Source organism: Nitrospirillum amazonense (assembly GCF_007828045.1).
GTDB lineage: Bacteria > Pseudomonadota > Alphaproteobacteria > Azospirillales > Azospirillaceae > Nitrospirillum > Nitrospirillum amazonense_C.
In genome coordinates this window covers 1-89,858 of record NZ_VITN01000026.1, presented here as the reverse complement: position 1 = coordinate 89,858, position 89,858 = coordinate 1, and the positions used below count along the sequence as shown (strand labels likewise).

Here is an 89,858-nt window from a genome sequence, read left to right as displayed (position 1 = left end):
CAGGGTCCGTAGAGGACTTCCACCTCCAAGTCACAAGCCGGTTACCAACCCGGCTCTCGGTGCTTACGCACCTCGCGCCATGCCTGGCGCACCAAGAAAAAGGCCGCCACCCGGCTGGGGCGGCGGCCTTTCCATGATCCAACGCTAGACGATCACTGCTTGGCCAGCGGGGCGTAGGCGCCGTTGTGCCAGGCGTAGATGACGTAGTCGTTCTGCTTGCGGTCGCCCTTGGCGTCGTAGGAGACGGGCCCGACGGCGGTCATGAATTCCTGGCCGCTGTGCAGGACGGCCGCCACCTTCTTGGGATCGGTGCTGCCCGCCCTGGCGGCGGCCTGGGCCCAGACCTGGACGGCGGCGTAGGAGTAGAGCGAGAAGATGTTGGGCTCCCCGCCGTTCTTGCGGAAGCTGTCCAGCGCCTCCTTGGCGGCGGGGCTCTGCCGCACGTCGGCGTTGTAGGCCATCATGACCCCTTCGCCCATGGCGCCGGCGGTGGTCCAGAACTCATCGCTGGCCAGGGTGTCGCCCGCCAGGAAGGCCGCCTTCAGGCCGGCGGTGCGCGACTGGCGCACCAGCAATCCGGCCTCGGGATACAGGCCGCCGTAGAACACGGCGTCCACGTCCGCCGACTTCAGGCGGGTGACCATGCTGCTGAAGTCCTTCTCGCCCGCGGTCAGGGTGCCGTTCAGGGCCACGGCCACGCCCCTGGCCTTCAGCGTGGCGCGGACGGCGTCGGCCAGGCCCTTGCCGTAGGTGGTCTGGTCATCGACGATGGCGATCTTGCCACCCTTGTAATGGTCGGCGAGATAGGCGCCGATGACCTGGCCCTGCTGGTCGTCGCGGCCGCAGGTGCGGAACAGCGTGTCCCATCCCTGGGCGGTCAGCTCCGGACTGGTGGAGCTAGGGGTGATGACGATGACGCCCTCATCGGCGTAGACCTGGGCCGCCGGCATGGTGGTGCCGGTGGTCATGTGGCCCATGACCATGGCGACGCGGTCCGTGACCAGGCGGTTGGCGGCGGCGACCGACTGCGTCGGCTCCCCGCCATCATCCACCGCGTCCACCACCAGCTTCTGCCCCAGCACCCCGCCCTTGGCGTTGATGTCGGACACGGCCTGGTCCGCGCCCCGCCGCAGCTGGGTGCCCACGGCGGCCAAGCGGCCACTGAGCGGAACACCGACGCCGATTTTGATGTCCGCCAAGGCGGGAAGGCTGATCGACAGCAGGGGCAGGGCGAAAACGGCGGCACGCGCGAAGGAAGGGACACGCATTGAACTGTGATTCCTGAACCGAGGGGAGGCTAATTTACACTACTTGACCTCGGTATAGGATCCATCGCGCCATTGGTAAACTGTGTAATCGGCAGTGGTGCGATCTCCTTTTGCATTGAAGGAGAGGGGGCCGATCACAGTCTGGAAGCTGCCTTTGTGCAAGGCGTCGGCCACCTTGGCCGGGTCCGTGCTCTTGGCCGTGGTCACCGCCTGGGCCCAGGCCTGCACGGCGGCATAGGAGTAAAGGGTGTAGGCCTCGGGCTCATAATTCTGGGCGCGGAAGCTTTTCACAACCTCCGCCGCCACGGGCTGCTGGCGGTAATCGGCGCCGAAGGTGTTCAGCACGCCGTTGCCCATGGCGCCGGTGATGTTCCAGAACTCGTTGGAGACGATGCCGTCGCCAGCCATGAACTTGGCCTTCAGCCCCTTTTCCGCCATCTGGCGCACCAGCAGGCCGGCTTCGGTGTGCAGGCCGCCGAAATAGACGAAATCGACCTGCGCGTCCTTCATGCGGGTGATGACGGAGGACATGTCGCGGTCGCCCACCGTGACCGCCTCATACACCACCTCCTTCAGGCCCAGCTTGGCCAGGGCGGCGCGGGTGGCGTCCGCCAGGCCCCGGCCATAGGTGGTCTGGTCCTGCAGGATGCCGATGCGGGCCTTGGGGAAATTCTTGGCGATGTACTGGGCCGCCACCTCGCCCTGCTGGTCGTCGCGCCCGCAGGTGCGGAAGGTGGTGTGGCTGCCCATTTCCGTCAGCTGCGGATTGGTCGAGCCGGGGGAGATCTGGACCACGCCTTCCTCGGAATAGACCTTGGCGGCGGCAATGGAAACGGCGGAGTTGTAGTGACCGATGACGGCCACCACGCCCTGGGTGATCAGCTTGTTGGCCGCGGCCACGCCCTGGCTGGGGTTGCTGGCGTCGTCCGCCTGGATCAGCACGATCTGCTCGCCCAGCACGCCGCCCTTGGCGTTCAGGTCCTTGATGGCCTGCTCGCTGCCCCGGCGCAGCTGTTCGCCCACCACGGCGTTGGGGCCGGTCAACGGGGCGCCCAGGCCCAGCTTGATCTCGGCCCGGGCGGCGCCGGCCCCAAGGCCCGCCGCCACCATGATCGCCACCGCCGCGACGCGGCCCTTCATGCGCACCATGCCACCATTCCCCCATTTCCCGATGCCGGCGGCCCACCCCAGCGGGTGGCCCGCCCTGTTATGAGCCGAAGGTAGCACGCACCTGGCACCACAACTCCAGTGCGTCGCCATCCCTTGCGCGGAATGGGAAAAGATACGACATCTGGGCACGCCCGTTCGTGCAACACCCCCTTTCCATCACAGGGAATTCGGCCATGGCCGCCTATGACTACGACCTTTTCACCATCGGCGCCGGCTCCGGCGGGGTGCGCGCCAGCCGAATCGCGGCCGGTCATGGCGCCCGCGTGGCGGTGGCAGAGGAGCGGTACTTGGGCGGCACCTGCGTGAATGTCGGCTGCGTGCCCAAGAAGTTCCTGGTCTACGCCGCCCAGTATTCCGCCGGCTTTCAGGATGCCGCCGGCTATGGCTGGGACGTCGAGGCGCGGGACCATGACTGGCGGCGCCTGATCGCCAACAAGGATGCGGAGATCACCCGCCTGAACGGCATCTACCGCCGCCTGCTGGAGAATTCCGGCGCCACCATCTTCGAGGCCCGCGCCACCATCGTGGACGAGCACACGGTGGACGTGGGCGGCAAGCGCGTGACGGCGGAGCGCATCCTGATCGCCACCGGCGGCTGGCCGGAACTGCCGGAGAAGCCCGGCGTGCGCGACTACGCCATCACCTCCAACGAGGTGTTCCACCTGGAAAGCCGCCCCGAACATATCGCCATCGTCGGCGCCGGCTACATCGCCACGGAATTCGCCGGTGTGTTCAACGGCCTGGGATCCCGCACCACGCAGATCTACCGGGGCGACAAGCTGCTGCGCGGCTTCGATCAGGACGTGCGGGATTTCCTGGGTGCGGAGATGGTCAAGGCCGGCGTCGACCTGCGCCCCGGCACCACCATCGAACGCCTGGAGAAGACGGGCCGCTGCCTGGTCGCCACCCTGTCCGATGGCACGACGCTGGAACTGGACGCCGTGCTCTACGCCACCGGCCGCCGGCCCAACGTGCGCGGCCTGGGGCTGGAGCGCGTGGGCGTGCAACTGAACGAGCGTGGCGCCATCAAGGTGGATGAGCAGTACCGCACCACCGTGCCCAACATCTATGCCTTGGGCGACGTGACCGACCGCGTGAACCTGACGCCGGTGGCCACGGCCGAGGGCCATGTGCTGGCCGACACCCTGTACGGCAACAAACCGCGCAGCGTGAACTATCACAACATCCCGACCGCCGTTTTCTCCATCCCCCCCGTCGCCACCTGCGGCATGACGGAGGAACAGGCGCGCGCCGTCTATCCGGCGGTCGACATCTACCGCACCAACTTCAAGCCCATGAAGCACACCATTTCCGGCCGGGACCAGCGCATGCTGATGAAGCTGGTGGTGGACCGCGCCAGCGACCGGGTGGTGGGCTGCCACCTGGTGGGCGACGACACGCCGGAGATGATCCAGGGCGTGGCCGTGGCCATGAACGCCGGCGCTACCAAGGCCGTGTTCGACAGCACCATCGGCCTGCACCCGACGGCGGCCGAAGAGTTCGTGACCTTGCGGACCAAGGTGCCGGATTTGGTTTGAGGGACGGCGGAGCCGTGTGACCCGGCCTGACCTCAGGCCGGGCGGGCCTTTGCCGCCACGGGCGCGCGCCGGCTGTTGGCGGCCAGCCCGGTTTCCACCAGCTGGGCCAGGCCCGGCACCATTTCCTGGCGCAGCCAGTCCAGCTTCTGCCCCGGGGCACCCCGGCCGGTGGTGGGGAAGGCGCGCTTCCAGCCGCCCAGCTTCACCGCCAGGCCGCAGCACAGGGCGCCGACGCCGGTGTGGTGCGCCTCGATCTCACGGCGCATGGCCTGGAAGCCCTCAGCCGACAGATCATCCCACAGCTGCCGCGTCATGCGGTCGAAGCTGCGGAAGCAGCCCTCCAGCTGGGTCATGATGGTGTTCAGGCTGGTATCCACCGTGGTGATCAGGCGCTGGGCGGCGCTGTCGGTTTGCACCAGGGGGGCACGCTTCAGATCCGCCAGCCAGCGGCCGAATTCTTCCAGCAGGGCGTGGGCGCCGTCCCGGCAGCTGCGGAAATAGGCGACCGACAGGAAGATATCGCCGTACTGCGCCAGGAATTCGGGAATCTCGGTCAGCTTCAGGCCCAGCCGCCCGGCGATGTGCCGCAGGTTGGCCAGGGTCTCCGCCCGGTCGGGGCTGGAGAGCAGGGCCGTCAGGTCGCCCATGTTCTCCACCCGCGCCGCCTGCTCGCCATAGACGCGGCGCAGCAAGGGGCGGGTGAAGCCCTGCATGTACTGGGTCAGCTCCTCCTGCTTTTCCGGGGACAGCACCAGATGCTGGTGCTCATCCACCGCGATGCCCAGGGCACGCAGCTCGATGCGCAGGGAGTAGACGTCGAACGAGGCCACGGCGCCCAGCTTCAGCAGCAAGGCCATGTCGCGTTCCAGCGAGGCCTTGTCGGCCGCGAATTCCCGCCCCAGGCCCTCGATCTGGATGAGCCCGGTGCCGGCGCGGGCGTCGCGGAACAGTTCCACCATCGTTTCCAGCCGCGCCGTCTTCACCAGGCGCGCGCGCTTCAGCCCGCTGACGGTCAAGGGCAACAGGTGCAGCGGCAGCAGGTGCAGGGCGTCGGTCTCATCCGACCAGGCGGCGGTATCACGAATGGGGCGGTCGGCGGCAGCGTGGGAGATGCCGTCGGCCCGGGGTGGCTCCAGCGTGACTGGGCGCAGCGGCATTGCCCGGGACAGGGCGGGGGGCGGCGGCGAAGCCATGGGGTCGGCGCCTGGCGCATCGTGGACTGCAAGCGGCATATGGTGGTCCTGAAAGCCGTAATGCGATCCGTCACCCGAATTGGACGGCCGATGGGAAGGGCGGAGCAGGGGCTGCCATCCCGTTCCTGGCAATCAGCATAAATCCAATTGAGTAGTAGTAAAGTACTAACTGGGCGGATGGGGCGAGCGAGGGGAGTGTTCCCTCCATTTTTAGTGTGGCCGACAATGATTACATCAAATCCAATATAACTATTCGTCACAATTCATCGCTTCCCGTAGGTAAGAGGCGCACCTCATGGGATTGAACGGGCGGATGCTCAAGGGCAGGGGCCGGGCCGTGGCGCGGTCGCGCCCCGCGTCGGCCGCCGGGCAGCCATCCCGTTCTTGCCTGCTGGCGGCAGCGGGGCCATAGTCCCGCCCCGATACGGCGGCGTCCCCCGTGCGGGGGGCGTATCCGTCCCCCTCTGACCGCCCTAGGGATCCCATGCGCTTTCCGCACCGGCACCTGCTTGGCATCGAAGGCCTGAGCCAGGCCCAGATCAATACCATCCTGGATCTGGCCGACACCTACGTCGAACAGAACCGCAGCCCCAACAAGAAGTCGGACGTGCTGCGCGGCAAGACCGTGGTCAACCTGTTCTTCGAGAACTCCACCCGCACCCGCACCAGCTTCGAGCTGGCGGCCAAGCGCCTGGGCGGCGACGCCATCAACATGTCGGTCGATGGTTCCAGCGTGAAGAAGGGTGAGACCCTGCTGGACACCGCCACCACGCTGAACGCCATGCACCTGGACGTGCTGGTGGTGCGCCATCCGGAGTCGGGCGCGGTGAAGCTGCTGGCCGACAAGGTGAACTGCGCCGTCATTTCAGGCGGCGACGGCGCGCACGAGCATCCGACCCAGGCCCTGCTGGACGCCCTGACCATCCGCCGCAATAAGGGGCGGCTGGACGGCCTGACCGTCACCATCTGCGGCGACATCCTGCACAGCCGCGTCGCCCGCTCCAACATCCAGCTCCTGAACATCATGGGCGCCCGGGTGCGCGTGGTGGCGCCGCCCACCCTGCTGCCCCGCGCCATTGGTGAGCTGAGCGTGGAGGTGCACCACGACATGGCCACCGGCCTGAAGGACGCCGACATCGTCATGATGCTGCGGCTGCAGCTGGAGCGCATGCAGGGCCAGTTCGTCCCCTCGGTGCGGGAGTACTACCGCTTCTTCGGCCTGGATTATGAGAAGCTGGCGGCGGCCAAGCCGGACGCCCTGATCATGCATCCCGGCCCCATGAACCGCGGGGTGGAGATCGACAGCCTGGTGGCCGACGACATCAACCGCAGCGTCATCCTGCAGCAGGTGGAACTGGGCGTGGCCGTGCGTATGGCCTGCCTGGATCTGCTGACGCAACACGGTCGCAACGACCCGGCCTGACGCGCCGCCCCGTCTCCGCCCCGCCTCACCGCCTCTCGCTCTTCCGGGACCATCCCCATGGCCACACACGCCCGCACCGCCATCCTGAACGCCCGCCTGCTGGATCCGGACAGCCGCCTGGACCAGCGCGGCTCCCTGCTGATCGATGGTGGCAAGATCGCCGACCACGGCCCCGGCCTGTTCCGGGACGGCGTGCCGGAAGGTATCGAGACCATCGACGCGGAAGGCGCCTGCGTCGCCCCCGGCTTGGTCGATCTGCGCGCCCAGGTGGGCGAGCCGGGGCACGAGGATAACGAGACGCTGAAGACCGCCAGCCAGGCGGCGGCGGCCGGCGGTGTCACCGCCCTGGCCTGCCTGCCCGACACCGACCCAGTCATCGACGACGTGGCGGGGCTGGAGTTCATCGCCCGCCGCGCGCGCGAGGTAAAGCTGGTGAAGGTCTTCGCCTACGCCGGCATCACCCGCGACCTCGGCGGCAAGGAACTGACGGAGATGGGCCTGCTGGCCGAGGCCGGCGCCGTGGGCTTCACCGACGGCGGCAAGGCCGTGGCCGACGCCCTGGTCATGCAGCGCGCGCTGGCCTACGCCAGCATCTGGGGCCGCCCCATCCTGCAGCATCCGCAGGAACCGCGGCTGGCCACCGGCGCCATGAATTCGGGGGAGATCGCCACCCGGCTGGGCCTGTCCGGCATTCCCGCCGTGGCCGAGGTCATCATGCTGGAACGGGACCTGCGCCTGGTGGAGGCCACGGGCGGCCGCTACCACGCCGCCGACATTTCCACCGCCGAGTCCGTGGCCGTCATCCGCGCCGCCAAGCGCAAGGGCCTGAAGGTCACTTGCGACACCGCCCCGCCGTACTTCACCCTGACCGAGCGGGACGTCGGCGATTACCGCACCTTCTTCAAGCTGTCGCCGCCGCTGCGCACCGAGGATGATCGCCAGGCCATCGTGGAAGGGCTGGCCGACGGCACCATCGACTGCATCACCAGCGACCACCTGCCCTGGAACCAGGACGCCAAGCGCGTGCCCTTCGCCCAGGCGGCCTTCGGCTCCGTGGGGCTGGAGACGCTGCTGCCCCTGACGCTGGACCTGGTGCACAAGGGGCACATGAGCCTGCTGGACGCCCTGGCCGCCGTCACGGTGAAGCCCGCCGCCGTGCTGAGCCTGAACCTGGGCCGCCTGCGCACCGGTGCCGCCGCCGACCTGGTCATTTTCGATGCCGAGCGGCCATGGCGCGTGGATGCCGAGGCGCTGCACAGCAAGTCCAAGAACAGCTGCTTCGACAGGCACCCGGTGCAGGGCCGCGTGCTGCGCACCCTGGTGGATGGCCGCACCGTCTTCCAGTTGGCGGCCTGACCGTCATGGACACGGCGGCGCTGCCCCTGATGCCCCTGGTGCTGGCGCTGGCCGGCGGCTACCTGCTGGGCTCCATCCCCTTCGGCCTGGTGCTGGCCTACCTGGGCGGCTATGGCGACATCCGCAAGATCGGCTCCGGCAACATCGGCGCCACCAACGTGCTGCGCACGGGCAACAAGCCCCTGGCCGCCGCCACCCTGGTCCTGGACAGCGGCAAGGGCGCCATCGCCGTGGGCGTCGCCCACTGCCTGGCCATGAGCGTCCTGCCGTCGCCGGACGCGCCGCACTTGGCCGCCCTGGTGGCGGGCGGTGGCGCCATGCTGGGTCACACTTTTCCGGTGTGGCTGGGCTTCAAGGGCGGCAAGGGTGTGGCCACGGCGCTGGGCGTGCTGCTGGCCACCTGCTGGCCGGTGGGCGTCATTGCCTGCCTGACCTGGTTGCTGATAGCCATCCTGTTCCGCATCTCCTCCCTTTCCGCCCTAGTGGCCCTGGCCTTGGCGCCGCTGGCCGCCTGGTTCCTGCCCGCGGTGTGGCCTGACGCCGCCGACTTCGGTGCCGGCGGGGCGGAAGCCGCCCTGGCGCTCGCCATCGCCGTCCTGGTCTGGATCCGCCACCGCGCCAACATCGGCCGCCTGCTGGCGGGGACGGAACCCCGGATCGGGCAGGGGAAGAAGAAGGAAGGCTGACCCAGCTCAGCCCCTTTGAACCCCAGGGCACCTATCCTTATTTCAAGGATGTCCCCTTTTGAGAGGAACGGTGATGAGCAAGAAGACCGACAAGGACGCCGATACCGGCAGCATCCTGGGCAACATCATCCTGGAAGAGGTGGTGGAGGCGATCGAAGAGGCGCGCTCCCCCACGCCGGACATCTTCCCGCCCATCCCGCACGAGGCGCCGCAACCCAAAGGCACGCCCGCCGTGGACAGGCGGGAGGATGAGCAGGAATCCCCGAGGAAGCGGCCGGACGCGCCGGGGCATCACAGCCGCTAACCCCGCAGCATCCTACCTTAGCCCTGGCCGGCGGCCTTCAGGATCAGGCCGGCGATCTCTTGCGCGTGCGACACCAGGGTCAGGTGGCCGCCATCGACCTCGATGGTGTCCGCGTTCATGCGCTTGGCCAGGAAACGCTCCAGGTCGGGAGAGATGGTCAGGTCCTGCTTGGACACGGCGTAGTAGCTGGGCTTGTCATGCCAGGCGGCGGCGGTGGTGCGGCCGGCGAAGATGCTGGCCGCCGTGGGGCCCTGTTCGGCGTACAGCGCCTTGGCCTGCGCCGGGGCGACACCGTTGGCGAAATAGTCCAGGAAGCCCTTTTCCGAGATGACGGTCATGCCGTCGTGGTTTTGCACCTCCGCCCGCACGGGCATGGTGGGGAACTTGGCCGACAGCGCCACGAAATCCTCATTCGCATCCGGGGCGCGGGCGGCGACATAGACCAGGGCCGTCACCTTGGGGTCGGTGCCCACGTCGCTGATCACGGTGCCGCCCCAGGAATGGGCCACCAGCACGGTGGGACCGTCCTGCTGCGCCAGCACGGCGCGGGTGGCGGCGTCCGACTCCGCCAACGAGGTCAGCGGGTTCTGCACGGCCGTGACATGCAGGCCCTTCGCCTGCAGGATCTTGATGACCTCGTTCCAGCTGGACCCATCGGCCCAGGCGCCGTGCACCAGCACGATGTTATGGACGGGGGCCGGGGCCCCCGGGGTGGTGGCCGCAGCGGCGGGCAGGGCGACGGTGGCGGTGGTCAGAGCAAGGGTGGCGACAAAGGACAGCTTGCGAAACATGGCGGGTCTCCTAGCATGAGATCGAACGGGGAGGGGAAGCGCAACGGCTTCTTTCCCTTCTTCGGGGGCCCTTCCCGGGGCGTAACAGCACCACAGAAATTTTTTTGATTCTTTTTCACGCCGCCCTGTAACAAGCCGGCCCCCGCCGGCGAAGGATGGATATGGACCCGTTGGAAGACCGGTGGGCGGCGGCGATGCGCGCGGAACGGCGTGGCGATGCCGCCGCCTATCAGCGCTTCCTGGCCGAGGCGGCAGCGCTGTTCCGGCGGGTGGTCCATAACCGCCTGGGCCGCTTCGGCCTGGGCACGGCGGAGACGGAAGACATCGTGCAGGAAATCCTGATCGGCCTGCATACCAAGCGGCACACCTGGGACCCCAGCCGGCCCGTCATGCCCTGGTTGCACGGCATCGCGCGCTACAAGTTCCTGGACGCGGCCCGCAAGCTGCGGCGGGAGGCGCTCAGCGGCGCGGACCTCACCATCGACGACCTGGCGGCGCCGGAGGAGGAGCGGGAGCGCGCCCTGGTGGATTTGGACCGTCACATCGCCCAGTTGCCGGCCGGCCAGCAGGGCGTGGTGCGGGCCCTGGCCGTGGAGGGCCTGTCGCCCCAGGCCACGGCCCAACGGCTGAACCTCAGCGAGGGCTCCGTCCGCGTGTTGTTCCACCGCGCCCTGAAGGCCCTGTGGAACGCCGCCGATCCACCCGCACGGGATGAGGGAGGAAGAAAGCCATGAACCGCTCGACCGAGACCTTGATCGCGCAGCTGTCGGGGCAGGCGGGCCGCCGTTCCGGCCTGCGTATGGAGACCTTCCCCGCCGTGCTGGTCCTGGCGCTGACCCTGTCGCTGGCCATCGCCATCGCCGTGGTTCTGGCTCTGGCGGGTGTGCGGCCGGACATCGGCACGGCGGCGACGCAGGCGCCCTTCCTATTCAAGGTGGCCGGTACCGGTGCGCTGGCGTTGGCCGGCGCCTGGCTGGTGCTGAGGTCGGCGGCGCCGGGGCGGGGACTACCGCCCCTGGCGCCTTTGCTGCCCGGCTTCCTGATCATGACCTTCCGGGCGGCCACCGACCGCTCCGGCCTCTCCTATCTGGGCCTGCACACCTATTCCGCCCCGACGTGCATGAGCATCATCATAGCGGCCTCCCTACCGGCTCTGGCCGCCCTGATCCTGCTGCTACGACACGGCGCGCCCACGCAGCCGGTGCGCGCCGCCGCCGTGGCCGGCGGCCTGGCCGGGGCCCTGGGCGCGATGGCCTACGCCCTGGCCTGCGAGAACGACGCTGGGACCTTCGTGCTGCTGTGGTACAGCGCCGCCATCGCCGTCATGGCGGCGGTCGGCGCGGTGGCGGGGCGGATGGCGTTGCGGTGGTAGGGTCTGGCCCCTTGCCAAAGTCTATAAAGGGACTATTGTAAGGCAACCCTAGCCTTACCGACGATGTCTGCCATGGCATTGGAACTGACCATCACCGCCAAGGGCCAAGTCACGCTGAAACAGGCTGTGCTTGACCACCTTGGGCTCCGCCCGGGCCAAAAGGTCGGCGTCGTTTTTTTGCCTGATGGGCGTGTTGAACTTCAGCCCGCCGCAGCACGTCCCAGCGTTGTCCGTGCACGCGGCATGCTCCGGCGGCCAGGGCAGCGCGTGATCTCTCTCCAAGAGATGCAGGCGGCGGTCGAGGCCGAGGCCGTCCGCGCCGTCAAAGGATGAGGGTCGCCATCGACACCAACGTGCTGGTCCGTTATCTGACCTGGGACGATGAGGCACAGGCCCAAAAAGCGGCGGCCGCCATCGAAAATGCTGAAACGCTGATCATCCCTCTGCAGGTGCTGTGCGAGACCGCGTGGGTTCTCAAACGGCTTTATCGGTATGGTGATCAGGAAATCGCAGCGGCTTTACGGACGGTGACCGACGCCAGAAGTGTCCAAGTGAACCGACCGGCCCTGGAGACCGGGTTATCATTGCTGAGCCAAGGCAGGGATTTCGCCGATGGTGTCATCTTGGCCGAAGCCGATGCGGCCGGCGCCGACACGCTGATGACATTCGACCGGGCGTTCGCGTCGCTATCAAAGGCGACTTTGTTGTAGGACTGACGCGGCCTCAGCCGCTGATCCACTCAACCAGCGCCTGGCTCACTGCCTCCGACTGTTCCAGGGTTGAGGCGTGGCCGCAGTGGGGCACGATCGCCAGCCGGGCGCCGGGGATGGCGGCGGCCATGTCGCGGGACCGCTCCGGCGGCATCAGGGGGTCGCTGTCCCCCACCAGCACCAGGGTGGGCACGCGGATGGTGGGCAGGGTGGGGCGGCTGTCGGGGCGGCCGATGACGGCCGCCGTCTGCCGCGCCAACCCCTCCACCCCGACCGTCAGGCCCATGCGCAGGTTCACCGCCGCCAACTGGTCGTCATCGCGATGGTCGGGATGCAGCATGCTGGCCATGGCCTGGCGCAGCACGCTGGCGAACCTGGCCTTGCGCGCCAGGGCGACGAAGGCCCGGCGCTGGTCCGACTGCTCCGGCGTGTCGGGCAGCGCCTGGGTGCTGACCAGCGCCAGCTTCACCACCCGTTCCGGCGCTTGGCGCATGATCTCCAGGGCGACGTAGCCGCCCATGGAGAGGCCGGCCAGGGCGAAGCGGGGCGGGGCGTCGGCCAGGATGGCCGCCGCCATGTCCGCCATCGTCTCGCCCGCCAGGGTGTTGGCCACGGTGACGGGGCCGTGTGGCCACAGCGCCGCGACCTGATGGGCGAACACCTCGGCCGTGCACAGCAGGCCGGGAATCAGGACGATGGGTGTCATGCCCCCTTCGCCTTGCGCTTCTTGGGCGCCACGGCCTCCACCGCCGGCGGCACCTCCGACAGGTAGGGTTTCAGGTAATGGCCGGTGTGGCTTTCCGGCACGGTGGCCACATGCTCGGGCGTGCCCTCGGCCACGATGCGGCCGCCGCCGGCGCCGCCCTCGGGGCCCATGTCAATGATCCAGTCGGCAGTCTTGATGACCTCCAGGTTATGCTCGATCACCAGCACGGTGTTGCCCTGGTCCACCAGGGCGTGCAGCACCTCCAGCAGCTTGCGCACGTCCTCGAAGTGCAGGCCGGTGGTGGGCTCGTCCAGGATGTACAGGGTGCGGCCGGTGGCGCGGCGGGACAGTTCCTTGGCCAGCTTCACCCGCTGGGCTTCGCCGCCTGACAGGGTGGTGGCCGGCTGCCCGACGTGGATGTAGCCCAATCCAACCTCATCCAGCGTCTGCATGCGGTCGCGGATGGCGGGCACGGCCTGGAAGAAGGAGGCGGCCTCCTCCACCGTCATGTCCAGCACGTCGGCGATGCTCTTGTCCTTGTACAGGACCTCCAGCGTCTCGCGGTTGTAGCGCTTGCCGTGGCAGACGTCGCAGGTGACGTAGACGTCGGGCAGGAAGTGCATCTCGATCTTGATGACGCCGTCACCCTGGCAGGCCTCGCACCGGCCGCCCTTGACGTTGAAGCTGAAGCGGCCGGCGCCGTAGCCGCGCGCCTTGGCCTCCGGCAGCCCGGCGAACCAGTCGCGGATGGGCGTGAAGGCGCCGGTGTAGGTGGCGGGGTTGGACCGGGGCGTACGGCCGATGGGCGACTGGTCGATGTCGACGATCTTGTCCAGGTGCTGCAGGCCCAGGATATCGTCGTGGGTGCCCGGATGCTCCCGCGCGCCGTTCAGGCGCTTGGCCAGGGCCTTGTACAGCGTCTCGACGATCAGGGTGGACTTGCCGCCGCCGGACACGCCGGTGACGCAGGTGAAGGTGCCCAGGGGGATGCGGGCATGCACATCCTTCAGGTTGTTGGAGCGCGCGCCGATGACCTCCAGGAACTGGCCCTTGTGGCCGGCGCGGCGGCGGTCCGGTAGGGCGATGCGGCGCCGGCCGGTCAGATAGTCGCCGGTGATGCTGGCCGGGTTGGCCATGACCTCCGCCGGGGTGCCGGCCGCCACCACCGTGCCGCCGTGGACGCCGGCGCCCGGCCCCATGTCGACCAGATAGTCGGCGGTACGGATGGCATCCTCGTCATGCTCCACCACCAACACGGAGTTGCCCAGATCGCGCAGGCGCTTCAGCGTGGTCAGCAGGCGGTCGTTGTCGCGCTGGTGCAGGCCGATGGACGGTTCGTCCAGCACGTACAGCACGCCGGTCAGGCCGCTGCCGATTTGGGAGGCCAGGCGGATGCGCTGGCTCTCGCCACCCGACAGGGTGCCGGAGGCGCGGTCCATGGCCAGGTATTCCAGGCCGACATTGTTGAGGAAACCCAGCCGCTCGTTGATTTCCTTCAGGATACGGTTGGCGATGTCCTTCTGCTTCTGCGTGAGGTGGCCGTCCAAACTCAGGAACCAGGCGCCGGCCTCCTGGATGGACATGCGGCTGACCTCGGCCACGTTCAGACCGTTGATCTTGACGGCCAGGGCCTCCGGCTTCAGGCGCGCGCCGCCGCAGGCCTCACAGGGTTGGGCCGACTGGTACTTGGAAAGCTCCTCCCGCATGAAGTTGCTTTCCGTCTCCTTCCACCGGCGCTCCAGGTTGCGCACCACGCCCTCGAAGGGCTTGTTGGTCTCGTAGGACCGCAGGCCGTCGTCATAGCGCAGGGTCACCGGCTTGCCGCCGGAGCCGAACAGGATAAGGTTCTTCAAATCCTCCGGCAGGTCGCTCCACGGCGTGTCCATGCGGGCGTTGTGGTGGCGCGCCAGGCTTTCCAGCGTCTGGGCGTAGTATTGGGAGGTGGAGCCCGCCCAGGGGGCGATGGCGCCATCCTTCAACGACAGGCGGGTGTCCGGCACCACCAGTTCGGGGTCGAAATACAGCTTCTGCCCCAGGCCGTCGCAGGCGGGGCAGGCGCCGAAGGGGTTGTTGAAGGAGAACAGCCTGGGCTCGATCTCCTCAATGGTGAAGCCGCTGACCGGGCAAGCGAACTTGGCGGAGAAGACGGTGCGCTCGCCCCCGTCCGCGTTCTCCGCGAACACCAGGCCGTCCGCCAGTTCCAGCGCCGTCTCGATCGAATCCGCCAAGCGGTTCCCTAAGCCTTCCTTCACGACGATGCGGTCGACCACCACCTCGATGTCGTGCTTCAGCTTCTTGTCCAGCGCCGGCGCCTCGTCGATCTCCATCATCTCACCGTTGATCTTGACGCGCTGGAAGCCGCGCTTGCGCAGTTCCTGAAGCTCTTTCTTGTACTCGCCCTTGCGGCCGCGCACGACGGGGGCCAGCAGGTAGAGGCGCGTGCCCTCAGGCATGGCCATGATGCGGTCCACCATCTGGCTGACCGTCTGGCTTTCGATGGGCAGACCGGTGGCGGGGGAGTAGGGGATGCCGACCCGCGCGTAGAGCAGGCGCATGTAGTCGTAAATCTCCGTCACCGTGCCGACGGTGGAGCGGGGATTGCGGCTGGTCGTCTTCTGTTCGATGGAGATGGCGGGCGACAGCCCCTCGATGCTGTCCATGTCCGGCTTCTGCATCAGCTCCAGGAACTGGCGCGCATAGGCCGACAGGCTTTCCACATAGCGCCGCTGCCCCTCGGCGTAGATGGTGTCGAAGGCCAGCGATGATTTGCCCGACCCTGACAACCCGGTGATGACCACCAGCTTGTCGCGCGGCAGATCCACGTCGACGTTCTTCAAATTGTGTTCCCGCGCGCCGCGGACGCTGATATATTTGTTCATGGTATGTTCTGAATAATCGATCGGGGTAGGCGCTGGCAAGGGGGATTACGCCGGTAGGGCGCCGTCCCACCGGCCAGCCGGCGACAGAGCGCCTTAATATGGGGGTGCCCGTGTCAAAAGGCGACAGCAGGATGCACCCCCTTACGGACGATTTCGTGACAGGGGGGCAGGGTGCCCCAAAAGGGCGCCCTGATCGATATTTTGGGTATGCCGAGAGTCCTGACCACCATGGCTGTGGCATTGGATATGAACGGCGGTGTAGGCTCTCCCCATCAACGACGGGCGTTTTTCGCCCCATTTGGATTCAGGACGGATCGGACATGGCTGGCAGCGTCAACAAAGTCATCCTCATCGGCAACCTGGGCAAGGAGCCTGAGGTCAGGTCCATGCAGAACGGTGGCAAGGTGTGCAACCTGCGCATCGCCACGTCTGAGACGTGGAAGGACCGCAACAGTGGGGAGCGGCAGGAACGCACCCAGTGGCACCAGGTGGTGATCTTCAATGAGGCGCTGATCGGCGTGGCCGAACGCTTCCTGAAGAAGGGCTCCAAGGTCTACATCGAAGGCCAGCTGGAAACCCGCAAGTGGACCGATCAGTCCGGCCAGGAGAAGTACACGACCGAGGTGGTGCTGCGTCCCTTCCGGGGTGAGCTGACCATGCTCGAGGGCCGTGACGGCGGCGGTGGCGGCGGCTACGAGTCGGGTGGCGACTTCGGCGGCGGCGGTGGCGGCTCCAGCTACGGTGGCGGTGGCGGTGGCTACGGTGGGGGCGGTTCCTCCTCCGGCGGCGGTTCGCGCGGCGGCTTCGGCGGCGGCGGCAAGCCGGCCGACGATCTGGACGACGAAATCCCGTTCTGAGTGCCGGGAACAGCCGGATAGAAGTACCAAGGAACCGATCTTAGCCTCGCGAAGGCGGGTCGGTTCTTTGTTTGTGGGAAGCGCGCCGATGACCGCCCCGCCGCGGATTGCCCGCGCGCCGTGGGAGACCATCGGTGCGGCATTTGAATCGACGGGGGCCAGCGAGGCCAATCCGATAACGCCGGACCGACGCGGGTTCAGCCACGGCTAATACGCGTGTCCTAAAACGCCTGCGGTGCGGGCTATGCCCCACGCAACGGCGCATTCTTCAAAAAAGTCACGAATACCGCGCGGTCACGACGGCGCCCCGGGGGCGGCCATGCCTGACATTCAGCCTGAGGCAGGCAGCGGATGCAACTAGCGCGATATTATTTCAACCATTAAGACTCTTTTTGTTGACTCACGCTCTCATAGGTTTATGTTGTCACCCAACGAACAATTAACGTTGGCAGGGCGGTGGCGCGGGAGTATCCGAATAAAAAACATCGCCTGCCATAATTTGCAGAAAAAAGTCTGCAAATTTGCGTCACCGTGCCGATAAGCATCATTGAATTATTTTAAAATATCCAAGCAATGAGGTAATCGGATTTTTTGTCCAATATTGGATGAACGGAGGAGTCTAAGAATGGCTACTATTAATATTATGGTTGCGGTCGACGTGGAGACGGCCCAGTCCACCGCCAGCGGCAACGTCATCACCAAAGGGTTGTATATGATTGATACAACCGGCTATGAGGGCACTGCCGAGGGGGGCAACGAGCTGACGACCCCCTGCAATGCCGGTGACACGTTGGTCTGGACCATCTATCCGATCAATCCGTCCGACAATATCGCGATCACCGGGTTCACCGGGACAGCGGTCAACGACAAGATCTTCCAGAACCTTGGACAGCAGAAGACGCCAGCGGGCGTTGTCTATTGGACTTGCGCCATCAACTTTGGCACGCAGAGCGGCAGCTATCAGTACAGCCTGAACATTTCGATGTCCGGCAAGTCCTATACCTACGATCCGTTCGTCAAGGTCACGGCCAATTAAGGTCAGCCCCCGAACCCCGATCCCGGTCGGCAACGGCGGAGGACGCAGCGCCTCCGCCGTTGTTTCACCCTGTGCAGACCCGTGAGATGGCGGAAAAAATGCCCCCCTCTGGCCAGACAATCAACATTGCGCCCAGAATCAAGATAATGGTCGCAATAAATACCGAACTCGCTCAAGTAAATGCAAAAAACGGAGCCATTACATCCGGTCTATATATGTTTGATACCACCGGATATAATGGCTCTTCCGGCACCGGCACCAAACTGTATACGGACTGTCGTGTCGGCGACCATCTGAATTGGGCCATCCGGCCGCTCAATCCAAACGACGAAGTCACAATCAGTGAAATTTCCGGCCCCGCTGTCGCGGACGGCATTTTGCTGAATCTTGAGCAAGTCCGTGAGCATGGGGTTTCCTGCTGGACGGCCCTGGTTGGCAGTCGCTGGCACGACAGGATCGCCAAGTATCACCTGAGCCTGAATGTGAATGGTTTGACCCTCACCTACGACCCGCTGGTTGCCGTTGCTGGCCCCGGCACATGATTTAGCGCCATCGGAAAGCCAGCAAGAGGCCATCCTGGCCGGTGGCCGACCAGAGCCAATGCCGGTCTCCCGCCGCGCCCAATCCCAGGCGCGCCCAATCCCATGGCTGATCCTCTGCGTTGGGTGGCCGTCCCATTCTCCTCAACCGATTCAGGACGTGCTGCCGCGTCCGTGCCGCCGGTTGGCCGTGGCGCCGGTGCCGGCGGAGCTTTCCGCACGGTCGCCCTGCGGCCCCTTCTGGCCACTGCCGGCCGCAGTCCAGTCCCCTTTCGACCCGGCCCGGGGCCGCGTGCCGCCGGTGCTGGCCGGGGGATCATGCGGTGGCCCCTCCATCCCACGCGACTTCTTGGTCGCGGCGTGGCCGGTCATGGCCCACTCATCCTTCAGACGCTGCGCGTCGCTGGCCTCCCGCACATCGTGCTTTTTGTCCGCCGTGCCGCGCTGATCCGGCTGCGCGGCCTGTTGGCGGGTGTGGTCGTGGTGATGCTGGGGCATGCTCTCCTCCGGCGTTCGTCGTGCGGTTCATCCGCTGCGGCCGGGCTGCCCGGCACATTCTTAAGGCTTGGGAGCGGACATTCGTTCCCCCGGCCGCTTCGGCGCCGGCTTGGGGATTGGGCATGGGCCATCTTCGCTTTCGGGGGATTGCCGCCGACCGGTCCGGGAATGGTAGGCTAGCCGCCAACAGGTTAATGGCGGCGCTGGCCTTGTAGCGGCGGCGCCCGGCATAGCGAGACTGAGACCATGCGCACGCTGAAAGTCGCCCTGCACCAGATGAACTATACCACGGGCGATTTCCGGGGGAATTTCGAGCGGACCAAGGCCAGCATCCTGGCGCAGCGGCAGGCCGACCTGCATGTCCTGCCGGAATGCGCCGTGGCCAATTACGCCGCCGGCGACTACTTGCTGGAGGCCGACTACCAGCAGGCCATCATCCACTGGACGGAGCAGTACCGTCTGCTGTCTGAGCAGGCCGGCACCACAATCGCCGTGGGCACCCCCCTGCGCGGCAAGGTCCAGGGCCGCAAGATGGGCAACGGCCTGGTGGTGTTCGACCGGGGCCGCGCGGTGCTGAGCCAGTTCAAGACCCACCTGCCCAACTATGACGTCTTCGACGACGTGCGCTGGTTCGAGGCGCGGGGGGAACAGATGGGCGCCGATGCCGAAATGGGCGTGCTGCGGTTCCAGGCCGCCGGCGGCCCCGTCACCCTGGGCTTTTGCATTTGCGAGGACATCTGGTTCGACGACGTTACCCATGACCTGAGGCAGATGGGCGCGGAGGTCATTGTCTCCCTCAACGCCAGCCCCTACGCCATCGCCAAGGGCAATTTCCGCCGCCGCCTGTTCGCCCAGCGCATCCAGGAGACGGGCCTGCCCCTGGTCTACGTCAACCAGGTGGGCGGCAATGACGAGCTGGTATGGGAAGGCTGTTCCGCCATCATGGATCCGGCTGGCGCCATCTATGAGATGGCGATCGGCGGGGAAGGGGGCGCCACCGTGACCCTGGCGGACCAGGGCCAGGGTTTCCGCCTGACCGAAACGCAGGCGCCCATCCAATTGACTGATCCGCAGGAGCGCTATCTGATCGTGGGCCTGGGCCTGCGCGACTACATTGAGAAGAACGGCTTCCAGGACGTGGTCTTCGGCCTGTCGGGCGGCGCCGATTCCACCCTGGTGGCGGCCCTGGCGGCCGACGTGTTCGGCCCGGCCAAGGTCAATGCCGTCATGATGCCGTCGCCTTACACCAGTTCCGGTTCCAACATCCGCGCGGCGGAATTCGCCGCCGGCGTGGGCGCGGGCTTCAGCGCCATCAGTCTGCCCATCACCGTCGAGTATGAGGCCGGGCTGGCCAAGTTCCGCAACGCTTTCGGCCGCGACATGGGCAGCCTGGCGGATGAGAACCTGCAGGCGCAGATCAGGGGCAACACCCTGTCGGCCATCTCCAATGATCATGGCCGCCGCGCCATCCTGGGCACCAGCAACAAGAGCGAGATCCTGATGGGATACGGCACGCTCTACGGTGACATGCGCGGCGCCTTCAATCCGCTGAAGGATCTGTACAAGGCCATCGACGTCTTCCCCATCCTGAAGATGCGCCTGGCCCAGGCGCAAAACCCGGACCCGCTGTTCGCCCGCATCTGGGAAGGGGCCTTCGGCAAGCCGCTGGAGCCCTATGACGCCAAGGCCCAGGCCGCCCTGCGCGCCGTCATCGATGTGGAGCCCAGCGCCGAGCTGAAGCACAACCAGCGCGACACCGACAGCCTGCCCCCCTATCCCCGCCTGGACGCGGTGCTGTGGGAGATGGAGGACGCCAAGGAGCGCCAGACCGACGCGGAAATCGCGGAAAAGCTGGGTGAGCCGCTGGAATTCGTGCAGGACATCCGCCGCCGCGTCCGCCGGGCGGAGTTCAAGCGCTTCCAAGCCCCGCCCGGCCCCAAGGTGCACCGCAAGTCCCCCACCACCAAGGACAGGCGTTTCCCCCTGACGGCGCGCTTCACAGGCTGATCGCGCACCCCCCGTGACCTTTCTGTAGCCGGGGCACCGCGCCGGTGCGGGCGGCCCGCTACCGCAGTAGGGTGCAACCTGTTGGTGCGGAAACAGGCCTGCAGGCTGGTCTCGAATGTGTCGATCGTTTCCAGCGTGGTTCGCCGCGACGCTTGCCGTCCTTGTCCTGGTTCCTGGCCAGGCTTCGGCCCAGCAAACACCGCAAACGCCAGATGCCGGCAGCATCCTGCGCGACACCGAACGCACCACCCCGCGCCTGACCGCGCCGCCCGCGCCCCTGCACCCGGTGGTGCCGGAGGCACCGCCCTCAGAGCGCCCAGCCCAAGGGCCCACCGTCCACGTCACCGCCTTCCACATCACGGCCACGCTGTTTCCGGAGACGGAATTGCAGGCGGTGCTGGCGCCTTTCCGTGACCGCGACCTGACCCTGGGAGAATTGCAATCGGCCGCCGCCGCCGTCAGCGCTTATTACCGCCAGCACGGCTATCTGGCGCGCGCCTACCTGCCCCGGCAGGAAGTCCGCGACGGTGTCGTCACCATCGCCGTGCAGGAAAGCCGGCTGGGCCGGGTGGTGGTCGACCCCAGCAGCGACACGCGCCTGGATGCCGACACCGCCGCCGGCTACCTGCTGGACCGCCAAGCCATGGGCCAGGCCCTGCGCCTGGACGCGCTGGAAGGGGGTGTCGCGGCACTGGACGCCCTGCCGGGCATCACGGCGACGGCAACGGCGGAGGCGGGCCAAGCGGCCGACCAGACCGACATCCGCCTGAAGCTGACCGAGGGGCCGCTGTTCAGTGGCGTCGCCCTGGTGGACAACCAGGCGCAGCGGGCCAGCGGCGGCTGGCGCGGCATCGCCGTGCTGTCGGCCAATGACCTGGCCGGCATCGGTGATCAGACCGTCCTGACCGGCGTGCGCAGCCTGGGCACCACCTACGGCCGCCTGACCGCCACCCTGCCCGTGGGCTACTCCGGCCTGCGCCTGGGCGTCAATGGCAGCGCCTTCGACTATCGCGTCGCCCATGACTTCAACGCCGGCACACCTGACGGGTGGGGCGCCACCGGCGGGGCCACGGCCACCCTGCCGCTGTGGCGGACGGAGGATACCGCCCTGGACGGCCGCCTGGTGTATGAGCATCGCCGTTTGGTCAACCGCACGGCGGAGATCGTGACGGGCATCAACGTCATCGACGCCGCCACCCTGGGCGTGAGCGGGGTGGCGCGCGACGGTTGGGAGGGTATCGACCAGGTGGATGGGACCCTGACCGCCGGCAATGTCGACCTGGGTGGCGTGCCGGAGAACCAGGCGGTGGATGATGCCTCCGCCCGCACCCAGGGCGGCTACGCCAAGCTGGCCTTGACCCTCAGCCACGCCCAACCCTTGGGTGAGGGGGTGGAACTGGTGGTGCGGCTGGCCGGCCAGTGGGCCAGCGGCAACCTCGACAGCTCCGAACGGCTGGCCCTGGGCGGCCCCGACGCCATCCGCGCCTATCCCGTGAACGAGGGGCAGGGGGCGGAGGGGGCTTTGGGCACGCTGGAATTGCGCTGGCGCCCCGTGGACAGTCTGCGCCTGGCGGCCTTCTGGGATGGCGGGTGGATCCGGCAGTTCGTCAGCCCCTGGGCGGGCTGGAACCGGGGCACGGATCTGCCCAACGACTATGGCCTGCAAGGCATCGGCGTCGCCGTCAGTTGGCGGCCGGTGGACGCCCTGACGCTCGATGCGACGCTGGCCCATGTGGTCGGCGACAACCCCGGCCGGATCGCGGGGGCCGACAGTGATGGTTTGCGCCGCCACACCCGCGCCTGGGTGCGGGTGACGGGCAGCTTCTGACGGGCCGCAAGGGCATCGTCCGGCGAACGCCCGGCAGGCGTGCGCCGCTCATGGGTTGCGGCGGCGCGCCCGGCGCGGTAGGCAAGGAAGACGCCCGGACGGCCGCCGGGCGATGATAAAGCCACCAGAGCGCGCTCGTCATGGCCCAGTTCGAGACCCCCGTGCCGCCGGAACTGTCGGCGGCGGTGACGCCCCTGCCGCCCCTGGATGAGGCGGCGGTGCAGGAGGCCTGTCCCGCCCGTCCGCCGGGAACGCCCGGCGAGCCCCTGCTGCCCCGTATCCTGGTCCATGCCCGCGACCTGGTGCTGCTGGCCACGCCCCTGATGCTGACCCGCATCGGCCAACTGTTCATGCAGACGATCGACACCGCCATGGTCGGCCGCTACAGCGCGGAGGAACTGGCGTACTTCAGCCTGGGCGGCACGCCGGTGGGCACGGCTTTCGCCACCGTGGTCGGTCTGATGATGGGCACCATCATCCTGGTGGCCCAGGCGGTGGGGGCGGGACGTGCGCGCGACGCCGGCGCGGTCTGGCGCCGATCGCTGCCCTATGCCCTGTTGATCGGTGGCGTCGTCGCCCTCGGCTGCCAGTTCGGCGAGACCTTTTTCCTGCTCACGGGGCAGGAGCCGGGGATCGCCCATGGGGCGGCGCCCGTCATCGCCATCCTGGGCCTGGGTATGCCGGCGGCGGTCCTCCAGATCAGCACATCCTTCTTCCTGGAGGGGATCAAGCGGCCACTCCCGGCCATGGTCTCGATGATCGTGGCCAACCTGCTGAACTTCACCCTGGATTACACCCTGGTGTTCGGCCATTTCGGCATGCCGGCCCTGGGCGCCGCGGGGTCGGCCATCGCCACCACCACCATACGCTGGCTGACGGCGCTGGGCCTGATCCTGTACGTCTGGACCATGCGCGATCACGCCCGCTACGGCGTGCGCGGATCCTTCCTGGAATGGCGGGAGGGGCGGCCGCACCGCCACCTGGGATATGCCGCGGGCCTCAGCCAGGGCGCGGAATCCACCGCCTTCGGCACCATGGGCATCTTCGCCGGCTGGCTGGGCGCCTTGGGCCTGGGGGCCTATGCCGTGGGACTGAACCTGCTGGCCCTCATCTTCATGGCGGCCTTGGGCCTGGCCTCGGCCACGGCGGTGCAGGTGGGGCAGGCGCACGGTGCCGGCAACCGGCGGGAAGCCACGCTGGCCGGGTGGACGGGCCTGGCCCTCACGGCCCTGATGATGGTCGTCGTCGGCGTGGTGCTGGCGACGGTGCCGGAGAGCATCGCCAGCCTGTACGCCAGCGACCCGGAACTGATCCGCGTGCTGGTGCCCGCCATCGCCTTCATGGCCTGGATCGTGGTGGCCGACGGCGGGCAGACGGTCATGGCCAGCGCGCTACGCGGCCAGGGCGATAGCTGGATCCCCACCGCCCTGCATTTCTTCAGCTATTACGGCGTCATGATCCCCACGGCGGCCTATGCGGCCTTCCACCGGGGGCATGGCATCATGGGCATCTTCGAGGGCATCCTGATGGCCAGCATCGTCGCGGTCACGGTGCTGATGGTCCGGTTCCACCTGCTGTCGCGGCGCTGAGCCGCCCGACCCCTTCGGGGACGCTCAGCCCCCGGGCAGCAGCAACTCCACCTGCGTGCCCTGCGGATCGCGGATGTAGAGAGACAGGGTGGGGCCGTGGCGGTTGTCGCCCACCCGCTCCTCGATGATGTCCAGGCCGTGGGCCGCCAGATGGCCGCGCACCGCCACCTCGTCACAAGGGGCCAGCGCGATGCACAGGTGGTCCAGGTTGCGGCCTGGACCCGCCGGCGGCTTGGCCCAAGCCCCTTCCGGCACCGTCACGTCCACCAGGAACAGGTCGGCATCGCCCACCCGCAGCCGCACCAGCGCATCCTCCGGCCATTCCGCCGTCACCGGGCATCCCAGGAGGTCGCGGTAGAAGGCCAGGCTGGCGGCGATGTTGGTGACGGGCAGGGCCAGATGGTCGAAGCCGCGCGGGCTGAAGGGCGGAGTCATGGGGGCCATGGGCGAAGGGAAAACGCCCACGCACTGTAGCGCCGGGCTGGGGGCCGCGGAACCCCGCAGCCGAGTCGCGCGCGTACGCGGGTACCGTAGAGATACGCCGCGTGCCGGTTTCATTGTTCGCATGCGCGAATGATGCTAGAAAAGCGGCCGATCCCCATCGCCTGCGGGCGGCTGCGCAGCCGCCCGTGAGGCTTGGTTTTCCTTGCTTTTGGATTCTGGTTTGGTCACGACTCCGACGCCCCCCGCGGCCCCTCCCGCCAGCGACATCACCCCCATCGCCATCGAAGAGGAGATGCGCAGCAGCTATCTCGATTACGCCATGAGCGTGATCGTGAGCCGCGCGCTTCCCGACGTGCGGGACGGCCTGAAGCCGGTGCACCGCCGCATCCTCTATGCGATGAAGGAAAGCGGCTACGACAGCACCAAGCCGTACCGCAAGTCGGCCAAGGCCGTCGGCGACGTCATGGGTAACTACCACCCCCATGGCGACAGCTCGATCTACGAGGCCATGGTCCGCATGGCGCAGGATTTCTCCATGCGCCTGCCGCTGATCGACGGCCAGGGCAACTTCGGCTCCATGGACGGCGACCGCGCCGCGGCCATGCGATACACCGAGGCCCGCCTGGCCAAGTCGGCCGAGGCGATGCTGGACGACATCGATAAGGACACGATCGACTGGCAGAAGAACTACGACGAGTCAAAGGATGAGCCGACCGTCCTGCCGTCGCGCTTCCCCAATCTGCTGGTCAACGGCGCCGGCGGCATCGCCGTGGGCATGGCCACCAACATCCCGCCCCATAACCTGGGCGAGGTGATCGACGCCTGCTGCGCCTATGTCGACAACCCGGACATCACCATTCCGGAGCTGATGGAGATCGTCCCCGGTCCTGACTTCCCCACCGGCGCCCTGATCCTGGGCCGCGCCGGCATCCGCTCCGCGTTCGAAACGGGGCGCGGCTCCGTCGTCATGCGCGCCAAGAGCGAGATCGAGGAGATCCGCAAGGACCGCTGGGCCATCGTCTTCACCGAGATCCCCTACCAGGTGAACAAGGCCAAGCTGATCGAGCGCATCGCCGAGGTGGTGCAGGAAAAGCTGGTCGAGGGCATCTCCGACGTTCGTGACGAGTCCGACCGCGACGGCGTGCGCGTGGTGGTGGAGTTGAAGCGCGACGCCGTGGCCGACGTGGTGATGAACCAGCTGTTCCGCCATACGCCGCTGCAGACCTCCTTCGGCGTCAACACCCTGGCCCTGAATGGCGGCCGGCCGGAACTGATGAACCTGAAGGACATCATCGCGGCCTTCGTGAAGTTCCGCGAGCAGGTCATCACCCGCCGCACCGAGTTCGAGCTGGGCAAGGCCCGCGAGCGCGCCCACACCTTGGTGGGCCTGGGCGTGGCCGTGGCCAACCTGGACGAGATGATCGCCCTGATCCGCCGCGCGCCCGATCCGCAGTCGGCGCGCGAGGAAATGGTGGCCCGCGAATGGCCGGCCAACGATGTGGCGCCGCTGATCACCCTGATCGATGAGCCGGGCCGCGGCCTGTCGGAAGCAGGGACCTACCGCCTGTCGGAAGCCCAGGCCAAGGCCATCCTGGAACTGCGCCTGCACCGCCTGACCGGGCTGGAGCGTGACAAGATCGGCGCCGACCTGACGGCGGTGGTGGAGCAGATCCGCCATTTCCTGGAGATACTGTCGTCCCGTCCGCTGCTGCTGGACATCCTGCGCAACGAGCTGGTGGAGGTGAAGGCGCGCTTCGACACGCCCCGCCGCACCAAGATCGAGGACCTGGAGTTCGAGGCGGACATCGAGGACCTGATCCAGCGCGAGGACATGGTCGTCATTGTCACGCAGGGCGGCTACATCAAGCGCGTGCCCGTCTCCACCTACCGGGCGCAGGCGCGCGGCGGCAAGGGCCGCAGCGGCATGCAGCTGAAGGCGGAGGACACGGTCAGCGACCTGTTTGTCGCCAACACCCACACGCCCATGCTGCTCTTCACCAACCGCGGCATGGTCTACAAGCTGAAGGTCTGGCGCCTGCCGCTGGGCCAGCCGCAGACCCGGGGCAAGGCCCTGGTGAACCTGCTGCCGCTGGAGGATGGCGAGGTCATCACCACCGTGATGCCCATGCCCGAGGATGAGGCCAGCTGGGGCGACCTGAACGTGTTGTTCGTCACCAGCCACGGCAACGTCCGCCGCAACAAGCTGTCGGACTTCACCAACATCCGCGCCAATGGCCTGATCGCCATGAAGCTGGAGGAAGAAGGTGAACTGCTGATCGCCGCGCGCACCTGCGGCGAGGCGGACGACGTGCTGCTGGCCACGCGCCTGGGCCGCTGCATCCGCTTCCCGGTGGTGGACGTCCGCGTCTTCGCCGGCCGCACCTCCACCGGCGTGCGCGGCATCCGCTTGGCCGAGGGGGACGAGGTCATCGGCCTGTCCATCCTGCACCACACCGAGTACACGGCCGAGGATCGCGCCGCCTACCTGAAGCAGGCCAGCGCCGAGCGCCGCCAGCAGGGTGAGGAGGTCGAGGAGGCCGCCGACGTGGACCCCGAGGTCACCGGCGATGTCGGTACCCTGTCGCCTGAACTCTATGCCGAGATGAAGGCGCGTGAGGAATTCCTGCTGACCGTCTCGGTCCAGGGCTTCGGCAAGCGCACCTCGGCCTATGAGTACCGCCTCACCGGTCGTGGCGGCCAGGGCATCTGGAACATGGACATGGGGGCCCGTAACAAGGCCATCGCCGCCGTGTTCCCCATCGCCGAGACCGACCAGGTGATGATGGTCAGCAACGGTGGCCAGGTCATCCGCATGCCCGTGCACGACGTGCGCATCACCGCGCGCAAGAGCAAGGGCGTCACCCTGTTCCGCTTGTCGATCGACGAGGGCGTGGTGTCGGTGGCGCGGCTGGCTGATGACGGTACCGAGGACGGCGGGGCGGACGATGCCGCGCAGGCCGACATCATCGCGGGCCCGGCCCCGGAGGGTTCGGCACAGGATGGTTCGGCCCCGGGTGGCACGAACGAGGGAACCGGCGACTGAGGATTGGGGGTTCGAGTCCCCTAGGGATTCGAACCCCACCTCGGCAAAGCCGGCGGATGGAGCTGACGATGGGCGGATTGGATCAGCGGGGGCAAGGATGAGCGAGCGTCGCATCGGGGTTTATCCCGGCACCTTCGACCCCATCACCAATGGGCATTTCGATATCATCCAGCGCGCGGCCAAGCTGGTCGATCACCTGATCATCGGGGTGGCCAGCAACGCCGGCAAGGGGCCCCTGTTCTCCACGGCGGAGCGCGTGGCCCTGGTGCAGGACGAATTGGGGCCGCTGGCCGCCAAGGGCATCTCCGTCGAGGTGCGGCCCTTCGACAGCCTGCTAATGAACTTCGCCGTGGGTTGCCAGGCCCAGGTGATCATCCGCGGCCTGCGTGCCGTCTCGGACTTCGAGTATGAGTTCCAGATGGCCGGGATGAACGCGCGTCTCAACCCGCAGGTTGAGACCGTGTTCCTGATGGCATCGGACCGGCACCAGTTCATCTCCTCCCGCTTCGTGAAGGAGATCGGGCGGCTGGGCGGCGACATCGCCCACTTCGTCAGCCCGCGCGTGGCCCATCGCTTGGCGGAGCGTTTCGCCCAGGACGCCCGGCAGGGGGTGGGCGGGGGTGTGGAGCCCGCCACCGGCGGCGCCGGCGAATAAGCCCAAAGATGTTTGCGGGCAGGGGCCCTATGCACCGTTGATGTGCCGGGCCCCGCCGCTTTCCATTGACCGCGCCCATACCCGTCATTATGGTGCGCGCCACACCGGGACGGGCCCTCAGCCCCGTCTTCGTTCGCGGAAAACCAAGCCGTTTTCCCTGCGGTCGATCCCGTAGCTCAGCCGGTAGAGCACGTGACTTTTAATCATGGGGTCGTGGGTTCGAATCCCACCGGGATCACCAATTTTTCAATAGTTTAGCTGTGTTGTCGATCAACGGTCGCGGTCCTTGTCGCGATTGATCTATTGGTGTGGCGCGATGGCAACCACACGGTGCATCGCCCAAACCGATGATGCCGTATTGAATAATGCGCCTTGTCCGTCATCGCCATTTCCGACGATTTTCTCCTTATCAAAATAAAAAGCGGCCGTCAGCACACGGACCGCCAAAATGAGGAGGAAATGCTCTGTGAAGAACTGGGCAATGGGCGCGACAATTCTGTGTATGATTTCGTTCGCAAATTCGCATATGGCGCGCGCCACTGAAAGCGGTGGCAACAGTTATCCGCCGGGCGCCAGCATCTATCTGGCCGGCGCGATGCCGCCACCGGGCGAGTACGTCCTGTTCCAGCCCAACTACTATACCGCCGACCGGATGAACGACGGCGGCGGCAACAAGCTGCCCTTGGATTTCAGCGTCGAATCCGCCTCGCAGACCTTTCGCGGCTTCGTGGTCACGCCCTACCGGCTATTCGGCGCCCAGGTGGCATCCGAGGTGATCCTGCCCATCGTCGATCTGCATGTCGAGGTGGCAGGGCAAAAGACCAGCAAGCTGGGTTTCGGGGACGTCGGCATCACGCCACTGATGCTGGGCTGGCGCCTGGGTCCCAACCTGTCCCTGGTGTGGGGCACCGACATCTTCATGCCGGTGGGCCAATACAACGCCGCGGCCCTGGCCAACATCGGCCGCAACGTCTGGTCCTTCCAGCCCACGCTGGGCCTGGCTTACATCGACCCCCAGGGCTGGCAGGCGCAGGTGTCGCCACGCCTGGCGTTCAACACCACCAACGACGCCACGCACTATCACTCCGGGTCGGACTTCGACTTGGATTTCGCCATGGCCCGCAATGTCGATGGCTGGCGCTTCGGCGTCTCCGGCTATTTCTACGTCCAGTATGAGGATGACACCCAGGATGGGGTGAAGGTCGGCGCCGACGGCTATCGCGGCAAGGCCTTCGCGGTGGGGCCGGCCATCAGTCATGATATCGGGCCGCTGCAGGCCACCTTCACCTGGCAGCACGAGTTCGTGGCCGAACACCGTGCCCAGGGCGAGAACCTGTGGATGCAGTTGGGCCTGCGGCTCTGATCTCAGAACAGGGTTGCGGCGACCTGTGGGGCCAGCAGGTCGGCATCGTCGTTGCGCACGTTGCCGACGCGCGGCCCCACCGCCCAGAAGCGGGTTTCATTGGCGGGGTAGGGGCGCAGCAGATCCAGCAGGGCGGAAGCATCGGCGTCCGTCTCGCCCAGCCAGGCGGGCCAGCGGTCGGGCGTCAGGATAACCGGCATGCGGTGGTGGATGTGGCCGATGGCGTCGTTGGCCGTCGTGGTCAGAATGGTGTAGGTCCGTGCCCATTCACCGCTGGCCGGATCCTTCCAGCCCTCCCACAACCCGGCGAAGGCGGCCGTATCCGCGTTGGCCGGGGCGATGGCATAGGCTTGCTTGGCGCCGTTCTCCACCCGCCATTCATAGAAGGCGGTCACCGGCACCAGGCAGCGGCGGCGGGCGAAGGCCTGCCGGAAGGTGGGTTTTTCCGTCACGCTTTCCGAGCGGGCGTTGATCATCTTGGCGCCCCCTGCCATATCCGCCGCCCACGACGGCACCAGGCCCCAGCGCAGCATGTCCAGGCGCCGTTCCCCCGTCTGCGCGTTCCAGCGCACCACCGGCGCCGATTGCGTCGGCGCGATGTTGAAGCGGCCCGGGAAATTGGGCAGGGTGCCCAGGGTCTGGAACAGCGCCTCCATGGCCTGGGGCGGGGTAACGGCGGCATAACGACCGCACATGGCGGGGACGACTCCGGAAACTGGACGGGCGCTTGGCGCCGGGGCGGCGGCATGATACCGCTGCCAAGGCCAAATGCGCCACAGCTAGTATCCGGAGCCATAGCATGACCCAATCCCTAGCCTCCGCCGCCGCGGGCGTGCCCAAGGTCGGCATTGGGGTCCTGATCCAGCGTGAGGGCCGCATCCTGCTGGGCCGCCGGCGCAACAGCCATGGCGACGGCAGCTATTCCTGGTGCGGCGGCCACCTGGAATATGGCGAGACCTTCGAGGAATGCGCCATTCGCGAGGTGGTGGAGGAGTGCGGCCTGGTGGTCCGGCGCCTGCACTTCCTCTGCCTGCACAACATCCTGGCCTACGACAAGCACTACGTGGACATCCAGTTCATCGCCGAGGAGGTGGAACCGGGCGAACCCCAGGTGCTGGAACCGCACAAGATCGCGGACTGGGGCTGGTACGGCCTGGACGCCCTGCCACGGCCACTGTTCCGCCCGGTGGAACTGGCCCTGGATGCCTGGGCCGCCCGGCGCAGCTACACGTCACTGGCGCGCTAGGTCGTTCGGCGCGACCAATCTGTGACCCACGACCTATTCCCAAAGAAGCTCTTTGGCGACGCCGCGCGTACCATATAAAGTTTTTGTTACATTTTGTTGGCAGTTTCAAGTCGGGGCGGCGTGGGCTCGCCTGCTCGACATTGCCAGTATCTTCGGGGCAATCGGGGGAGTGGCGCACGTTCGGCCATCATTGCGGCCGGCGACGCCGGAGGCTTGCCCGATCGCCGCAGAAGACGAGTAGGGCCAGGGAGGAAGAACGTACAAATGAACGGCTTCGACAGTGCCATCCAGGAATTCCTGACCACCCACGCCTTCACCTCGGACGTGGTGAACCACGCCATCCGCACCATCGCCGACTTCTCGATGTTCAAGGGCCTGTTCCCGGTGGCCATCCTATGGTGGATCTGGTTCCGGGGTGGCCGGCGCGGGCTTTGGGAAAAGGAAATGGTGATCGCCACCTTCGTCAGCGGCTTGCTGGCCCTGGGCGTCGGGCGCCTGCTGGCTCACTTCCTCCCCTTCCGGGAGCGGCCCATCTACGACCCCGCCGTACCCTTCCATTTTCCTTTGAGCGGCACCAGCGAAACCATCTTGCGGACCTGGAGCTCATTTCCCAGCGACCACGCCATGCTATGGATGGCGGTTTCCACCGGCATCTTCCTGGTGTGGCGGTGGATCGGTGTGCTGGCCATGGCCTACACCGCCCTCTTCGTCTGCACGGTGCGGGTCTATCTGGGACTGCACTTCCCCACGGACGTGCTGGGCGGCGCCATCATCGGCGTGCTGATCACCCTGGTCATGACCCGCGACGCCGTCCGGCCGCTGTACACCACCCCTATCCTGCGGGTCATGATGCGCTTTCCCGCCCCCTGTTATACCCTGGCATTCCTGTTTTGTTTCGAGTTGGTCACCCAGTTCGACGAGATCCGTATGATTGGCCAATCCGTGCATAAGGTGCTGGAGGCCCGTCGCAACGACGCCGATCCGTCCCCGTATGCGGTGGGGCCCGTAGAGACCGCGGCCCGGCCCAACTGAGACGTCGGCGCCTGGATGCGATCCCGTCCCTGCCACTTTGGAGATAGCCCGCCCGTCACAATTCCATGGCCGTTTCGCAGCCTGTATAAATAACTTTCGTTGTAGATCAGTGCCCACAATTGTCTAGGAGACCGTGGACCGTGTCCGATCTTCATGACGATCGCGGGGGTGGTCCCACAGCAACGATAGGGAGCGCCTCCCCCAAGAACCGACCGGCACATCCGTGCATGGCGGCTGATATCGCCCTGACACGGGCGGCCGAAATGCTTCTGGGCATCCGCGGCACCCGTGCGTATGCCGATGCCACCCCTGAGGAACGGCTGGAGCTCGAATCCTACGTTCTTGAACTGGTCGATGGACGCCCCCTGAACCGCGCCACGCGGACGCATTTCAGTCCACCCTAGCATCCACTCCCCGAGCGCCAGGCTCATTACGCACCTGCAACGGTGAATGTGCCGAACCATAAGACGCGCGCCGTGCAAGAACCTCGCTGGAAAGGCATTCCGCCCAGGCATTTGTGTCGCGACGCCTTTGGCGGCACACTCCAACCATGGCATGGCTTACGCTACCCCGTTGTCGGGAAACCGTCGGCCCGCCTGACTTCGCAGGGGAGGGGTTAATGGCCTGGGGCGGTATCAGACGCGTGCTGTCCAACCTGGTGCGGCCCAGCAACCGCCGGACTTATGACCGCCTATCGGTTGACAGCCAGGTGCAGTTGAGCTGCGGCGACATCCTTGTATCTTGCCGCATCGCCGATGTTTCCGCCGGCGGTGCCTTCCTTGTTCCCGATCCTGACCTGCCCATTGGAACGGAGGGGGTGTTGCGCCTGCCGGGCGCGCCTGTGGCCGCCGCCGTCCGCATCGTGCGCCGTACCGAAAACGGCGTGGGTGTCGAGTTCCTACGCGACGGCGTGGGCGCCATCGTCGCCGGCTGGGTTCGTGCCGTCAGCGGCACAGGGCCGGCGGCCCGGGATGACGCCGCGCACACGCCGACCTGAAGGGCCTCTGCCCCGACACCAACAATAATTGCTTGGGAAGCGGCCGCGGCGCCTATAGCCCGCAGAACAACTCGAATTCCTTGACGGGCAGGGGGCGAGCGAACAGATAGCCCTGGCCTTCCTCCACGCCCATGCCGCGCAGCAGGCTACGCTCCCCTTCCGTCTCCACACCTTCCGCCACCACCTTCAGGCCCATGGCCTTGGCCATGGCGACGATGGCCTGGACGATATGGCGGGTGCCGCTGTCCTGTTCCATGTCCTGCACGAACTTGCGGTCGACCTTCAGACAATCCAACGGCAGCTCGCGCAGGTAGGACAGCGAGGAATAGCCGGTGCCGAAATCATCCAGCGCCAGAGCCACGCCGCAATCGGCGATCCACGCCATCTGCCGCAACGCCCCCTCCAGATCCTCCGGCAGCACCGATTCGGTAATTTCCAGCTGCAGCAGGTGGGGCGGGATGCCCGTCTCCCGCAACAGAACGTCGATCAGCGCAGGCAGGTGCCCCCAGCGGAACTGACGTTCCGAGACGTTGACGGCGATCTGCAGCGGCTGGCGTCCGGCTTCGATCCAGGACTGGATCTGCCGACAGGCGGCGCGCAGGGCCCATTCGCCGATGGGCACCATCAGGCCCGTCTCCTCGGCGATGGGAATGAACTCCATGGGATAGATCAGGCCCCGGGTGGGATGGCGCCAGCGGATCAGCGCCTCCCCCCCGATGGGGGTGCCGTCGGCGATGGCCACCTTGGGCTGGTAGTGCAGGACGAAGGCCTCATCCAGGATGGCCTGGCGCAGCTCCGTCTCCGTGATCAGCTGGTGGCGCAGCCGCTCCCGCATCTGTTCGGTATAGTGCAGGTAATGGGCGGAGCCGGACTTCGCCACCTCACCCTGGGCGATGGCCGCGTTCCGCAGCAGGGCCTGGCCGCTGGTGCCATCGTCGGGCGACACCGCCACCCCGATCTTGGCCACCATGTACAAAAGCCGCCCCTCCACCAGGATGGGCTCCCCAATACGGGCAGCCAGGGCGGAGGCGGTGAACAGCGCCTTGCTGGCGTGGCTGAGGTTGGGCAAGAACAGGGCGAACTGTGCCCGGGCGATTCGGCAGACGGCGTCAGCGCTGCCGCACAGGCCCAAGACCCGCTCGGCCATGACGGCCATGGACGCGTCCAGGGCCTGCTGGCCCAGCAGCTTGTACAGCTCCGCCATGCGGGAGATCTCGATGACCAGCACGGCGCAGGGGCCGCTGTGGCTGGCCAGATGATCATCGATACGACGGGTGAAGACGGAAATATCCTGCATGGCACCGGCACCCGTAGGTGCAGCGTCGGTTCTGGCGACGACGGTCAGGCAGGCATCGGTCACGATCAGGGCTAGGCCGGCTTGTTCTCGGTTAGGTTTGACCTTAGACCATTTCCTGTCCCGACCGCATGAGGAAACTGCGCCGTCCATGCAATATTCGACAAATACGATAGAATCTGACGGTATCCGGGTCGCTCCGGCCTGAATCACTGGCTACAGGGGTAGGCCGGTTACAGGAGTAGGCCTGCCAGGCCTAGGCTTTCCGGCTCAATGATTATGGGAGGCAAATGCCTTGAGTTTTGCCCTGTCCAAGATCTTCTGGACGCTGACGGCGCCCGGCAACCTATTGCTTTTGTTTTTGTTGGTTGGCCTTTTTGCAACCGGGGGCTTCAGGGCGCGCCGGTCCCTGCTCTGCGCCCGGGCCGCGGCCGTGGGGCTGGCCATCATTGCCGTGCTGCCCGTCGGGGCGTGGAGCATGCGCACGCTGGAGCAGCGCTTTCCAGCGCCCGCGAACCTTCCCACCCATGTCGACGGCATCATCGTCCTGGGCGGGTCTGTCGACCAGGTGGCGACAGCCGAGACGGGCCAGCCGGAGGTGAACGCCGCGGCGGAGCGGCTGATGGTGATTCCCGACCTGGCCCGCCGCTATCCCGACGCCCGCATCATCTTCTCCGGCGGGTCCGGGGAGCTGCGCGACCCTGATGAGAAGGAGGCGCCGGTGGCCCGCGCCGCCCTGGAGGAGATCGGCATGGACATCGGCCGCGTGACCTTCGAGGGGGAGTCGCGCAACACCTGGGAGAACGCGCTGTTCAGCCGTGACCTGATGCATCCGCAGCCCGGGCAGACCTGGCTGCTGGTGACATCGGCCTTCCATATGCCGCGCTCGGTGGGCATCTTCCGCCATGTCGGCTGGCCGGTGGTGGCCTACCCGGTGGACATCCGGGCCCCCCGGACCCTGCTGTACCGGCCGGACTTCGACCTGCTGCGAGGGCTGGAACTGCTGTCGCAGTCGGTGCACGAATACATCGGATTGGTGGCCTACCATCTGCTGGGCCGCACCGATAACCTGTTCCCCGCGCCCGACGCCACGGACAGCGCCACCAAAACGCCCTGATTTCATTCCTAGTTTTCGACCACTTTTCCCGCTTGCCTGAGGAATTCGCCTGTGACCCGCTTTCCCGCCAGCCGCCCCCTCCTGTCCCGCGCCACCGGCATCGGCATGCTGTCGGCGCTGTTGCTGACGGGATGCGCCGGCGGACCGCCGGCGGCGGCGAACGCCCAGCAGCCACCGGCACCCCCACCCGCCCCAGCGCAACCACCGGCCCCCGCGGCGCCCGTCCCCACCGTCATCACGCCGGAACAGCAGGCGGACTTCGCGCGCTGGCTGGACGGCGTGCGGCAGGAGGCCCAGGCCCAGGGCATCTCCAAGGCCACCCTGGACCTGGCGCTGGCCAATGTGCAGGAACTGCCGCGCGTCATCGACCTGGACCGCAAGCAGCCGGAAGGCACGGTCACCTTCGCCACCTACGCCGACCGCGTCCTGACCAAGGACCGCATCCAGCGCGGCCGCGACATGATGCGCCAGAACGCCGCCCTGCTGGCCCAGGTCAGCGCCAAGTACCATGTGCAGCCGCAGTACATCGTCGCGCTGTGGGGACTGGAGACCAATTACGGCCGGGTCACCGGCGGCTTCCGCATCATCGACGCCCTGGCGACCCTGGCCCATGATGGCCGCCGCCCGGCTTATTTCCGCAAGGAACTGATCCAGGCCCTGCGCATCGTGGAGGAGGACAAGGTCGACCCCGCCACCATGAAGGGGTCATGGGCCGGCGCCATGGGCCAGGTACAGTTCATGCCCAGCGCCTTCTTCAAGTTCGCGCAGGACTTCGACGGCTGCGGTCGCCGCGACATCTGGACCCGGACGCCGGATGTTCTGGCCTCGGCCGCCAACTACCTGTCCACCGTGGGCTGGGATGCCGGCACCACCTGGGGACGGGAAGTGAAGCTGCCCGCGAAAGGTCTGGACGCCGCCGCCGCCGCCGCCGGCCTGGACAAGAAGCGCACGCTGGCGGAATGGGCCAAGGCCGGGGTGCGGTCCCTGGACGGCAAGCCGCTGCCGGCCCGCGCGCTGTCGGCCTCGCTGGTCATTCCGGACGGGCCGGACGGCCGCGCCTTCCTGGTCTATGACAACTACCGCACCATCATGAACTGGAACCGGTCCACTTATTTCGCGACCACCGTTGGTTTGCTGGCCGATCAACTTGGCGCGGCGCCGTGAGATGTTGTAGGGTGCAGCCACAATCCATAGCGGTGTGCGAGTGATGAGCCGGGCAAATCTGGTGAAGCGGACGGCGGCGGCCGCCGCCGCCAACGAATCGACGGGACAGTTCCCCTGGAAAGCGCCCGCCCTGGCCGGGGTGTCGCTTGCTGCCCTGCTGATGGCCGGCTGCGCCCACAAGCAGGAGGCGCCGGGCCCCGCCGCCACCGCCAAGACCCAGGCGCCATCGGCCGCCGGCGCGGGCCAGCCCACCTACAAGGTGGGCAACCCCTACCAGATCGGCGGCATCTGGTACTATCCGCGCGCCGACTATGATTACGACCAGACCGGCATCGCCAGCTGGTACGGCCCGGGATTCCACCAGGAACGCACCGCCAACGGCGAAACCTTCGACCAGAACGAGCTGACGGCGGCCCACCAGACCCTGCCCATGCCCAGCCTGGTGCGGGTGACCAACCTGGACAATGGCCGTTCCATCGTCGTGCGCATCAACGACCGCGGCCCCTTTGCCGCCGGCCGCATCATCGACCTGTCCCGCCGCTCCGCCCAGTTGCTGGGCATGGAACAGCAGGGCACGGCCAAGGTGCGGGTGCAGATCCTGGCGGATGAAAGCCGCGCCATCGCGGCGGCGGCCATGCAGGCCGGCGGCAGCCAGGTGGCCCTGACCGCGCCGCCCAGCAGCACGGCGCCCGTGCCCACCACCATGGCGGACGGCAGCCCGGTGCCCAAGGCCGCCCCGCGCCCCAGCGTGACGGTGCAGGGCCAGGCCCTGCCGCCGGCGCAAGGGCCGAGTCCGGCCCCGGCGCGGCCCGTCCAGGCCCCCACCACCGTTCCCGGCACGACGGAGCCGGACGGCCGATTCCTGCCGGCGCCGGTGGTGCAGCAGGTCGCGGTCGGCCCGGGGCCGAAGCGCATCTACGTGCAGGCCGGGTCCTTCACCCTGTTCGACAACGCCAACAAGCTGCGCGCCCGGCTGGCCAGCATCGGCCCATCCTTCCTGGCGCCCAGCATGGTCAACGGCACGCAGTTCTTCCGCGTCCGCGTCGGCCCGCTGGACACGCCCGAACAGGCCGACCAGGTGCTGGACCAGGTGGTGGCCGCTGGCAACAACGGCGCCCGCGTCATCGTCGAGTAAGGCCGGGGTCGAGTAAGGCCGGGGTCGAATAGGACGCGGGTTAAGCTTGAAATGTTCCCGCCGGCCGCCGCACCCTGTGCACCGGGGTCGCCGCCGGTTGGGACATTTTGGCCATAGGCCGTCTGGAGACTGGCATGGACGGCCGTTCATGGGGCATCAGTGCCCCCGCATGCTTTAAGGCTATTAGAGCTATCGGACACGCAGTCGGGATAGAAGAGACATGGAACTGAAGGTTTTGGCGACGCGCGGCGCGGTTAAGGCCGCCCTGGTTATAGGGCTGCTGGGCGGCCTGTTGAGCAGCGTGGCGCACGCCGCCACCATCGATACTGAGGCGCGCCAGGCCATCCTGATGGATGCCGACACCGGCACCGTCCTGTTCGCCAAGAACGCCGACCAGCACATGCCGACGTCGTCGATGAGCAAGGTCATGACCATGTACATGGTCTTCGACCGGCTGAAGAACGGCAAGCTGTCGCTGGAGGACAGCCTGCCGGTCAGCCGCCGTGCCTGGGAACTGGGCGGAGCCAAGACCGAAGGCTCCACCATGTACCTGCCGCTGGGCGCCAACGTGAAGGTGGAGGATCTGATCCGCGGCGTGCTGGTGCAGTCCGGCAACGACGCCACCATCGTCCTGGCCGAAGGCCTGGGCGGCACGGAGGAGGCCTTCTGCCGCAACATGACCAAGCGCGCCCACGACATGGGCATGAAGGACAGCAACTTCACCAACGCCGCCGGCCTGCCGGACGCCAACCACTATTCCACGGCGCACGACCTGGCCATCCTGGCCATCCACACCATCCACGACTTCCCCGAGTACTATCATTATTTCTCGGAGCTGGAGTTCACCTACAACAAGATCAAGCAGGGCAACCGCAACCCGCTGCTGTACCGCAACATGGGCGTGGACGGCCTGAAGACCGGCCATACCGAGGCGGGCGGCTACGGCCTGATCGCCTCGGCCAAGCGCGGCGACCGCCGCCTGGTGCTGGTGATCAACGGCCTGACCAGCATGCAGAGCCGCGCGGATGAGCCCGCCCGCATCCTGGAGTGGGGCTTCCACGAGTTCGACGACTATGCCCTGTTCAAGGCGGGCGAGACGGTGGACACCCTACCGGTGTCGCTGGGCACCGCCGACAGCGTGCCGGTGGTCATCCCCGACGCCCTGAAGATCACCCTGACCGCCGAGCAGCGCCGCGCCATGAAGGTGGCGGTGGTGACGCAACTGCCGCTGGCCGCCCCGGTGGCCAAGGGCGCCGCCGTCGCCACCCTGAAGGTGACGGCGCCGGACCTGCAGACCCTGGAAATCCCCCTGCGGGCGGCCACTGACGTGCCGCGCCTTGGCCTGTTGGGCCGCATGGGCGCCGGCCTGCACCGCATGATCTTCGGCAGCTGAGGCGGCTGATGGCGACCGGCCGGTTCATCACCCTCGAGGGCGGGGAGGGGGCGGGCAAGTCCACCCAGATCCGCCTGCTGGCCCAGGCCCTGACGGACCGGGGGATGGAGGTGGTGACCACCCGTGAGCCTGGCGGCGGGTCCGACGGCGCCGCCGCCATCCGGGGGCTGCTGGTGGCCGGCGACACGTCTTGGCAGCGCCTGACCGAGGCGCTGCTGCATAACGCCGCCCGGCATGAGAATGTCGAGGCGCTGGTGCGCCCGGCCCTGGCCCGGGGCGCCTGGGTGCTGTGCGACCGCTATGCCGACAGCACCGTCGCCTACCAGGGCTACGCCATGGGCGTGGACCGGGGTGTCCTGACCGATCTGCACCGCCTGTCCACCGGCGGCCTCATGCCCGACCTGACCCTGGTGCTGGACCTGCCGGTCGAGGCGGGCCTGGCCCGCGCCGGTTCAAGGCCGGGGACCGAGGACCGGTACGAGCGCATGGGCATGGAGTTTCATGAACGCCTCCGCCAAGGCTTCTTGGACATCGCCGCCCGCGATTCCGGCCGCTGCGCCGTGATCGACGCCACCGGCGACATCGCCACCATCCAGGCCCGGCTGTTGACGGTGGTGGAGGGGCGCTTGGGCCCGCTGGGGAGGACCGCGTGATGCCGGCGCCGGCGTTCGACCGGGAAAGCGTGCCGGCGCCCATCGCCACGCACGACCTGATGGGCCATGCGGCGGCGGAACAGACGCTGCTGAAGGCCGCCACCGGCGGGCGCCTGCACCACGCCTGGCTGATCGGCGGGCCGCCCGGCATCGGCAAGGCTACGCTGGCCTACCGTTTCGCCCGCTTCCTGCTGTCGGGCGGGGCGGAGCAGCAAGGAGACGGGCTGTTCGGCGCCCCGCCGCCGCCCACCAGCCTGTACGTCTCACCCGAGAACCCCATCGCCCGGCGCGTGGCCGCCGGCGCGCATGGCGACCTGCTGACCATCCAGCGCACCTGGGATGAGAAGCGCAAGCGTTTCAAGCGCGACCTGCCGGTGGAGGAGGTGCGGCGCATCGCCCCCTTCCTGCGGCTGACGGCGGCCGAGGGCGGCTGGCGCATCGTGGTCGTGGATGGCGCCGACCAGATGAACCCCAGCGGCCAGAACGCCATCCTGAAGATCCTGGAGGAACCGCCGCCCCGCGCGCTGATCCTGCTGGTCGCGGACAACCCCGGCGCCCTCCTGCCCACCATCCGCTCGCGCACCCGCACCCTGATGCTGGAGCCGCTGCCCACCACCACGGTGCGTAGCCTGGTCAACCGCATGATGCCGGATCTGGAGATGGGCGATGCCGCGGCGCTGACCACCCTGTCGGACGGCAGCATCGGGCGGGGCCTGGACCTGGCCGCCGCCGGGGGCCTGGACCTCTACCGCGTGCTGCTGGGCGTGCTGGACACCTTGCCGCGCCTGGATTTGGCCGCCGCCCACGCCCTGGCGGACCAGGTGGCCCGCGCCGGCCAGGACACGGTGTGGGAGACGACGACCGACCTGCTGCTGTGGTGGCTGGCCCGCTTCAACCGCGCGCTGGCCCGTGACCAGGCGGCGGCCGAGATCGTGGAGGGTGAGGCGGCCCTGATGGAACGTCTGTCCTTCGCGGCGCGCCGGGATCGTGCGCTTGATCGCTGGATGGAGGTATGGGACAACGTCAACCGCCTGTTCGCCAAGGCGGAAGGCGCCAATCTCGATCGCAAGCAGGTGATGTTGAGCGCGCTGCGCACGATCGAGGCTGCGGCGTCCTGAGACGCTGAAAAGCGGTTTCACCGCCCTAGATAATAAACCGACAGCCTGTTAGCCGGAGAGTTGCCATGTCCGGGCGCCCGCCCTTCTACATCACCACGCCGATCTATTACGTGAACGACGTGCCGCACATCGGCCACGCCTACACGACGATCGCCTGCGACGTGATGGCCCGCTTCAAGCGCCTGGACGGCTATGACGTCAAGTTCCTCACCGGCACGGATGAGCATGGGCAGAAGGTGGAGAAGTCGGCCGAAAAGGCCGGCATCGCCCCCCAGGCCTTCACCGACCGCGTATCGCAGAACTTCCGCGACCTGACCGGCCTGCTGAACATCTCCAACGACGATTTCATCCGCACGACCGAACCGCGGCACATCAAGTCCGTGCAGGCGCTGTGGCGGAAGCTGGTGGACAGCGGCGACATCTACCTGGGCTCCTATGCCGGCTGGTACTCCGTCCGGGATGAGGCCTATTACGGCGAGGATGAGCTGCGCACCGAGGCCGATGGTCGCAAGTTCGCGCCCACGGGCGCCGAGTGCGAGTGGGTGGAGGAGCCCAGCTATTTCTTCCGCCTCAGCGCCTGGACCGACCGCCTGATCGCCTTCTATGAAGCCAATCCGGATTTCATCCTGCCGGCCGGCAAGCGCAACGAGGTCATGAGCTTCGTGAAGGGGGGCCTGAAGGACCTGTCGGTCAGCCGTACGACCTTCGACTGGGGCATTCCGGTTCCGGGCGATGAGAAGCACATCATGTATGTCTGGCTGGACGCCCTGGCCAACTACACCACCGCCATCGGCTATCCCGAGACGGGGGAGGGCACGCCCTACGCCCGTTACTGGCCGGCCCTGCATGTGGTGGGCAAGGACATCCTGCGCTTCCACACCGTCTATTGGCCGGCCTTCCTGATGTCCGCCGGCCTGCAGCCGCCGCGCCGCGTGTTCGCCCACGGCTGGTGGACCGTGGAGGGCGAGAAGATGTCCAAGTCGCTGGGCAACGTCGTGGCGCCGGCCGAGCTGCTGGAAAAGTACGGCCTGGATCAGACCCGCTATTTCCTGATGCGCGAGATCCCCTTCGGCAACGACGGCGACTTCTCCCGCCGCGCCATGGTCACCCGCATCAACAGCGAATTGGCCAACGGCTACGGCAACCTGGCGCAACGCTTCCTGTCCATCATCCAGAAGAACTGCGGCGCCGTGGTGCCCACGCCCGGTGCGTTCACCGAGGCCGACAACGCCCTGCTGACCGCCGCGCGCGGCCTGCTGCCCACCCTGCGGACGGAACTGGACGTGCAGGCCTTCCACAAGGCGCTGGACGCCCTGTGGGTGGTGGTGGGCGACGCCAACCGCTATATCGACGAGCAGGCCCCCTGGGCCCTGAAGAAGACGGATCCGGCGCGCATGGCCACGGTGCTGTATGTGTTGGCGGAGGCCGTGCGCCATGTCGCCATCCTGACCCAGCCCTTCATGCCCGGGTCGATGGCCAAGGTGCTGGATCTGCTGGCCGTGCCGGCGGACGCCCGTGACTTCGCCCACTTGGACCTGGCGCTGGTGCCCGGCACGCCGCTGCCGTCGCCGCAGGGCGTGTTCCCCCGCCATGTCGAGGAGACGGAGGGGGCCGCCTGATGCCGGACGGTCTGATCCATAAGCCCTTCCTGATCGACAGCCACTGTCACCTGGACTTCCCCGACTTCGCCGAACAGCGCGACGCGGTGGTGGGCCGGGCGCGGGCGGCGGGGGTTGGCGCCATGCTGACCATCTGCACCCACCTCAGCCGCTTTCCCCAAGTGCACGCGGTGGCCCAGGCCTATCCCGATGTCTGGTGCACGGTGGGCGTCCACCCCCACCAGGCGCTGGAGGAGCAGGAGCTGTGCACCGTCGAACGGCTGCGTGAGCTGGCGGCGTACCCCAAGGTCGTCGGCCTGGGCGAGACCGGCCTGGACTATTACTACAACAAGAGCCCGCAGGAGGTTCAGGAATCCTCCTTCCGCGCCCACCTGACCGTGGCGCGCGAAACCGGCCTGCCGGTCATCATCCACACCCGCGACGCGGATGAGGACATGATCCGCATCCTGCGGGAGGAGGGCGGGTCCGAAGGCAAGCTGCGCGGCCTGCTGCACTGCTTCAGCTCCAGCCCTGAGCTGGGCCGCCAGGCGCTGGAGATGGGCCTGCACATCTCCTTCAGCGGCATCGTCACCTTCAAGAAGTCGGACGAGCTGCGCGCGTTCGCCAAGGAGGTGCCGCTGGACCGCATGCTGGTGGAAACCGACGCGCCCTTCCTGGCGCCGGTGCCCATGCGCGGCAAGACCAACGAGCCGTCGTTCGTGGCCCACACCGCCCGCCTGCTGGCGGAGGTGAAGGGCATGGATCCGGCGGATCTGGCCCGGGCCACCACCGCCACCATGCTGGCGCTGTTCGACCGCATCCCGCCCGCCGAGTGCGGCACCTTCGTCGCCGGGTTCCCGGCGTGAGGAACGGCATGCGGGTGCGAATCCTGGGCTGCGGCGGGTCCGGCGGCGTGCCGATGATCGGCAACATCTGGGGCGACTGCGACCCCAATGAGCCGCGCAACCGCCGCCGCCGCGCGTCCATCCTGGTGGAGACGGACCGCACCACCGTCCTGATCGACACCGGCCCGGAAATGCGGGAACAGCTGCTGGACGCGCAGGTCACCCGCATCGACGCCGTGGTGTACACCCACGCGCACGCCGACCACGCCCACGGCATCGACGACCTGCGCCAGGTCAATTGGATGAATAACCGGCCGCTGCCCATTTACGCGGACACGGTCAATCTGGGCCAGTTGCAGGAACGGTTCGACTATTGCTTCAAGCCGCAGGACAGGCCGGACTGGTTCCCGCGCCCTTGCCTGGTGCCGCATACCATCACCGGCCCCTTCAGCATTGGCGACCTCGACTTCATTCCCTTCCACCAGGAACACGGCCGCTTCCCCAGCCTGGGCTTCCGCATCGGCGACTTCGCCTATTCCACCGATGTCGTGCACCTGGATGAGAAGGCCTGGAGCGTGCTGGCGGGCATCGACACCTGGATCGTGGATGCCACCCGCATCGAACCGCACCCGGTGCACGCCCACCTGGACCTGGCGCTCAGCTGGATAGACCGGCTCAAACCCCGCCGCGCCTACCTGACCCATATGAACCACCAGATGGACTACCGCTCCCTGATGGCGATACTGCCGCCGGGGGTGGAGCCGGCCTACGACGGCCTGGTGCTGGAGATGGCCTGACCATCCGGCACCAGGCCGTCCTGAGACGCCGCCTTAGTAGGCGACCTGGGCGCGGAAGCCCACGGCCTGGTAGCGCAGGCCGGTCTGGTTCTGCAGCGTGGCGCCGCTGAGCTTGCTGACGTCCACGATCTGGTAATCGGCCATGAACTTCAGATGGTCGTTGGGATACCAGTTCAGCCCCAGTTGGATGACATCCTGCTGACCGCCCGCCACGCCGCCGGTCACCGACTGGGCCAGGAAGCGCTGGACATGGCTGTTCAGGTTGATGTCGCTGTAGCGCGCCGCCACCTCGAACGCGCCCCAGTCGCCCGTCTCGGGATTGAACGGGTGGGCGACCTTGAGCCCGCCGAAACCGCCGCGGGCCGACTGGTACAGGCGCGGCTCGCCCGTCAGCACCCAGGACGCATCGACATAGGCACCGTGGAAGGTGAGGTCGGGCGTCTGGGTGGCACCACCCAGGCCGGCCCCGGCCTGGTGCTGGCGGTTGATGCCGATCTCCACATACTCCGCCTGGACCAGGAAGTTCTGGTAGCGCAGGCCCACTTCCGGGTTCCAGGTGTAGACGCCGGTCGCCGGCATGGAACCGGTGTTGATCAGCTTGCTGGTGTCCACCCGCAGTTCCGGCTGGACCGACAGGGCCAGGTTCTGCGCCAGGCGGTTGCTGTCGTTCTGGTTCATGCTGAACACCTTGGACCCGCTGAAGCCCAGGTGGACATCATAATCCTCGCCATACACCGGCCGGCCCGCCACGCGCATCACGGCACCCGTCTGCTGGCCATTGGACGGCTGGGTGGTGGAGACGGCGGTGGTGACCGATCCGGTGGCGCCGACGGATGAGGTCGCGGTGGTGGTGGACTGGCCACCATATGCCTGGCCCGTCAGGAAGCCGGAGACGAAGAAGCGGTCCTGGTAATAGCGGGCGCCCACGGCGGCGCGGGCGTCGCCGGCGGCGATGTTGCGCTCCACATCCATGATGGCCGGGCGTTCCATGAACATGAAGTCGTTGGAACTGGGCGCGTCCTGCAGGCTGATGTTGGGCTGCAGATAGCCCAGCGCCGCCGTGAAGCCCTTGAAAGGCGTGTAAGCCAGGTTGGCCTCATACAGGTACTGGGTGTTTTGGCGGCCATCCGGCGACCCGCCGAAGTCGGGCGTGACCGTGGCCGTGATGTCGCCATACCGGAAGACGAAGGGAATGCGGATGCGGCGGGCGTTGACGCCATCGCCCAGATCCACGCCCGATCGCTTCACGCTGGCGTTGTCCTCGAAATAGGCGGCCGCGTCGAACTGCGCCTGCAGGCCGATCTGCAGCGTGCCCTTGCCGCCGAAGGCGGTGAAGGTGGGGCGGCCGCCAGCCATGGTGAAGCTGCCGTTGTCGCCGCTGCTGGCCTCCAGCTTGGCGATGGTCTTGGCTTGGGTGGCCGCTTGCGCCGCGACCTGTTCCGCCTGGACCTTGGTTTCCGCCTGCGCCTTGGCGTCGGCGGCCTCGCGCGCCTCAAGCGCGTCCAGTCGGGCCTGGATGGCCTGGCTGACCTTCATCTGCGCCTCCAACTGGGCGCGCAGCCGTTGCACCTCTTGCGTGGAGGTCTCAGCCGCATGGGCGGGCAGGTCGGCCATCAGGCCACAGGCGGCGGTGAGCAGGAACACGCCGGTTCGCCCGTACGGGGACGTCCGCGTTTGCTTCGACATTTTAAGAAACCCTTCATCTGTATTCGATCGCACCTGATCGGGATGCAGGGCCAATTTAGGCGCTATATTTATATATTTATTGCGTCACCTTGATAGTATCTCGTGATCATCTGATAACGAGATCTTAATATCGGGAATAGTTATACGCCGCGCATATCGGAATACTCTGTTCCCGATATGGATCAAAGCCCAACAGCTTGGCAGACTCCGATCACTCGGCTTGTCCACGGCAACCGGTATGCGCGGCGCGCGGTGCTGGGCAAAAATGCCAGCATTGCGAGTGTGCGTTGTGTCACACCGCCGTCATGGTAAAATCCCTGCCATCGACAAACGGTTCGGGTGCCCAAGAATGCGGCGTTCCGGTTCCTGTCTCTCCAGCCAGCGGCGCGCCAGCGCCGTGATCGGCTTCCGTGTCTAAGGCTTCATCGATATCGGCATGAGCCAGCGCCGTCCCTGACACCGGCGGCCTCCTGACACATCCCCCAATCCCCCCCATTCCGCCTGCCGGATGCCCCTTTGCCTGGGCCCCGGCGCTGGCGGTCTCGCGCCCGGACTCCGTCACGGATCCGGACCGGGCGCTCACATCAAGGTCCATTGAACGAGGCTTCCATGCTGGAGTTCCCTTCCTGGGCGCTCACCACGCTTTATCTGGTGGGTGGCGTCCTGGGCGTGCTCATCCTGGCGTTTGTTACCGGTGCCGTCGTCTATATCCGCAACGATGCCGTGGGCATCGTCGAGAAGCTCTGGGCCCTGGGCGGCTCGGTTGAGGAGGGTTTCCTGGCGCTGGCGGGCGAGGCCGGCTTCCGGCCGGAAACGCTGCGCGGCGGCTTTCATTTCTTCATGCCGCTGCAATATCGCGTGCACCGCGCCAACCTGGTGACGGTGCCCCAGGGCAGCCTGGCCTACATCTTCGCCCGCGGCGGCCAGGCCCTGCCCAATGCCCAGGCGCTGGCCCGCTGGCCGGCGGGGGTGGGGGTGGAGAACGCCCGCGCCTTCGTGAGCCAGGGCGGTCAGCGCGGCCCCCAGCGCCGCATCCTGCGTGAGGGCGTCTACGCCATCAATACGGCGCAGTTCATCGTCTTCACGGAATCGGCCACCCACGCCGTGGTGCTGGGCGATGCCAGCGACGCACGCGCCGTGGAAACCATGCGCGAGATGATCGAGGAGCGTAACGGCTTCCGCCCCCTGATCATCCGCGACCATGAGGACGCGGTGGGCGTGGTCACCGTCCATGACGGCCCGGCCCTGGACCATGGCGAGATCATCGCCCCCACGGTGGGCACCCACGCCGCCGACGGCACCACCTTCCACAACTCCTTCCAGGATCCGGAGACCTTCCTGGCCGCTGGCGGCCGCCGGGGCCGGCAGGAACAGGTGCTGGTCGAGGGCACCTACTACATCAACCGCCTGTTCGCGACCATCGAGGTACGGCCCAAGACGCAGGTGGACATCGGCAATGTCGGCGTGGTGGTCAGCTTCACCGGCCCGCGCGGCGCCGACGTGTCCGGCACCGACCACAAGCATGGCGAACTGGTGGCCCAGGGCCAGCGCGGTGTCTGGCAGACGCCCCTGCATCCTGGCAAGTATGCCATCAACCCCTATGCCGTGAAGGTCAGCACGGTGCCGACCACCAACTTCGTCCTGCGCTGGATCGAGGGGCGCAGCGAGGCCCACGGCTTCGACGACAACCTGGCGGAGATCAAACTCATCACCAAGGACGCGTTCGAGCCGGTGCTGCCCCTGTCCATCGTCGTGCACATCGGTTACGACGACGCGCCCTGGGTGGTGCAGCAGTTCGCGGACATCAAGAAGCTGGTGGAGCAGACCCTGGACCCCATGGTCAGCGCCTGGTTCAAGGACGCCGCCCAAAGCCGCACCCTGATCGAGCTGGTGAACCAGCGCGCCGAGGTGCAGCGCGAGGCCCTGGCCGCCATGAGCGCCCGGTTCGCCAAGTACCGCCTGAACGTGAAGGAGGTGATGATCGGCACGCCGCGCGCGGCCAAGGGCGACACCCACATCGACACCATCTTCGAGCAGTTGCGCGCCCGCCAGGTCGCGCGGGAGAAGGTGGAGACCTATGAAAGCCAGCAGGTGGCCGCCGCCAAGGAACTGGAACTGCGCGCGGCCGAAGCCCGGGCGGCGGCGCAGGGCGACCTGACCAAGTCGTCGGTGTCCATCGAGGTGGCGCAGAACCACGGTCGCGCCGAACTGGCCCGCAAGACGCAGGAGGCGGAGGCAACCAAGGTGATGGCCGAGGCGACCGCGATGCGCACCCGCACCGAGGGCCGGGCCGAGGCCGACCGCGTGGCCGCCATCGGCGACGCCAACGCCCAGGCGGCCAAGGCCCAGGTCGATGCCTTCGGCGGTGCGGAGATGGCCCTGTCCAAGGAGGTGGCCGCCATGCTGAGCGGCGCCATCACCCAGGCCAAGGTCCCCCTGGTCCCCACCGTGACCATGGGCGGCTGCGAGGCCGGCCACGGCACCCTGGTAGACGCGCTCATCAGCCTGTTGATGGCCCAGGGCGGCCTGGACCAGCTGGTGAAACGAACCAAGCAGCCGGAGACGGCGGCATAAGGTCTGAGGGACCTAGAAAGGCCGGGTCGGAAACGATCCGGCCTTTCGGCTTGTGGGGCGAACATCCGGCGTTTCACCCCACAGGCCGGGCTTTTTCTTGACCGTCAGGGGCCACAGCATCGCGAAGACCAGGAACCATCCCGCGGCCCCGGCCGCCAGCACGCAGAATACCGCGAACGGTGGCATGAAGCGCAGCAGCGTGAAGGCCACGTATAACACCGCCAGCAAGATCAGCCACATCACGGGCTCGAAATAGAAAATCCACGCCAGGAAGGTCCACTTGGAATAAACCTCTGCGTCGCAGTTCGGGCAGACGAAGGGCCGGGACTTGGTCATGTTCGCCATGGGCGGGATCGTATGCCTGTGGCATGCGGGGCAGGGGCGGGGCGGGAACAGCGGCATGGTCGAGCACCTGGCTCTGATTACAACAAGCGCTTCATGAGCGAACGGTACCAGAGCGCCTTGACCCGACGGTTTGCAAACCGGGGCTGGGGAGCTACCGTCCTTTAAGGATAAGATTAAAGAGGATGCGGCGGGTGGACTGGTTCGAACGCCTAATGGGCTTTCCTGAGACGACCTACGCCGAAACACGCGGTCGCTTGTCCATCGAGGATGGGGCGCTGCGGTCACAGGTCAATGGCCGGACATTCGGTATTGGGAATTTGGAGGTGGTTTCCCTGGAAGCCCTGCGCCAACGCGTCGCCGCAAATCACGGCGCACCCGGTCGCCTGACCGTGCGGACCATTAGCAGGGTGCGGAAAAACCCTTCCGTCTGACGCTTGGTCATGATTCGCTTCCCCTACGGATTCGGAGGGAAGAGATGCGTGGCGGCGACATTCGGACGGAGGGTTTGTTTTCGTATGTGAGTTGCGAGGCCCGGGTTCCGGCTGGTCATCCGCTGCGTGCGATCCGAGCGATCTGCGACGAGGCGCTGGAGGTCCTTTCTCCGGAGTTTGATGCGCTGTACGCGAAGGTGGGCCGTCCCTCCATTCCGCCGGAGAAGCTGCTGCGTGCGTTGCTGCTGCAGTCGTTTTATTCGATCCGGTCGGAGCGGCAACTGATGGAACAGATGGATTACAATCTGCTGTTCCGGTGGTTTGCCGGGCTGGCGATGGACGCGGCCATCTGGGACGTGACGGTGTTCACGAAGAACCGTGAGCGGCTTCTTTCCGGTGACGTGGCGGCGAAGTTCCTGGCGGCCGTTGTGGCCCAGGCGCGCGGGTGGAACCTGCTGTCGGATGAGCACTTCTCGGTGGACGGCACGCTGATCGAGGCGTGGGCGTCGGTCAAGAGCTTCCGGCCCAAGGACGGCGACGACAATCCACCGGGCCCTGGCCGCAATGGGGAGCGGGACTTCCACGGGGAGAAGCGGTCCAACAAGACCCATGCGTCCGCCACCGACCCCGAGGCCAAGCTGTATCGCAAGAGTGACGGCCAGCCGGCGCGCTTGGCTTACATGGGCCATGTGCTGATGGAGAACCGCAACGGCCTGGTGGTCGGCGCCACGCTGACCCAGGCCACCGGCACCGCGGAACGCGAGGCGGCGCTGGCCTTGATCGACGGGCTGAAGCCGACGAAGCGGGTCACCTTGGGCGCCGACAAGGCCTACGACGTGCGTGAGTTCATTGCCCAGTTGCGCGTTCGCAAGGTCACGCCTCACATCGCCCGCAACGAGCAGCGAACCGAAACCGGCACGCTGCGGCGCAGTAGCGCCATCGACGGCCGCACCACCCGCCATCCCGGCTATGCCGTATCCTTGCGCGTCCGCAAGCGCATTGAGAAGGTCTTCGGGTGGGCCAAGACCATCGGCGGCCTACGCAAGACACGACAGAAGGGAACGGATCGCGTGGGCTGGGCCTTCGCCCTGACCGCCGCCGCCTACAACCTCGTCAGGCTGCCCAAGTTGATGGTGGCGGCATGACCATGCCCGGGATCCGCCTTCAAACGGCGGGACCCGGGGAAAATGGCGGCAAAAGCGGCCTGTAACCCCTCGCCCAAGTCAGCGCAACGCTTCGGCGCAGGGGGTAAGGGGCCGCACACAACCGTTCTTCCGCACCCTGTTAGTGGTGATGTGCGGCGTATGCATCACGCACCCGAATTCAGTGGCGCATTATTTCAGGTGGCGTCGCAATTCAACTTGCTGGAGATGGTGTCACCTCGAGTCTCGCCAGAGCAAGGGGTGACTCGATATGAACAGGACCGAACACAGGGACCGGCCTGCGCCATCGCCGCAGGCGCGGTGACGATATACCGGAACTATTTCGTGCCCATGAAGGATGGCGAAGGACAGACCGCCGAACGCCAAATCGATTGCCTGGCGGACCTCGGTGTTGCGCTGGCTCAGGCGCTTGGGCGACCAGGTCAGGTTCCTTGGGCAATGAGGAACGGATATGCGTTATGCACGGAGGAGCAACTCGCCGACATCAACGCCTACCTTTATGGCCTCGACCCACCTGCACTGGATGCGCTTCGAGGCTTGCTAAGGATCGGCCTGCATTGGGACGTCGAGGTAACGGACGCGCCAGTGCCGTCACGCCCTATCGTCTCACAAGCCTTTTGTTCGGCCCTTCCAGCGGCTTACTGCAATGCCATGAGTTATATGTGGCGGATGTTCGGCACTTTGATTCTGGAGGCCGCTTATGAAGCCACCCTTCTGGCGGCGGTCCTCAACGCACGCCGGGGCGCATCCAACACCGTTCTACTAACCCGCCTGGGCGGTGGCGCTTTTGGCAATGAGGATGAGTGGATCGACAATGCCATGCGGCGTGCGCTGAATAAGGTCCAGACTGTCGATCTGGATGTGCGGCTGGTTAGTTTTGGCGCGCCCGAGGTGCCCATGCTGGAAACCGTGGCGATGTTTTGTTGAGGACAAGATCATGATGACCAAGACATCGACATATCCTCTGCGTCTGCCCGTTTCCGTGAAGGCGGAGGCGGAGCGGTTGGCCGCTCAAGACGGGACCAGCCTCAATCAGTTCGTGGCAACGGCGGTGGCGGAAAAGTTGTCCGCCATGCGGACAGCCACTTTCTTTGCCGAACGTCAGGGGAAAGGGGACCGAGCCGCGTTCCGGCGGCTGTTGACCCGGGAAGGGGGCAGCCTCCAGCCGCAGGCGACGAAGTGTTGAGCCGCGAATAGGGGATGGTTCCACGTGGCTTCAAGGTGCTGGATTTCGGGGGATCTGTCGCGGAAATGACTTCTAACCCGGGTATGGTCCGGCCCATCCTTAATGGTCCCCGAGAAAACAGGGTCTTAGATGCGACACCCCTTTCCCCTCCGCCGCTGCCTGTGCCTGACCGCCGCCTTCTTCTTCGCCGCCCAGCCGGCGGCCTGGGCGTGGAGCAACCACACCCTGTGCACCTGGCCGGCGGTGGAGGCGATGCCGCAGGTGGCCGGGCATAGCGTGCCGGCGGAAACGCTGGCGGGCTTCCTGGCCAAGGAGGCGGCGGCCCTGCCCAAGGTGCTGGAGGAGGAAGAGCAATGGGCGCGGGCCCATGTCCCGTTCTACGCCCCCCGGCCGGACGGGCTGGCCTTCAACGTTCCCGGCGATGCGGACGCGGCGGCGCTGAAGCTGGCTTTCGTCCACGCCATCCGCGTCAACGAGGACGTGCCCATCGCCCTCTACCGCCAGCGACCGCCGGGCACCGACGCGGCGACGGGGCGGGGGATGGACTGGCCGGCCCTCAGCATCCTCAAGAACCCGGAAGACGTGGACTTGAAACAGATGGAACGGCTGGAGGAGGGGGAGGCGGTGCCCGTGGCCGACGTCGTCGCCACCGCGTCCAACGAGCCGGACTTCGGCCTGGATATCGGGCTGTTCCAGGACAACGGCCAGAAGCAGGGGGCGCTATACAGCTTCGGCACGCAGCCCTTCGGCAACCCGCTGCTGGACTATGGCAGCCAGGCGCCCTTCCACATGGGCTTCTATCACGAGTCCGGCATCCTCTATAAGGCGGCCCCCTACCTGCAGAAGACCTATCCCGAGGCGCGGGTCCACCTGTACATGACCCTGTCGCGCTTCGCCTTCGCGCAGGGCCACCCCTACTGGGGCTGGCGCTTCGCCGGCTGGGCCATTCACTACGTCCAGGACATGGCGCAGCCCTATCACGCCCGGGTCCTGCCCGGCGTCGGCGTTCCGTCCATGCTGTGGACCAGCGTGCTGGACATGGCGGGCATCCACGGCCCCAAGCTCGCGGCCCTGAACCGCGTCACCAACCGCCACACCTCGCTGGAGAACTATCAGAAGAACCGCATGACGGTGGCCTACGTCCGGGGGGAGATGGGCGATCCGTTGCTGGCGGCCCTGCGCGACACCGGCGGCGACGCGACCGTGCAGCGGCTGCAACCCGACACCTTGCGCGAGGTCAGCAGCGCGCAGTCGGTCGCCGTGGCCGACGCGTTGGACGCGCAGCTGGAGCGCAGCTTCCCCGCCCGCTATGTCTCGGATGCCGCCACCAACCTGGATGGCAAGGACGCCGACCTTTACGCGCTGTCGCGCCAGGCGCCGGCGGCGGAGCAGGCCAAGCTGGCCGACCTGGTGGCCGACCGCATGCGCCAGGCGGGCCGGGACACGCGGGCGGTCATCCGCGCGGTGGCGCCGGACGAGAGCGCCGCCGCCCAGCGCTGAGGGATCAGAAGCTGCCCCAGACCGAGCCCAGTCAGGTGTGCCCCCTCGCCCAAGTTCACATGATAGGGCGAGAACGCGTAGCCAACCCGCCGCGAGATGTGGCTAGCCACCTGGCGCACCACCGAGAACTCCAGCTTGGAGGCCAGCGCCTCGCGCACCGCCTCAATCAGCTTGGGTTCGAACCGGCCCAGTTCCTCCACCAGACGGTCGGCGCGGAACAGGAACATGCCGCTGTTCCACAGGTGCTGGCCGCCCGCGAGGTAATCCTCATTCAAGCCTCGATCCAGCAGCGTCTGTAGGAAATCAAGGCGGAATTTCTCAACCACCTTCCCGTGCGCGTTGATGAGATCGCGCAGGCGGCGGCGTTCCGGAACCACCCGGCACCGTTCCGGTTTCCTGAATGATAGCCGCACAATTATGGGCCTGCCGCCCGGTTCGCGTCGGCGCTATCTATCATCCGACGGCCGGCGCCCAAACGCCGGCCCGGTTTACGGGAGAGAACCCATGGGTTTGCTGGTTGAGGGTGAATGGCGCGACGTCTGGTATGAGACCAAGTCGACGGGCGGCCGCTTCGTGCGCAAGGACAGCGCCTTCCGCCACTGGGTCACGGCCGACGGATCCGCCGGGCCCAGCGGGGAAGGGGGCTTCAAGGCGGAAGCCGGCCGTTACCACCTGTACGTCAGCCTCGCCTGTCCCTGGGCCCACCGCACCCTGATCATGCGGACGCTGAAGGGGCTGGAAGACGCCATCAGCGTCTCCGTCGTGCATTGGCGCATGCTGGAGGAAGGGTGGACCTTCACCGAGGGCCCCGGCACCGTGCCCGACACGGTGAACAACGCCCGCGTGCTGTACCAGGTCTACCAGGCGGCCGATCCGCGCTACAGCGGCCGGGTCACGGTGCCGGTGCTGTGGGACAGGCAGCGGCGGACCATCGTGAACAACGAGTCTTCCGAGATCATCCGCATGTTCAACGGCGCGTTCGACGGTGTGGGCGCCAAGCCGGGCGATTATTATCCCCAGGCGCTGCGGCCGGAGATCGACGCGCTGAACGCCCGCATCTACGACACCGTCAACAACGGCGTCTACAAGGCGGGCTTCGCCACCACCCAGGCCGCCTATGAGGAGGCCGTCGGCCCCCTGTTCGAAACCCTGGACTGGCTGGACGACCGCCTGGCCAGCCGCCGCTTCCTGACCGGCGACCACGTGACGGAGGCGGATATCCGCCTGTTCACCACCCTGGTGCGCTTCGACCCCGTCTATGTCGGCCACTTCAAGTGCAACATCCGCCGCATCTCCGACTACGCCAACCTTTCCGCCTACCTGCGCGACCTGTACCAGCTGCCGGGCGTGGCCGGGACGGTGAACCTGGCGCACATCAAGGGCCACTATTACGAAAGCCACCGCTCCATCAATCCCACCGGCATCGTGCCCGTGGGCCCGGCATTGGACTATGGCAAGCCGCATGGCCGGGAACGGGTGTCCCCGGGCAACCCACTGCCGGTGTGAGAAAACAAGCCCGCCGACATCGGCGGTGCCTTGCGTTCCCGTGCATCGACAGGGTTGCCGTCCCCATCGCAGGATGGCGGCACCCCGACCACGCCGCTGGACCCATGCCCGCCATTCCCCACGCCGACCGCACCTTCGCCGCCTTCCTGTTCGACATGGACGGCACCCTGATCGACAGCATCGCCGCCGCCAACCGGGCATGGTCCCGCTGGGCCACGCGCCACGGCCTGGACCCGGCGCCCATACTGGCAACCATGCACGGCGTTCGCGCGGTGGAGACCATCCGCCGCTGGGCGCCGCCCGGCACGGACGTTGAGGCGGAGGTGGCCCAACTGACGCGGGATGAGATCGATGACGTGGCGGGCACAGTGGCCATCCCCGGCGCAGCTGCCGTCGTGGCGAACCTGCCGCCCGCGCGCTGGGCGGTGGTGACATCGGCCCCCCGCGCCCTGGCCCAGGTGCGCCTCAGGGCGGCCGGCCTGACCCCGCCGCCGGTCATAGTCACCGCCGAAGATGTCAGCCGGGGCAAGCCGGCGCCCGACCCCTTCCTGCTGGCCGCCCGCCAGCTGGAGGTGGCGCCGCGGGATTGCCTGGTGTGGGAGGATGCGCCCGCCGGCATCGCGGCGGGGGAGGCGGCCGGCGCCGCCGTGGCCGTCATCACCGCCACGCACCACCAGCCCTTGGACACCGCCCATCCCAAGGTGCCGAATTACGAACGGCTGAAAGCGGTGCTGCAGGCCGAGGACCGCCTGCGGCTCACCGTGCGCGGCTGATCAGTCCCACAGCCCCGGGCCCTTCTGGACGATCAGGTCGGCCAGGGCCGCCGAGGCGCCCTGCAGGCGGCGGCTACGGCCCAGCACGACGAACTCCACCTCCCCCAGCGGGGGCAGGGCGGCGCGGCCATCGACCTCCACCAGGTCGGACCCCGGCGCGCGCATCAGCAGGGGCGACTGCGCCATCACGCCCAGGCCGGCCTGGGCGCCCGCGCGCAAGCCGGCCAGCGTCTCGCTGGAGCACGCGACGAACCAAGGCCGCCGGGCGCCGTTCAGCGCCTCCATGGCCAAGGTGCTGGTGATGGAGGAGGTGGGGTAGAGCACCAAAGGCACGGCCTCCTCCGCGCCCAGCGCCAGATCCCGGTGGGCCAGCCAGGCCAGGCGCTCTCGGTGGATGAGGATGCCGCGATCGTCGCCCGGCTGGCGCTTGGCGAACACCAGGTCCAGCCGGCCGGCGTCCAGCTTCTGGTACAGCAGGCTGGTCAGGCCCACCGTCAGTTCCACGCTCAAATTCGGATTGGCGCGGCCCACATCGCGCAGCAGGTCGGCTAGGCGCGTGAGGGTCAGGTCGTCTGAAACCCCCAGGCGCACCCGGCCACGTGGCGCGCTGTCGGCGAAGTAATCGGCCGCCTGCCGGCTGAGGCCCACGATGTCGCGCGCCAGCTCCGCCAACACGGTGCCATCGGCCGTCAGCACCACGGTGTGGGTGTCGCGCTCGAACAGTTGCCGGCCGCAGGCGGCCTCCAGCCGGCGGATGTGCTGGCTGACGGTGGACTGGCTGATGCCCAACGCCGTGCCCGCCGCCGTGAAATGCCGCGCGTCGGCCACGGCCAGGAAGGTCCGCAGTTGATTGAGATCGAACACCGTTATTCCGTCCAATAATAACTGTTATTTCTGCACATCGTCCGGTGTCTTAGCCATATTGGGTGTGTCGGGACCAAGTCATTGGAATTAATGGCAGGCCACCCGGCGACAAATCGTCCCAGAAGATCACAGCAGCCCCGACCCGCTTTGGAAATCATCCTCAGGTATGTGCCGGGGTGAGGGGCCAGCCGTGCCTTGCCCGAGGTACCCGTCATGACCGACTTCACCAGGCGCAACATCATCGCGGCCGGCGCCGTGGCCGCCGCGGCAGCCGCCGCCAACACCGCCGGCGCCGCCACCTTCGGCAACCCGGACCGCCCGGCCCAGGGCCGCGTCAACCTGTCCAACCCCATCGCGGGGCAGGAGCCGGGGCCGCAGAACCCGGCGCTGGCCAACCAGTTTCCATCCTTCCAGGATCCGCCCGCCACCGACGTGGCCGGCATGGACCTGTTCTGGGCGTCGTTCAACAACGCCCACAAGCGCATCCAGGACGGTGGCTGGGCACGCGAGGTGACCCAGGCCGACTTCGCTATTTCCGAGGCGGTGTCCGGCGTGAACATGCGCCTGGGGCCGGGGGGCGTGCGCGAGCTGCATTGGCACCAGCAGGCGGAATGGGCGGTGATGACCGACGGCACGTGCCGCATCACCGTCATCGACGCCGACGGCCGGCCCGCCGTGCGCGACGTGAAGGAGGGCGATCTCTGGTATTTCCCGCCGGGCCTGCCGCATTCCCTTCAGGGCATCGGCACCAGCGGGGCGGAGTTCACCCTGGTGTTCGACAACGGCCGCGCGTCGGAATTCAATACCCTGCTGCTGACCGAGTGGATGGCCCACACCCCGCCCGAGGTGCTGGCCGAGAATTTCGGCCTGCCGCAAAGCGCCTTCAAGAACATCCCGGTCGACGACCTGTGGATCTACCAGGCCAAGGACCCCATCCCGCCGCTGGAGGAGGTGCAGAAGGCCGTGCGCTCACCAGATGGTGAGCCGGAATTCGAGTTCACCTTCTCCATGGGCACGATGAAGCCCACCCGCATCACCAAGGGCGGCTCGGTCAAGGTGGTGGACACCCGCAACTTCCCCGTCAGCAAGACCATCGCCGCCGCCCTGGTCACCATCAAGCCCGGCGGCTTGCGGGAACTGCACTGGCACCCCAATGCCGACGAGTGGCAGTACTACCTGAAAGGGCAGGGCCGCATGACCGTGTTCAACACCGGCCCGCGCGCCCAGACGGCCGACTTCCGCCCCGGCGACCTGGGCTACGTCAAGAAAAGCTTCGGCCATTACGTCCAGAACACCGGCACCGAAGACCTGGTGTTCCTGGAAATCTTCAAGGCCGACCGCTTCCAGGAGGTATCGCTGGCCCAGTGGCTGGCCTGCACGCCGCCGGAACTGGTGGCCCAGCACACCAACATGGATCCCAACCTGATCCGGCAGTTCAACAAGGCCCGCTGGGACATCCTTCCGGCCTGAAGCTGTGGCCCATCCGTCCTCTTTGCCCTCCCACGAACTTGCCGCCGACCTCCAGGGGCCCTGTCGCCCCCCCCACCGTCGGCGGCCTTTGGGGATGCGTGATCATGCATAGCGTGCTGCCCGCCTGGCGCCAGATCCTGCTGTTCCAGTCCCCCCGCCAGCTGGCCTCCCATGGGGCCGGCACCCTGGCGGCCATCGCAGCCGGCTTTTTCCTGTTCATCGGGCTGCCGCGGCTGATGGGCCACGGCGCCATCCCGCCGGACATCCTGGCGGGGACGCTGGCCTTCGCCGCCCGTATCGCCGTACGCCACCTGCATCGCGCCTTGAATAACGCCTGACGTTTCAGCCGTGCTTGGCGTGTCAGCCGTGGTTGTAGCGGGACACGGCCTCGCGCACGCCCAACGCCTCTGCCATGCGCACGAGGTCGGCCAGCGACTCCGCCTCCATCTTGCGCATCAGGTTGCCGCGATGGATTTTCACCGTAATCTCGCTCAGTGCCAGCCGGCCGGCGATCTGCTTGTTCATCAGGCCGGCGGTGACCAGGCCCATCACGTCGCGCTCGCGCCCCGTCAGGCCGTCGTAGCGGGCACGCAGCAGGGCGCTTTCGTTCCGCTTGGCCCGTCGCTCGCGATCGCGGGCCACCGCCTCGGCTATGGCCCGCAGCATGTCGTCTTCCTCAAAGGGCTTGGGCAGGAAGGTGACGGCGCCAGCCTTCATGGCCCGCACCGTCATGGGAATGTCGCCGTGGCCGCTGATCAGGATAACCGGCAGGTGATTGTCGGTGCCCAACAGCTGCTCCTGGAAATCCAGGCCATTGGCGTCACCCAGCTGGACATCCAGCACCAGGCAGGCGGCGGCGTCGGCAGCATCGCAGGCCAGGAAGGCGTCCGGGCTGGCGAACGTGCGCACGGCATAGCCGCAGGACCTCAGGAAGCTTTCCAGCGAGCCTCGCACCTCCGCATCATCGTCGATGACGCAGACCAGGCTTTCCGACATCCCAACCGAACCTGTCATTTGCCTGTCCCCTGTCGCTTGGCTCCATCCCCCCGCAGCCCAATCACCCGAGGGTACAGCCATTTCCGTACCCATCATCCATGGGCCTGCGCCGCGCCCAGGGCCATCATATCAAGGTATGGGATTGCCTTTTTAGCCTTCTTCAGTTGCCAGGCGACACGCGCGCCGAGAGGTATTTCTAAACGCCATAGCAGTAAAAACCATTCAGTTCGGCTATTAATGACGCGAGCAATCGGCTGATAGCAACAGCAGGTCGACATGCAGTGCCTTCTGCCCCGCTGGCGCCAGGTCCTGATCTTCCAGTCCCTCCGTCAGCTGGTGAGCCACAGCGCCGGCACCCTGGGGGCTGTAACCGCCGGCCTGTTGGTCTTCAATGGCCTGCTGCGGCTGTTCGGCTACGGGACCCTGCACGCCGACGTCATCGTGGGCACCTTGATCGGCGGCCTCGCCGGATCCCTGCGCGCGCCTTTTGAGGTTCTACCGTTCCAGTGGCGGCTGACCACGGCCTATCCCGCCGTCGCCGCCGCCAAGGCCAAGGGCATCTTGGCCGGCATCCAGTACCACCCGGCGGAACACAGCATCGGCCGCACCCTCTACCGTTTGGCGGTGCCCGGGTACCTGGCTTGGCTGGAGTGGCGGGAAAGCGCCGTGGAGGTGCGCATCGAGGGGCACGACATCACCATCACCGGCGCCCGCATCGCGGTCCGCCGCCTGCACCGGGTGTTTCAAGATATGGACATCGCAAGGGAAGGGTGAGGTGACCATAGTGCAATCCCATGGGAGACTCCTGGCAAAGCTCTGATAACCAAGGAATGTCGCACTTCGGGATTGAATCCACCCAGCCCACCGCAGCCTCCCACGTCGGACACAGCCAACCGGAAGACTGACAGTTCTACTTTGCACAGGCCTGACATTTTAACTTTGCGCCTACATAAGGAAAACCGATAATATACGTTATGGAAATAATGTTCAAATCACTCGGTCGGCCGGCACCGGGCTCCACGCCTTGGCTTGGCGCATGACGACCAAGGTCTTGAATGTCCTGACGTTTTCGTCATTCAGCAGGATGCGCCGGGTCAGCTCGTCATAACCCTCCATGTCGCGGGCGACGACGCGCAGCGCGAAGTCATGGTCGCCGGTGACGTACCAGGCCTCCACCACCTCCGGCACGGCGGCGATCTTGCGCATGAACTGGTCGATGATGTGCCCGCCGCCGGCATCGGTGGCGCGGCCGCTGTCACGCTCCAAGGTCACCAGCACCACCATGGTCAAGGGCCAGCCCAGCGTGCGCGGCCGGACAATGGCCACCTCGCGCTCGATGGCGCCGATCTCGCGCAGGCGGCGGACGCGGCGGTAACACGCCGGCCCCGACAGCCCCACCCGTTCCGACAGCACCGGCATGGGCAAGCGGGCGTCAGCTTGCAGCTGTTCCAGCAGCTTGGCATCGATGGCATCCAACTCGGGCGATATTATCATCGTCTCACGTACCGCTTTCGTGATAAAAATTATCACAAATTGACAATAATTGACACGTTTAGACAGGCCAAACCGCTAAACTAGCGCAACGTTTGAGGTCTCAAGCGTCAACATCCTTCCTCGATTCCATCCCCATGTCCCACGACACCACCCTGCCGCCGTCCCTGCCGGGGGCCGCCCGCCTGTCCCCGATCCTGCCCTTGGCCGCCCTGTTCACCGCCATGGTGTCGGTCACCACGGGCGCGTCCATCGCCAAGACCCTGTTCCCGGTGACGGGACCGCAGGGCACCACCGCCCTGCGCCTGACGACGGCCGCCCTTATGCTGACCCTGCTGCTGCGGCCCTGGCGCCTGCGGCTCACGCGGCGCAGCTGGCGGCCGCTGCTGGTCTATGGCGGCGCCATGGGGGCGATGAACTTCCTGTTCTACCAGGCGCTGCAGACCATACCGGTGGGCATCGCCATCGCGGTGGAGTTCACGGGGCCGCTGGGTCTGGCGCTGCTGTCATCCCGCCGCCGGGTCGATTTCCTGTGGATCGGGTTGGCGGTGGCGGGGCTGGCGCTGCTGCTGCCGCTGGAGCGGTCGGCGGCGCAGCTGGACCCGTACGGCATCGCCTGCGCCTTGGGGGCTGGCGTGTTCTGGGCGCTGTACATCGTCGCCGGCAGGAAGGTGGGCGGCGCCCACGGCACCCAGGCCACAGCGGCCGGCACGCTGATCGCCGCCAGCCTGGTGCTGCCCATCGGCATCGCGCAGACGGGGGCGGCCACCTTGTTCCAGCCGGCCATCCTGGGCAGCGCCGTCATGGTGGGGGCCCTGTCCAGCGCCCTTCCCTACACGCTGGAGATGTTCGCGATGCGCCGCCTGCCGGCCCAGACCTTCAGCACACTGACCAGCGCCGAGCCGGCCGTGGGCGCCCTGATGGCCATGATGCTGCTGGGCGAGGCGCTGTCGCCCCTGCACTGGCTCGCCATCGCCACCATCATGGTGGCCTCCATCGGCGCCACGCTCAGCGCCGGCCGGCCCTCCACCTCCGTGATACCGGAATGACGCCGGCAGGCGCCCGCGGCAGCACCACAGGGTGTCGCGTTCACCGGCTTCAGGCCGCCGGCTTGCGGCAGTAGTCGGCGAGAGTGTAGGCGGCGCGGATGTCGTAGGGGCGGCTGGGTTTCAGGATGAACTCGCTGGCGCCATAGCGGACGGCGCCGTCCGGCCCGCCGGCCTGGGGATGCCAGTCATAGGTATAACCCAGGCGGGTCCAGGGCGCACCGCCGTCGACATAGGTCACGCGCATGTTGCGGGCGAACCAATCCCAATAGCCTTGCTTCTCCAGGCAAGCGGCGTCGCCGGTGGCGCAACTGGGCCGGGCCACGGTGGCGGAGGCATCCAGGGTGCAGTGGGCGGCCGTCACGTCGGTGTCCGGACACGGCCGGGCCAGCGCCTCGGGCGCCACCCACATCTCAACCACCTCGGAATAGTCGCGGGATGGGTCCAGGCCCAGATACTGCTTCACCCGTTCGGTTTTGGCGGAGGCGTCGCCGGCGGCACCGGCGCAAAATTCCTGCAGCTGCGGCACGGCCGTCACCCACATGGTGCCCCAACTGTCGGGCGAGGTGCCCCCGGCCTTTCCGGCATAATATTTCTCATAAGCCGCGGTGGCCATGGTGGAGGCCACCAGCACCTGGCGCCCGTGCGGGCCGTCGCGCCACACAAGCTTGGCCCAGGACGCCTGGGGAGCGTCGGGCGCGATGCGCACCAGCTCCGGCCCGACCAGGTCGGGCCGCGCCACAGCCGCCGCGTTTAAGGAGCGAGCGAAAAGCTGGGCCGGCGTGGCGCTGGTGCCCTGCCCGGCCGTTCCGGAGCCACCCGTTCCTTGTCCGGTGGCGGCGCAGCCCGCCAGCATCAGCAAGGCCACCGCGCCTATGATCACATCCGTCCGCATCTCAGCCCCCAGGGTTCAAGCCACCTGAGGCCAGATATGCCCGAAAGCCGGCCGCGTCGCAACCTATACGAAATTCACAACAGCGATATACTCGCTAAGAGGGAGATGCCGCCAACACCTGCCGCTCTTCCAGGATGCCGCGGATCTTGGCCGCCAGCTCGTCCATGGCGAAGGGCTTCATCACCATGTCCATGCCCGGTTCCAGGAAGTCGCCGCGCACGGCGGCGTTGGCGGCGTAGCCCGTGACGAACAGAACCGGCAGGTTGGGCCGCCGCCGACGCGCGATCTCCGCCAATTGCCGGCCGTTCAGGCCTGGCAATCCGACATCGGTGATCAGCAGGTCGATCTGGCTGGAGGATTCGATGACGCTCAGCGCCCCGCGCCCGTCGGCTGCGTGCAGGGCGGTGTACCCCAGTTCCTGCAGCACATCCAGGACCAGCAACCGCACGGAATCGTCATCCTCCACCACCAGGACGATCTCCCCCGCCCCTTCCGGCATCTCGCCCATGCCGGCCAAGCCACCATCCTGGGCGTTGGCGCCGCCGTCGCACGGCAGGTATAGGGTGATGGCCGTGCCGCGCCAGGGCTCGCTGTCGATGCGCACATGGCCGCCCGTCTGCTTGACGAAGCCATAGATCATGGACAGGCCCAGGCCCGTACCCTGGCCGATGGGTTTGGTGGTGAAGAAGGGATCGAAGGCCTTCGCCACCACATCGGGCGGCATGCCCATGCCGGTATCGCTGACCCGGATCATGACATAGTCGCCGGGCGACAGGCCGTCATGCCGGTGGGTATAGGACCGGTCCAGGGTGGCGCGGCTGGTCTCGATGGTCAGGATGCCGCCGTCGGGCATGGCGTCGCGCGCGTTGATCGCCAGGTTGAGGATGGCGCTTTCCAGCTGGTTCACGTCGCTGCGGGCCGCCGTCAGGTTCTCCGCCACAGTGATGCGCAGCTCGATCTGCTCGCCCAAGGTTCGGCGCAGCAGGTCCTCCATGGACCGCACCAGATCGTTGACGTCGATGGGCTTGGGGTCCAGCGACTGCCGGCGCGAGAAGGCCAACAGGCGGTGGGTCAGGGCCGCCGCACGCTGGGCCGAGGCCATGGAGGCATCCATGAACCGGTCCAGGTCGTTCAGCCGGCCCTGGGATATGCGGCGGCGCACGATATCCAGGCCGCCGATGACGCCCATCAGCATGTTGTTGAAGTCGTGCGCCAGCCCGCCGGTCAGCTGGCCCACGGCCTCCATCTTCTGGGCCTGGCGCAGCTGCTCTTCCGTCTGGCGCAGCATGTCGGCGCGCTGCTTGTCCTCGGTGATGTCGCGGCCATAGGCGTAGACCAGATCGCCTTCCTTGGACGTGTTCCAGGAGATCCAGCGCAGGCTGCCGTCCTTGTGCAACTGGCGATTCTCAAAATTGGTCAGGTTCTGATCATGAAGGGCGCCCATCAGCGCCTCCGCCGTCGCCACCACGTCGTCGGCGTGGACGAAGTCCTGCACCTGACGGCCCACCACCTTATCCGTCTCATGGCCCAGGATAGCGGTCCAGGAGGGGCTGACCGCCCGGCAGATGCCATCGGCGCCGATGATGACCAGCAGGTCGCGCGAGTTGTTCCAGACGCGGTCGCGCTCCCGCGTGCGTTCCTCCACCCGCGCCTCCAGCGTCTCCGCGAACTGGCGCAGCTTCTCCTCCGCGTCCTTGGACGCGGTGATGTCGTAGATCACCCCGATGAAACGGCTGCCCGAACCCTGGCGCCCCTCGCGGTCGCGCTTTCCGTCGCGGCGATGCTCCCCCCGCTGGGCCAGCCAGCGGATCTCCCCCGTATCGGGCCGCCGGATGCGGAACTCGCGATAGGGGGGTGCGGTCTCCCCGCCCTCCAGGCTGGTGATCAGGGGGGCGTCATCGGCCAGCACCACGGCGTTGACGGTGCGCACCGGCAGGGCCGTCGTCGGGTGCAGGCCCAGCAGGCGGCAGAACTGCTCGGACACGGATACGGTGCCGAAACCGCTGATATACTCGAACGTGCCCACGCCGCCCGCGGTCTGGGCCACGCGCAGCTGTTCCTCCACCCGCTTCTGCTCGGTGATGTCGGCCAGCACCCCGCGGAAGCGGCGCGCCACCCCGTCGGCGGCGCGATCGGCGCCCCCGCGGGCCGAGACCCAGCGCACCGTGCCGTCACGGCCCACCACGCGGTAGTCCTTGGCGAAGATGTCGGCGCCGTGCATCACCCCGGCCACGGCGATGCGGATGCGCATGCGGTCATCGGTGTGGATGGAATCGAAGAAGGCGTCGGTGGACAGGCCGTTGCCGGCGGCCACCGGATCCAGGCCGTACAGCTCGGCGAAGCGGGCGTCGGCGTAAAGCCGGCCGTCGGCCACATCCCATTCCCAGGCGCCGGCGGTACCGCCCACGGCCTGGGCCAGGCGCGCCCGTTCCTTGGCGTTGGCCAGCGCCTGGCGGCTCGCGGCCAGCTCGGCCTCCACCTCCATGCGGGCGAGCTCCACGGTCTGGTCGCAATGGGTCCACAGGAAATAGGGCGTGGCGCCCTGGCCATCCACGACCGGGGTCAGCCGCAGGCGATCCCAGAAGATGGTGCCATCCTTGCGCATCACCCGCAGATCGGCCGTCAGCGGCCGGTCGGCGGCCAAAGCCTCCTCGATCCCGGCCAGGATGGCCGGGTCGGCATCGGCGGCGGCCAGGAAGCCGAAAGGCCGGTTGGCCAAGCCGCTGAAGGCGTGGCCGGTCAGGCGTTCGAACGCGGGGTTGGCGAAAACCAGCGGCTCGCCCGGCCGGCGATGATCGGTGATGGTCAGGGGCATGCCGGATTGGACGAGCGCGTCCAGCAGCGGGCCGCACAGCGCCCGCACCTCCGGCAAAACCTCGCCGTCCCGCTCCATCACGATCACAGCCTCCGCTCGGCCGCTCATGACCGCCCCCTCCCCCCGGCGCCGGAGGCAAGACCGTCAGTGGGCATCGCCACCGTCCGTGCCCACCACCCGCGCGATGAATTCGCCGATCAGCTCCTTCAGCGACTGCAATGACGGCAGATCCATCAGCATGGCGATATAGCCCCGGATGTCCCGGCCGCTGATGGCGAAATTGATGTACAGGAACAGGACGACGCCATCGTCGTCCTGCGTATCCGCCAGCTCGAACAGAATCTGCCCATCGCCGCGCAGCACCTGCGGCAGCGACATGGTCAGGGGCCGCTGCAGGATATTGGCCATGGTGGCCAGGCAACCGTTCAGGACGACGTTGCCCGTCTCGGCCAGGGCCTCCTCCTCAATGTCGATCATCTCCGGCCGCGACAGCTCGTCCTGGGTGACGGCGCGGACCAGTTCCAGGCTGTTGGACTCAGGGAAGATCAGCAGCGCGCGGCCGTTGAAGGCGCCGGTGAAATCCTGGCGGACGGCCACCAGTTCATCGCTTTCCCGCTCCTGGATCAGGGTGGCGGCCAGCTTGCGGCCCACCACCTCCACCGACGGCACCGACAGCGTCACCTGGTTGCCCACCATCTTGCGCAGGCTGACGGCCGCGCGGCTGACACCGATGTTGACCAGTTCGGTCAGCGCGTCGTTCTCCAACTCATCCAGGATAGGGGGGGGGTGCTTCATCCGTGCACCGCGCGCAGCTTCAAGGCCGCGCCGGACAGGAAGTCCCGGATTCCGTCTTCGGTGATGGGCTTGCTGACGAAGGTGGCGTTGGCCGCGCGGGCGCGGGCGATCACCTCGTCCTGCACGTTGGCGGTCGCGAGCGCTATGGGCATGTCGGGGTAGCGATGTCGCATATGCTCCGCCAACTCCAATCCATTTCGGCCAGGCATGTTGAAGTCCAGGATGGCGAGATCGACTTGACCATCGCGCAGGATGGCCAGCGCCTCGTCGGCGTTGCTCGCCTCGACCTTTGTCCAACCGGGCTGCAGCGCCGCGATAGCCTTGGCCACGACGATACGCGCTAGTTTGCTATCATCGACGATTAAGACCGTAGTACCCATTTCAACCATCCCGCCCAAGTCATCCAATCAGCCTATTATCGTCACCAGCAAGTTATCGGTCTTTTCGCGCCCGGCCAGTGACCAAATATGTATAGCGCGCGCCCAGTAATCTTGTCTGCGAAAGACTTAGCGATGCGCCGCCAAATTGGGTATGACCCAGTCACGCAGAAATATATCTTCGGTCATACCGCGTACATTAGGCCGAAAAGCGAGCAAAACCTGAACAATGGCGCCGTGCAGGTGGCGGCAAGCGGTAACGTCGATTTCGGACTCGGGCGCCGTCTGCAGCCGCGACAGCAAGGTTTCCGCGTCCTCGGCGGCGCAGGCGCCTCGCAGGTGGATCACATTCCCCGCGACCTCCACCGTCATAGTGCCCCCTGCCCCATCGGCGCTGTATCGCCAGTCGCGGCGGCGATCAGGCCGGGCACATCCAGGACCATCAGCACGTGCCCATCCCCCAAAAGAGTTGTCCCCAACAGGCCCGGCATCGCCGATAGCAGGCCGGTCAGGGGCCGCAACACCACGTCGCGCCGGCCAACGAAGGCGCCAACCTCCACCGCCACCAGATCGCCGCCCGCCCGCGCCACCACCGCCCGGCACGGCCCCCCGTCTACCCGCGCCTCTTCCGGCAGCCCCAGCAACGCCGCCAGGGACAGGAGCGGTACGGCCGTGTCGCGCAGCACGAAGGCCCGCCCGGCGCGGATGGGCCGGACGCGATCCGGGTCCACGCGCGCCGTTTCCACGATGCCGTCCATGGGGATGCCGTAGCGTTCCCCCGCCACCGCCACGACCATGACCTTGGTCAGCACCAGGTTCAGGGGCAGGACCAGACGCACCGTCGTGCCCTGGCCGGAGGCACTGCTGATGCCGACGCTGCCGCCCAGGCGGCCGACCGCGGCGCGCACGGCGTCCATGCCCACCCCCCGGCCGGACAGGTCGGTCACCGCCTCGGCGGTCGAGAAGCCGGGACGGAACACCAGGTCCAGCACCTGATCGTCGGCCAGGGCGTCCAGCATACGATCAGGCAACAGCCCGCGCGCGGCGGCGACCCGGCGGATACGGGCCGGATCCATGCCCCGCCCGTCATCGGCCACGTCGATGACGACGTGGTCGCCCTCACGGCGGGCGACCAAGCGGATCAAGGCGCGGGTGGGCTTGCCCGCCGCGGCGCGTTCCGCCGCCGGCTCGATGCCATGGTCGACGGCGTTGCGCAGCAAATGGGTCAGGGGTTCGAACAATCCCTCGACAATGGCCTTGTCGACCTGGACATCCTGGCCATCGACCGCCAGATCGACCTCCTTGCCCAAGGCGGTCGCGGTTTCGCGCACCACCCGGGAGAAGCGGCGCAGCAAGGGCAGGATGGGCACCAGGCGTATGCCCATCACCGTGCGGTGCAAACGCCCGACCAGCCGGTCCAGCGTCGCCTGCCTGTCCCCCAGGATTTGCACTGCCGCTTGCGGCGCCAATCCGTCCGCCATCTGCCCCGCCAGGTCGGACAGCGCGTTCTTGGCCACCACCAGCTCATCCACCAGCTGGGCCAGGGCGTCGATACGGCCGGCCTCCACCCTCAGGCTGCGCGGCCCCTCCGCCAGGGCTGGCGGCGGCACGGGCGCGGATGGCGGCGGAGGCGGCGACCAGGACAGCAGCTGGATTTGGTCGGGCACGAAACGGAAGGGTCCCTTGACGGTCTCCGGCGCCGCCGCCGACAGCAGTTCAACCACCAGGTCGCAGGCGTAGGCGTCATAGGCACCGGCCGCGGCCGGTGCCGCGGCATCCCGCCGGGTGATGCGCAGGGCCAGCAAATCCGGCACCGCCCGCGCGAAGGCGATGGGATCCTCCCCGCGGAAATAGCAGCCGGCATCGGGGACATAGCGCAGCGCCGTCACCGTGGGGTAGCGGGCGGGGTCCAATCCGCGGTCCCGGAACAGGGCCTCGATCCAGGCGGTGTCGATGTGCGTCGCCTGGACCGCCGCCGATGGCGGCGCATCGCTGTCGAGGGCGCGGCTCAGGCGGCCGACCAGGTCGGCCGCCACGGCGTCGGCGTCCGCCGGCAGGCCGCCCCCCGTCGCCGCCAGGGCGCCCAGCCAGCGTTCCGTCTGTCCGGTGGCGGCGATCAAGGCGTCCATGGCGCCCCGTGACAAGGCCTGGCGCCCATCGCGCCACGCGCCCAGCAAATCCTCCGCCACGTGCAGCACCCGGCCCATGGCCGGCAGGTCGAACAGGCCGACCGAGCCCTTGAGCGTGTGGATGGCGCGGAAGGCCTGGTCGATCAGGGCGGCGTCATCCGGCCGGCCTTCCAGGGCCAGCAAGGCTTCGCCCGCCTGCTGCACCTGCTCCGGACCCTCGATCAGGAATTGTTCCAGCAGTTCATCCATCGCGGCCCGCCTTGGCTGGGCGCGGCTCCCGCGGGCGCTGGTAGACCACAGCGTCGGCGAAACGCTGCACGTCGAAACTGTCGCTCAAGCGGGCCAGCGACTCTGAGTGGCCCAGGCATAGATAACCGCCCGGCACCAACCGGTCGTACAGGTTGCGCACCGCCTGGCGCCGTGATCGATCATCAAAATAGATCAACAGGTTGCGGCAGAAGATGACATCGAACCTGCCGTGGATGGCCAGCGCGTCCCCATCCATCAGGTTGGCATTGGTGAAGGTCACGGATTCCCGCAAATCCTGGATGATTTGGAAATGCTCGACCCCACCCCGTCCCTTGGACGGCAGGAAATAGTCCCGCCGCAGATCCGGCGGCAAGCGTGCCAGCGACTTGGCGGCGTACCGCCCCAGCCGCGCTTCCTCCAAGGCCTGGGTGTCGATGTCCGACCCGACAATCTCCACATGGTAGGCGTCCACCATGGCCCAGTTCTCCAGCAGCCAAATGGCGATGGAATACGGCTCCTCCCCCGTCGAGCAGGGGATGGACCATAGGCGCAGCTTGTCGCCCGGCCCCCGCCGGGAAACGATGTCCGGCAGCATGTCGCGGCTGAGGCTCTTCAGCTGATGGTCTTCGCGGTAGAAATACGTCTCGTTGATGGTGAAGCTGTTGATCAGCCGCTCCGCCTCCACGGGATCCAGGCGCAGGCGGTTGAAATAGTCGGTGAAACTGCCGGCCCCCGTCTGCGCCATGCGCTGGCCTACCCGCCGGTCGATGTAGTACCGCTTGCTCTCCCCGAACTGCATGCCCGTGCGCTCATACAGGAACTCGCAAAAGCGGGCGAGTTCGGACGCGCTCAGCAGCGGGGCGTCGCCATTGGGGTCCTGGGGACGGCCGGGATTCATCGGCCGGCCACCATGCGCATCAGGTGGCCGGATATCTCCTCCAGCGGGGCCACCACGTCCGCCCCGCCCGCCTTGACCAGTTCACCCGGCATGCCCCAGACCACGGCGCTCTCCTCGGACTCCGCGATGGTGCGTCCGCCGTCGTTGCGCAGGCGGGTCATGGCGGCCGCGCCATCATAACCCATGCCGGTCATCAGCACGCCCACCAGGCGCCGCGGCTCCACCAGCGACAATGCGCTGTCGACAAGCCGGTCGACGCTGGGATGCCAGCGGTATTCCTCCTTGGCGGGGGTGGGCAACGCCACCAAGCCAGACGGGCGCTGGCTCAGGACAAGGTCGGCGTCACCCCGGCCGATGTAGACGTTCCCCGGGGCCAGCGGGGTGGGCCGCGCCACTTCCTGCACCGTCAGGGCGCAGAGGCGGTCCAGGCGGCGCGCCAACGGGCCGGTGAAGGTGGCCGGCATGTGCTGGGCCACCAACACCGGCCAGGGGAAATCCGCCGGCAACCCTTCCAGCACGGCGTCCAGCGCCGGCGGACCACCGGTGGAACAGCCGATGAGCACCAGGCCGGGCAGCGCCTGCCTTTCCGCCGTCGGGGCCACCCCCTCCACCTTCTGCGGCGGGTCGTCGGTCAGTGGCCGGGCGCGCTTGGCCGGGGCGAGGGCGCCCTGGGGGACGGGACCGATGTCCAGCCTGCCGGCCTCGATGGCGCCCGCTTGCCGGCGCAGGCGCTCGGCCAGGCGGTGGGACCGGCGCAGTCGGGCGCCTGCCGCCCGGCGCACCTTGTCCACCAGACCGGGCCCCAACTGGTCCATCTTGAGGGAGATGGCCCCATCCGGCTTCTGGATGAAATCGACCGCCCCCAGCGCCATGGCCTCCAGCGTCACCTCGGCCCCCGCCTCGGTGAAGGAGGAGACCATCACCACCGGCCGGGGCTGTTCCACCATGATCTGGTCCAGGCAGGTCAGCCCGTCCATCTGCGGCATGTGGACGTCCAGGGTAATGACATCGGGATTGAACTGCCGCAGCTGGGCCAGCGCCTCCAGAGCGTCGCGGGCGAACGCCACCTCGAAATCGCCGGCGGCGGTGAACAGGTCGCCCAGCAGGCGGCGGACCAGGGCGCTGTCGTCGACGATCAGCAGGCGGGTCACGGGGCGGCCGAACCGGTCACGGCATCGCTCCCCGCCACGGCGTCGTCGCCCTTCAAGGCCGCGTCGAGGGCGGCCAACAGGTCACGCTCCGCCCGGTCCAGCAAGGCTTGCGGTTCGATCAGCAGGATCATGCGGCCGGCGCCGTCCGCCGTCTCCAGGTTGGCGATGCGGCTGAACACCGAGGCACCCTCGGTGTCGCCCGGGTGAGTGAAATCCGGCGTCTCACTCACCCGGTCGGGCGGCAGGGCCAGGATCTCCGACACGCCGTCCACGGCGAAGCCGGCCAGCTTGCCGTTGACGCGGGTCACGATCACCCGCCGGCGGCCCCTGCCGAATCCTGGGCCGGATCCTGGGCCGGATCCCGCGACGCCAAACCGGCGGCGCTGGTCGATGACGGGCAGTACCTGGCCGCGCAGGTTCATGACCCCCTCGATGAAGCCGGGCGCCTTGGGCACGCGGGTCAGGGTGTCGGGCAGGCGCACCACCTCCTCCACCGCGTCCACGGGCAGGCCGTATTCCTCGTCGCCCAGTTGGAAGACCACCACGCGGTCGCCCATCTTCGCACGGCCGTCAGGGTTCATGTCAGGTGCCTCCCGCGGGTCGGAACCGCCATCCGTCAGAAGATGCGCCACCGTGTCATCCCGGAAAAGCCGTGCGCCCGACAGGATGGAAACCAGGCCGCGACCGTCCGGCAGACGGCAGATGGATTGGATCTGGGCCTCGCCCCGGCCCCGGTTCAGCACCGCCGGCACGGCACCCACGCTGTCCGCCGGGACGCGCAAGATGGAATTCAGCCGGTCAACCAGCAGCCCGATCCGCGAGCCACCGACATGGGCGACGACCACCCGCATCCCGCGCTGATCACCGGCGGCAATACCCAGGCCCAGCAGCGCCCGCAGCGAAACGATGGGCAGCAGGGCGCCCCGCACCGACGCGGCACCCACCATGGCGGCATCGGTCCGGGGCAGCTTCGCCAAATGATCCGGCAGGGTGATGACTTCCCCCACCTCCGCCAGGGGCAGGGCATAAGCCTGATCCGCCAGGGAGAAGGCCAGGAAGGCGCGCTCATCCTTGGCCGCCTGCCGGCGCGGCGCGGCGGGCTCCGCCCGGCCTGGTCCAGCGCCGCGCCGGACCAGGCCGGCGAACTCCCGGCGCAGCAGCCCGGCCAAGTCGATCAGGCGCGGGGCGCCGTCCTCATGGGCGTATAGCCCGCCGGCGAGCTGGTCTCTGCCGGCGTCGAGCTGGGCCAGCGCCCCCACCTCATCCACCGTCAGCGCCACAGGCTCCTCCGCCTGCAGCAGCAAAAGGCGGGACGCGGCGCCGGACGCGGCTTCCTCCCCGCCCAGCAGGCGGGCCAGCGACAGCACGGGGACGACCGCGCCGCGCACGCTGGCAACCCCGGCCAAGCCGGCCGGCGCGTGCGGCACCCGGGTGATGCGCACCGGCCGCAACACCTCGATCACGTCGGCGGCGGAGGCGGCCAGCAGGGCGGCACCCACGCGGAAGGTCAGCACCTGCTGGCGGCGGCCCCCGGCCGCCCTGGAAGCGGCCATCACCGGGCTTTCTGCAACTCGTCGGCCAGCGACGCGATCTCTTCGATGGCGGCCGCCAGGTCTTCCGCCCCGCGCGCTTGCTGCCGGGCAGCAGTGGCGGCCTGGATGGCGGCCCCGCCGGCCAGTTCCGCCGCCACGGCGATCTGCTGCACGCCGCTCAACACCTCGCGCACCGTGCCGCTGATGGCGTCGGCACCGGCGGCGATGTCGCTGCCGGTGGCATACAACTCCTGCGCGCCGGTGGCGATGGCGGCCAGCCGGACGTCGATCTCCTTGTTCTTCTGCATCTCGGCCTCGGCCACGGCGGCGATCTGTTCCAAATCGCGGCGCACGGCCGCCACCAGCAGCTGGAACTGGTGGATGACGTCCTTCGCGCGGTCGGCGTTTTCGCCTGAATCCCGCGCCAGGGCGCGGATATCGGTGGAAACGACGGCGAAGCCCGTACCCTGGTCCCCGACCCGCGCCGCCTCGACCGATCCGCTGACGGCCAGCATCGTGGTCTGCACCGCCACGATGGCGATGCCGTCCACGATCTTCTCCATGCGCCGGCCGGTCTCCTCCAGCGCGGCGACCAGGTCGATCACCGCGCGGGTTTCGGCCAGGGCCCGACCCACGCCCCGGGTCAGCCCGGCCACGGTGGCACGGCCTTGTGCCAGCATGGCCTGCGAGCCCTTGATCCGGTCCACCGCCTGGCCGGCGCTGGCGCCGGTGGCTTGGGCCGCCCGCTGGATCTGACCCATGGCGCTGCTGGACTGCTGAGTGGCGGCCGCCTGGATCTGGGCCCCCCGGCTGATCTGGTTGATGGCGATCAGGATTTCGCCGGCGGCGCCCGACAGCTGCTGCACCGCCGCCGACAGCTGCTCCGCCATGGCGCCCACGTCTTCGACCAGGCTGCCGCGCTGGCCTTCGAGACTGAGGCCCTCGGACAGGGCGGCCAGGGCATGGGCGGCCTGGCGGCTCTGGTCCAGCGCCTGGCTCTGCTGCGCCACGGAGCGCTGCGCCTCCGCCGCCGCCGCAGATTGTTCCTCCGCCGCGCTGGAGATGTTTTCCGCCCCCTTTTGCGCCTCCCGCGCGGCGGCATCCGCCTCCACCGCCGCCAGCAGGATGGCCTGGGCGCCATCGACCAGGTCGGCCAGGTCGGCGCGGGTGCTCTCCAGCTGGGTGGTGACGGTGCGCCCCTCGGCGGCCTCGGCGGTCGCCGTGGCAGCCGCCGCGCGAACCCGGTCGGCGATGACGCGCACGTCGTCCGTGATGCTGCCGGCCAGGATCTGGACGTCGCGCGACCGCTTCTCGGATGTCTCGGACAAGGCGCGCACCTCATCCGCCACCACGGCGAAGCCCCGGCCGTGATCGCCCGCCCGCGCCGCCTCGATGGCGGCGTTCAGGGCCAGCAGGCCGGTCTGGTCGGATATGTCCGCCACCGTGCGGGTGATGTCGCCGATATGGGCGGCGTGGCGTTCCAGCGTGACGATGATATCGACCGACTTCAGTTGCCGGGCGGCGCTGGCGGCCACAGCCGTCACCGACGCCTCGATCAGGGCGGCGGCCTCGGCCAGCTGGGTCTGCAGGGCCAGGGTACGCGTCTGCGCCCTGTCCGCCCGCTCCCGCGCCTGCTGGAACGAGGTGGCCATGCCCGCGACGGCCGCCAGGGATTCGTGGCTGGCCGACGCCGCCTCTTCCGCCGCGCTGGCGATCTGCTCCAGCGACCGGCGCAGCTCTTCCGACGCGGCGGACGCCTCCGCCACGCCGGCGGCCAACTCCTCGGTGGCGGCGGCGATACGTTCCGCCGCCGTCTGGCGGGTAGCGGCCAGCAGGGGCCGGCGCGTGCGCTTGGGCGGTGCCACGGCCTTGGGCGCGGCCTTCGCTGGCGCCTCGACCGCGGCGGCGGCCGCCGCCTGGGTGCGGGTTCGGCCCTTCGCCCCGGCCAAGCGGGAGGTCTTTACCAATGCCATGATGTTTTCCCCAATCCGATGCCCTCGTTCGCGAACGGGCCCCCGCCCATACCGTCCAGGAGGGCATCCCGGGTATCCTTGGCGTCACGATGCGCGGGGTTCGTTCTACAGGCCAGGCGCTTGCCACGGCAATCGACGTAAGGCCATAGGCACTTATGGTTAAGAGGCGCCGATGCGCGATCTTCCATCTGGACCATCTCTGGCAAACCCACAAGCGTTTCGCGTAAAGCTGTGCGCGAGGGCCTTGAGGATGGGAGAGGGCGATGGATGCGCGCGGAATCGTGAAAATGGTGGCGGTGATGGCCGTGACCGTCCTGTGCGTCCCGGGCTGGTCACCCGCCCGGGCCGGCGCGCCCACCCAGGTGGAGGTGCTGCGCGGCGGCGATGACGACATCACGGCCGCCCTGGCCGGCGCCGTCGTCCAGGCCTTCGGCCGCGACGGCGCCTTCGTGCTTAGCAGCGGGCACCGGGCCAATTCCCTGATCGTGGTGGTGCAGGGGCCCACGGCGGCGGCCCGCGCTGGCATCCATTACAAACTGGCCTTCCCCATCCGCTACGCCTCCGCCCAAGGCCAGACGCTGGGCTTCACCGAGGTCACCTGCCAGGAGAACACCCTGACCAAGTGCGCGGAGCAGGCGGTGGCCGCCGCCGGCCCCGCCGCGGGTAAGCTGGGCCGGCATTAAGCGCTTGGGACCTCAATCCGCCTCGAAATTCATGGCCACTCCATTGATGCAATAGCGCAGGTGCGTGGGCGGCGGGCCATCGGGGAAGACGTGGCCCAGGTGGCTGCCGCAGCGGGCGCAGTGCACCTCGGTCCGCACCATGCCATAGCTGCGGTCCACCGTGGTGGCGACGGAGCCCTCCACCGGATCGTTGAAACTGGGCCAGCCGGTGCCGCTCTCGAATTTGCGGGTGGACTGGAACAGCGGCTGGCCGCAGCCGGCGCAGGAGAAGGTGCCCGGCCGCTTCTCATGGTTCAGGGCGCAGCTGCCCGGCCGTTCCGTGCCGTGGCCGCGCATGACGGCGTACTGCTCCGGCGTCAGCAGCTGGCGCCATTCCTCGTCCGTGCGCACCACTTCGTATTCGCCATCCATGGCCCGACGCTCCCTTGTAGCAAGTCGCTACCGATATGGGCCTTCGGCGCGCGGATTGCCACAGGGTCGTGGCCGCCCCGTAGCCCGCCAGGCCCGCTTGCCTTATGGTTCGGCCGGCGCCATAAACGGTGCCGATCGGCGCGGCGCCAAAGACAAGAGAATACAGGATGATAACCGGCGACCTGACCAACCCCCTGGAAGTCGTGCTGCGCCTGGCCATGGCCTTGACCCTGGGCTCCGGCATCGGCTTCGAACGCCAGTTGCACCAGAAGATGGCCGGCCTGCGCACCAATGCGCTGGTAGCCCTGGGTTCTGCCGGCTTCGTCATCTTCTCCGCCATGGTGGGCCAGGGCGACCCCACGCGGGTGGCGGCGCAGGTGGTGTCGGGCATCGGCTTCCTGGGCGCGGGCGTGATCCTGCGCGAGGGCGTGAACGTCCATGGCCTGAACACCGCCGCCACCCTGTGGTGCTCCGCCATGGTCGGCACCTTCGCCGGCGGCGGCTACTGGCTGCCCAGCCTGGCGGCGGCCGGCTTCGTCGTCGTCACCAACCTGATCCTGCGCCCCCTGGTGCGCCGCATGAACCGCCGCATCCTGGTGGCCACGGATGTGGAGACGCACTACACCGTCTCCGTCACCTGCAAGGGGGCGGAAGAGGCGCACATCCGTTCCCTGCTCATGCACGCCCTGACCCATGGCGGCCTGGGCCTGCGCCGCATCGACAGCCAGGACGTGCCGGACACCACCAAGGTCGACGTGACCGCCAAGGCCGTTTCCCCCACCCGCAACGACGCGGCGCTGGAGCAGATGGTGGGTCGCCTGAGCCTGGAACCCTACGTCTATGCCGTCAGCTGGGAAGTGGAGCGGGCGGAGCCGGAGGGTTAAGGACGCCCTCAAGCGCCGGGCGCGGCCATCCGGCCGCTTGCTTCCGCGCTTTCCAGTCCACTTCCCTCCCGGAAAGCTCCGGCGGCCGCAGTCGCGGCCTGCAACGGCATTCCATGCCGTTGGCTTCACTTCATCCCCGCCGGCGTCATGCTGAACGGCACCACGTGGCGCTCGTGTCCCGCGATGGCCAGGCCCCGGCCGATGGAGGGGAAGGCGCGGTGGCGGCAGTCGTCGCGGTCGCAGACCTTGCAGCTGGAACCAATGGGCACCGCCGTCTCCTGGTTCTGCAGGTCCAGGCCGGCGGAATAGACCAAATCACCGGCATGGGTGATCTCGCAGCCCAGGCCCAACGCCGCCTCCCGCGGGCGGGACAGGTGGCCGCCACCGGTCATGGTGACGGTGCGGGCGATGCAGAGATAGGTGATGCCGTCCGGTGTGCGCGCCACCTGAACCAGGATGCGGCCCGGCTGGGCGAAGGCCTCGTGCACGTTCCACAAGGGGCAGGCGCCGCCGAAGCGGGCGAACTGGAACCGGGTGGCGCTGCTGCGCTTGAAGATGTTGCCCGCCCGGTCGACCTTCAGGAAGTAGAAGGGAATGCCGGCGTTGCCCGGCCGCTGCATGGTGCTGAGCCGGTGGCACACCTGCTCGAAGCTGGTGCCGAAATGGTGTTGCAGCCGCTCGATATCATGGCGCACGGCCCGCGCCTGGGTCAGGAAGCGGCCATAGGGCAGGATCAGGGCGCCGGCGAAGTAATTGGCCAGGCCCGTATAGGCCAGGCCGCGCGCCTCGGGACTGCTCAGCGGTGCCTTGCGCACCTCCTCCTCGATCAGGGGGGCGAACTGCATGCGACCGATCTGCTGCGCCAGGAAGAAGGCGCGGCTTTCGCGCGGCGCGCTTTCCGCCAGGTGCAGTTGGCGCAGGGCGGGGTCGTAGCGCCACAGCACCCCCTCCCCTCCCAGCGCCGCCGACACGGCGCAGATGACGCCGTGGCGATCCCGCAGGTAGTCGATCAGGTCTTCCAGCAGGCGGGTGGCAGTGAAGCCCTGGCTTTCGAACAGCGTCTCCGCCGCCACGTCCAGGCTGGCGAAGTGGTTGCGCTTGCTCTGCACGAAGTCGCGCACGTCGTCATAGGGAAAGGGCGCCGTGCCGCCGGTTTCCATCTCCAGATCCTGGTCCAGGCGGTGGCGCGCCCCCTCCTCCATCAAATGCTGATAGGCCCGGTAGAGCTTGATGAACTGGCCGGCGATGCCGGGCGCGGCGCGCACCGCGTCGCTGATGGCGCTGAGGCTGGAGGCGTCGTCGGCGAACAGCGGGTCGCCCAGCACCTCGCGCAGCTCACTGCCCAGGCGCAAGTCGCTGTCGTCGGCGAAATGGCGCGGTTCCACCCCGAACACGGCGGAAATGGCGGCGAGCGCCGCCGTGCTGAGGGGGCGTTGATTGTTTTCGATCTGGCTTAAATAACTCATGGACAACTGGCTGGCCTGGGCCAGGGCGGACAGCGCCATGCCCCGCTGCTGGCGCAGTTGCCGCACCCGCTCGCCCGCGAAAATCTTGCCCGCCATGGCCGCGCGCCCCTCACTGGATTTTACAATCTTCACAAAATAACCACCCCGGCGTCGCACGATTTCGCGTGGCATCGGCTTGAACTGGGATCAAACTGTTTGCAAACATCGCACCTGTCAATCCAGGCGGCCCCCGCCGCCATCGCCACACCCAAAAAACAGCCGCCATCCGGCGCACCCATAACCGGTCAGGAGACGGGCGTTGACGCTCACGGTCATTGAAACCCTTGAAGCCAAACGCCAGGGCGCACGCGCCGGCGGCGGTGAGAAGCGCGTGGCGGCCCAGCATGCCAAGGGCAAGCTGACGGCCCGCGAACGGCTGGAACTGCTGCTGGACGCCGGCTCCTTCGAGGAATGGGACATGTTCGTGGAGCACCGCTGTGCCGACTTCGGCATGGCGGAGCAGAAGGTGCCGGGCGACGGCGTGGTGACCGGCCACGGCACCATCAACGGCCGCCTGGTCTTCGTCTTCAGCCAGGACTTCACGGTCTTCGGCGGCTCCCTCTCCGAGGCGCATGCGGAGAAGATCTGCAAGATCATGGACCAGGCGATGAAGGTGGGCGCCCCCGTCATCGGCCTGAACGACAGCGGCGGCGCCCGCATCCAGGAAGGCGTGGCCAGCCTGGGCGGCTATGCCGAGGTTTTTCAGCGCAACGTCCTGGCCTCGGGCGTGGTGCCGCAGCTGTCGCTGATCATGGGCCCCTGCGCCGGCGGCGCCGTCTACAGCCCGGCCATGACCGACTTCATCTTTATGGTGAAGGACAGCAGCTACATGTTCGTCACCGGCCCGGACGTGGTGAAGACGGTGACGCATGAGGTGGTGACGGCGGAGGAGTTGGGTGGGGCCGTTACGCACACCGCCAAGTCCGGCGTGGCCGACCTCGCCTTCAACAACGATGTCGAGGCGCTGCTGCACACCCGGCGCTTCTTCGACTTCCTGCCCCTGTCCAACCGGGAGCCGGCGCCGGTGCGCGTCACCGCCGACCCGGTGGACCGGCCGGAGCCGTCGCTGGGCACCCTGGTGCCGGCCAACCCCAACAAGCCTTACGACATGAAGGAACTGATCCTGAAGGTCGTGGATGAGGGCGACTTCTTCGAGTTGCAGCCGGACTACGCGAAGAACATCATCATCGGCTTCGGCCGCCTGAACGGGTCCACCGTGGGCTTCGTGGCCAACCAGCCGCTGGTGCTGGCCGGCTGCCTGGACATCGATAGTGCCATCAAGGCGGCGCGCTTCGTGCGATTCTGCGACGCCTTCAACATTCCGATCTGCACCCTGGTGGACGTGCCTGGCTTCCTGCCCGGCACGGCGCAGGAATACAACGGCATCATCAAGCACGGCGCCAAGCTGCTGTTCGCCTATGCCGAGGCCACGGTGCCCAAGGTCACGCTGATCACGCGCAAGGCCTACGGCGGCGCCTATGACGTGATGGCGTCCAAACACCTGCGCGGCGACGTCAACTATGCCTGGCCGTCGGCCGAGATCGCGGTGATGGGGCCGAAGGGGGCGGTGGAGATCATCTTCCGCGCCGACATCGGCGACGCGGCCAAGATCGACGCGCGGACGGAGGAATACCGGCAGAAGTTCGCCAACCCCTTCGTCGCGGCCTCGCGCGGGTACATCGACGACATCATCATGCCGCACAACACCCGCCGCCGCCTGATCAAGGCGTTCTCCATGCTCAAGAACAAGAAGCTGGAGAACCCTTGGAAGAAGCACGACAACCTGCCGCTATAATCAGCCGTTCTGGGGGCCCGTCCCAATGTTTTCCAAGATCCTGATCGCCAACCGGGGCGAGATCGCCTGCCGGGTCATCAAGACGGCGCGCCGTATGGGCATCAAGACCGTCGCCGTCTATTCCGAGGCCGACGCCGGCGCCCTGCATGTGCAGATGGCGGACGAGGCCGTGGCCATCGGCCCGGCGCCGTCGGCCCAAAGCTACCTGGTGGCCGACCGCATCATCCAGGCCTGTCTGGAAACGGGGGCCGAGGCCGTGCACCCCGGCTATGGCTTCCTGTCGGAAAAGGCGGCGTTCTGTGAGGCCCTGAAGGCTGCCGGCATCGCCTTCATCGGCCCGGATGTCCACGCCATCGGCGCCATGGGCGACAAGATCGAGTCCAAGAAGCTGGCCAAGGCCGCCGGCGTCAGCACCGTTCCCGGCTACCTGGGCGTCATCAAGGACGATGAGGAGGCGGTGCGCATCGCCCACGACATCGGTTATCCCGTGATGATCAAGGCGTCGGCCGGTGGCGGCGGCAAGGGCATGCGCGTGGCCTGGGACGACGCCCAGACGCGCGAGGGCTTCCGCAGCGCCAGCAACGAGGCGCGCTCCAGCTTCGCCGACGACCGGGTATTCATCGAGAAATACGTGACCGAGCCCCGGCACATCGAAATCCAGGTCATGGCCGACGCCCATGGCAACTGCGTCTACCTGGGCGAGCGTGAATGCAGCATCCAGCGCCGCCACCAGAAGGTGATCGAGGAGGCGCCCAGCCCCTTCCTGGACGAGGCCACGCGCAAGGCCATGGGGGAGCAGGCCGTGGCCCTGGCGCAGGCGGTGCAATACCGCAGCGCCGGCACGGTCGAGTTCATCGTCGACAAGGACCGCAACTTCTACTTCCTGGAAATGAACACCCGCCTGCAGGTGGAACATCCGGTGACGGAGATGATCACCGGCCTGGACCTGGTGGAACTGATGATCCGCGTGGCGGCGGGCGAGAAGCTGCCCCTGACCCAGGCCGACGTGACGCTGACCGGCTGGGCGCTGGAGGCCCGCGTGTACGCGGAGGAGCCGACGCGCAACTTCCTGCCCTCCATCGGCCGCGTCACGCGCTACCGGCCCCCGGCCGAGGGGGCGGGTGCGCAAGAGGGCAGCATCGTCCGCGTGGATACCGGCATCCATGAGGGCGGCGAGATCAGCATGTTCTACGATCCCATGATCGCCAAGCTGATCACCTACGGCCCCGACCGCGCCACGGCCATCACCGCCATGGGCGACGCGCTGGACCGCTTCCAGATCCGCGGCGTGGGCCACAACATCAGCTTCCTGGCGGCCCTGGTGGAATCCCGCCGCTTCGGCGAGGGGCGCCTGACCACCAACTTCATCGCCGAGGAATTCCCCGACGGCTTCCATGGCCGGGAACTGCCGGACGAGGTGCTGACCCGCCTGCTGGCCATGGCGGCCAGCATTCATCGCACCCGGGTGGAGCGCGACGCCACCATCTCCGGCCAGATGGCCGGCCACCACCGCGTGGTGCCCCCCAGTTGGGTGGTGCGCTGCGGCCGGGACAACCATCCGGCGGAAGTCGCCGCCGTGGACGACGGCCATGACGTGACGCTGGACGGCCGGACGTACGCGGTGCGCAACGCGGACTGGCACCCCGGCCAATCGCTGTGGGCCGGCACGGTGGACGGCCATGCCCTGGCCGTGCAGGTGGACGGCACCGGCATCGGCTACCGCCTGTTCCATGGCGGCGCGGAGCTGGAGGTGCAGGTGCTGACCGCCCGCGCGGCGGAGTTCGCGGCCCTGATGCCCATCAAGGCCAAACCGGACATGTCCAAGTTCCTGCTGTCGCCCATGCCAGGCCTGCTGGTCACCGTGGCGGTGGCCGTGGGTGATGAGGTCAAGGCCGGCCAGGAGCTGGCGGTGGTGGAGGCCATGAAGATGGAAAACATCCTGCGCGCCGAGTCCGACGGCATCGTCAAGAAGATCGCGGCCGAAAAGGGCACGTCCTTGGCCGTCGACCAGATCATCATCGAGTTCGAGTGACCATCATGAGCGACTTCCCCGAGAAGACCCTGGCCGATTGGCAGCGCCTGGCCGCCAAGGAATTCGGTGCCGACCCCGAAGGCCTGGCGCGCACCACGCCCGAGGGCATCGCGGTGAAGCCGCTCTACACCGCGGCGGATCTGGAGGGGCTGGAGTTGCAGACCCTGCCCGGCTTCGCGCCCTACACGCGGGGTCCCCGGGCCACCATGTACAGCCACCGACCCTGGACCATCCGGCAGTACGCCGGCTTTTCCACGGCGGAGGAAAGCAACCGCTTCTACAAGGCCAACCTGGCGGCGGGCCAGATGGGCCTGTCGGTGGCTTTCGACCTGGCCACCCATCGCGGCTATGACAGCGACCACCCGCGCGTGGTGGGCGACGTGGGCAAGGCCGGCGTCGCCATCGACAGCGTGGAAGACATGAAGATCCTGTTCGACGGCATCCCGTTGGACAAGATGAGCGTGTCCATGACCATGAACGGCGCCGTGCTGCCCGTGCTGGCCGGCTACATCGTGGCGGCGGAGGAACAGGGTGTCAGCCAGGACAAGCTGTCGGGGACCATCCAGAACGACATCCTGAAGGAGTTCATGGTCCGCAACACCTACATCTACCCGCCCACCCCCAGCATGCGCATCGTGGCCGACATCATCGAGTACACGGCGCTGAACATGCCCAAGTTCAACTCCATCTCCATCAGCGGCTACCACATGCAGGAAGCCGGGGCGACGGCGGTGCAGGAACTGGCCTTCACCCTGGCGGACGGGCTGGAGTATGTGCGGGCGGCGGCGTCCAAGGGGTTGAAGGTCGACCAGTTCGCCCCGCGCCTGTCCTTCTTCTTCGCCATCGGCATGAACTTCTTCATGGAGGTGGCCAAGCTGCGCGCCGCCCGCCTGCTGTGGGCCAAGCTGATGAAGAAGCATTTCGACCCGCAGGACGCGCGGTCGCTGGCCCTGCGCACCCACTGCCAGACCTCGGGCGTCAGCCTGACGGAGCAGGACCCCTACAACAACGTGGTGCGCACCACCATCGAGGCCATGGCCGCCGTGCTGGGCGGCACCCAGTCGCTGCACACCAACAGCTTTGACGAGGCGCTGGGCCTGCCCACGCCCTTCTCCGCCCGCATCGCCCGCAACACCCAGCTGATCATCGCGGAGGAGACCGGCGTGCCCCACGTGGTCGACCCGCTGGGCGGCAGCTATTACGTGGAAAGCCTGACCCACAGCCTGGCCGCCGAGGCCGAGAAGCTGATCGACCAGGTGGAGGGCATGGGCGGCATGACCAGGGCCGTGGACAGCGGCCTGCCCAAGCTGATGATCGAGGAAGCCGCGGCCCGCCGCCAGGCCCGCATCGACCGGGGTGAGGAAGTGGTGGTCGGCGTCAACAAGTACCGGCCGCAAAATCCCGAGCGGGTGGAGGTGCTGGACATCGACAACACCGCCGTGCGCGAGGCCCAGATCGCCCGCCTGAACACCCTCCGCGCCAGCCGTGACGACGCGGCGGTGAAGGCCGCGCTGGACGCCCTGTCCCAGGGCGCGGCCGACGGCACCGGCAACCTGCTGGACTTGGCCATCAAGGCGACGCGCGCCCGTGCCACGGTGGGCGAAATCTCCGACGCGCTGGAGAAGGTGTTCACCCGCCACCGCGCCGTCATCCGCTCCGTCAGCGGGGTGTACGGTTCCGCGTACGACGGTGATGAGGGCTTCGCCCGCATCCGCAAGGACGTGGAAACCTTCGCGGAGGCCGAGGGCCGCCGGCCGCGCATGCTGGTGGTGAAGATGGGCCAGGACGGCCACGACCGGGGCGCCAAGGTCATCGCCACGGCCTTCGCCGACATCGGCTTCGACGTCGATGTGGGCCCGCTGTTCCAGACGCCGGAGGAAGCGGCCCGCCAGGCGGTGGAAAACGACGTGCACGTCATCGGCGTGTCGTCGCAGGCCGCCGGGCACAAGACCCTGGTGCCGGCCCTGATCAACAGCCTGAAGGCGCAGGGCGCGGGCGACATCCTGGTGGTGTGCGGCGGCGTCATCCCGCCCCAGGACTATGACATGCTGTATCAGGCGGGGGCGGCGGCCATCTACGGCCCTGGCACCAACATCCCCACGGCCGCCGCGGAAATCCTGGAGATTTTGCAAAAGCGGCGCCCGGCCGCCGCCTGATCGTCCCTCCGGGGAGCCATGCAGCGGGGGAAACACCCTGTGCGCCCGGCGCACAGGGCTGCGCCCTGGCTTGGCGCCCGCCCTGTGTTAGCATTCCCCCGGAACTTCGGCTTACGGCGTGAGGGGTAGGGCATCATGGGCATAGAGGCGGATCACCCGCTGCGCGGCGTGCTGATGCAGGAGTTGCACTCCCGCATGGCCATGCCGGTGACGGCGCCGGTGGAGGTCTTCCAAGCCACCTACCTCTGCACCCCGGCGGACGGATCGGCCTGCACCGGTCGCCTTCTGACCGTGCTGGACGCCCTGCCCTCCTCACAGGCCGAGGCGCCGCGCTATGGCGTCATCGCCACCGCCATCGCCGGCCGGCCGGCCCAGGTGAAGTGGGAGCATCACACCGAATTCCTCAGCGTCAGCGTGGCCATCACCGGCACGGACGGCGCGGAGACCCGCCTGGCGGTGGAAACACTGCTGGACAGCGTGTTCGGTCCCCTGGGCGCCCAGCGCCTGGCGGCGGTTTACGTGCAGGTTGAGCAGGCGGAGGGGCAGCCGGACCCCGTGGCGCTCGCCGCCCGCTTCCCCACCGGCAGCTGCGCCGGCGCCGTGGTCAACGGCGGCGAGGCCTGGGTGGCACTGGATTTCCATATTGACGGTGACGGCTACAGCCGCGCCCTGATCCAGAACCGGGGCCTGACCGACGATCGGCTGGGCCGCCTGGTGCAGCGTATCCTGGAGATCGAGACCTACCGCGCCGCCGCCTTCCTGGCGTTCCCCCAGGCGCGGGAAACCATGGCGACCCTGACCGACATGGAACGCCGGCTGGAGGACACCGTCGGCCGCATCCGCGACAGCAAGACGCCGGCGGAGGACCGCGCCATCCTGGACAGCCTGACCGACCTGGCGGTCGACCTGGGCCACCTGGTGACGCGCAACCGCTGGCGCTTCGGCGCCAGCCTGGCCTATGGCGAGATCGTCAGCGAGCGGCTGGACGAACTGCGGGAGGACCGCATCCCCGGCCTGCAGCGCGTGGGCCTGTTCCTGAAGCGGCGCCTACGCCCCGGCATCCGCACGGTGGAGGCCGCCGCCCGCCTTCAGGGCGAGCTGGCCGCCGGCATGGAACGCGCCCAGGCCAGCCTGCGCACGCGCGTGGATGTCGGCCTGTCCAGCCAGAGCGCCACCCTGCTGACCTCGCTGGACCGCAATTCCAGCATGCATGTCCGCATCCAGGAGGCGGTGGAGGCCCTGTCCATCGTGGGCATCACCTACTACCTGGTGTCGCTGGTGGAAAAGGTGATGCACGGCCTGCCGGAAACGGAGGGTTGGCCGTCCACCAGCCGCATCGTGGCCATCGCCGTGCCGGTCTGCGCCGGTATCGTCGCCATCGCCGCCCGCTGGCTGCGGCGCAACATGCCGCATTGAAGATTTTCCTGACGCTCCCCGGAAAGTTCCGCGACCGTGGCCAGGCCTATTTGGGCGGCGCGTAGCAGGCGACGACGTCAGGACAATTCACGGCCTTGGGCCCCGCGACGGTGCCGGTATTCAGTGTTTCCTCCCGGCTCAGGGCGTCCCCCCGGGAGATCGGCGGCAGGTCCGGCGGGCCGAACATGGCCTTGAGGCGGGCATATTCCGCATCATGGTAGGCCTGCTCCTCCTCCGGCGTAGGCAGCACCTGTGGGGTGACGATGATGTCACGGGGCACTTCGTCCCTTTTCAGCGCCGGTGGTGCCGCGGGACCCGCCGCTGGGCTGTCAGCTGGAGTGTTGGCAGCTGGATTGTTGGCGGCCGGATTGTTGGCAGCCGGACTGGTGGTGGTCTGGGCCCATGCTCCGGAAGACAGCGCGGCGATCACACCGGCAAGGATCAGCATACCAGGACGCATGGGGGTCACCGCTTCAGGGCCATTCGATGACCTTGAGCGTAGTCCGCGTCCGGGACGGCCACAACCGGCGCGCGCCTGGCGCAACCTAAATTCCATTTCAGCAAAATGAAGCGGGCGGCGGAATGGCCCCGCCGCCCAGTGCAAATCGAAATCGTAGGGCCTTAGAAGCCGGCTTCAGCGGTCTTCAGCGATGCCATATCGATGACGAAACGATATCGCACATCGCTGGCGACGACGCGGTCATAAGCCTCATTCACCTGGTTGATGGCGATGGTCTCGATGTCGCTGGTGATGTTGTGCTTGGCGCAGAAGTCCAACATCTCCTGCGTTTCCTGGATGCCGCCGATCAAGGAACCGGCCAGGCTGCGGCGGCCCATGATCAGGGGGAAGGCGCCCACCGGCACCTGTTCCTCCGGCACGCCCACCACGACCAGGGCGCCGTCGACCTTCAGCAGGCCCAGGTAGGCGTTCCAGTCGATGGGGGCCGACACCGTGTTGATGATCAGGTCGAAGGTACCCGCCAGCTTGGTGAAGGTCGCCTCGTCCGACGTGGCGTAGAAATGGTCGGCGCCCAGGCGCCGGCCATCGGCCTCCTTGCGCAGCGATTGGCTCAGCACCGTGACCTCGGCCCCCATGGCGTGGGCCAGCTTCACGCCCATATGGCCCAGGCCGCCCATGCCGATGATGGCCACCTTCTTGCCCGGACCGGCCTTCCAGTGGGCCAGCGGGGAATACAGCGTGATGCCGGCGCACAGCAGCGGCGCGGCGGCATCCAGCGGCAGGGTGTCCGGAATGCGCAGGACGTAGTTCTCGTCCACCACGATGGTGGTGGAATAGCCGCCCTGGCTCAGCGTCTTGCCGTCACGCTCCATCGCGTTGTAGGTGGCGGTCATTCCCTGGGTGCAGAACTGTTCCAGGCCCTGTTTGCAGTAGTCACATTCACGGCAGCTGTCGACGAAGCAGCCGACGCCCACCCGGTCGCCCACCTTGTACTTGGTGACCGCCTGGCCGACCCGGGTGACGATGCCGGCGATCTCGTGCCCCGGCACCATGGGGAACAGGCTGCCGCCCCATTCGTCCCGCGCCTGGTGCACGTCCGAATGACAGATGCCGCAGTACTGGATGTCGATGACCACGTCGTGGTCCCGTGGGTCCCGGCGTTCGAAGGTGAACGGCGCCAGGGCTTCCTTGGCCTTGTAGGCCGCATATCCCAAGGTCTTGATCACGTCAGCCCCTCTCTGATGGCTTGATTCCGATATGAGGCAGGGCTTGCCGGTGTCCCCCCCGGGTGCGGGCGATCCGCCCCCCGAAGCCCTGCCCACCGCACATGGGAAGTCGAGTGACTTAGTTCAACTACCTTGGTGTCGGTGGTTCCGGAAATTTTGGCCCGGGCCCATACGGCACCTCCCCAGATGCCCCACCCGTATTCCCCGACCGGATGCGACAAAATATCCGCCATCACGCGTATAAGTCACAGTCACTCCATCAGTAACAATGATATCGGCAGTTGGTTATTGCAATGATGCAAGAGAATGACATAACCACTACTATTGGCGACAATGTTGCGATTATTTGCGTTGGCCTGCCCGGCAGTGCTTCCACCTGGTCGTTCAATGTGGTGCGGCAGTTGCTAACCCAGGCCTGTGGCGAGTCCGGTTTCAGGTCCGACTATGCCAATGATTTGACGGACTATGTCGGCATCGGGGAGAAGGCCAGGATGCCGGTGGTGTTGAAGACCCACCATCCCGACACCATGATGCAACTGCGCATCGCGCATGAGGACATTGCCACCATCATCACCCTGCGGGACCCGCGCGACTGTGTCGCCTCGCTGATGCAGCGCTTCGACCAGCCGTTCAACGAGGCCTTCGCCTATGTGTTGCGCAGCGTGCGCCGGGTACAGGCCTGTGTTGCCCAGGGCCGGCGCACCCTGCTGTTCCGCTATGAGGACGGTTTCCACGACCATCCGGACTCGGTGGCCCGCATCGCCGGATTTATCGGCGCGACGGTAGCTGACCCGGCACTGCTCGCCATTCACGAAGGCCTGCGGACCCGGACGGTAGAGCGGACCCTGGCCCAGATGGAGGATACCGGCCGCTTCGTGGAAAATGCCGGAACGGACGCGCATCCCAACCTTTACGACCCCGTCACCCATTGGCACAGAAGCCACATCGGCGACGGCGCGGTGGGCAAATACAAGGCCCTGCCGGACCGGGCGCGGTCCCTGATGGACAACGCCTTCTGGTCCTTCCTGGCGGCCTATTATCTGCCGCCGGACAGGGCGGCCACGGCCTGAGGTCAGGCGTCGGCGGCGGCCGGTACCGGTGCCGCCTGGACGACCGGCGTCACCTCCCCCTGCTGCGGCGCGCGGGGCCCCCGCATCTTGCTGACCATGGCGGTCACATGCTCCGCCGCGGCCTTGGTGGTCTCCGGCGCGATGGGGTGGAAGGTCACCTTGCCGTCCTGCACCACCAACACGGCGGCGGGAATGACGCCGCCCCCGCCCCCACCACCCACGGCCTCACCCCAGACGCTGCCGCCGTAGACGCCGACACCGAAGGTGGTGATGTTGACCGGAACGATCAGGCCGCCGGGGATTGCCACCGGCGCGCCCAGGACCCCCTTTCCCAGGATGGTCTCGAACTCCGTCAGCAGGTCCTGGGTCAGGGTCTTGGTGGGGTCGGCAAAGGGATTGAGCAGCATGGCGAGGAACCTCCTTGTTGCGGCGCAACACTATCATGGCGCGCATCAACATGGAATAATTCTACTTAAAGAGTCCTGCCCCTTCTTTGTAACAGTTCCGTTACCGAACGCCATTTGACCAGAGCGCCTACCCCGGTATCGTTCATCCTCGCCCACGGCGGGTGGGCCAAGGGGATATCGGATAAAGGGGCAAGGTTCATGGCGTGGTTCACGGTGGGACGAATGGCGGGCGGGTTGGCGCGCGCCGGCGCGGGCGTGGGTATCGGCGCGCTGCTGGCCACGACGGCCCTGGCCCAGACGGCGGCGCAGCCGTCACCGGCCACCCCCTACCTGGCGCCTGACATCCCGGCCAAGGTCGACAGCACCATCCAGGGCGCCGACTACATCAAGCGCGACGTCATGATCCCCATGCGCGACGGCGTGAAGCTGCACACCGTCATCGTCATCCCCGTGGGCGCCAAGGGCGCCCCCATCATGCTGACGCGCACGCCCTACAACGCCACCAAGCGCGCCAGGCGGTCCACCAGCCCGCACATGCAGGCGACGCTGGCCATGGGGGATGAAAGCTTCGTGGCCGAAGGCTACATCCGCGTCTTCCAGGACATCCGCGGCAAGTACGGGTCGGAGGGCGACTACGTCATGACCCGGCCCCTGCGCGGCCCCCTGAACGACAGCGAGGTCGACCACGCCACCGACGCCTACGACACCATCGACTGGCTGGTGAAGAATGTGCCGGAGAGCAACGGCAAGGTCGGCATGGTCGGCTCCTCCTACGAAGGGTTCACGGTGCTGATGGCGCTGGTGAACCCGCACCCGGCGCTGAAGGCCGCCGTGCCCATGAGCCCCATGGTCGATGGCTGGAAGGGCGACGACTGGTTCCACAACGGCGCCTTCCGCCAGACCAATTTCGACTATTTCCAGCACCAGACGACAGTGAGGGGCGAAGGCAGCGACATCCCGCGCGGCATCTACGACGATTACGACGCCTTCCTGCGCGCCGGCTCCGCCGACGGCTTCGCCCGGCAATACGGGCTGGAGCAACTGCCCTTCTGGCACAAGCTGATCGAGCACCCGGCCTATGACGCCTATTGGCAGAACCAGGCGTTGGACGGGATCCTGGGCGCCCGCACCCCCACCGTGCCCACCATGATCGTGGCCAGCCTGTGGGACCAGGAGGACATGTACGGTGCGGTCCACACCTATGAGGCGATCGAGCCCAAGGACACCAGCAACACCCTGAACTACCTGGTGCTGGGCCCCTGGCGGCACAGCGGCGTGAACTATGACGGCAGCACCCTGGGCCCGCTGAAGTTCGAGGGCGACACCGCCCTGGATTTCCGCCGCAACACCATGCTGCCCTTCCTGGATGAACACCTGAAGGACGGTGCGCCCAAGGCCGACACGCCGCCGGTGCTGGTGTTCGAAAGCGGCACCAACGTCTGGCGTCGCCTGCAGAAATGGCCGACGGCCTGCGCCACCGGCTGCGCCGCCACGCCCAAGCCCCTGTACCTGCAGGCCAACGGCGGCCTGGGCTTCACCGCCCCGGCCAAGGGCGGCCCCGCCTATGACGAGTATGTCTCCGACCCGGCCAAGCCCGTGCCCTATGTGCCGCGCCCGGTGCGCTTCGGCGATGGCGACGCCTGGAAACGCTGGCTGGTCACCGACCAGCGGGCCGTGGCCGACCGCACCGACGTGCTGGTCTACACCAGCGAGGTGCTGACCGCGCCGATGAAGATCAGCGGCGCGCCAGTGGTGAACCTCTACGCCTCCACCTCCGGCACCGACAGCGACTGGGTGGTGAAGCTGATCGACGTCTACCCCGACGAGGTTCCGTCGCAGCCGGAGATGGGCGGCTATCAGTTGGCCGTGGGCATGGACATTTTCCGCGGCCGCTACCGGGACAGCCTGGAACACCCCACCGCCATCCCGGCGGACAAGGTGCAGCGCTATCGCTTCGAGCTGCCCAACGCCAACCACGTCTTCCTGCCCGGCCACCGCGTCATGGTGCAGGTACAGTCCAGCTGGTTCCCGCTGTACGACCGCAATCCGCAGACCTTCGTCGACAACATCTTCCTGGCCAAGCCGGGCGACTATCGCAAGGCGACGCAGCGCGTCTTTCATCAGGGCGCGCAGGCCAGCTTCATCGACCTGCCGGTGGTTCCCGCCAACTAGGGGCGAAACCATCCGCCGAACCACTGTTTTTGAGCCGGGCGGCCCACGCCCGGCTTATTTTTTCGGTGCGCCAGGCATGGCGCGAGGTGCGTAAGCACCGAGAGCCGGGTTGGTAACCGGCTTGTGACTTGGAGGTGGAAGTCCTCTACGGA

82 protein-coding genes and 1 tRNA gene are annotated in these 89,858 nt (G+C 67.5%); 53 read left to right on the top strand and 30 right to left on the bottom strand.

All coding sequences use genetic code 11. From position 1 onward, the window contains the following. Window positions 1–152: 152 nt before the first annotated feature. Window positions 153–1,268 carry a branched-chain amino acid ABC transporter substrate-binding protein gene (locus tag FBZ89_RS26735; RefSeq protein WP_145753738.1) on the bottom strand — a complete coding sequence of 372 codons (1,116 nt, stop codon included), beginning with the start codon at window positions 1,266–1,268 and terminating at the stop codon, window positions 153–155. 39 nt (window positions 1,269–1,307) lie between these two features. Next, complete coding sequence (locus FBZ89_RS26730) at window positions 1,308–2,417, bottom strand: branched-chain amino acid ABC transporter substrate-binding protein (RefSeq protein ID WP_088873360.1); 1,110 nt, start codon at window positions 2,415–2,417, stop codon at window positions 1,308–1,310. Between the two features lie 194 nt (window positions 2,418–2,611). On the opposite strand from FBZ89_RS26730, the gene gor reads away from it, so the two are divergent. Then, window positions 2,612–3,976 carry a glutathione-disulfide reductase gene (gene gor, locus FBZ89_RS26725; protein ID WP_145753737.1) on the top strand — a complete coding sequence of 455 codons (1,365 nt, stop codon included), beginning with the start codon at window positions 2,612–2,614 and terminating at the stop codon, window positions 3,974–3,976. 32 nt (window positions 3,977–4,008) lie between these two features. On the opposite strand, the gene FBZ89_RS26720 is transcribed toward gor, so the two are convergent. After that, entirely contained in the window at window positions 4,009–5,169 is a 1,161-nt protein-coding gene (locus FBZ89_RS26720) for a hypothetical protein (protein WP_145753735.1), read from the bottom strand. 484 nt (window positions 5,170–5,653) lie between these two features. On the opposite strand from FBZ89_RS26720, the gene FBZ89_RS26715 reads away from it, so the two are divergent. The 4 genes from FBZ89_RS26715 to FBZ89_RS26700 all read left to right on the top strand — a co-directional run bounded on the left by FBZ89_RS26715 (window position 5,654) and on the right by FBZ89_RS26700 (window position 8,938). Beyond that, entirely contained in the window at window positions 5,654–6,592 is a 939-nt protein-coding gene (locus FBZ89_RS26715) for an aspartate carbamoyltransferase catalytic subunit (RefSeq protein WP_004272168.1), read from the top strand. Between the two features lie 57 nt (window positions 6,593–6,649). After that, a complete protein-coding gene (pyrC, locus tag FBZ89_RS26710) occupies window positions 6,650–7,948 on the top strand; it encodes a dihydroorotase (protein ID WP_145753733.1) in 1,299 nt (432 codons plus the stop codon). 5 nt (window positions 7,949–7,953) lie between these two features. Further along, window positions 7,954–8,634: a glycerol-3-phosphate 1-O-acyltransferase PlsY gene (gene plsY, locus FBZ89_RS26705; protein WP_246172602.1), complete on the top strand. Its 681-nt coding sequence runs from the start codon at window positions 7,954–7,956 to the stop codon at window positions 8,632–8,634. Window positions 8,635–8,707: 73 nt separating this feature from the next. Further along, window positions 8,708–8,938 (top strand): hypothetical protein, encoded by a 231-nt coding sequence (locus FBZ89_RS26700; protein ID WP_145753731.1) that lies wholly within the window; start codon window positions 8,708–8,710, stop codon window positions 8,936–8,938. 17 nt (window positions 8,939–8,955) lie between these two features. Here the strand turns inward: FBZ89_RS26700 and FBZ89_RS26695 are convergent, their stop codons facing one another. Beyond that, on the bottom strand, window positions 8,956–9,729 hold the full coding sequence (locus FBZ89_RS26695) for an alpha/beta hydrolase (RefSeq protein WP_145753729.1): 774 nt from the start codon (window positions 9,727–9,729) through the stop codon (window positions 8,956–8,958). A gap of 161 nt (window positions 9,730–9,890) precedes the next feature. Here FBZ89_RS26695 and FBZ89_RS26690 point away from each other — a divergent pair, with 161 nt between their 5' ends. The 4 genes from FBZ89_RS26690 (at window position 9,891) to FBZ89_RS26675 (ending at window position 11,811) form a co-directional block, all read left to right on the top strand. Continuing rightward, window positions 9,891–10,463 carry a sigma-70 family RNA polymerase sigma factor gene (locus FBZ89_RS26690; protein ID WP_145753728.1) on the top strand — a complete coding sequence of 191 codons (573 nt, stop codon included), beginning with the start codon at window positions 9,891–9,893 and terminating at the stop codon, window positions 10,461–10,463. Beyond that, window positions 10,460–11,101, top strand: a complete 642-nt coding sequence (locus FBZ89_RS26685; protein WP_145753726.1) for an NrsF family protein — start codon at window positions 10,460–10,462, stop codon at window positions 11,099–11,101. Before FBZ89_RS26690 ends, FBZ89_RS26685 begins: the two co-directional genes overlap by 4 nt. Window positions 11,102–11,173: 72 nt before the next feature. Continuing rightward, window positions 11,174–11,434 (top strand): AbrB/MazE/SpoVT family DNA-binding domain-containing protein, encoded by a 261-nt coding sequence (locus FBZ89_RS26680; RefSeq protein WP_211115363.1) that lies wholly within the window; start codon window positions 11,174–11,176, stop codon window positions 11,432–11,434. Further along, a complete protein-coding gene (locus FBZ89_RS26675) occupies window positions 11,431–11,811 on the top strand; it encodes a type II toxin-antitoxin system VapC family toxin (RefSeq protein ID WP_145753722.1) in 381 nt (126 codons plus the stop codon). Before FBZ89_RS26680 ends, FBZ89_RS26675 begins: the two co-directional genes overlap by 4 nt. Window positions 11,812–11,824: 13 nt before the next feature. Here the strand turns inward: FBZ89_RS26675 and FBZ89_RS26670 are convergent, their stop codons facing one another. Then, on the bottom strand, window positions 11,825–12,517 hold the full coding sequence (locus tag FBZ89_RS26670) for an alpha/beta fold hydrolase (protein ID WP_145753720.1): 693 nt from the start codon (window positions 12,515–12,517) through the stop codon (window positions 11,825–11,827). Beyond that, window positions 12,514–15,396 carry an excinuclease ABC subunit UvrA gene (gene uvrA / locus FBZ89_RS26665; RefSeq protein WP_145753718.1) on the bottom strand — a complete coding sequence of 961 codons (2,883 nt, stop codon included), beginning with the start codon at window positions 15,394–15,396 and terminating at the stop codon, window positions 12,514–12,516. Before uvrA ends, FBZ89_RS26670 begins: the two co-directional genes overlap by 4 nt. Before the next feature lie 320 nt (window positions 15,397–15,716). Here uvrA and ssb point away from each other — a divergent pair, with 320 nt between their 5' ends. The 3 genes from ssb (at window position 15,717) to FBZ89_RS26650 (ending at window position 17,831) form a co-directional block, all read left to right on the top strand. Beyond that, on the top strand, window positions 15,717–16,253 hold the full coding sequence (gene ssb / locus FBZ89_RS26660; RefSeq protein WP_145753716.1) for a single-stranded DNA-binding protein: 537 nt from the start codon (window positions 15,717–15,719) through the stop codon (window positions 16,251–16,253). 625 nt (window positions 16,254–16,878) lie between these two features. Further along, window positions 16,879–17,289 carry a hypothetical protein gene (locus FBZ89_RS26655; RefSeq protein ID WP_145753714.1) on the top strand — a complete coding sequence of 137 codons (411 nt, stop codon included), beginning with the start codon at window positions 16,879–16,881 and terminating at the stop codon, window positions 17,287–17,289. A gap of 71 nt (window positions 17,290–17,360) precedes the next feature. Beyond that, window positions 17,361–17,831, top strand: coding sequence for a hypothetical protein (locus FBZ89_RS26650; RefSeq protein WP_145753713.1), 471 nt, complete (start codon window positions 17,361–17,363; stop codon window positions 17,829–17,831). Between the two features lie 150 nt (window positions 17,832–17,981). Here the strand turns inward: FBZ89_RS26650 and FBZ89_RS26645 are convergent, their stop codons facing one another. Next, window positions 17,982–18,326, bottom strand: coding sequence for a hypothetical protein (locus FBZ89_RS26645; protein WP_145753711.1), 345 nt, complete (start codon window positions 18,324–18,326; stop codon window positions 17,982–17,984). A gap of 246 nt (window positions 18,327–18,572) precedes the next feature. On the opposite strand from FBZ89_RS26645, the gene nadE reads away from it, so the two are divergent. From nadE to FBZ89_RS26630, 3 genes are all read left to right on the top strand, one after another. Then, the gene (gene nadE / locus FBZ89_RS26640; protein ID WP_145753709.1) at window positions 18,573–20,333 is read left to right on the top strand and encodes an NAD(+) synthase; all 1,761 of its coding nucleotides are present in this window, start codon (window positions 18,573–18,575) and stop codon (window positions 20,331–20,333) included. Between the two features lie 115 nt (window positions 20,334–20,448). Continuing rightward, window positions 20,449–22,161, top strand: coding sequence for a ShlB/FhaC/HecB family hemolysin secretion/activation protein (locus FBZ89_RS26635; protein WP_145753707.1), 1,713 nt, complete (start codon window positions 20,449–20,451; stop codon window positions 22,159–22,161). A gap of 140 nt (window positions 22,162–22,301) precedes the next feature. Beyond that, the gene (locus FBZ89_RS26630; RefSeq protein WP_145753705.1) at window positions 22,302–23,750 is read left to right on the top strand and encodes an MATE family efflux transporter; all 1,449 of its coding nucleotides are present in this window, start codon (window positions 22,302–22,304) and stop codon (window positions 23,748–23,750) included. A gap of 24 nt (window positions 23,751–23,774) precedes the next feature. Here FBZ89_RS26630 and FBZ89_RS26625 read toward each other — a convergent pair whose 3' ends face one another. Further along, complete coding sequence (locus tag FBZ89_RS26625; protein ID WP_186457600.1) at window positions 23,775–24,194, bottom strand: VOC family protein; 420 nt, start codon at window positions 24,192–24,194, stop codon at window positions 23,775–23,777. A gap of 220 nt (window positions 24,195–24,414) precedes the next feature. Here FBZ89_RS26625 and gyrA point away from each other — a divergent pair, with 220 nt between their 5' ends. From gyrA to FBZ89_RS26605, 5 genes are all read left to right on the top strand, one after another. Continuing rightward, the gene (gene gyrA / locus FBZ89_RS26620) at window positions 24,415–27,237 is read left to right on the top strand and encodes a DNA gyrase subunit A (protein WP_145753702.1); all 2,823 of its coding nucleotides are present in this window, start codon (window positions 24,415–24,417) and stop codon (window positions 27,235–27,237) included. A gap of 97 nt (window positions 27,238–27,334) precedes the next feature. After that, window positions 27,335–27,892, top strand: a complete 558-nt coding sequence (coaD, locus tag FBZ89_RS26615; RefSeq protein ID WP_145753700.1) for a pantetheine-phosphate adenylyltransferase — start codon at window positions 27,335–27,337, stop codon at window positions 27,890–27,892. 165 nt (window positions 27,893–28,057) lie between these two features. Then, window positions 28,058–28,133, top strand: a tRNA-Lys gene (locus tag FBZ89_RS26610). Window positions 28,134–28,264: 131 nt separating this feature from the next. Beyond that, window positions 28,265–28,435, top strand: a complete 171-nt coding sequence (locus tag FBZ89_RS31055) for a hypothetical protein (protein WP_186457599.1) — start codon at window positions 28,265–28,267, stop codon at window positions 28,433–28,435. Beyond that, complete coding sequence (locus FBZ89_RS26605) at window positions 28,419–29,255, top strand: SphA family protein (protein WP_186457598.1); 837 nt, start codon at window positions 28,419–28,421, stop codon at window positions 29,253–29,255. The genes FBZ89_RS31055 and FBZ89_RS26605 overlap by 17 nt, the downstream gene beginning before the upstream one ends. A gap of 2 nt (window positions 29,256–29,257) precedes the next feature. Here FBZ89_RS26605 and FBZ89_RS26600 read toward each other — a convergent pair whose 3' ends face one another. Next, window positions 29,258–29,950, bottom strand: coding sequence for an SOS response-associated peptidase (locus FBZ89_RS26600; RefSeq protein ID WP_145753696.1), 693 nt, complete (start codon window positions 29,948–29,950; stop codon window positions 29,258–29,260). Window positions 29,951–30,054: 104 nt separating this feature from the next. On the opposite strand from FBZ89_RS26600, the gene FBZ89_RS26595 reads away from it, so the two are divergent. The 4 genes from FBZ89_RS26595 to FBZ89_RS26585 all read left to right on the top strand — a co-directional run bounded on the left by FBZ89_RS26595 (window position 30,055) and on the right by FBZ89_RS26585 (window position 32,530). Further along, window positions 30,055–30,501 carry a nucleotide triphosphate diphosphatase NUDT15 gene (locus FBZ89_RS26595; protein WP_145753695.1) on the top strand — a complete coding sequence of 149 codons (447 nt, stop codon included), beginning with the start codon at window positions 30,055–30,057 and terminating at the stop codon, window positions 30,499–30,501. A gap of 264 nt (window positions 30,502–30,765) precedes the next feature. Continuing rightward, complete coding sequence (locus FBZ89_RS26590) at window positions 30,766–31,533, top strand: phosphatase PAP2 family protein (protein ID WP_145753693.1); 768 nt, start codon at window positions 30,766–30,768, stop codon at window positions 31,531–31,533. Between the two features lie 227 nt (window positions 31,534–31,760). Further along, on the top strand, window positions 31,761–31,937 hold the full coding sequence (locus tag FBZ89_RS31050; protein ID WP_186457597.1) for a hypothetical protein: 177 nt from the start codon (window positions 31,761–31,763) through the stop codon (window positions 31,935–31,937). A 215-nt stretch (window positions 31,938–32,152) separates the two neighbouring features. Further along, window positions 32,153–32,530, top strand: coding sequence for a PilZ domain-containing protein (locus tag FBZ89_RS26585; protein WP_186457596.1), 378 nt, complete (start codon window positions 32,153–32,155; stop codon window positions 32,528–32,530). A 52-nt stretch (window positions 32,531–32,582) separates the two neighbouring features. Here FBZ89_RS26585 and FBZ89_RS26580 read toward each other — a convergent pair whose 3' ends face one another. After that, complete coding sequence (locus tag FBZ89_RS26580; protein ID WP_186457595.1) at window positions 32,583–33,827, bottom strand: putative bifunctional diguanylate cyclase/phosphodiesterase; 1,245 nt, start codon at window positions 33,825–33,827, stop codon at window positions 32,583–32,585. A 430-nt stretch (window positions 33,828–34,257) separates the two neighbouring features. Here FBZ89_RS26580 and FBZ89_RS26575 point away from each other — a divergent pair, with 430 nt between their 5' ends. The 9 genes from FBZ89_RS26575 to FBZ89_RS26535 all read left to right on the top strand — a co-directional run bounded on the left by FBZ89_RS26575 (window position 34,258) and on the right by FBZ89_RS26535 (window position 43,644). Further along, window positions 34,258–34,941, top strand: a complete 684-nt coding sequence (locus FBZ89_RS26575) for a YdcF family protein (protein WP_246172601.1) — start codon at window positions 34,258–34,260, stop codon at window positions 34,939–34,941. A 51-nt stretch (window positions 34,942–34,992) separates the two neighbouring features. Then, the gene (locus FBZ89_RS26570) at window positions 34,993–36,105 is read left to right on the top strand and encodes a lytic murein transglycosylase (protein WP_246172600.1); all 1,113 of its coding nucleotides are present in this window, start codon (window positions 34,993–34,995) and stop codon (window positions 36,103–36,105) included. Window positions 36,106–36,148: 43 nt separating this feature from the next. Further along, entirely contained in the window at window positions 36,149–37,240 is a 1,092-nt protein-coding gene (locus FBZ89_RS26565) for a septal ring lytic transglycosylase RlpA family protein (RefSeq protein WP_145753686.1), read from the top strand. 220 nt (window positions 37,241–37,460) lie between these two features. Further along, entirely contained in the window at window positions 37,461–38,633 is a 1,173-nt protein-coding gene (locus FBZ89_RS26560) for a D-alanyl-D-alanine carboxypeptidase family protein (protein WP_145753684.1), read from the top strand. A gap of 8 nt (window positions 38,634–38,641) precedes the next feature. After that, on the top strand, window positions 38,642–39,286 hold the full coding sequence (tmk, locus tag FBZ89_RS26555) for a dTMP kinase (RefSeq protein ID WP_145753682.1): 645 nt from the start codon (window positions 38,642–38,644) through the stop codon (window positions 39,284–39,286). Further along, window positions 39,286–40,404 (top strand): DNA polymerase III subunit delta', encoded by a 1,119-nt coding sequence (locus FBZ89_RS26550; RefSeq protein ID WP_145753681.1) that lies wholly within the window; start codon window positions 39,286–39,288, stop codon window positions 40,402–40,404. The genes tmk and FBZ89_RS26550 overlap by 1 nt, the downstream gene beginning before the upstream one ends. A 65-nt stretch (window positions 40,405–40,469) precedes the next feature. Then, window positions 40,470–42,023 carry a methionine--tRNA ligase gene (gene metG, locus FBZ89_RS26545; protein WP_145753679.1) on the top strand — a complete coding sequence of 518 codons (1,554 nt, stop codon included), beginning with the start codon at window positions 40,470–40,472 and terminating at the stop codon, window positions 42,021–42,023. Continuing rightward, window positions 42,023–42,868 (top strand): TatD family hydrolase, encoded by an 846-nt coding sequence (locus FBZ89_RS26540; protein ID WP_145753677.1) that lies wholly within the window; start codon window positions 42,023–42,025, stop codon window positions 42,866–42,868. The genes metG and FBZ89_RS26540 overlap by 1 nt, the downstream gene beginning before the upstream one ends. Before the next feature lie 8 nt (window positions 42,869–42,876). Continuing rightward, on the top strand, window positions 42,877–43,644 hold the full coding sequence (locus FBZ89_RS26535) for an MBL fold metallo-hydrolase (RefSeq protein ID WP_145753676.1): 768 nt from the start codon (window positions 42,877–42,879) through the stop codon (window positions 43,642–43,644). 33 nt (window positions 43,645–43,677) lie between these two features. On the opposite strand, the gene FBZ89_RS26530 is transcribed toward FBZ89_RS26535, so the two are convergent. Beyond that, complete coding sequence (locus tag FBZ89_RS26530) at window positions 43,678–45,288, bottom strand: OprO/OprP family phosphate-selective porin (RefSeq protein ID WP_145753673.1); 1,611 nt, start codon at window positions 45,286–45,288, stop codon at window positions 43,678–43,680. A 651-nt stretch (window positions 45,289–45,939) separates the two neighbouring features. On the opposite strand from FBZ89_RS26530, the gene FBZ89_RS26525 reads away from it, so the two are divergent. Next, the gene (locus tag FBZ89_RS26525; protein WP_145753671.1) at window positions 45,940–47,904 is read left to right on the top strand and encodes an SPFH domain-containing protein; all 1,965 of its coding nucleotides are present in this window, start codon (window positions 45,940–45,942) and stop codon (window positions 47,902–47,904) included. A gap of 12 nt (window positions 47,905–47,916) precedes the next feature. Here the strand turns inward: FBZ89_RS26525 and FBZ89_RS26520 are convergent, their stop codons facing one another. Further along, window positions 47,917–48,249 carry a hypothetical protein gene (locus FBZ89_RS26520; RefSeq protein ID WP_145753670.1) on the bottom strand — a complete coding sequence of 111 codons (333 nt, stop codon included), beginning with the start codon at window positions 48,247–48,249 and terminating at the stop codon, window positions 47,917–47,919. A 191-nt stretch (window positions 48,250–48,440) separates the two neighbouring features. Between FBZ89_RS26520 and FBZ89_RS26515 the strand changes: the two genes are divergently transcribed. The 7 genes from FBZ89_RS26515 (at window position 48,441) to FBZ89_RS26480 (ending at window position 54,808) form a co-directional block, all read left to right on the top strand. Then, complete coding sequence (locus tag FBZ89_RS26515) at window positions 48,441–48,680, top strand: hypothetical protein (protein WP_145753668.1); 240 nt, start codon at window positions 48,441–48,443, stop codon at window positions 48,678–48,680. Between the two features lie 44 nt (window positions 48,681–48,724). Further along, complete coding sequence (locus tag FBZ89_RS26510; RefSeq protein WP_145753666.1) at window positions 48,725–49,825, top strand: IS5 family transposase; 1,101 nt, start codon at window positions 48,725–48,727, stop codon at window positions 49,823–49,825. A 159-nt stretch (window positions 49,826–49,984) separates the two neighbouring features. Continuing rightward, window positions 49,985–50,770, top strand: coding sequence for a hypothetical protein (locus tag FBZ89_RS26505; RefSeq protein ID WP_145753664.1), 786 nt, complete (start codon window positions 49,985–49,987; stop codon window positions 50,768–50,770). A gap of 10 nt (window positions 50,771–50,780) precedes the next feature. Next, the gene (locus tag FBZ89_RS26500; protein ID WP_145753662.1) at window positions 50,781–51,029 is read left to right on the top strand and encodes a YlcI/YnfO family protein; all 249 of its coding nucleotides are present in this window, start codon (window positions 50,781–50,783) and stop codon (window positions 51,027–51,029) included. A gap of 129 nt (window positions 51,030–51,158) precedes the next feature. Then, on the top strand, window positions 51,159–52,529 hold the full coding sequence (locus FBZ89_RS26495) for a phospholipase (RefSeq protein WP_145753660.1): 1,371 nt from the start codon (window positions 51,159–51,161) through the stop codon (window positions 52,527–52,529). 504 nt (window positions 52,530–53,033) lie between these two features. Further along, the gene (locus tag FBZ89_RS26485) at window positions 53,034–54,035 is read left to right on the top strand and encodes a glutathione S-transferase family protein (protein WP_145753659.1); all 1,002 of its coding nucleotides are present in this window, start codon (window positions 53,034–53,036) and stop codon (window positions 54,033–54,035) included. A gap of 104 nt (window positions 54,036–54,139) precedes the next feature. Continuing rightward, window positions 54,140–54,808, top strand: coding sequence for an HAD-IA family hydrolase (locus tag FBZ89_RS26480; RefSeq protein ID WP_145753657.1), 669 nt, complete (start codon window positions 54,140–54,142; stop codon window positions 54,806–54,808). On the opposite strand, the gene FBZ89_RS26475 is transcribed toward FBZ89_RS26480, so the two are convergent. Then, a complete protein-coding gene (locus FBZ89_RS26475; protein ID WP_145753655.1) occupies window positions 54,809–55,672 on the bottom strand; it encodes a LysR family transcriptional regulator in 864 nt (287 codons plus the stop codon). Between the two features lie 213 nt (window positions 55,673–55,885). Between FBZ89_RS26475 and FBZ89_RS26470 the strand changes: the two genes are divergently transcribed. After that, window positions 55,886–57,142, top strand: coding sequence for a cupin domain-containing protein (locus FBZ89_RS26470; RefSeq protein ID WP_145753653.1), 1,257 nt, complete (start codon window positions 55,886–55,888; stop codon window positions 57,140–57,142). 104 nt (window positions 57,143–57,246) lie between these two features. Next, window positions 57,247–57,480, top strand: a complete 234-nt coding sequence (locus FBZ89_RS26465) for a hypothetical protein (RefSeq protein WP_145753652.1) — start codon at window positions 57,247–57,249, stop codon at window positions 57,478–57,480. A 22-nt stretch (window positions 57,481–57,502) separates the two neighbouring features. On the opposite strand, the gene FBZ89_RS26460 is transcribed toward FBZ89_RS26465, so the two are convergent. Continuing rightward, window positions 57,503–58,156, bottom strand: coding sequence for a response regulator transcription factor (locus FBZ89_RS26460; RefSeq protein WP_145753650.1), 654 nt, complete (start codon window positions 58,154–58,156; stop codon window positions 57,503–57,505). 258 nt (window positions 58,157–58,414) lie between these two features. Between FBZ89_RS26460 and FBZ89_RS26455 the strand changes: the two genes are divergently transcribed. After that, on the top strand, window positions 58,415–58,912 hold the full coding sequence (locus tag FBZ89_RS26455) for a hypothetical protein (protein WP_145753648.1): 498 nt from the start codon (window positions 58,415–58,417) through the stop codon (window positions 58,910–58,912). A 213-nt stretch (window positions 58,913–59,125) separates the two neighbouring features. Here the strand turns inward: FBZ89_RS26455 and FBZ89_RS26450 are convergent, their stop codons facing one another. Continuing rightward, entirely contained in the window at window positions 59,126–59,632 is a 507-nt protein-coding gene (locus tag FBZ89_RS26450) for an Lrp/AsnC family transcriptional regulator (protein WP_145753646.1), read from the bottom strand. 134 nt (window positions 59,633–59,766) lie between these two features. Here FBZ89_RS26450 and FBZ89_RS26445 point away from each other — a divergent pair, with 134 nt between their 5' ends. Further along, window positions 59,767–60,678, top strand: a complete 912-nt coding sequence (locus FBZ89_RS26445; RefSeq protein ID WP_145753645.1) for an EamA family transporter — start codon at window positions 59,767–59,769, stop codon at window positions 60,676–60,678. Window positions 60,679–60,727: 49 nt separating this feature from the next. Here FBZ89_RS26445 and FBZ89_RS26440 read toward each other — a convergent pair whose 3' ends face one another. From FBZ89_RS26440 to FBZ89_RS26395, 10 genes are all read right to left on the bottom strand, one after another. Continuing rightward, window positions 60,728–61,570 carry a hypothetical protein gene (locus FBZ89_RS26440; protein WP_145753643.1) on the bottom strand — a complete coding sequence of 281 codons (843 nt, stop codon included), beginning with the start codon at window positions 61,568–61,570 and terminating at the stop codon, window positions 60,728–60,730. 94 nt (window positions 61,571–61,664) lie between these two features. Further along, complete coding sequence (locus FBZ89_RS26435) at window positions 61,665–64,493, bottom strand: hybrid sensor histidine kinase/response regulator (protein ID WP_145753642.1); 2,829 nt, start codon at window positions 64,491–64,493, stop codon at window positions 61,665–61,667. A 36-nt stretch (window positions 64,494–64,529) separates the two neighbouring features. Further along, window positions 64,530–65,180, bottom strand: a complete 651-nt coding sequence (locus FBZ89_RS26430) for a chemotaxis protein CheX (protein ID WP_145753640.1) — start codon at window positions 65,178–65,180, stop codon at window positions 64,530–64,532. Next, window positions 65,177–65,560, bottom strand: a complete 384-nt coding sequence (locus FBZ89_RS26425; protein ID WP_004272329.1) for a response regulator — start codon at window positions 65,558–65,560, stop codon at window positions 65,177–65,179. Before FBZ89_RS26425 ends, FBZ89_RS26430 begins: the two co-directional genes overlap by 4 nt. 126 nt (window positions 65,561–65,686) lie before the next feature. Then, a complete protein-coding gene (locus tag FBZ89_RS26420) occupies window positions 65,687–65,929 on the bottom strand; it encodes a hypothetical protein (RefSeq protein ID WP_145753638.1) in 243 nt (80 codons plus the stop codon). Beyond that, a complete protein-coding gene (locus FBZ89_RS26415; RefSeq protein ID WP_145753636.1) occupies window positions 65,926–67,935 on the bottom strand; it encodes a chemotaxis protein CheA in 2,010 nt (669 codons plus the stop codon). The genes FBZ89_RS26420 and FBZ89_RS26415 overlap by 4 nt, the downstream gene beginning before the upstream one ends. Beyond that, window positions 67,928–68,833, bottom strand: a complete 906-nt coding sequence (locus FBZ89_RS26410; RefSeq protein WP_246172599.1) for a CheR family methyltransferase — start codon at window positions 68,831–68,833, stop codon at window positions 67,928–67,930. Before FBZ89_RS26410 ends, FBZ89_RS26415 begins: the two co-directional genes overlap by 8 nt. Next, window positions 68,830–69,984 carry a chemotaxis-specific protein-glutamate methyltransferase CheB gene (cheB, locus tag FBZ89_RS26405; protein WP_145753635.1) on the bottom strand — a complete coding sequence of 385 codons (1,155 nt, stop codon included), beginning with the start codon at window positions 69,982–69,984 and terminating at the stop codon, window positions 68,830–68,832. Before cheB ends, FBZ89_RS26410 begins: the two co-directional genes overlap by 4 nt. Continuing rightward, entirely contained in the window at window positions 69,981–71,537 is a 1,557-nt protein-coding gene (locus FBZ89_RS26400; protein WP_145753633.1) for a chemotaxis protein CheW, read from the bottom strand. Before FBZ89_RS26400 ends, cheB begins: the two co-directional genes overlap by 4 nt. Further along, a complete protein-coding gene (locus FBZ89_RS26395; RefSeq protein WP_145753631.1) occupies window positions 71,537–73,489 on the bottom strand; it encodes a methyl-accepting chemotaxis protein in 1,953 nt (650 codons plus the stop codon). Before FBZ89_RS26395 ends, FBZ89_RS26400 begins: the two co-directional genes overlap by 1 nt. A gap of 263 nt (window positions 73,490–73,752) precedes the next feature. Here FBZ89_RS26395 and FBZ89_RS26390 point away from each other — a divergent pair, with 263 nt between their 5' ends. Continuing rightward, entirely contained in the window at window positions 73,753–74,172 is a 420-nt protein-coding gene (locus tag FBZ89_RS26390; protein ID WP_145753629.1) for a hypothetical protein, read from the top strand. 12 nt (window positions 74,173–74,184) lie between these two features. Here the strand turns inward: FBZ89_RS26390 and msrB are convergent, their stop codons facing one another. Beyond that, window positions 74,185–74,583, bottom strand: a complete 399-nt coding sequence (msrB, locus tag FBZ89_RS26385; protein ID WP_040847084.1) for a peptide-methionine (R)-S-oxide reductase MsrB — start codon at window positions 74,581–74,583, stop codon at window positions 74,185–74,187. A gap of 167 nt (window positions 74,584–74,750) precedes the next feature. Here msrB and FBZ89_RS26380 point away from each other — a divergent pair, with 167 nt between their 5' ends. After that, on the top strand, window positions 74,751–75,467 hold the full coding sequence (locus tag FBZ89_RS26380) for an MgtC/SapB family protein (RefSeq protein ID WP_145753627.1): 717 nt from the start codon (window positions 74,751–74,753) through the stop codon (window positions 75,465–75,467). Between the two features lie 125 nt (window positions 75,468–75,592). Here the strand turns inward: FBZ89_RS26380 and FBZ89_RS26375 are convergent, their stop codons facing one another. Continuing rightward, window positions 75,593–77,029: a helix-turn-helix domain-containing protein gene (locus FBZ89_RS26375; protein WP_145753626.1), complete on the bottom strand. Its 1,437-nt coding sequence runs from the start codon at window positions 77,027–77,029 to the stop codon at window positions 75,593–75,595. A 202-nt stretch (window positions 77,030–77,231) separates the two neighbouring features. Here FBZ89_RS26375 and FBZ89_RS26370 point away from each other — a divergent pair, with 202 nt between their 5' ends. The 4 genes from FBZ89_RS26370 to FBZ89_RS26355 all read left to right on the top strand — a co-directional run bounded on the left by FBZ89_RS26370 (window position 77,232) and on the right by FBZ89_RS26355 (window position 84,371). Further along, entirely contained in the window at window positions 77,232–78,767 is a 1,536-nt protein-coding gene (locus FBZ89_RS26370; protein ID WP_145753624.1) for an acyl-CoA carboxylase subunit beta, read from the top strand. 25 nt (window positions 78,768–78,792) lie between these two features. After that, window positions 78,793–80,799, top strand: coding sequence for an acetyl-CoA carboxylase biotin carboxylase subunit (locus FBZ89_RS26365; RefSeq protein ID WP_145753622.1), 2,007 nt, complete (start codon window positions 78,793–78,795; stop codon window positions 80,797–80,799). A gap of 5 nt (window positions 80,800–80,804) precedes the next feature. Next, complete coding sequence (gene scpA / locus FBZ89_RS26360) at window positions 80,805–82,955, top strand: methylmalonyl-CoA mutase (protein ID WP_145753621.1); 2,151 nt, start codon at window positions 80,805–80,807, stop codon at window positions 82,953–82,955. Window positions 82,956–83,090: 135 nt separating this feature from the next. Next, complete coding sequence (locus FBZ89_RS26355) at window positions 83,091–84,371, top strand: DUF3422 family protein (protein WP_145753619.1); 1,281 nt, start codon at window positions 83,091–83,093, stop codon at window positions 84,369–84,371. Window positions 84,372–84,417: 46 nt separating this feature from the next. On the opposite strand, the gene FBZ89_RS26350 is transcribed toward FBZ89_RS26355, so the two are convergent. Together FBZ89_RS26350 and FBZ89_RS26345 are read right to left on the bottom strand one after the other, a co-directional pair. Then, the gene (locus tag FBZ89_RS26350; RefSeq protein WP_145753617.1) at window positions 84,418–84,819 is read right to left on the bottom strand and encodes a hypothetical protein; all 402 of its coding nucleotides are present in this window, start codon (window positions 84,817–84,819) and stop codon (window positions 84,418–84,420) included. Window positions 84,820–84,992: 173 nt separating this feature from the next. Then, window positions 84,993–86,057 carry an NAD(P)-dependent alcohol dehydrogenase gene (locus FBZ89_RS26345; protein ID WP_145753616.1) on the bottom strand — a complete coding sequence of 355 codons (1,065 nt, stop codon included), beginning with the start codon at window positions 86,055–86,057 and terminating at the stop codon, window positions 84,993–84,995. Between the two features lie 392 nt (window positions 86,058–86,449). Between FBZ89_RS26345 and FBZ89_RS26340 the strand changes: the two genes are divergently transcribed. Continuing rightward, window positions 86,450–87,127, top strand: coding sequence for a sulfotransferase domain-containing protein (locus FBZ89_RS26340; RefSeq protein WP_186457594.1), 678 nt, complete (start codon window positions 86,450–86,452; stop codon window positions 87,125–87,127). 2 nt (window positions 87,128–87,129) lie between these two features. Here FBZ89_RS26340 and FBZ89_RS26335 read toward each other — a convergent pair whose 3' ends face one another. Continuing rightward, window positions 87,130–87,534, bottom strand: a complete 405-nt coding sequence (locus tag FBZ89_RS26335) for a spore germination protein GerW family protein (protein ID WP_145753612.1) — start codon at window positions 87,532–87,534, stop codon at window positions 87,130–87,132. 198 nt (window positions 87,535–87,732) lie between these two features. On the opposite strand from FBZ89_RS26335, the gene FBZ89_RS26330 reads away from it, so the two are divergent. Further along, window positions 87,733–89,706 carry a CocE/NonD family hydrolase gene (locus FBZ89_RS26330; RefSeq protein ID WP_425465980.1) on the top strand — a complete coding sequence of 658 codons (1,974 nt, stop codon included), beginning with the start codon at window positions 87,733–87,735 and terminating at the stop codon, window positions 89,704–89,706. Window positions 89,707–89,858 lie beyond the last annotated feature (152 nt).

What these genes read in the sequence shown, in the direction of transcription:
- FBZ89_RS26535 (WP_145753676.1), top strand. Translation starts at nt 42,877, where the DNA reads ATGCGGGTGCGAATCCTGGGCTGCGGCGGGTCCGGCGGCGTGCCGATG.
- FBZ89_RS26425 (WP_004272329.1), bottom strand. Translation starts at nt 65,560, where the DNA reads ATGGGTACTACGGTCTTAATCGTCGATGATAGCAAACTAGCGCGTATC.
- FBZ89_RS26390 (WP_145753629.1), top strand. Translation starts at nt 73,753, where the DNA reads ATGGATGCGCGCGGAATCGTGAAAATGGTGGCGGTGATGGCCGTGACC.
- nadE (WP_145753709.1), top strand. Translation starts at nt 18,573, where the DNA reads ATGCGCACGCTGAAAGTCGCCCTGCACCAGATGAACTATACCACGGGC.
- coaD (WP_145753700.1), top strand. Translation starts at nt 27,335, where the DNA reads ATGAGCGAGCGTCGCATCGGGGTTTATCCCGGCACCTTCGACCCCATC.
- FBZ89_RS26525 (WP_145753671.1), top strand. Translation starts at nt 45,940, where the DNA reads ATGCTGGAGTTCCCTTCCTGGGCGCTCACCACGCTTTATCTGGTGGGT.
- tmk (WP_145753682.1), top strand. Translation starts at nt 38,642, where the DNA reads ATGGCGACCGGCCGGTTCATCACCCTCGAGGGCGGGGAGGGGGCGGGC.
- FBZ89_RS26330 (WP_425465980.1), top strand. Translation starts at nt 87,733, where the DNA reads ATGGCGTGGTTCACGGTGGGACGAATGGCGGGCGGGTTGGCGCGCGCC.
- FBZ89_RS26440 (WP_145753643.1), bottom strand. Translation starts at nt 61,570, where the DNA reads ATGCGGACGGATGTGATCATAGGCGCGGTGGCCTTGCTGATGCTGGCG.
- FBZ89_RS26395 (WP_145753631.1), bottom strand. Translation starts at nt 73,489, where the DNA reads ATGGCATTGGTAAAGACCTCCCGCTTGGCCGGGGCGAAGGGCCGAACC.
- FBZ89_RS26590 (WP_145753693.1), top strand. Translation starts at nt 30,766, where the DNA reads ATGAACGGCTTCGACAGTGCCATCCAGGAATTCCTGACCACCCACGCC.
- FBZ89_RS26675 (WP_145753722.1), top strand. Translation starts at nt 11,431, where the DNA reads ATGAGGGTCGCCATCGACACCAACGTGCTGGTCCGTTATCTGACCTGG.
- FBZ89_RS26680 (WP_211115363.1), top strand. Translation starts at nt 11,174, where the DNA reads ATGGCATTGGAACTGACCATCACCGCCAAGGGCCAAGTCACGCTGAAA.
- FBZ89_RS26595 (WP_145753695.1), top strand. Translation starts at nt 30,055, where the DNA reads ATGACCCAATCCCTAGCCTCCGCCGCCGCGGGCGTGCCCAAGGTCGGC.
- scpA (WP_145753621.1), top strand. Translation starts at nt 80,805, where the DNA reads ATGAGCGACTTCCCCGAGAAGACCCTGGCCGATTGGCAGCGCCTGGCC.
- FBZ89_RS26450 (WP_145753646.1), bottom strand. Translation starts at nt 59,632, where the DNA reads ATGATAATATCGCCCGAGTTGGATGCCATCGATGCCAAGCTGCTGGAA.
- FBZ89_RS26520 (WP_145753670.1), bottom strand. Translation starts at nt 48,249, where the DNA reads ATGGCGAACATGACCAAGTCCCGGCCCTTCGTCTGCCCGAACTGCGAC.
- FBZ89_RS26485 (WP_145753659.1), top strand. Translation starts at nt 53,034, where the DNA reads ATGGGTTTGCTGGTTGAGGGTGAATGGCGCGACGTCTGGTATGAGACC.
- msrB (WP_040847084.1), bottom strand. Translation starts at nt 74,583, where the DNA reads ATGGATGGCGAATACGAAGTGGTGCGCACGGACGAGGAATGGCGCCAG.
- FBZ89_RS26605 (WP_186457598.1), top strand. Translation starts at nt 28,419, where the DNA reads ATGGCGCGCGCCACTGAAAGCGGTGGCAACAGTTATCCGCCGGGCGCC.
- FBZ89_RS26720 (WP_145753735.1), bottom strand. Translation starts at nt 5,169, where the DNA reads ATGGCTTCGCCGCCGCCCCCCGCCCTGTCCCGGGCAATGCCGCTGCGC.
- FBZ89_RS26470 (WP_145753653.1), top strand. Translation starts at nt 55,886, where the DNA reads ATGACCGACTTCACCAGGCGCAACATCATCGCGGCCGGCGCCGTGGCC.
- pyrC (WP_145753733.1), top strand. Translation starts at nt 6,650, where the DNA reads ATGGCCACACACGCCCGCACCGCCATCCTGAACGCCCGCCTGCTGGAT.
- FBZ89_RS26730 (WP_088873360.1), bottom strand. Translation starts at nt 2,417, where the DNA reads ATGGTGCGCATGAAGGGCCGCGTCGCGGCGGTGGCGATCATGGTGGCG.
- ssb (WP_145753716.1), top strand. Translation starts at nt 15,717, where the DNA reads ATGGCTGGCAGCGTCAACAAAGTCATCCTCATCGGCAACCTGGGCAAG.
- FBZ89_RS26690 (WP_145753728.1), top strand. Translation starts at nt 9,891, where the DNA reads ATGGACCCGTTGGAAGACCGGTGGGCGGCGGCGATGCGCGCGGAACGG.
- FBZ89_RS26540 (WP_145753677.1), top strand. Translation starts at nt 42,023, where the DNA reads ATGCCGGACGGTCTGATCCATAAGCCCTTCCTGATCGACAGCCACTGT.
- FBZ89_RS26560 (WP_145753684.1), top strand. Translation starts at nt 37,461, where the DNA reads ATGGAACTGAAGGTTTTGGCGACGCGCGGCGCGGTTAAGGCCGCCCTG.
- FBZ89_RS26415 (WP_145753636.1), bottom strand. Translation starts at nt 67,935, where the DNA reads ATGGATGAACTGCTGGAACAATTCCTGATCGAGGGTCCGGAGCAGGTG.
- FBZ89_RS26455 (WP_145753648.1), top strand. Translation starts at nt 58,415, where the DNA reads ATGCAGTGCCTTCTGCCCCGCTGGCGCCAGGTCCTGATCTTCCAGTCC.
- FBZ89_RS26630 (WP_145753705.1), top strand. Translation starts at nt 22,302, where the DNA reads ATGGCCCAGTTCGAGACCCCCGTGCCGCCGGAACTGTCGGCGGCGGTG.
- metG (WP_145753679.1), top strand. Translation starts at nt 40,470, where the DNA reads ATGTCCGGGCGCCCGCCCTTCTACATCACCACGCCGATCTATTACGTG.
- FBZ89_RS26580 (WP_186457595.1), bottom strand. Translation starts at nt 33,827, where the DNA reads ATGCAGGATATTTCCGTCTTCACCCGTCGTATCGATGATCATCTGGCC.
- FBZ89_RS26400 (WP_145753633.1), bottom strand. Translation starts at nt 71,537, where the DNA reads ATGGCCGCTTCCAGGGCGGCCGGGGGCCGCCGCCAGCAGGTGCTGACC.
- FBZ89_RS26655 (WP_145753714.1), top strand. Translation starts at nt 16,879, where the DNA reads ATGGCTACTATTAATATTATGGTTGCGGTCGACGTGGAGACGGCCCAG.
- FBZ89_RS26685 (WP_145753726.1), top strand. Translation starts at nt 10,460, where the DNA reads ATGAACCGCTCGACCGAGACCTTGATCGCGCAGCTGTCGGGGCAGGCG.
- FBZ89_RS26550 (WP_145753681.1), top strand. Translation starts at nt 39,286, where the DNA reads ATGCCGGCGCCGGCGTTCGACCGGGAAAGCGTGCCGGCGCCCATCGCC.
- FBZ89_RS26585 (WP_186457596.1), top strand. Translation starts at nt 32,153, where the DNA reads ATGGCCTGGGGCGGTATCAGACGCGTGCTGTCCAACCTGGTGCGGCCC.
- FBZ89_RS26495 (WP_145753660.1), top strand. Translation starts at nt 51,159, where the DNA reads ATGCGACACCCCTTTCCCCTCCGCCGCTGCCTGTGCCTGACCGCCGCC.
- FBZ89_RS26420 (WP_145753638.1), bottom strand. Translation starts at nt 65,929, where the DNA reads ATGACGGTGGAGGTCGCGGGGAATGTGATCCACCTGCGAGGCGCCTGC.
- FBZ89_RS26480 (WP_145753657.1), top strand. Translation starts at nt 54,140, where the DNA reads ATGCCCGCCATTCCCCACGCCGACCGCACCTTCGCCGCCTTCCTGTTC.
- FBZ89_RS26505 (WP_145753664.1), top strand. Translation starts at nt 49,985, where the DNA reads ATGCATCACGCACCCGAATTCAGTGGCGCATTATTTCAGGTGGCGTCG.
- FBZ89_RS26350 (WP_145753617.1), bottom strand. Translation starts at nt 84,819, where the DNA reads ATGCTGATCCTTGCCGGTGTGATCGCCGCGCTGTCTTCCGGAGCATGG.
- FBZ89_RS26565 (WP_145753686.1), top strand. Translation starts at nt 36,149, where the DNA reads ATGAGCCGGGCAAATCTGGTGAAGCGGACGGCGGCGGCCGCCGCCGCC.
- FBZ89_RS26355 (WP_145753619.1), top strand. Translation starts at nt 83,091, where the DNA reads ATGGGCATAGAGGCGGATCACCCGCTGCGCGGCGTGCTGATGCAGGAG.
- FBZ89_RS26600 (WP_145753696.1), bottom strand. Translation starts at nt 29,950, where the DNA reads ATGTGCGGTCGTTATGCCGCCGTTACCCCGCCCCAGGCCATGGAGGCG.
- FBZ89_RS26635 (WP_145753707.1), top strand. Translation starts at nt 20,449, where the DNA reads ATGTGTCGATCGTTTCCAGCGTGGTTCGCCGCGACGCTTGCCGTCCTT.
- FBZ89_RS26335 (WP_145753612.1), bottom strand. Translation starts at nt 87,534, where the DNA reads ATGCTGCTCAATCCCTTTGCCGACCCCACCAAGACCCTGACCCAGGAC.
- FBZ89_RS26380 (WP_145753627.1), top strand. Translation starts at nt 74,751, where the DNA reads ATGATAACCGGCGACCTGACCAACCCCCTGGAAGTCGTGCTGCGCCTG.
- FBZ89_RS26670 (WP_145753720.1), bottom strand. Translation starts at nt 12,517, where the DNA reads ATGACACCCATCGTCCTGATTCCCGGCCTGCTGTGCACGGCCGAGGTG.
- FBZ89_RS26435 (WP_145753642.1), bottom strand. Translation starts at nt 64,493, where the DNA reads ATGAGCGGCCGAGCGGAGGCTGTGATCGTGATGGAGCGGGACGGCGAG.
- FBZ89_RS26465 (WP_145753652.1), top strand. Translation starts at nt 57,247, where the DNA reads ATGCATAGCGTGCTGCCCGCCTGGCGCCAGATCCTGCTGTTCCAGTCC.
- FBZ89_RS26500 (WP_145753662.1), top strand. Translation starts at nt 50,781, where the DNA reads ATGATGACCAAGACATCGACATATCCTCTGCGTCTGCCCGTTTCCGTG.
- FBZ89_RS26460 (WP_145753650.1), bottom strand. Translation starts at nt 58,156, where the DNA reads ATGACAGGTTCGGTTGGGATGTCGGAAAGCCTGGTCTGCGTCATCGAC.
- FBZ89_RS26445 (WP_145753645.1), top strand. Translation starts at nt 59,767, where the DNA reads ATGTCCCACGACACCACCCTGCCGCCGTCCCTGCCGGGGGCCGCCCGC.
- uvrA (WP_145753718.1), bottom strand. Translation starts at nt 15,396, where the DNA reads ATGAACAAATATATCAGCGTCCGCGGCGCGCGGGAACACAATTTGAAG.
- FBZ89_RS26695 (WP_145753729.1), bottom strand. Translation starts at nt 9,729, where the DNA reads ATGTTTCGCAAGCTGTCCTTTGTCGCCACCCTTGCTCTGACCACCGCC.
- FBZ89_RS26375 (WP_145753626.1), bottom strand. Translation starts at nt 77,029, where the DNA reads ATGGCGGGCAAGATTTTCGCGGGCGAGCGGGTGCGGCAACTGCGCCAG.
- FBZ89_RS26365 (WP_145753622.1), top strand. Translation starts at nt 78,793, where the DNA reads ATGTTTTCCAAGATCCTGATCGCCAACCGGGGCGAGATCGCCTGCCGG.
- plsY (WP_246172602.1), top strand. Translation starts at nt 7,954, where the DNA reads ATGGACACGGCGGCGCTGCCCCTGATGCCCCTGGTGCTGGCGCTGGCC.
- FBZ89_RS26645 (WP_145753711.1), bottom strand. Translation starts at nt 18,326, where the DNA reads ATGCCCCAGCATCACCACGACCACACCCGCCAACAGGCCGCGCAGCCG.
- FBZ89_RS26735 (WP_145753738.1), bottom strand. Translation starts at nt 1,268, where the DNA reads ATGCGTGTCCCTTCCTTCGCGCGTGCCGCCGTTTTCGCCCTGCCCCTG.
- FBZ89_RS26430 (WP_145753640.1), bottom strand. Translation starts at nt 65,180, where the DNA reads ATGAAGCACCCCCCCCCTATCCTGGATGAGTTGGAGAACGACGCGCTG.
- FBZ89_RS26510 (WP_145753666.1), top strand. Translation starts at nt 48,725, where the DNA reads ATGCGTGGCGGCGACATTCGGACGGAGGGTTTGTTTTCGTATGTGAGT.
- FBZ89_RS26410 (WP_246172599.1), bottom strand. Translation starts at nt 68,833, where the DNA reads ATGAATCCCGGCCGTCCCCAGGACCCCAATGGCGACGCCCCGCTGCTG.
- FBZ89_RS26715 (WP_004272168.1), top strand. Translation starts at nt 5,654, where the DNA reads ATGCGCTTTCCGCACCGGCACCTGCTTGGCATCGAAGGCCTGAGCCAG.
- gor (WP_145753737.1), top strand. Translation starts at nt 2,612, where the DNA reads ATGGCCGCCTATGACTACGACCTTTTCACCATCGGCGCCGGCTCCGGC.
- FBZ89_RS31050 (WP_186457597.1), top strand. Translation starts at nt 31,761, where the DNA reads ATGGCGGCTGATATCGCCCTGACACGGGCGGCCGAAATGCTTCTGGGC.
- FBZ89_RS26625 (WP_186457600.1), bottom strand. Translation starts at nt 24,194, where the DNA reads ATGGCCCCCATGACTCCGCCCTTCAGCCCGCGCGGCTTCGACCATCTG.
- FBZ89_RS26700 (WP_145753731.1), top strand. Translation starts at nt 8,708, where the DNA reads ATGAGCAAGAAGACCGACAAGGACGCCGATACCGGCAGCATCCTGGGC.